Source organism: Vibrio sp. D3, from assembly GCF_043995865.1.
Lineage (GTDB): Bacteria > Pseudomonadota > Gammaproteobacteria > Enterobacterales > Vibrionaceae > Vibrio > Vibrio diabolicus.
Genome location: NZ_CP171886.1, coordinates 1,092,376 through 1,207,718, shown reverse-complemented (window position 1 = coordinate 1,207,718; position 115,343 = coordinate 1,092,376). Strand labels below are relative to the sequence as shown.

The 115,343-nt window shown below is 45.3% G+C and carries 106 protein-coding genes (2 of these 106 only partly in view); 52 read left to right on the top strand and 54 right to left on the bottom strand.

The window, feature by feature from the left end; all coding sequences use genetic code 11:
- From ACHFJ9_RS05310 to ACHFJ9_RS05300, 3 genes are all read right to left on the bottom strand, one after another.
- Positions 1-264, bottom strand: partial view of a carboxymuconolactone decarboxylase family protein gene (locus ACHFJ9_RS05310; RefSeq protein WP_395354093.1) — the start only. The gene continues 453 nt to the left of window position 1, outside the view; only the first 264 of its 717 coding nucleotides appear in the window; the start codon lies at positions 262-264; the stop codon falls past the left edge of the window.
- 106 nt (positions 265-370) lie between these two features.
- Positions 371-724 (bottom strand): cyclophilin-like fold protein, encoded by a 354-nt coding sequence (locus ACHFJ9_RS05305; RefSeq protein ID WP_238991538.1) that lies wholly within the window; start codon positions 722-724, stop codon positions 371-373.
- Between the two features lie 150 nt (positions 725-874).
- Positions 875-1,324 carry a cupin domain-containing protein gene (locus ACHFJ9_RS05300; RefSeq protein ID WP_081442386.1) on the bottom strand — a complete coding sequence of 150 codons (450 nt, stop codon included), beginning with the start codon at positions 1,322-1,324 and terminating at the stop codon, positions 875-877.
- Between the two features lie 436 nt (positions 1,325-1,760).
- On the opposite strand from ACHFJ9_RS05300, the gene ACHFJ9_RS05295 reads away from it, so the two are divergent.
- Positions 1,761-2,684, top strand: a complete 924-nt coding sequence (locus tag ACHFJ9_RS05295) for an AraC family transcriptional regulator (RefSeq protein ID WP_301640655.1) — start codon at positions 1,761-1,763, stop codon at positions 2,682-2,684.
- A gap of 130 nt (positions 2,685-2,814) precedes the next feature.
- Here ACHFJ9_RS05295 and ACHFJ9_RS05290 read toward each other — a convergent pair whose 3' ends face one another.
- Positions 2,815-3,816 (bottom strand): arginine deiminase-related protein, encoded by a 1,002-nt coding sequence (locus ACHFJ9_RS05290; protein ID WP_065645214.1) that lies wholly within the window; start codon positions 3,814-3,816, stop codon positions 2,815-2,817.
- Between the two features lie 403 nt (positions 3,817-4,219).
- On the opposite strand from ACHFJ9_RS05290, the gene ACHFJ9_RS05285 reads away from it, so the two are divergent.
- Positions 4,220-6,070: an ABC transporter ATP-binding protein gene (locus tag ACHFJ9_RS05285; RefSeq protein WP_257887897.1), complete on the top strand. Its 1,851-nt coding sequence runs from the start codon at positions 4,220-4,222 to the stop codon at positions 6,068-6,070.
- 591 nt (positions 6,071-6,661) lie between these two features.
- Positions 6,662-7,369, top strand: a complete 708-nt coding sequence (locus ACHFJ9_RS05280; protein ID WP_005392172.1) for a DUF445 domain-containing protein — start codon at positions 6,662-6,664, stop codon at positions 7,367-7,369.
- Positions 7,370-7,494: 125 nt separating this feature from the next.
- Here the strand turns inward: ACHFJ9_RS05280 and ACHFJ9_RS05275 are convergent, their stop codons facing one another.
- Positions 7,495-7,971, bottom strand: coding sequence for an Lrp/AsnC family transcriptional regulator (locus tag ACHFJ9_RS05275; RefSeq protein WP_006740877.1), 477 nt, complete (start codon positions 7,969-7,971; stop codon positions 7,495-7,497).
- Between the two features lie 294 nt (positions 7,972-8,265).
- Positions 8,266-8,514: a hypothetical protein gene (locus tag ACHFJ9_RS05270; protein ID WP_012842405.1), complete on the bottom strand. Its 249-nt coding sequence runs from the start codon at positions 8,512-8,514 to the stop codon at positions 8,266-8,268.
- Between the two features lie 384 nt (positions 8,515-8,898).
- Between ACHFJ9_RS05270 and ACHFJ9_RS05265 the strand changes: the two genes are divergently transcribed.
- Positions 8,899-9,453, top strand: coding sequence for a GNAT family N-acetyltransferase (locus ACHFJ9_RS05265; RefSeq protein ID WP_006740878.1), 555 nt, complete (start codon positions 8,899-8,901; stop codon positions 9,451-9,453).
- A gap of 58 nt (positions 9,454-9,511) precedes the next feature.
- On the opposite strand, the gene ACHFJ9_RS05260 is transcribed toward ACHFJ9_RS05265, so the two are convergent.
- Positions 9,512-9,751 (bottom strand): RNA recognition motif domain-containing protein, encoded by a 240-nt coding sequence (locus tag ACHFJ9_RS05260; RefSeq protein WP_005392166.1) that lies wholly within the window; start codon positions 9,749-9,751, stop codon positions 9,512-9,514.
- 182 nt (positions 9,752-9,933) lie between these two features.
- Here ACHFJ9_RS05260 and ACHFJ9_RS05255 point away from each other — a divergent pair, with 182 nt between their 5' ends.
- On the top strand, positions 9,934-10,467 hold the full coding sequence (locus tag ACHFJ9_RS05255) for a GNAT family N-acetyltransferase (RefSeq protein WP_006740879.1): 534 nt from the start codon (positions 9,934-9,936) through the stop codon (positions 10,465-10,467).
- Positions 10,468-10,591: 124 nt separating this feature from the next.
- On the opposite strand, the gene putP is transcribed toward ACHFJ9_RS05255, so the two are convergent.
- From putP to ACHFJ9_RS05235, 4 genes are all read right to left on the bottom strand, one after another.
- Complete coding sequence (gene putP, locus ACHFJ9_RS05250) at positions 10,592-12,085, bottom strand: sodium/proline symporter PutP (RefSeq protein ID WP_005392162.1); 1,494 nt, start codon at positions 12,083-12,085, stop codon at positions 10,592-10,594.
- A 136-nt stretch (positions 12,086-12,221) separates the two neighbouring features.
- Positions 12,222-12,929, bottom strand: a complete 708-nt coding sequence (locus ACHFJ9_RS05245) for a 1-pyrroline-5-carboxylate dehydrogenase (protein WP_150917362.1) — start codon at positions 12,927-12,929, stop codon at positions 12,222-12,224.
- A gap of 11 nt (positions 12,930-12,940) precedes the next feature.
- On the bottom strand, positions 12,941-16,072 hold the full coding sequence (putA, locus tag ACHFJ9_RS05240) for a bifunctional proline dehydrogenase/L-glutamate gamma-semialdehyde dehydrogenase PutA (protein ID WP_006740881.1): 3,132 nt from the start codon (positions 16,070-16,072) through the stop codon (positions 12,941-12,943).
- Positions 16,073-16,478: 406 nt separating this feature from the next.
- Positions 16,479-17,291, bottom strand: coding sequence for an AraC family transcriptional regulator (locus tag ACHFJ9_RS05235; RefSeq protein ID WP_006740882.1), 813 nt, complete (start codon positions 17,289-17,291; stop codon positions 16,479-16,481).
- Between the two features lie 974 nt (positions 17,292-18,265).
- Between ACHFJ9_RS05235 and ACHFJ9_RS05230 the strand changes: the two genes are divergently transcribed.
- On the top strand, positions 18,266-18,985 hold the full coding sequence (locus ACHFJ9_RS05230) for a PAS domain-containing protein (RefSeq protein ID WP_005392144.1): 720 nt from the start codon (positions 18,266-18,268) through the stop codon (positions 18,983-18,985).
- Positions 18,986-19,057: 72 nt separating this feature from the next.
- Here ACHFJ9_RS05230 and pdxH read toward each other — a convergent pair whose 3' ends face one another.
- Complete coding sequence (pdxH, locus tag ACHFJ9_RS05225; RefSeq protein WP_005392142.1) at positions 19,058-19,693, bottom strand: pyridoxamine 5'-phosphate oxidase; 636 nt, start codon at positions 19,691-19,693, stop codon at positions 19,058-19,060.
- 115 nt (positions 19,694-19,808) lie between these two features.
- On the opposite strand from pdxH, the gene ACHFJ9_RS05220 reads away from it, so the two are divergent.
- The 8 genes from ACHFJ9_RS05220 (at position 19,809) to ACHFJ9_RS05185 (ending at position 31,117) form a co-directional block, all read left to right on the top strand.
- Complete coding sequence (locus ACHFJ9_RS05220; protein ID WP_269043809.1) at positions 19,809-21,683, top strand: ATP-binding protein; 1,875 nt, start codon at positions 19,809-19,811, stop codon at positions 21,681-21,683.
- On the top strand, positions 21,676-22,902 hold the full coding sequence (locus tag ACHFJ9_RS05215; RefSeq protein WP_047009700.1) for a sigma-54 dependent transcriptional regulator: 1,227 nt from the start codon (positions 21,676-21,678) through the stop codon (positions 22,900-22,902). Before ACHFJ9_RS05220 ends, ACHFJ9_RS05215 begins: the two co-directional genes overlap by 8 nt.
- 172 nt (positions 22,903-23,074) lie before the next feature.
- On the top strand, positions 23,075-24,466 hold the full coding sequence (locus tag ACHFJ9_RS05210; protein ID WP_005392136.1) for an HlyD family type I secretion periplasmic adaptor subunit: 1,392 nt from the start codon (positions 23,075-23,077) through the stop codon (positions 24,464-24,466).
- 114 nt (positions 24,467-24,580) lie between these two features.
- On the top strand, positions 24,581-25,264 hold the full coding sequence (locus ACHFJ9_RS05205; protein WP_005392134.1) for a transglutaminase-like cysteine peptidase: 684 nt from the start codon (positions 24,581-24,583) through the stop codon (positions 25,262-25,264).
- A gap of 5 nt (positions 25,265-25,269) precedes the next feature.
- Complete coding sequence (locus ACHFJ9_RS05200) at positions 25,270-27,183, top strand: LapD/MoxY N-terminal periplasmic domain-containing protein (protein WP_269043447.1); 1,914 nt, start codon at positions 25,270-25,272, stop codon at positions 27,181-27,183.
- A 15-nt stretch (positions 27,184-27,198) separates the two neighbouring features.
- Positions 27,199-29,313 carry a type I secretion system permease/ATPase gene (locus tag ACHFJ9_RS05195; RefSeq protein ID WP_074190286.1) on the top strand — a complete coding sequence of 705 codons (2,115 nt, stop codon included), beginning with the start codon at positions 27,199-27,201 and terminating at the stop codon, positions 29,311-29,313.
- Positions 29,314-29,821: 508 nt separating this feature from the next.
- On the top strand, positions 29,822-30,415 hold the full coding sequence (locus ACHFJ9_RS05190) for a mechanosensitive ion channel family protein (RefSeq protein ID WP_012842403.1): 594 nt from the start codon (positions 29,822-29,824) through the stop codon (positions 30,413-30,415).
- Between the two features lie 135 nt (positions 30,416-30,550).
- Positions 30,551-31,117 carry a flavodoxin family protein gene (locus ACHFJ9_RS05185; RefSeq protein WP_395354082.1) on the top strand — a complete coding sequence of 189 codons (567 nt, stop codon included), beginning with the start codon at positions 30,551-30,553 and terminating at the stop codon, positions 31,115-31,117.
- Positions 31,118-31,179: 62 nt separating this feature from the next.
- Here ACHFJ9_RS05185 and ACHFJ9_RS05180 read toward each other — a convergent pair whose 3' ends face one another.
- Positions 31,180-32,805 carry an ABC transporter substrate-binding protein gene (locus tag ACHFJ9_RS05180; RefSeq protein WP_395354080.1) on the bottom strand — a complete coding sequence of 542 codons (1,626 nt, stop codon included), beginning with the start codon at positions 32,803-32,805 and terminating at the stop codon, positions 31,180-31,182.
- 141 nt (positions 32,806-32,946) lie between these two features.
- Here ACHFJ9_RS05180 and mpaA point away from each other — a divergent pair, with 141 nt between their 5' ends.
- Positions 32,947-33,657, top strand: a complete 711-nt coding sequence (mpaA, locus tag ACHFJ9_RS05175) for a murein tripeptide amidase MpaA (protein WP_020841598.1) — start codon at positions 32,947-32,949, stop codon at positions 33,655-33,657.
- 19 nt (positions 33,658-33,676) lie between these two features.
- On the opposite strand, the gene ACHFJ9_RS05170 is transcribed toward mpaA, so the two are convergent.
- On the bottom strand, positions 33,677-34,528 hold the full coding sequence (locus tag ACHFJ9_RS05170; protein ID WP_033907250.1) for a MurR/RpiR family transcriptional regulator: 852 nt from the start codon (positions 34,526-34,528) through the stop codon (positions 33,677-33,679).
- A gap of 242 nt (positions 34,529-34,770) precedes the next feature.
- On the opposite strand from ACHFJ9_RS05170, the gene murQ reads away from it, so the two are divergent.
- The 3 genes from murQ to ACHFJ9_RS05155 all read left to right on the top strand — a co-directional run bounded on the left by murQ (position 34,771) and on the right by ACHFJ9_RS05155 (position 38,358).
- The gene (murQ, locus tag ACHFJ9_RS05165) at positions 34,771-35,673 is read left to right on the top strand and encodes an N-acetylmuramic acid 6-phosphate etherase (protein WP_395354077.1); all 903 of its coding nucleotides are present in this window, start codon (positions 34,771-34,773) and stop codon (positions 35,671-35,673) included.
- A 28-nt stretch (positions 35,674-35,701) separates the two neighbouring features.
- Positions 35,702-37,156 carry a PTS N-acetylmuramic acid transporter subunit IIBC gene (gene murP, locus ACHFJ9_RS05160; RefSeq protein ID WP_140075990.1) on the top strand — a complete coding sequence of 485 codons (1,455 nt, stop codon included), beginning with the start codon at positions 35,702-35,704 and terminating at the stop codon, positions 37,154-37,156.
- A gap of 146 nt (positions 37,157-37,302) precedes the next feature.
- Positions 37,303-38,358: a porin gene (locus tag ACHFJ9_RS05155; RefSeq protein WP_237311470.1), complete on the top strand. Its 1,056-nt coding sequence runs from the start codon at positions 37,303-37,305 to the stop codon at positions 38,356-38,358.
- Positions 38,359-38,447: 89 nt separating this feature from the next.
- On the opposite strand, the gene ACHFJ9_RS05150 is transcribed toward ACHFJ9_RS05155, so the two are convergent.
- Positions 38,448-39,113: a Type 1 glutamine amidotransferase-like domain-containing protein gene (locus ACHFJ9_RS05150; RefSeq protein WP_395354074.1), complete on the bottom strand. Its 666-nt coding sequence runs from the start codon at positions 39,111-39,113 to the stop codon at positions 38,448-38,450.
- Positions 39,114-39,150: 37 nt separating this feature from the next.
- Positions 39,151-40,062, bottom strand: coding sequence for a LysR family transcriptional regulator (locus ACHFJ9_RS05145; protein WP_395354072.1), 912 nt, complete (start codon positions 40,060-40,062; stop codon positions 39,151-39,153).
- A gap of 88 nt (positions 40,063-40,150) precedes the next feature.
- On the opposite strand from ACHFJ9_RS05145, the gene catC reads away from it, so the two are divergent.
- The gene (catC, locus tag ACHFJ9_RS05140) at positions 40,151-40,810 is read left to right on the top strand and encodes a type C chloramphenicol O-acetyltransferase (RefSeq protein ID WP_053808182.1); all 660 of its coding nucleotides are present in this window, start codon (positions 40,151-40,153) and stop codon (positions 40,808-40,810) included.
- A 56-nt stretch (positions 40,811-40,866) separates the two neighbouring features.
- Here the strand turns inward: catC and ACHFJ9_RS05135 are convergent, their stop codons facing one another.
- The 4 genes from ACHFJ9_RS05135 to ACHFJ9_RS05120 form a co-directional block, all read right to left on the bottom strand.
- Positions 40,867-42,546 (bottom strand): DUF342 domain-containing protein, encoded by a 1,680-nt coding sequence (locus ACHFJ9_RS05135; protein ID WP_395354069.1) that lies wholly within the window; start codon positions 42,544-42,546, stop codon positions 40,867-40,869.
- 251 nt (positions 42,547-42,797) lie between these two features.
- Positions 42,798-44,825 carry a tRNA(Met) cytidine acetyltransferase TmcA gene (locus tag ACHFJ9_RS05130; protein WP_395354067.1) on the bottom strand — a complete coding sequence of 676 codons (2,028 nt, stop codon included), beginning with the start codon at positions 44,823-44,825 and terminating at the stop codon, positions 42,798-42,800.
- Positions 44,826-44,930: 105 nt separating this feature from the next.
- Entirely contained in the window at positions 44,931-45,905 is a 975-nt protein-coding gene (locus ACHFJ9_RS05125; protein ID WP_006740903.1) for a ParB/RepB/Spo0J family partition protein, read from the bottom strand.
- Between the two features lie 7 nt (positions 45,906-45,912).
- On the bottom strand, positions 45,913-47,130 hold the full coding sequence (locus tag ACHFJ9_RS05120; protein WP_005374503.1) for an AAA family ATPase: 1,218 nt from the start codon (positions 47,128-47,130) through the stop codon (positions 45,913-45,915).
- Positions 47,131-48,370: 1,240 nt separating this feature from the next.
- On the opposite strand from ACHFJ9_RS05120, the gene ACHFJ9_RS05115 reads away from it, so the two are divergent.
- Positions 48,371-50,341 (top strand): replication initiator protein RctB domain-containing protein, encoded by a 1,971-nt coding sequence (locus ACHFJ9_RS05115; RefSeq protein ID WP_005392102.1) that lies wholly within the window; start codon positions 48,371-48,373, stop codon positions 50,339-50,341.
- 289 nt (positions 50,342-50,630) lie between these two features.
- Here the strand turns inward: ACHFJ9_RS05115 and ACHFJ9_RS05110 are convergent, their stop codons facing one another.
- From ACHFJ9_RS05110 to ACHFJ9_RS05100, 3 genes are read right to left on the bottom strand one after another with little or no spacing between them, the layout of a single operon-like run.
- A complete protein-coding gene (locus ACHFJ9_RS05110) occupies positions 50,631-51,098 on the bottom strand; it encodes a transcriptional regulator (protein WP_269043440.1) in 468 nt (155 codons plus the stop codon).
- Positions 51,098-52,030, bottom strand: a complete 933-nt coding sequence (locus ACHFJ9_RS05105) for an ATP-binding cassette domain-containing protein (RefSeq protein ID WP_065645233.1) — start codon at positions 52,028-52,030, stop codon at positions 51,098-51,100. The genes ACHFJ9_RS05110 and ACHFJ9_RS05105 overlap by 1 nt, the downstream gene beginning before the upstream one ends.
- Before the next feature lie 2 nt (positions 52,031-52,032).
- A complete protein-coding gene (locus tag ACHFJ9_RS05100) occupies positions 52,033-52,881 on the bottom strand; it encodes an ABC transporter ATP-binding protein (protein WP_065645234.1) in 849 nt (282 codons plus the stop codon).
- A 361-nt stretch (positions 52,882-53,242) separates the two neighbouring features.
- Between ACHFJ9_RS05100 and ACHFJ9_RS05095 the strand changes: the two genes are divergently transcribed.
- On the top strand, positions 53,243-53,440 hold the full coding sequence (locus tag ACHFJ9_RS05095; RefSeq protein ID WP_005392088.1) for a PA3496 family putative envelope integrity protein: 198 nt from the start codon (positions 53,243-53,245) through the stop codon (positions 53,438-53,440).
- Between the two features lie 281 nt (positions 53,441-53,721).
- The gene (gene ribA / locus ACHFJ9_RS05090) at positions 53,722-54,783 is read left to right on the top strand and encodes a GTP cyclohydrolase II (RefSeq protein WP_005392085.1); all 1,062 of its coding nucleotides are present in this window, start codon (positions 53,722-53,724) and stop codon (positions 54,781-54,783) included.
- Between the two features lie 71 nt (positions 54,784-54,854).
- Here ribA and ACHFJ9_RS05085 read toward each other — a convergent pair whose 3' ends face one another.
- Complete coding sequence (locus ACHFJ9_RS05085; protein WP_258626413.1) at positions 54,855-55,610, bottom strand: substrate-binding periplasmic protein; 756 nt, start codon at positions 55,608-55,610, stop codon at positions 54,855-54,857.
- A 68-nt stretch (positions 55,611-55,678) separates the two neighbouring features.
- Here ACHFJ9_RS05085 and ACHFJ9_RS05080 point away from each other — a divergent pair, with 68 nt between their 5' ends.
- The 3 genes from ACHFJ9_RS05080 to ACHFJ9_RS05070 all read left to right on the top strand — a co-directional run bounded on the left by ACHFJ9_RS05080 (position 55,679) and on the right by ACHFJ9_RS05070 (position 58,736).
- Complete coding sequence (locus ACHFJ9_RS05080; protein ID WP_199804109.1) at positions 55,679-57,574, top strand: ATP-binding protein; 1,896 nt, start codon at positions 55,679-55,681, stop codon at positions 57,572-57,574.
- A 100-nt stretch (positions 57,575-57,674) separates the two neighbouring features.
- Positions 57,675-57,884 carry a DUF3283 family protein gene (locus ACHFJ9_RS05075; protein WP_005374484.1) on the top strand — a complete coding sequence of 70 codons (210 nt, stop codon included), beginning with the start codon at positions 57,675-57,677 and terminating at the stop codon, positions 57,882-57,884.
- Positions 57,885-58,019: 135 nt separating this feature from the next.
- Positions 58,020-58,736: a YebC/PmpR family DNA-binding transcriptional regulator gene (locus ACHFJ9_RS05070; RefSeq protein WP_005392082.1), complete on the top strand. Its 717-nt coding sequence runs from the start codon at positions 58,020-58,022 to the stop codon at positions 58,734-58,736.
- A gap of 73 nt (positions 58,737-58,809) precedes the next feature.
- Here the strand turns inward: ACHFJ9_RS05070 and rodA are convergent, their stop codons facing one another.
- Positions 58,810-59,892 (bottom strand): rod shape-determining protein RodA, encoded by a 1,083-nt coding sequence (rodA, locus tag ACHFJ9_RS05065; protein WP_074190274.1) that lies wholly within the window; start codon positions 59,890-59,892, stop codon positions 58,810-58,812.
- Positions 59,893-60,299: 407 nt separating this feature from the next.
- On the opposite strand from rodA, the gene ACHFJ9_RS05060 reads away from it, so the two are divergent.
- The 8 genes from ACHFJ9_RS05060 (at position 60,300) to ACHFJ9_RS05025 (ending at position 67,666) form a co-directional block, all read left to right on the top strand.
- Entirely contained in the window at positions 60,300-60,968 is a 669-nt protein-coding gene (locus ACHFJ9_RS05060) for a hypothetical protein (RefSeq protein WP_395354062.1), read from the top strand.
- Positions 60,969-60,977: 9 nt separating this feature from the next.
- Positions 60,978-61,676: an ABC transporter ATP-binding protein gene (locus ACHFJ9_RS05055; protein WP_395354061.1), complete on the top strand. Its 699-nt coding sequence runs from the start codon at positions 60,978-60,980 to the stop codon at positions 61,674-61,676.
- A complete protein-coding gene (locus ACHFJ9_RS05050) occupies positions 61,664-62,932 on the top strand; it encodes an ABC transporter permease (RefSeq protein ID WP_395354059.1) in 1,269 nt (422 codons plus the stop codon). The genes ACHFJ9_RS05055 and ACHFJ9_RS05050 overlap by 13 nt, the downstream gene beginning before the upstream one ends.
- Positions 62,925-63,710, top strand: a complete 786-nt coding sequence (locus ACHFJ9_RS05045) for an outer membrane lipoprotein-sorting protein (protein WP_395354057.1) — start codon at positions 62,925-62,927, stop codon at positions 63,708-63,710. The genes ACHFJ9_RS05050 and ACHFJ9_RS05045 overlap by 8 nt, the downstream gene beginning before the upstream one ends.
- A gap of 45 nt (positions 63,711-63,755) precedes the next feature.
- Complete coding sequence (locus ACHFJ9_RS05040) at positions 63,756-65,102, top strand: hypothetical protein (protein WP_395354055.1); 1,347 nt, start codon at positions 63,756-63,758, stop codon at positions 65,100-65,102.
- Positions 65,103-66,125: a sensor histidine kinase gene (locus ACHFJ9_RS05035; RefSeq protein WP_395354053.1), complete on the top strand. Its 1,023-nt coding sequence runs from the start codon at positions 65,103-65,105 to the stop codon at positions 66,123-66,125. It begins immediately after the preceding gene.
- Between the two features lie 15 nt (positions 66,126-66,140).
- Positions 66,141-66,932, top strand: a complete 792-nt coding sequence (locus ACHFJ9_RS05030) for a LytTR family DNA-binding domain-containing protein (protein ID WP_053809536.1) — start codon at positions 66,141-66,143, stop codon at positions 66,930-66,932.
- A gap of 68 nt (positions 66,933-67,000) precedes the next feature.
- Positions 67,001-67,666, top strand: coding sequence for a DUF2268 domain-containing putative Zn-dependent protease (locus ACHFJ9_RS05025; RefSeq protein WP_395354050.1), 666 nt, complete (start codon positions 67,001-67,003; stop codon positions 67,664-67,666).
- Between the two features lie 119 nt (positions 67,667-67,785).
- Here ACHFJ9_RS05025 and ACHFJ9_RS05020 read toward each other — a convergent pair whose 3' ends face one another.
- From ACHFJ9_RS05020 to ACHFJ9_RS05005, 4 genes are all read right to left on the bottom strand, one after another.
- Positions 67,786-68,280 carry a peptidylprolyl isomerase gene (locus tag ACHFJ9_RS05020; protein WP_395354048.1) on the bottom strand — a complete coding sequence of 165 codons (495 nt, stop codon included), beginning with the start codon at positions 68,278-68,280 and terminating at the stop codon, positions 67,786-67,788.
- 122 nt (positions 68,281-68,402) lie between these two features.
- Entirely contained in the window at positions 68,403-70,064 is a 1,662-nt protein-coding gene (locus ACHFJ9_RS05015; protein ID WP_005392065.1) for a methyl-accepting chemotaxis protein, read from the bottom strand.
- 180 nt (positions 70,065-70,244) lie between these two features.
- Entirely contained in the window at positions 70,245-70,631 is a 387-nt protein-coding gene (locus ACHFJ9_RS05010; RefSeq protein WP_006740919.1) for a thiol-disulfide oxidoreductase DCC family protein, read from the bottom strand.
- A gap of 27 nt (positions 70,632-70,658) precedes the next feature.
- Positions 70,659-71,453, bottom strand: a complete 795-nt coding sequence (locus ACHFJ9_RS05005; RefSeq protein ID WP_256894722.1) for a DUF4344 domain-containing metallopeptidase — start codon at positions 71,451-71,453, stop codon at positions 70,659-70,661.
- A gap of 866 nt (positions 71,454-72,319) precedes the next feature.
- Between ACHFJ9_RS05005 and gltS (ACHFJ9_RS05000) the strand changes: the two genes are divergently transcribed.
- Positions 72,320-73,555, top strand: a complete 1,236-nt coding sequence (gene gltS / locus ACHFJ9_RS05000) for a sodium/glutamate symporter (protein WP_006740921.1) — start codon at positions 72,320-72,322, stop codon at positions 73,553-73,555.
- A gap of 101 nt (positions 73,556-73,656) precedes the next feature.
- On the opposite strand, the gene ACHFJ9_RS04995 is transcribed toward gltS (ACHFJ9_RS05000), so the two are convergent.
- The 3 genes from ACHFJ9_RS04995 to ACHFJ9_RS04985 are packed head-to-tail and all read right to left on the bottom strand — an operon-like array spanning position 73,657 to position 75,712.
- A complete protein-coding gene (locus ACHFJ9_RS04995; RefSeq protein ID WP_395354044.1) occupies positions 73,657-74,487 on the bottom strand; it encodes a hypothetical protein in 831 nt (276 codons plus the stop codon).
- Positions 74,487-75,344 (bottom strand): ABC transporter ATP-binding protein, encoded by an 858-nt coding sequence (locus tag ACHFJ9_RS04990; RefSeq protein ID WP_256899281.1) that lies wholly within the window; start codon positions 75,342-75,344, stop codon positions 74,487-74,489. The genes ACHFJ9_RS04995 and ACHFJ9_RS04990 overlap by 1 nt, the downstream gene beginning before the upstream one ends.
- Positions 75,341-75,712 carry a GntR family transcriptional regulator gene (locus ACHFJ9_RS04985; RefSeq protein ID WP_085344466.1) on the bottom strand — a complete coding sequence of 124 codons (372 nt, stop codon included), beginning with the start codon at positions 75,710-75,712 and terminating at the stop codon, positions 75,341-75,343. Before ACHFJ9_RS04985 ends, ACHFJ9_RS04990 begins: the two co-directional genes overlap by 4 nt.
- 415 nt (positions 75,713-76,127) lie before the next feature.
- Between ACHFJ9_RS04985 and gltS (ACHFJ9_RS04980) the strand changes: the two genes are divergently transcribed.
- Both gltS (ACHFJ9_RS04980) and ACHFJ9_RS04975 read left to right on the top strand, forming a co-directional pair.
- Entirely contained in the window at positions 76,128-77,354 is a 1,227-nt protein-coding gene (gene gltS / locus ACHFJ9_RS04980) for a sodium/glutamate symporter (RefSeq protein ID WP_046875620.1), read from the top strand.
- A gap of 157 nt (positions 77,355-77,511) precedes the next feature.
- The gene (locus ACHFJ9_RS04975) at positions 77,512-78,378 is read left to right on the top strand and encodes a glycerol kinase (RefSeq protein ID WP_395354041.1); all 867 of its coding nucleotides are present in this window, start codon (positions 77,512-77,514) and stop codon (positions 78,376-78,378) included.
- Between the two features lie 90 nt (positions 78,379-78,468).
- On the opposite strand, the gene nagB is transcribed toward ACHFJ9_RS04975, so the two are convergent.
- A complete protein-coding gene (gene nagB / locus ACHFJ9_RS04970) occupies positions 78,469-79,269 on the bottom strand; it encodes a glucosamine-6-phosphate deaminase (protein WP_006740926.1) in 801 nt (266 codons plus the stop codon).
- 374 nt (positions 79,270-79,643) lie between these two features.
- Between nagB and ACHFJ9_RS04965 the strand changes: the two genes are divergently transcribed.
- The gene (locus ACHFJ9_RS04965) at positions 79,644-79,895 is read left to right on the top strand and encodes a DUF3081 domain-containing protein (protein WP_005392042.1); all 252 of its coding nucleotides are present in this window, start codon (positions 79,644-79,646) and stop codon (positions 79,893-79,895) included.
- 154 nt (positions 79,896-80,049) lie between these two features.
- On the opposite strand, the gene ACHFJ9_RS04960 is transcribed toward ACHFJ9_RS04965, so the two are convergent.
- Positions 80,050-80,403, bottom strand: a complete 354-nt coding sequence (locus tag ACHFJ9_RS04960) for a DUF413 domain-containing protein (RefSeq protein ID WP_005392041.1) — start codon at positions 80,401-80,403, stop codon at positions 80,050-80,052.
- 148 nt (positions 80,404-80,551) lie between these two features.
- Between ACHFJ9_RS04960 and ACHFJ9_RS04955 the strand changes: the two genes are divergently transcribed.
- On the top strand, positions 80,552-81,445 hold the full coding sequence (locus tag ACHFJ9_RS04955; RefSeq protein WP_006740927.1) for a LysR family transcriptional regulator: 894 nt from the start codon (positions 80,552-80,554) through the stop codon (positions 81,443-81,445).
- Positions 81,446-81,526: 81 nt separating this feature from the next.
- Here the strand turns inward: ACHFJ9_RS04955 and ACHFJ9_RS04950 are convergent, their stop codons facing one another.
- The 3 genes from ACHFJ9_RS04950 to ACHFJ9_RS04940 all read right to left on the bottom strand — a co-directional run bounded on the left by ACHFJ9_RS04950 (position 81,527) and on the right by ACHFJ9_RS04940 (position 83,206).
- Complete coding sequence (locus ACHFJ9_RS04950) at positions 81,527-82,222, bottom strand: pirin family protein (RefSeq protein ID WP_048625520.1); 696 nt, start codon at positions 82,220-82,222, stop codon at positions 81,527-81,529.
- Positions 82,223-82,231: 9 nt separating this feature from the next.
- Entirely contained in the window at positions 82,232-82,675 is a 444-nt protein-coding gene (locus ACHFJ9_RS04945; RefSeq protein WP_005374434.1) for a DoxX family protein, read from the bottom strand.
- A 327-nt stretch (positions 82,676-83,002) separates the two neighbouring features.
- Positions 83,003-83,206, bottom strand: a complete 204-nt coding sequence (locus ACHFJ9_RS04940; protein WP_017633816.1) for a hypothetical protein — start codon at positions 83,204-83,206, stop codon at positions 83,003-83,005.
- Between the two features lie 194 nt (positions 83,207-83,400).
- On the opposite strand from ACHFJ9_RS04940, the gene ACHFJ9_RS04935 reads away from it, so the two are divergent.
- Genes ACHFJ9_RS04935 through ACHFJ9_RS04925 form a run of 3 tightly spaced genes read left to right on the top strand, consistent with a single transcriptional unit; the run spans position 83,401 to position 85,474 of the window.
- On the top strand, positions 83,401-84,768 hold the full coding sequence (locus tag ACHFJ9_RS04935) for an AlkA N-terminal domain-containing protein (RefSeq protein ID WP_395354036.1): 1,368 nt from the start codon (positions 83,401-83,403) through the stop codon (positions 84,766-84,768).
- On the top strand, positions 84,765-85,247 hold the full coding sequence (locus ACHFJ9_RS04930; RefSeq protein ID WP_256899284.1) for a methylated-DNA--[protein]-cysteine S-methyltransferase: 483 nt from the start codon (positions 84,765-84,767) through the stop codon (positions 85,245-85,247). The genes ACHFJ9_RS04935 and ACHFJ9_RS04930 overlap by 4 nt, the downstream gene beginning before the upstream one ends.
- A gap of 29 nt (positions 85,248-85,276) precedes the next feature.
- Positions 85,277-85,474, top strand: coding sequence for a hypothetical protein (locus ACHFJ9_RS04925; protein WP_395355371.1), 198 nt, complete (start codon positions 85,277-85,279; stop codon positions 85,472-85,474).
- An 81-nt stretch (positions 85,475-85,555) separates the two neighbouring features.
- Here ACHFJ9_RS04925 and ACHFJ9_RS04920 read toward each other — a convergent pair whose 3' ends face one another.
- On the bottom strand, positions 85,556-86,164 hold the full coding sequence (locus ACHFJ9_RS04920; RefSeq protein WP_395354034.1) for a YitT family protein: 609 nt from the start codon (positions 86,162-86,164) through the stop codon (positions 85,556-85,558).
- 201 nt (positions 86,165-86,365) lie between these two features.
- Here ACHFJ9_RS04920 and ACHFJ9_RS04915 point away from each other — a divergent pair, with 201 nt between their 5' ends.
- Positions 86,366-86,761: a GFA family protein gene (locus ACHFJ9_RS04915; RefSeq protein WP_053809316.1), complete on the top strand. Its 396-nt coding sequence runs from the start codon at positions 86,366-86,368 to the stop codon at positions 86,759-86,761.
- Positions 86,762-86,798: 37 nt separating this feature from the next.
- Here the strand turns inward: ACHFJ9_RS04915 and nhaD are convergent, their stop codons facing one another.
- Both nhaD and ACHFJ9_RS04905 read right to left on the bottom strand, forming a co-directional pair.
- Complete coding sequence (gene nhaD, locus ACHFJ9_RS04910; RefSeq protein ID WP_005392020.1) at positions 86,799-88,229, bottom strand: sodium:proton antiporter NhaD; 1,431 nt, start codon at positions 88,227-88,229, stop codon at positions 86,799-86,801.
- Between the two features lie 420 nt (positions 88,230-88,649).
- Positions 88,650-89,675 (bottom strand): acyltransferase, encoded by a 1,026-nt coding sequence (locus ACHFJ9_RS04905; protein WP_301640726.1) that lies wholly within the window; start codon positions 89,673-89,675, stop codon positions 88,650-88,652.
- Between the two features lie 252 nt (positions 89,676-89,927).
- Between ACHFJ9_RS04905 and ACHFJ9_RS04900 the strand changes: the two genes are divergently transcribed.
- Together ACHFJ9_RS04900 and ACHFJ9_RS04895 are read left to right on the top strand one after the other, a co-directional pair.
- Entirely contained in the window at positions 89,928-90,518 is a 591-nt protein-coding gene (locus tag ACHFJ9_RS04900; RefSeq protein WP_005392013.1) for a TetR/AcrR family transcriptional regulator, read from the top strand.
- A 130-nt stretch (positions 90,519-90,648) separates the two neighbouring features.
- A complete protein-coding gene (locus ACHFJ9_RS04895) occupies positions 90,649-91,506 on the top strand; it encodes an alpha/beta fold hydrolase (RefSeq protein WP_005392011.1) in 858 nt (285 codons plus the stop codon).
- Between the two features lie 174 nt (positions 91,507-91,680).
- Here ACHFJ9_RS04895 and ACHFJ9_RS04890 read toward each other — a convergent pair whose 3' ends face one another.
- Complete coding sequence (locus tag ACHFJ9_RS04890) at positions 91,681-94,227, bottom strand: glycosyl hydrolase family 18 protein (protein ID WP_395354030.1); 2,547 nt, start codon at positions 94,225-94,227, stop codon at positions 91,681-91,683.
- Positions 94,228-94,596: 369 nt separating this feature from the next.
- On the bottom strand, positions 94,597-95,100 hold the full coding sequence (locus ACHFJ9_RS04885; RefSeq protein ID WP_054866862.1) for a DUF2850 domain-containing protein: 504 nt from the start codon (positions 95,098-95,100) through the stop codon (positions 94,597-94,599).
- A gap of 325 nt (positions 95,101-95,425) precedes the next feature.
- Here ACHFJ9_RS04885 and ACHFJ9_RS04880 point away from each other — a divergent pair, with 325 nt between their 5' ends.
- Both ACHFJ9_RS04880 and ACHFJ9_RS04875 read left to right on the top strand, forming a co-directional pair.
- Positions 95,426-95,710, top strand: coding sequence for a pyrimidine/purine nucleoside phosphorylase (locus ACHFJ9_RS04880; RefSeq protein WP_005392006.1), 285 nt, complete (start codon positions 95,426-95,428; stop codon positions 95,708-95,710).
- 131 nt (positions 95,711-95,841) lie between these two features.
- Positions 95,842-96,123 carry a hypothetical protein gene (locus tag ACHFJ9_RS04875; RefSeq protein WP_005392005.1) on the top strand — a complete coding sequence of 94 codons (282 nt, stop codon included), beginning with the start codon at positions 95,842-95,844 and terminating at the stop codon, positions 96,121-96,123.
- A gap of 3 nt (positions 96,124-96,126) precedes the next feature.
- Here the strand turns inward: ACHFJ9_RS04875 and ACHFJ9_RS04870 are convergent, their stop codons facing one another.
- The gene (locus ACHFJ9_RS04870; RefSeq protein ID WP_395354027.1) at positions 96,127-97,275 is read right to left on the bottom strand and encodes a GGDEF domain-containing protein; all 1,149 of its coding nucleotides are present in this window, start codon (positions 97,273-97,275) and stop codon (positions 96,127-96,129) included.
- Between the two features lie 533 nt (positions 97,276-97,808).
- Between ACHFJ9_RS04870 and ACHFJ9_RS04865 the strand changes: the two genes are divergently transcribed.
- Positions 97,809-99,149: an MATE family efflux transporter gene (locus ACHFJ9_RS04865; protein WP_395354025.1), complete on the top strand. Its 1,341-nt coding sequence runs from the start codon at positions 97,809-97,811 to the stop codon at positions 99,147-99,149.
- A gap of 97 nt (positions 99,150-99,246) precedes the next feature.
- Here ACHFJ9_RS04865 and ACHFJ9_RS04860 read toward each other — a convergent pair whose 3' ends face one another.
- From ACHFJ9_RS04860 to ACHFJ9_RS04850, 3 genes are all read right to left on the bottom strand, one after another.
- Complete coding sequence (locus ACHFJ9_RS04860; RefSeq protein WP_395354023.1) at positions 99,247-100,926, bottom strand: RluA family pseudouridine synthase; 1,680 nt, start codon at positions 100,924-100,926, stop codon at positions 99,247-99,249.
- Positions 100,927-101,043: 117 nt separating this feature from the next.
- A complete protein-coding gene (locus ACHFJ9_RS04855; protein WP_366999528.1) occupies positions 101,044-101,664 on the bottom strand; it encodes a DsbA family protein in 621 nt (206 codons plus the stop codon).
- The gene (locus ACHFJ9_RS04850; protein ID WP_104970333.1) at positions 101,658-102,524 is read right to left on the bottom strand and encodes an MBL fold metallo-hydrolase; all 867 of its coding nucleotides are present in this window, start codon (positions 102,522-102,524) and stop codon (positions 101,658-101,660) included. The genes ACHFJ9_RS04855 and ACHFJ9_RS04850 overlap by 7 nt, the downstream gene beginning before the upstream one ends.
- Positions 102,525-102,650: 126 nt before the next feature.
- On the opposite strand from ACHFJ9_RS04850, the gene ACHFJ9_RS04845 reads away from it, so the two are divergent.
- Both ACHFJ9_RS04845 and ACHFJ9_RS04840 read left to right on the top strand, forming a co-directional pair.
- Positions 102,651-103,538, top strand: a complete 888-nt coding sequence (locus ACHFJ9_RS04845; RefSeq protein WP_005391995.1) for a LysR family transcriptional regulator — start codon at positions 102,651-102,653, stop codon at positions 103,536-103,538.
- A 95-nt stretch (positions 103,539-103,633) separates the two neighbouring features.
- Positions 103,634-104,437: an HAD family hydrolase gene (locus ACHFJ9_RS04840; protein ID WP_395354020.1), complete on the top strand. Its 804-nt coding sequence runs from the start codon at positions 103,634-103,636 to the stop codon at positions 104,435-104,437.
- A 106-nt stretch (positions 104,438-104,543) separates the two neighbouring features.
- Here the strand turns inward: ACHFJ9_RS04840 and ACHFJ9_RS04835 are convergent, their stop codons facing one another.
- The 5 genes from ACHFJ9_RS04835 to ACHFJ9_RS04815 all read right to left on the bottom strand — a co-directional run bounded on the left by ACHFJ9_RS04835 (position 104,544) and on the right by ACHFJ9_RS04815 (position 109,017).
- Complete coding sequence (locus ACHFJ9_RS04835) at positions 104,544-104,933, bottom strand: hypothetical protein (protein ID WP_243238676.1); 390 nt, start codon at positions 104,931-104,933, stop codon at positions 104,544-104,546.
- A gap of 24 nt (positions 104,934-104,957) precedes the next feature.
- Complete coding sequence (locus ACHFJ9_RS04830; protein WP_005391988.1) at positions 104,958-106,055, bottom strand: GGDEF domain-containing protein; 1,098 nt, start codon at positions 106,053-106,055, stop codon at positions 104,958-104,960.
- A 5-nt stretch (positions 106,056-106,060) separates the two neighbouring features.
- A complete protein-coding gene (locus tag ACHFJ9_RS04825; protein WP_005391987.1) occupies positions 106,061-106,516 on the bottom strand; it encodes a hypothetical protein in 456 nt (151 codons plus the stop codon).
- 451 nt (positions 106,517-106,967) lie between these two features.
- On the bottom strand, positions 106,968-107,807 hold the full coding sequence (fghA, locus tag ACHFJ9_RS04820; RefSeq protein ID WP_395354017.1) for an S-formylglutathione hydrolase: 840 nt from the start codon (positions 107,805-107,807) through the stop codon (positions 106,968-106,970).
- 61 nt (positions 107,808-107,868) lie between these two features.
- Positions 107,869-109,017 (bottom strand): S-(hydroxymethyl)glutathione dehydrogenase/class III alcohol dehydrogenase, encoded by a 1,149-nt coding sequence (locus ACHFJ9_RS04815; protein WP_005391984.1) that lies wholly within the window; start codon positions 109,015-109,017, stop codon positions 107,869-107,871.
- Positions 109,018-109,310: 293 nt separating this feature from the next.
- Here ACHFJ9_RS04815 and ACHFJ9_RS04810 point away from each other — a divergent pair, with 293 nt between their 5' ends.
- Positions 109,311-110,117, top strand: a complete 807-nt coding sequence (locus tag ACHFJ9_RS04810; protein WP_395354014.1) for an arylamine N-acetyltransferase — start codon at positions 109,311-109,313, stop codon at positions 110,115-110,117.
- Positions 110,118-110,197: 80 nt separating this feature from the next.
- Positions 110,198-111,070, top strand: a complete 873-nt coding sequence (locus tag ACHFJ9_RS04805; protein ID WP_020841645.1) for a LysR family transcriptional regulator — start codon at positions 110,198-110,200, stop codon at positions 111,068-111,070.
- A gap of 99 nt (positions 111,071-111,169) precedes the next feature.
- Here ACHFJ9_RS04805 and ACHFJ9_RS04800 read toward each other — a convergent pair whose 3' ends face one another.
- The 3 genes from ACHFJ9_RS04800 to ACHFJ9_RS04790 all read right to left on the bottom strand — a co-directional run bounded on the left by ACHFJ9_RS04800 (position 111,170) and on the right by ACHFJ9_RS04790 (position 114,934).
- Positions 111,170-111,943, bottom strand: coding sequence for a siderophore-interacting protein (locus tag ACHFJ9_RS04800; protein ID WP_395354012.1), 774 nt, complete (start codon positions 111,941-111,943; stop codon positions 111,170-111,172).
- A 227-nt stretch (positions 111,944-112,170) separates the two neighbouring features.
- Complete coding sequence (locus ACHFJ9_RS04795; protein ID WP_395354010.1) at positions 112,171-114,093, bottom strand: prolyl oligopeptidase family serine peptidase; 1,923 nt, start codon at positions 114,091-114,093, stop codon at positions 112,171-112,173.
- A gap of 256 nt (positions 114,094-114,349) precedes the next feature.
- Positions 114,350-114,934 carry a LysE family translocator gene (locus tag ACHFJ9_RS04790; protein ID WP_006740964.1) on the bottom strand — a complete coding sequence of 195 codons (585 nt, stop codon included), beginning with the start codon at positions 114,932-114,934 and terminating at the stop codon, positions 114,350-114,352.
- Between the two features lie 114 nt (positions 114,935-115,048).
- Here ACHFJ9_RS04790 and ACHFJ9_RS04785 point away from each other — a divergent pair, with 114 nt between their 5' ends.
- On the top strand, positions 115,049-115,343 hold the 5' portion of the coding sequence (locus tag ACHFJ9_RS04785) for an Lrp/AsnC family transcriptional regulator (RefSeq protein WP_029862756.1). The gene runs 146 nt beyond the window's last position; 295 of the gene's 441 nt are visible here — the first part of the coding sequence; it begins with the start codon at positions 115,049-115,051; its stop codon lies off the right edge, out of view.

Below are 115,343 nucleotides of genomic sequence, written 5' to 3'. Positions count from 1 at the left end.
ACTGCGCGGAAATCCAGCATACGCGTACAACTGAGCTAGCACTTCTTTTATCTCGTTGACCGTTAGGCCTGCGTCTAACCCATCATTAAGGCTTTGTGTTAGTTTTTCTATTTCACCACTCGCAGTAAAAGCAGAAATAGGAATAATAGCTCGCTCTTTATCACTGAATATTTCTGATGCTGAAGCGATATTCGTTGTGCATAGCGTTGTCATAGTGAGCACCAATATTAATATTGATTTAACAGATTTGTTTAATTCTTTCATATCAAGATTCCATTATGTAACGATGTTCTAATCCATAGAAGTTCTAGAAATATATTTATTAGCGTTCTTATTTCTACATTAATAATTCACATTGTTAACTGGGTCATTAATTTACTTTTTCGATCGTGACACGGTTTGTTTCTTTCGAAATAAAGCAATGAATCCCATCATCGATTTGACCTAATTTAATTAACCCAGACGCGTAACCAAAGTCTTTATAAAAGATAACTAAATTTCCCCAAGGGGCGTAATACGAGATGTCACCCGTTTTTGATTGAGTTCCTGAAGGTGCGCCTTCGCGAGTTAACTTGTTCGGTAAGTAAGCAATTTTCTCTGTATTTGCGTAGTCTTGTAGATCTAATATAAGAGGCAATTGACGAACAAAATCGTCTGTACTCGCACTGCTCTTCAATGTGCCTAAAACACTGCAATCATCGAAAATAAAACGAATTTTCACCATATTTTCCTCCAATCCAGCACTATTAACTTCTGCGTTTACAATGCAGGGAAACATCCAGGCACTACTCACCAAAACGCATCTCACCCACTGATTGAAACGGTATGCCTGTCTCATCGAGATTCCCTTTTCTCACTGAAAACTTAGCTCGGGCTACTTTAGTTGCATGTACTCTTGATCAGAGACTGGTTCGCACCATTCATTACTTGCGCCTTCAGCCGGTATTTCTATTGCTACATGTGAGAACCAACTGTCTTTAGCTGCGCCATGCCAATGCTTAGTACCTGGCGCGATATGCACGACATCGCCAACATTCAACTCTTTTGCTGGTTGGCCAAATTCTTGATACCAACCTCGTCCTCCTGTAGCTAACAGAATCTGCCCACCTTCATGATGAATATGCCAAAAATTGCGACACCCTGGTTCAAACGTTACGTTCGCCACGATAAGACCAGGCTGATTGAGCAACGCCAGATAACTCGTACCGGTAAAGTAATCCGCATACGCTTCATTCTTTTCACCAAACTCGAAAATGCCTCGACCTTGAAATACACCGGCTTGCAGTACGTCAGGGATTTGAGTATTGCTTTTGTTATTCATCATGACTCCAAATAGTGTTCTTGAGTGCTTACAACTCACCAAACCATGGGTTCACTGTATTGCGCTTTGATAGATGACCGTTAGCCTATTCATTGCTAATACTTGCCCAATATTCCAAACCAATACAAAAGACAACCATACTTGAGACCGGTTAGAAAAAACGGAATAAAAACTCATCTATACATAAGCACTTGACTATTAAATAATAAAATTCATGACAGACAATTAACCCGCTCAAAAACCAACCAGAAAGATCACTCTCTGATCGCTTAACCTCGAAATAGACACTTGCCCAATATTCTTTACTTAAAGAAATGAACTGTTATAACTATGCTTAATGAAGTCGCTTAATTGACTCCGAAGAGGCGTTAACTACAAAGGCAGAAATCGCATGCCGTTAACCCCGAACCTGAGGCCAACCAGAGGAGAGCACTGACTTATGCAAGAGGTACCGTCAAACACTTCGTCAACCCTGGCCAGTGCAATAGAAAAGCTTGCCAAGCACATTGAGAAATGGGCAAATGGCGCGAACCAATATGACACAGAAATTCCAGGATTAAGGTTCAGTCGTTGGGCAACCCCAACACCACCGACAAGCTACACCCACAACCCAAGTATTTGCTTAATTGCTCAAGGGAGAAAGCGCGTGTTGTTGGGTGAAGATAGCTTTGTTTACGATGCGAACCACTTTTTGATCTCCTCTGTCGACTTGCCGATTATCGCCAATATCATTGAAGCCAGTGAAGATAAACCTTATTTAGGGGTGATTATGGAGCTGGATCTGACTGAAATATCTCAACTTATTGTCGATAGTGAACTGACGTTTAATCAAAGCAAAGAAGCACAAAAAGGCATAGCGGTTGGAGAGTTGTCGGAGCCATTACTTGACGCCTTTCTGCGTTTAATAGAGCTGCTGGATGAAGGACAAAGCACCAAAATTTTAGCGCCGATCATTAAGCGAGAGATTTTTTATCGACTGTTAATCACCGAACAGGGCGCTCGTCTTAATCAAATCGTGACTGCAGGAAGTCACAGCCATCAAATCGCGAAGGCCATTGATTGGTTGAAGAATAATTTCGTAAAGCCGTTAAGTGTCAGTGAGTTAGCCGCCTACAGTGGCATGAGTAAATCGGCGTTTTATACTCACTTTCGTTCTATGACATCCATGACTCCACTGCAATTTCAAAAGAAATTAAGACTCAGCGAAGCTCGGCGTTTAATGCTGACAGAAAACCTCGATGCCATGGCGACTACGTTTAAAGTGGGTTACGAAAGCCCTTCTCAATTTAGCCGTGAATACAGCCGTTTATTTGGTGCGCCACCATCCAAAGACATCAAGTCTTTGCGCGAGAGTATGGGTTAAGCTCGGAATATCCTAGGAAGAAGCTAGAAAGTGAAACCGTCAGCCTCGTACTGCCTCGAGGCTAACGGTTTTATTATTTGGGATAGAATGAACGTCACCTGCATTTGCAAGCAAAACTGCGCAATATTGTTTATAACACCGCTTGTCGACTAGGCAAAAATACCTCACCCAACATACAGCGAACCGAGCCACCACCAATAGATTCTATGGTAGAAACATCGAATGGCAGCAATTTACCGTGCGTCGCAAGTTGATTTCTTTGTGCAGGAGAGAAAGCATCGTATGCCGATTGCGACATCGCAATGACTTTGTCTCCATTGATGGTTTCCAACTGAAGAATGTTGCCGCAGAACTGGTTCATTTGCTCAATCGAAATAGAGATCACTTGCTTATCTTTGGCGAGTGATTTCAGAACAAAACGACGCTCAAATTCTGGGATCACTTCGTCACAAATCACGCAGAACTGCTCACCCACAGCCATCATCACGTTGGTATGGTAAATAGGCGCACCAGACGGCAAACGGGTTTGGAAAGAGATCACTCGTTCATAGCCAATGCGATCGGCGTAATCTTCTAAAACCAGACGATCACAACGTTGTGAAAGTGCGGCGTAGACCGTTTTATTTAAGTGGTCAAATACCATCACACCCGTGCTTTCTAAATACGCTTGCTCATCAAGATATTCAGTTAGGCTGCTACGTCGATGAACTTCTCGCCCAGCTTGCGCTAGTGCCGCCACAAGCGCATCAGGACGCACTTCTTTTTGACGGTTTTCACAGGCCATTGGAAAGGTGTACAACGTGCCATCTGGCGTAGTGCTAAACCAGTTGTTTGGAAATACCGCGTCTGGCGTCGAAACATCTGAAGCTGGATAATCAAACTCAACAACTTGAACGCCCTCTTGACGCAGCGTTGCTACCATACTCGCGAACTCGGCCATCACTCTACGCGAGACTTCTTCTTGGCTGAGTGACACTTTATGTTGGAACTCATTATCTTGTGCGGTTTCTTCATTAAAACGAAACTCTTTCGGTGGCACCATCACTACGCAGTTTGCGGTTTGGCGCTGAGCACTTTGCGTGCTTTCTTCTTTCCCATTAGCAAATTGGGTCACTGATTCGTGTAATAGCATCCAATACATTCCTTATCACTAGAATGAGGAGATTGTAAATTTATTGTTAACTTCAGTTTTGCTGTTTTCACAATTAATTTAATTACCTAGAAGTAATTTTCACTGCACTTAGCTTATTTCTCCCGAAATTTTATTGTCACTATGCAGATTTAAGGTTTTATGGCATCGCGATGAACATGCGAAGAATTCATCATAAGAATCAGAACCATAGACAACCACACCCATAACCAACTAGTTACATTTAAAACACAATCGGTTAGACTGTTTTTTCGCCCCTCTCGTCAATCCGTCTGCTTTCTCGAGGAGCAGCCAAAAACCCTTATACACGCGACTTCGTCCAAAGCTGCGTGAATCAATGGATTTAGCCACCCCAAATGGCACTGTTTTAACTTTAGGATGAGTTATGTTTAAACGATTTGAAGGCTTTACAGAGCCGTTCCCCAAATCTACACCAGATCAGCCTCCTTCAGGGATGCTCGCTTTTTTACGTTATTATACCCGCGGCTACGAAAAGCCTTTGATCATCATGTCTTTGATGGCCACGATTGTTGCTGTCGTTGAAGTTATGTTGTTTGGCGCGATGGGACAATTGGTTGATTGGTTGTCTACCAGCAATCCAGAAACGTTCTTGCAAGACAATAAAGCAGATTTAATTTTCTACGGAACCTTATTGTTGGTTGTCATGCCCATTTTGGTGATCGTGTATTCGTTGCTCGTTCACCAAACATTATTGGGCAACTATCCAATGTCTATCCGCTGGCTTGCACACCGGTATTTGCTCAATCAAAGCTTAAACTTCTATCAAGATGATTTTGCAGGCCGAGTTGCAACTAAAGTCATGCAAACGTCACTAGCTGTGCGCGAAACCGTCATGAAAGCTATGGATGTGTTTGTTTATGTTACGGTTTACTTCACCAGCATGATCATTATGTTAGCAACGGCAGACTGGCGCTTGATGATCCCAATGATCGTCTGGCTGCTCGCTTACATCGCTATCCAAATCTATTTCGTTCCTAAGCTTAAAGACGTCGCTTCAGCGCAGGCCGATGCACGTTCGACAATGACCGGACGCATCGTCGACAGCTATACCAATATTCAAACGGTCAAACTGTTTTCTCATAGCCAGCGCGAAACCCAATATGCTGAGCAAGGCATGAAGGGATTTTTGAATACGGTCTATCGTCAAATGCGCCTAGTGACCGGCTTCGACGTTGCTGTAGAGATCTCAAACTATATTTTGGTGTTTTCCGTTGCTGCTTTATCGATTTACCTGTGGTTGGATAGTGCCATCAGCGTTGGCGCGATTGCGATTGCTGTTAGCCTTGCATTACGCGTAAATGGTATGTCGATGTGGATCATGTGGGAAGTTGGCGCCCTCTTTGAAAATATGGGAACCGTAGTCGATGGAATGAAAACGCTCTCTAAGCCAATTGATATTAAAGATAAACCAGGCGCAAAAGACTTAGTTGTCACTGAAGGTGGCATTCACTTTGATAACGTCAGCTTCCATTACGGTGAGAATAAAGGCGTGATTAGCCACCTCGATCTCAACATCAAACCAGGAGAGAAAGTCGGCTTGGTTGGGCGCTCCGGCGCCGGAAAATCAACTCTGGTGAACTTGTTACTTCGTTTCCACGATGTCGAAGACGGCAGCATTAAGATCGATAGACAGAACATCTCAGAAGTCACACAAGACTCTTTGCGTTCAAAGATCGGTATGGTGACCCAAGATACTTCTCTGCTACACCGCTCGATTCGCGACAATATTTTGTATGGCAACCCAGATGCGACAGAAGAAGATTTGTTGAAAGCCACCAAGCAAGCGCATGCCCATGAGTTTATCGAAACACTGACCGACCCATTTGGTAATGTCGGGTACGATGCGCAAGTTGGTGAGCGCGGAGTAAAACTGTCTGGCGGCCAGCGTCAGCGTATCGCGATTTCTCGTGTGCTACTCAAAGATGCACCATTGCTGGTACTGGATGAAGCTACATCGGCTCTGGATTCAGAAGTCGAAGCAGCCATCCAGGAAAGCTTGAATGAGTTAATGCAAGGAAAAACCGTTATTGCGATTGCGCACCGATTGTCGACCATCGCACAAATGGATCGCCTCATCGTACTTGATCAAGGCAGTATTGTTGAACAAGGTTCTCACCAAGAGCTCATCGCGAACAACGGTATTTATGCCCAGCTTTGGGCCCATCAAACTGGCGGATTTATCGCTGAAGAGTTAGAAAATCAACACGTTTCTTAATTAGCGAGAAACCCAATAAAAACGGCGCATGAAGCGCCGTTTTTCATTTTTATTGATAATCCTATACTCATATAGCCATTATAGTTTCTCATATATGAAACACCCTCCATGATAAAGCTCACATTTTTTCTGCTAATATACCGCCTCGTTGCGTATCCATTGCAATGAACACAATACAGAGTTTTGAGCCGTCTTCATTTGTCATTTCACTTTTTGAGAAACAGCTATACTCAATAGATGGCTTAGTTATTAGATTAACAATAAGGTAATTAGCTTATGTGTAAATGTGGTTCAATGCAGATCGTACAACTCAAACCAAGTTGGGCTGACAAGCTATTCGGCTACTCAGAAAGATGGAAATGCCAACTTTGTTGTAAGATCTACCGCATCTAAAATTAAAAATAGAATCTTAGTTTTTCTAAGAAAAAGCAGTGGCCCGACAGTAATTGTCGGGTTTTGTTTTTCTGCACATCCATTTTTATCCCTTCGCAACACGGTCACTCATCACGGCAAAACCTAGCATCTCAATGTGACTTAGGTATAGAATCAGGCCCACTTATTTATTCCGATATTCACATATAACTGGTCACTATGAACAAAAGTTTGCTAACGAATGTCCTCGCTATCGCTTTGATGGCTGGAGGTCATCAATTACAAAACGACTACCTTTGGTATGCGGGGCTGTTTGCGTTCTCAGGCGCCATCACTAACTGGCTTGCCATCCACATGCTGTTTGAAAAAGTGCCTGGATTATACGGTTCTGGCGTGATCCCCGCGCGCTTTGAAGAGTTTAAACTGGCCATCAAAAACTTGATGATGGAGCAGTTCTTTACCGAAGCGAACATCGATCGATTCTTGAACAAAGAAATGGCGGGCGGTGTAAACATCGATCTTCAACCTGTGATTGAGAAAGTGGATTTAAATCCAGCATTTGATTCTTTGGTAGAAGTGATCGAAGGCTCTCAATTTGGCGGCATGCTAGCAATGTTTGGCGGCGCGGAGGCATTACAACCTATGCGGCAGCCTTTCGTCGAAAAGATGCAAGAATCCATTATTGAGTTGAGCAAGAGCGATAACATCAAAGAAGCACTGAAAGAGCAGTTCGAGTCTCCTGCTATGATGGATGAGATAAAGCAGAACATTGAAGGCATCATTGATCAGCGCTTGAGCGAGTTAACACCCGCACTGGTCAAAGAAATGGTGCAAAAAATGATTAAAGAACACCTTGGCTGGCTAGTCGTTTGGGGTGGCGTATTTGGTGGTTTGATTGGTGTTATCAGCACCTTTATCGGCGCATAGTCGCTCACCGATTTATCAAAAAGGAGCTTCGGCTCCTTTTTTGATCTTGAAAAAGTAATATGCCAAGCCACGCTAAATAACGGGGCTCAACGCATAAGCGCTGCGGTCATAGACATCAGCCTCGCCTAACCAAGGAGCTCCGGGTTTACGCCAAATCCTGTTTTATGTTCTTCAATTACCACTTCACTGCGAGTCTGGATTACGCCTGGAAGCGTGCCTAACTTACTCGACATAAACTCCTGATACGCTTTCATGCTCTTAACACGAACCTTTATCATGGTATCGAAGTCCCCAGAGAGCGAATAACACTCTTCAATTTCCGGCATCAATTCGACGGCTTTCGCAAACTTTTCAAAAATGGAAAAACTGGTTTGGTCTAAGCGAATATGGATAAATACTTGCACATCCAACCCTAATTTTTCCGCATTCAGCTCAGCATGGTAGCCATTGATATACCCCTCTTTTTCTAGCCGCTTCACGCGGTCAGAACACGGCGAGGTCGTTAAGTTGATCTGCTTTGCGAGTTCAACAACTGGAATTCTGCCTCTTGAATGAAGCACTCTCAAAATGTGTAAATCAATCCGGTCCAATTGGTAACTCATTAACCACATCCTTGTAACCACTCAGGAAGCATCACATTAATCGTTGCTTAAACAATTGCAAACCATCAAATGCACAGCATGTGAAATTCAGCAGAGAATAATTCGAAAATAACTAAGGAAGGAAAGGGCTGCGATTACTGCCGCTCTCTCCATAACCGAGTATGAAGAACAAAAGTAATCTAGCGGCTCCCGTAGAGTCGCAAATTTGAAAGCGTGTGATACGCCTTTATAGATCTGGCGTGCGGGGCAAGCAAGCCGCCCTGTTTAGCTATTAATCATAGCTATCGCTCTGAATTAGAGAGCTGCCGACGTATGCCTGGTAGGATGAGGAATCACTTCTCCAATTGCACGATGATTACAGCATCGGCAGTAGTATTGTGGTTCCATCTCGTAGTAGTGTTCACCTGATACAAATTTCGCCATCAGCTGTGTAAAACTCACCACTTTACCTGTCAACGAATCAACGGGCTGTGGCTCGCAACGCTTCATGATCACTTTATGTTGCGTTGATTTTCTACAAGCTGCGCAATATATATCCGGCATTTCTCTTCTCCCTGTTTTTCAGTACTACTGACAATTGACATATTTTGTTCAAAATAATTCCACAATAAAAAAGCCCCTTTAATTTTTTGTGTCCTATCTTCAAAAAATTGGACGAAAGTATCAAAAAATTGAGACATTGGTCAGACCTCAACTTTTGTACCATTATTATGAACGAACGCGCTTATGTGTGTAATAATACGACACATCACACATAAGCAATTGTTGCTACTCGCTATTTCAATCTGCAATGATCAATTTTATGGCGTTTTAAATATGGCTTTCACTCACATTTTCGATTCAGGCATTACTTGGTTGTTTAAACATGCCTGATTTACATTGTGAATCTGCAATTTCCACGATACTGACTCATCTCAAGGACGCACGATGACGCTTCAACCAACGCTCACGACACAAAGGCTTATTCTTCGCCCATTTCATCCGACAGACAGCGCAACAGTCGCACGACTCGCAGGAGACAAGAGCATTGCAGATATGACGGCAAATATTCCTCATCCCTATGAAGAGCCGATGGCACAAGTTTGGATTAAGAGCCATGTTGGCGTATATCAAAAGCGTAGCGGGGTCATATATGCTATTACCCTGCGTCAAGACGAAGTGTTAATTGGTGCTGTTAGTCTGCTAAACATCTCGGAGGGAGTCGGCACATTAGGGTATTGGCTTGGCGTCGATTATTGGGGTAATGGGTTTGCTCAAGAAGCGTCAATGGCTTTAATTCAATTTGCCAGAACACATTTTGAGTTATCGGGCCTAAAAGCGATGCACTTGGTCGAAAACAGACAATCTCAATCAGTCATTCAAAAGTTGGGCATGACGTATATCGACAATCACATCATCAAAATGCAGGGAAAAGAACGAGAAGTCTGCGTATACCAGCAAATATTTTCGCCTCAAGTAACCGTAGCAACCTCTCAAAATTAAGGCACTAAAAAACCAGCCTCTCAGCTGGTTTTATCTTTCACCTTGAAAGGCAAAAATACTAGTCTTGTGCGACTTTCACACGAATCTTGCTCTTGTGTACTGAAGACAGGTTTAGTGCCTCCAACGCCGCAACGGCTTCGGCTTCATCCGGCATGATCACAAAACCAAACCCTTTTGATAAACCCGTCTCTTGATCAAGCACGACGGTGCAAAGCTCAACTTTGCCGTAGTTTGAGAACAGAGTACGGATGTCTTGCTCTGTCGTCTCACGAGCTAAGTTTCTTACTAGAAGTTTCATATCAAACCATTTTATGTTTATAACGCCTCAATTCTCTCAGCTTCTCCCTTACAAACCAAGTGAATAATGTTGTTGCGAAGGCTAGATGTCTCTAAGTGTTTCTGTTTAAATGATTTTTAGTGATAACGCTCTGAATCCTGCATTACGAAACGATTGGAGTATAAAAGCCTAGGAGATTCGACATGGAAACCAAACGTTTAAAGCTCATCCCAGCTTGCTTGGAACGTGCAGAAGAAGCACATCAGGCCGTTGTTCGTAGCCAAAAAACGCTTGAAGTTTACCTGCCATGGGTACCTCACGTGCTCACTTTAGAAGCGATGATTGCAGGGACAGAGAAAGCCATCGCAAACTTTGAAAACTTCGAAGAAGAGTTGCGCTACTACCTAATCGACAAGGAAAGCGATCGTTTACTCGGCGCCATTGGGTTAATGATCCATGATCAAGAGATACCGGCATTTGAGATTGGCTATTGGCTTGATGATCGCGCGGTAGGCTACGGTTATATCTCTGAGGCGGTAGCGGCGATTGAAAACTATGCATTCGAAGCGTTGGACGCGAAAAGAATCGCGATTTTAGCCGATGCGAATAACCGCAAAAGTCGTGCGGTTGCTGAGCGCTGTGGGTATGAGTTTGAAGGTGAGCTACGCAATGCTCGGCGTGCGCCTTCTGGCGAGCTGAGTAACACCGTCATTTACGCCAAAGTTCGTCGTGACTAACACACTCACAAAGAATAAAGCGACGTGAAAATCTGGCCTCAAGCAATCACCATTAACGTTTATTAAGTTCAGATAAAACAAAGCCCGCTGTATAAGCGGGCTTTGTGTTCGTAAAAGGAAGTAATTAGTCTAGTTCAACTAGTTTCTTCTCGTACGATTGATGTTGGTCTAATACGTCTTGCGCTGCACCGCCTGTCGCTTTGCTGATAACAACGATAGCAAGCGTAGAGAAGATGATGCCCGGTACGATTTCGTACACATCAAACCAACCGCCAGTTAGCTGCTTCCAAACTACGATAGTGATACCACCAACAAGGATACCTGCTAGTGCGCCGTTACGGTTCATACCGCTCCAGTAAAGGCTAAGTACAACCGCAGGACCAAATGCAGCACCGAAGCCAGCCCAAGCGTAAGAAACAAGACCAAGTACTGAACTATCTGGTGTCATTGCTAGGAATAGCGCAACAAGCGAAATAACGATAACGCCAATACGGCCAATCATTACGATTTCTTCAGAAGACGCTTCTGGCTTGAATACTTGCTTGTAGAAATCTTCTGCAAGCGCTGAAGATGAAACAAGAAGCTGTGAGTCTGCTGTACTCATTACCGCCGCTAGGATTGCTGCTAACAACATACCAGCAACGACAGGGTGGAATACTGCGTTAACCAATAACATGAAGATCTTCTCGCCATCTTCTAGTTGAGTGCCCGGATGACCCGTAACCCAAACCAGACCGACAAGACCAACAAGCATTGCACCAACCATGGATAGTGCAGTCCAAATCACAGCGATACGACGTGCAGTCGTTAGATCTTTGTTTGAACGAGACGCTTTAAAACGCGCTAGGATGTGTGGCTGACCAAAGTAACCAAGACCCCATGCCGCTAAAGAGATGATAGCAATCGCAGACAGTGGTTCGCCTTTGGCGTCATTCCATAGCGTTGCAAGTTCTGGGTTGATGTCATGCAGATCAGAAGTTAGCTGACCTAGACCACCGTCCATAACAGCAACAGGAACAATCATTAGCGCAGCCGCCATTAGCAAGCCTTGCACTAAGTCAGTCCAAGATACCGCAAGGAAACCACCGAATAGTGTGTAAGAAACCACACACACCGTACCGATGATAACAGCGTAAGTGTAATCTAGACCGAATACCGTCTCAAACAGTTTGCCCCCTGCGACCAAACCTGAGCTGGTGTAGAAAAGGAAAAATAGAAGAATGAAAAACGCAGAGATTGTCTGGATCAGTTTCGACTTATCGTTGAAGCGACGTGACAGGAACTCTGGCAACGTTAACGCGTCAGTTTGGATACTGTAGGTACGTAGGCGTTTTGCACTGATGAGCCAGTTTGCCCATGTACCAAGAAGTAGACCGCCGGCTAACCAGAAGGCCTCGATACCCGCAGCGTACGCATAGCCAGGCAAGCCTAGCAGCAACCAACCACTCATGTCTGAAGCACCTGCAGATAATGCAGCAGGCCACGGACCTAGGCTACGGCCACCTAGGAAGTAATCAGATGAATTGGAAGTCCTCTTATACGCGTAAACGCCAATAGCAACCATAATCAGTAAATACGCCACAAAAGTGGACGTGATAGCAAAGCTATTTTCTATCATTAGATAGTCCTCGTTATAATTATTTCCTTCCTTGCCTGCCCTGATATTTTACCGTCTCAGCAATACATCAGAGTATAAGAAACCAATCTGGACCGGCTCTCAGTCCAGTTACTCCAGATTGGTATCACAAGTCAGGTTAGTGAGTTTCGTTCCCCAACTCGAGTAGAGTCGCGTTACCACCCACCGCGGTAATATTTATCGTTCGAGTGCGCTCGGTAATGAAGCGCAACGAGAGATGAGGATCATGAGCCAATTTCGGTGACTCTAAATCCGTTTCAGAAACTAAGCCGACGATTGCACCGTCACGCTTAGCTAGTTGAAGATTGAGCGCATGCTCAACCTGTGAACGCCCAACATAACCCACACTACGTACATCGCTCTCAAGCAACGGGGCAGACGCATCGTACGCAACAACCTGGACTAAGTTAGATGGGAAGTTTGCCAACGCTACAGCTTGCTTAACCAGTTGGTTTAGCTCTGCATTGTCACTGCAAACGACCACGCTGTTGCCTGCAATTAAGGCACAGGTGATCATTGCAAAAGCACTGTATAACGCATTATCAGCAGGCTCGATGTTGTTTTCACAAATCACCAAAGCCACACCGCGTCCTGCGGCATACAGTTCGTTAGTTTCCCCTGTAGGGCCAACTAACTGGTGAGTTTCTGCAAGAAGAGTTGATGCTTGTTGCAAGTGGTAAGAAACCACTTTGGCAACGGTAGAGTGCTGCCCTTCTAATGCAGATTTAAATGCCAGAACATGCTCGCATTTGTAATCAAAATCAGTCAGATTCCACTGCTCCCACGCAGAGAATGCATCTTTAAAATAGGTGATCTGATGAACCATAATGCGACTCCTTATGCGTTTTCTGCTTGAGCAAGAAGATGTTGAGTAAAGCGGAATAGGTAGTGTGGACCACCAGCTTTCGGGCCAGTACCCGACAAGCCTTGACCACCAAACGGCTGTACGCCAACCACAGCACCAACTTGGTCTCGGTTGATGTAGCAGTTACCCACTCGAGCGTGTTTCTCAATCCAACGGTACGTGGTTTCGTTACGACTATGGATACCCATCGTCAAGCCAAAACCCGTCTTGTTGATCTGCGCAACCACGTTCGGTAATTCAGACGCTTTAAAGCGAACAATGTGCAAGATTGGACCAAATTGTTCTTCTTTCAGCACATCGATGCCCGAGATTTCAAACGCACTTGGTGAGACAAAGTCACCATGCTGGCACGATTCATCCAGCTGTAGCTGAGCGACTTTAGTCTGTGTTTTGCTCATTTGCTCAAGGTGAGCAAGGAGTTTTTGTTTTGCATTGCTGTCGATAACCGGACCAACATCCGTTTTGTGTAGGTAAGGTAAACCAACATGCAGCTCATTCATCGCACCTTGAATCAGGTTGATCATACGGTCTGCTACATCTTCTTGTACAAATAGAACACGAAGGGCAGAACAACGCTGACCGGCAGATGCAAACGCCGAACGAATCACATCACGCACCACCTGCTCTGGCAATGCAGTACTGTCCACGATCATCGCGTTTTGACCACCTGTTTCCGCAATAAACGGAACCGGTTTCGCGCTGCGCTCCGCGAGCGTGACGTTAATGCGTTGCGCAGTTGCCGTTGAACCAGTGAATGCCACACCAGCAATGGCATCATGAGAAGTCAGTGCATGACCAATCTCAGCGCCGCGACCAGTAAGTAACTGAATCACACCAGCAGGGAAACCCGCATCAAGCATTAGTTCAATAGCGCGAGCGGCGATTAAGCTTGTTTGCTCAGCAGGTTTTGCAACCACAGTGTTACCTGCAATCAGTGCTGCCGTTACCTGACCAAGGAAGATAGCCAGCGGGAAGTTCCAAGGGCTGATACACACAAACACACCAAGACCTTCACGGCTAGAAATGCGTTTCACACCATCGAAACCCTCTAGCTCAAATGGCTGTAGGTTTTGCGCTTGTTTCGCGTAATAACGACAGAAATCCACTGCTTCACGAACTTCATCAATACTATCGTGAATCGTCTTGCCCGCTTCTTTGTGACAGATCGCCACCAGCTCAGCCAGATTTTCTTCCATTAAGTCAGCAAGCTTTTCTAAACAAGCCGCTTTTTGCTCAACAGGAACACCTTTCCAATCAGAGAAAGCAGTTTGCGCCGCATCAATTGCAGCGGAAACATGATCAAGAGTTGCAAATGCCACCTTGCCGACTTCAATTCGGCGATCGTACGGTGCGGTGATGATCTCAGCCGCATTTTCCTTGATCATGCTTTCGGCAAAACGCTCACCATTGATCATCGGGCCTGCAACCCACTGATTGTCCATGAAGCTTTCTACTTGCGCTTCAAATGGCTTCGCCTCACTGTCGATATCAATGTTGACGCCGTATGAGTTCTTACGCTCAGGGAAGATGTCGGCAGGTAATGGGATCTTGTCGTTGTGTAGCGTGTCAAACCCCGTCAACACATCAACAGGGTGATGAGTCAACTCGTAAATCGGACAACGCGCATCAACCAATCGATGTACAAACGAGCTGTTTGCGCCATTTTCCAGCAGACGACGAACCAAGTACGGAAGAAGATCAGCATGGCTACCGACAGGAGCGTAAATACGTACTGGCTGACCATACATTTCCATAACATGGTTATACAGTGAATCACCCATACCATGTAGACGCTGGAACTCGTACTCTTTGTGCTCAGCCATAACGGCGATTGCCGTCACCGTGTGAGCATTGTGGCTTGCAAATTGCGGATAGATATTACCGCGAACACCTTCGCTAAGTAGGAAACGAGCACAAGCTAGGTACGCAACGTCCGTCGCTTCTTTGCGAGTGTATACCGGGTAATTAGCGTAACCTGCTTGTTGAGACCACTTGATTTCGCTGTCCCAGTACGCGCCTTTAACCAAACGCAGCGGAATAAGGTCACCCTGCTCTTTTGCGAGTGCGTTTAGCCATACCAAGACTGGTAGAGCACGTTTTGAGTAGGCTTGAATAACCAAACCAAACTTGCCCCAACCTTTCACAAGATCGCTACGGTACACTTTCTCAAATAGCTTCAGAGAAAGCTCAAGACGATCCGCTTCTTCTGCATCGATTGTGATTGCAACGTCGACTTCAATTGCACGTTTCAATAGCTGCATTAGTGAGTCATACAACTCTGTCATTACACGTTCTTCATTTGCGACTTCGTAGCGCGGGTGTAATGCAGAAAGCTTGATGGAAATCGAAGGCGCAGGACTGGTGTCATTGCCGTAAGTCTCTCGACCTACCGCTTCGATCGCCATTAGGTAATCTTTGAAGTACTTGTTCGCGTCCGCTGTAGTTAACGCCGCCTCACCTAACATATCAAATGAGTAGGTGAAACCTTTGTCGCGCATTGGGCGACCATTCTTTTGCGCTTCTTCGATCGTACGACCACGAACAAACTGGTGACCCATGATCTTCATTGCCTGATACATGGCTTTACGAATCACAGGCTCAGAGAATTTATTTACCAGACGGTTTACAGCCTGACCTGGGCTCTGGGTGCCTTGCTCACCAAGACCAACCACTTTACCTGTTAGCATGAGGCCCCATGTTGATGCGTTAACAAACACAGAGTCAGAGTTTTTCAGGTGAGATTTCCAGTCTGCGACGCTCAACTTATCTTTAATCAAAGAATCTGCTGTCGCGGCATCTGGGATGCGCATTAATGCTTCTGCAAGACACATCAGCAAGATACCTTCTTGAGTATCTAAGCTGTATTCCAACAACAGAGCATCAATCATCTGGATTGACTTCTTATCGGCACGAATGGCTTCGATAAGTTGGGTCGTTTGGGTAGTGATCGCCGATTTTTCATCCTCTGTCGGCGTCGCTAGTGGCAATAGTTGCTCTAGCCATTGAGACTCGTCCACCATATACAATGGCGAGATCAGTGACCACAACTTATCAAGCGGCTGCCCGATAAATTCCGGTGTCAACACGTTCGTAGCTGTAAACATGTGTGTTCCTCAATCTCACTCCTCGAAAACCGCTTCGAGGATTATCAATGGCTGGCAGTGTATTTTGAGGCCGATAAGAATACTTGTCAAAAACTACGACATTTTTGCCAAAAACTCGCTTTTATAACAAAACATCCACATAGTCACATTCAAATAGGTAATATTTTGTGTTGTAAATTTTAATTTTTTCATTGCAATCACAACAAAATGTCAAGAATATCAATAATATTTTTGTGAAGCGTCCGTTCTAAGAGAAAATGTAGGATCAAGTGGCATATCAGTCACACCAAAGGACAGAGAATTTAACAAAACGAGAGATAGGTCACGTGAATAAAACACAAAAAAACCATGCATATTGCATGGTTTTATTCTGATTGCTGCTAATTTGACCTAAAAATACGCGTTGTTATCCAACTTGTTTTTTATAACGGGATGGCGAGATTCCCTGTAAGCGAGTAAAAGTATGAGTAAACGTACTCTGGCTTGAGAAACCAGTGAATTCGGCAATTTGCCCTAAAGAAAGGTGGCCTTGCTCGATTAATTCACGAGCCATGTCGATACGCTTTCCGAGAACATATTGATGAGGTGTAATCCCCATCTGCTCCTTAAACAAGCAATGGAACTGACTTTCCCCAAGAAACACTCGTCCCGCTAACTGAGCCACACTGATTTTATGGCTAAGGTGCTGCTCGATGTAGCGATCAATCGCCTCCAAATCAAAGCGTGACTCTTTTCGGCTAGTCTCAAATGCCGAGATATGGCGCTGCATCAGTGCAATCACAGTGTCGTTGCACGCACGACTTAACAGCAGATCATCCGGATGGTTTCGCATTTCCTGGACCAACATCTGTATCAGCTTCTGAATTTGACCATCTAACTGAAAGTAGACATGGTCTCTTTCTAGATTATTGATTTTCTGCAGCATTTCAGGATCATCATTTGTCGGTTTTGGCATATTCAGCACCAAAATATCCGATTGATTAATGACGCCACCGAAAGCATGATCAGAACATGCGGTTACCACACAACCTTGGCCAGGACCGACAAGATTACCTCGTCCACGCACTTCAAATTCGGCTTGTCCTTTTAAACCAATCACGATCTGTGTGTAAGAATGATCATGGCAGTCCATATAAGACGGAAGTGTGATCAGTTCTGCTGGCTTAGGCAGCATAATCTCTTGATATGGCGGGGCTTTGGGGTTATCTGAATCACTCATTTTAAACAGTCGTCTTTACACGGTCAGCTTACGTCTTGGCATCATATACCTTCCTTGTTGGGTTGCAACTTTTCCCCAACTCAATCGCACAAGATCAAAACAGCATGATCAAGTTGGTTTACATGATCATAGTTCCGGAACGATGATCATGCGAGGTTAACTTACGGTCAATGAGCAACCAATTTTATTAACAAAAACGGATAGATAGAAGCACCTTACGTATACATAACCAATAGATATAAAGATCCTTGTTACCGAACAATCCGTTATTTGGTAGAACACTGCGGTTCAAAATAGATAAATCGCCTCATAAACAGATCAAAGCCACCTCTTGAAATCAACATAGAGGGATTTCCCCCCTTACTAATATGCTTCTGATTCAATACATTAGTCCTCGAGCTTTAAGATGCATACGATCTAAAGCTCTCGGTATCTCATTGATACCTCTAACTTACTTAGCAGACCCTCGCTAGGTAATTTAGAACCTCTTCTACACGTCGACAAGATTATATCTTGTGTTGCCAGCCCGTCTTCAGGCTGGCTTTTTTTTCACTTCTCAACAATGAAAACAATGGCATAAGCTGATATTATAGCTTTCGTCTCACTGTCCCTCTCATATGACTTAGGCGCCGTTCTCCCTCTCGATGAGTGATATGAACGCCAACTAAATTACAACTGAGTTGTAGGAAGCATGATCAAGGACGATACGAGTTGTAAGCCGAACATCAGGCGGACATCCGTGAGCGCACATATCTGTAATGAAACAGACCATTTTCCCAATTAAATTCTTCGTTCAATTTCGTTGTTGTTTATCACTGTGTGACGAAAATATCGAACACCATGAACTTAATTGGATTGAGCGCCAATCAACGAACGTGTTCTAGCAACATGACTGCCTACTTGGCAATGTCAATATTAACAACGCAACACGGACGTCTCTGTATTGGTAAAAGCAGTATGTAGTGAGTCCTTTTGTGAATATTTCAGTCGATACCATAGAACAATCCCTCCTTAAACAGCTACCAGGTTGTTGGGGATGCAAAGATAAAGATTCGGTATTCCGCTACGTAAATCAGGAATACGCAGAACTGTTGGGACACACGTCGCCCGAGGAGTGCGTCGGTAAAACTGATTTTGAGATGGCAAGCCCAACCACTGAATGTGCACAAGAATTTCAACGCCAAGATAAACACGTTATCGAAACTGGTGAGTCACTCAAAATTCTTGATATCCACCCTTATCCAGATGGCCGCTGGCGAGCCCATATCTTTACTAAAACACCGTGGCGAGATGACAATGGTAACATCGTAGGGACCATTTTCTACGGAAGAGAACTCACCGACACCGCCGTGATTGAAGTCGGGTATTGGGTTTGTCGTGCAATCAGCACCAACCCTAATCAGCAATCCATCTTTCGTTTCTCTGACTTACAGCCAAAACCAGAGAAGCTCACATGTCGCGAGCAAGAAACGCTTTTCCTCTTGCTCTACGGCAAGAAGCCACAATTCATCTCTCAGGTCATGGGTATATCAACAAAAACCGTTGAAGGTCACGTCGCACGCTTACGTAATAAGTTTGCAGCGAACAGCAAGAACGAACTAATAGATAAAGCAATGGAAGCTGGCTACGGCTCTGTTGTACCCAAAACTCTGCTTAAGCATCAATTATCGGTAGTGTTGAATGGAGAGCGATAATTCGCGCCACTTTCCACCTACAAAAACACCGCCCAAGTGGGCGGTGTTTGTTTATTCATGAGGCACGAGAGTTTATGGCGCAAGACGGTCAATGTCCCAACTTCCATCATGTTGGGAGAAAAGAAAGCGATCATGAAGACGGTGTTCACCACCCTGCCAAAACTCAATACTCTGTGGTTTTACGCGAAAGCCACCCCAGAAGGTTGGAACCGGTATTTCACCCTTAGCAAATTTCTGTTTTAGCTCTAAAAACTTACCTTCTAATACGCCTCGAGCAGAAATACGGCTACTTTGCTTGCTCGCGATTGCGGCTAATTGGCTCTCTTTTGGACGAGAAGTAAAGTATTTCATATTTTCTACGGCGGTGAGCTTTTCCGCCACACCAGTAATATGAACCTGGCGCTCTAACGGATGCCAAGGGAAGTGCAAACTAATATTGCTGTTATGCTCAAGCTGCTGGGCCTTGCGACTGCCTAGGTTGGTGTAAAATACAAAGCCATTTTTGTCGACGTTTTTTAATAGAACAATGCGTTGAAACGGCATGCCATTTTCATCAACCGTTGCAACTGTCATCGCAGTCGGGTCCGTTAACCCCGCTTCAACTGCTTGCTCTAGCCACAGATTAAATTGATCAATAGGATCAGCTTTCAAATCTTTACGACGTAGCCCACCTTTGGTGTACTCACGACGAATATCAGCAAGTTCCATCTTTACTCCTTCACTCGTTTTTGTCGATTGTGCTCCCGATACTGAGGAAATACAAGGACATCATTGTGCTTGTTATCGTTGCCGCTCACAGCATCACAGTGTGTCATTTGATACCATGACACAAAAAACCAGTGAGCTGATCGTGAACTTACTCAACCCTAAAGCCCTACGCCATTTTCTATTGCTACTGTGTGCCGTTGGCATTTCAGGGCTTGCGCTTACTCATCATTACGCAACTCAATACCAACATGATCAGTGGCAACAAAAGCTAGAGAGACAAGCAGCGCAAGTGTCGCAAGAAGTCGACTACGAGCTGGCAAAGTTTGAACAGATACCAAACCTATTAAGTCACGATCCGAGATTACTCAAAGCAGTAGAACGCGGAGCGCCCTCTCACGAGCTCAACCTATTGTTAGCAGATTGGTTGAAACAAAGTTTGGCCGATACGATTTACGTTCATGACCGCACAGGGTTGGTCATTGCCTCAAGTAACTTTCAGCAAGAAGATACGTTTGTTGGTTCCAGCTTTAGCTATCGTCCCTATTTTAAAAATGCGCGACGCGGTGAACCTGCTCAATATGTCGGGTTAGGCGTTCGTTCAAATAAACGTGGGTACTTCTTCTCATCTCCGCTTTGGGTAAATGATGAGGTCGTTGGCGTGATCACGGTAAAAGTGAATTTGGAGCAGTTGGAACAGCGTCTTTCGCAAACCACGACGGACGTACTCATCACGGATAAACACAATGTCGTGTTTATGAGCAATTTGCCTAACTGGCGCTATCGTGCACTTTTCCCGCTGTCACCGAGTGCGATAAACGAGCTTACCGAAACGCGTCAGTATGGCGATACCTTACCAGAGTATTTTGGTGAGCTTACCGCGCAAACTGGCGTCAGCGAGTTTGCTGATAATCAATTGCTCCTCTCACCCAATTACCTCGCATACGCGACACATTTATTGGATAAAGGATTTCGCGTCGTTGCCTTGATAAACCACAACACCGTCCTTGCCGCCGTTTTACAGGCTGATGTCGTCTTTCTGATTCTATATGCGCTCATTGCGCTGATTGCGTTGGCGTGGTTCCAAACACTCGTGAACAAGGCACGCCTAGCCGACCTTAATGTGAGCCTAGAAGAAAAAGTGGTGCAACGGACACTAGTGCTGAGTGAAGCCAACCAAAAGCTACAACAGACCATCCGCCAATATGAGCAAAGCCAACAAGAGCTTAAACAAACACAACAAGAACTGACTCAAGCCGCGAAATTGGCACTGTTGGGCGAGCTGTCTGCCAGTATTAATCATGAGATAAATCAGCCACTTTCCGCACTAAGAACCTATACCGAAAACTCGCAGCGTTTGTTGGCAATGGAAAAATACCCAATGGTCGCCGACAACTTGGGCAAAATGCTAACACTCAATGACACCATTTCGGAAGTGATCGCACGCTTAAAAGTATTTACTCGGAAAGCCACGCACGATTCACACAATGAAATCGCGGTACTGCACGACGCAGTACATACTGCCACCAGCATTTTGAGCAACAAACTCATTAAACAAGGGGTGACATTAAAAGTCCCAGCCATCGATTATAATGTGAAGCTAGCAATTCACAGCGTTGAGTTAGAGCAAGTTCTGATCAATCTCTTCCATAATGCTGCACAAGCGATGGAAAACTACTGCATTGATCCGCAAATATCTATTGCCGTTCAGTGTCATGATGACAGCTGTGACATTCTTGTTTCCGACAACGGGCCCGGCATGTCGGACGAAGCCTTAGCAAAAGTCTTTGACCCATTTTTTACGACTAAGCCAGAGGGCTTAGGATTAGGTTTGACCATCTCCAAACGCATTTTAGAAAGCTATCACGGTTCACTCAGTGCTTATAAACATCAGAACACGGAACAACAAGCAGGAGGCATGACCTTTATCGTAACGCTGCCAATCGCTATCCAAAACCAACGCAACCCAGAAGTGGAAAACAACCATGAATAATCCCGTTTTCTTTGTTGATGATGAACCACATATTCGTGATGCCGTCGCTCAAGCACTGCTTATTGAAGGGATAGACGTCACCTGCTTACCAAACGCCGTGGAAGCCTTACGCGTTATCGACCCAAATACGCCAGCGATCATCATCACCGATATCCATATGCCCGTGATGGATGGATTGGAGTTCATGCGAACGTTGCGAAGTAAAAACGATCACTTTCAATTTATCGTACTTACCGGACATGGAGATGTGAAAACCGCGGTAGATGCGATGAAAAGCGGCGCGTACGACTTTCTCGAAAAGCCTTTTTCAACGGAACAACTTATGAAGTCGCTCAATAACGCTGGTGATAAGTTGAATCTATTGCAGGAAAACATCTGGCTTAAAAAAGAGCTCGACATGCAAACTCATGTTGGTCCGAAAATGATTGGTCACAGTAAAGCCATGGTGAGCATTCGTCGCGCTTTGATCAGCGCACCAACGAACCAGCCGATCATTTTTGTTGGTCAAGATGGCACAGGTCGCCGGCTCGCCGCACAATTTGCCCACGACATACATGCAACGCCAGACAGCGAGTTAATCGCCGCTTCTGGTGAGGATCTCTATGAGCTTTCATTAGAAGCCCTCGATAAAGCCATACATCGCTTGATTGAAGGAAAAAGCCATTGCAGCTTGTACTTACATAGTGCTGAGCATGTCTCATATGAACAATGGCAATGCTTGTTTAACCACCCGAAACTTGAGCGTGTTTTTGGTGCGACAACCCAAGTTGATCCGTCTATCAAAGCCCTGGCTACTCTAATTCACTTGCCGACACTCGATGAAAGAAAGGAAGATATAGGGCCTTTATATAAGCACTTTGTACGCCACGCTGCGAGTCGTTACCAGCTTCAACCGCCACACATCAGCTTAGAAGAAGTCAAACATCTGACCGATTTAGAATGGCCAGAAAATATTAAGCAGCTACGCCAATTTGCAGAACTTCGCGCGCTCAAGCCAGATACCTTCCGAATGGAAGATTGGAACAGTGAAAAAAGTATCGAAATTCAGAGTATGACTCAGCGCACAGAATACTTTGAATATTGCTTATTATTCGATGCACTACAAAGACACCGAGGCAGACTCAAAGAGGTTCAACTAGAATTACAGGTATCACGCAAAACCTTGTACGACAAACTAAAAAAACATCAGTTGGATAAAACCAAGTTCAAGGCGCAATAGCCATACTCTGACGGTATCTCCACTTTTCTTTTGCTAGAGAAGCATTGAAAACGCTCATTCGGAGAGAGAATGGTCTTCGTCTCATATTTTTATTCGCCGAGCATACTGACATGATCGGTTAATAATAATAAGATCAAAAAGATAATCAGCATTTATATAAGCAGGGACTGTGATGAGCCGAGATAACTACAACAAACTCAACAATGAAGAGTTGGATTTTGTTGACGACAAAACTGCAGCATTGCTCCTCAACACCCCCAACAGCGCACGTTTGATGCTCTGGGTGATGGTGTTGTTTTTTATTGCTGCAATAGGCTGGGCATCTTGGGCTGAAATCGACCAAGTCACTGTTGGTCAGGGAAAAGTCATTCCTTCTTCACAGATTCAAGTTGTCCAAAACTTAGAAGGTGGCTTAGTCAAAGAAATTTTAGTCAAAGAAGGTCAGTTGGTTGAAAAAGGTCAGCAGTTGCTTCTTATCGATGACACTCGCTTTCGCTCTGATTTTCGTGAGCGTGAACAACAAGTTGCCAACCTAACTGCGTCTGTGCTGCAACTCTCAGCTTCAATCAACAGTGTTGCCGTGAATCGTGATTTTGAAACGGAAAACTGGCGCCAAAGCGTAGTACTCGATTATGGCAAACTGACCTTTCCACCAACTTTAGAAGAAACTCAACCGAAACTCACTCAGCGCCAGAAAGCTGAATACCGCGAAGATTTAGACAATTTACGCAACCAACTTTCGGTGATTGACCAACAAGTTCAGCAAAAGCAGCAGGACTTAGTAGAGATTGAAGCGCGAGTAAGGAACTTACGTCAAAGCTATCAATATGCGAAGAAAGAATTAGACATCACCAAACCGTTGGCTGATGAAGGTGTTGTGCCTCGTATTGAATTACTCAAGTTACAACGCCAAGTCAACGACACCCGCCGCGAAATGACTTCCAGTGAGCTCAAAATCCCGGTATTAAAGTCAGCGATTCGAGAATCCATGCTTAATCGCATCGATGTTGCGCTCAAATTCCGCTCTGAACAGCAAGAGAAACTCAACAGCGCCCAAGACCAGTTATCTGCTTTGGTTGAATCAGCAGTGGGTTTAGAAGATAGAGTTAATCGAACCGTTGTGAACTCGCCAGTAACAGGCAAAATCAAAACGCTGAACATCAACACCGTTGGGGGTGTTATCCAGCCAGGCATGGATATCGTCGAAATTGTACCAACTGAAGATACGTTATTAGTAGAAGCGAAAATTGCGCCAAAAGACATTGCATTTTTGCGCCCAGACCTACACGCCATCGTGAAGTTTACGGCTTACGACTTCACTAAGTACGGCGGCTTAGAGGGTGAATTGGAGCACATCAGCGCAGATACAACCCAAGATGAAGAAGGAAATAGCTTTTACATCGTTCGTGTCCGCACCGATAAAACGAATTTTGGTCAAGATGCAGATTTACCAATCATTCCAGGAATGACGGCATCGGTCGATATCATCACAGGGAAGCGAACCGTTTTGGAATATCTACTTAAACCGATTTTAAGTGCCAAAACGAACGCCTTGAAGGAGTAAATCACACCAAGGTACTCACAACGGCGAGTATTGAGCGATAAGTGATTAAATAAAAAGCACTTGTTTCTCACTGACGAACCCTTTAGAAGAGTATACTTGTGATATGAGTCGAATATGCGATCCAATTTGAAGCGTAAAGTTACATTATTAATCAGTTTAAGTTGTTTTTCGTTCCAAATTGGTGCGTTAAGCAGTAAAGAACAACAATGGGTCAATACGGTCACAGCGGTGTACGGCGAACGTGCGGGATTGCGCGTAAATACATGGCGAAAAAACCTCGACTTATTTAAACAATTAGAGACACATGAACAGCTCGCTGGCGTCAACGACTTTTTTAACCAGCTGTATTTTGTTGACGACATAAAACTGTGGGGAAAGACAGATTATTGGGCTACGCCACTCGAATTTTTAGGGAGTAATGCAGGGGATTGTGAGGATTTCACCATCGCCAAGTACTTCTCGTTACTCGAGCTAGGAATACCAGATTCTAAGATGCGTTTGATCTACGTAAAAGCCATCGAACTGAATCAGTTTCACATGGTATTAGCTTACTACCCAACCCCAAGCTCTGAGCCGCTCATTCTCGACAATATCAACCCTGATATTGTCCGAGCCTCTAAACGTAGCGACTTGCTACCGATATACAGTTTTAATGGTACAAACCTGTGGTTGATGAAGTCTTCTGCTAGCACTGGAGAGCTGGCAGGGAAAGCATCACGGTTGAGCCTTTGGAATGACTTACGCTCGCGCGAACGTAAGTTGCAGTTAAATAAACCTAAAATTAACTATGACGAGTGAGAAACATGACCCTATATAAGAAGCTTGTAGTGGGAATGGTTACGGTCTTTATACTCTTGTTGGCATCAGTATTCGTAATCCAATTCAACACGACTCGAGACAGCTTGGAACAACAGCAACGTTCAGAGGTCAACAACACCATTAACACCGTAGGTTTGGCATTGGCTCCTTACCTTAAAGACAAAGATAAAGTCGCGGTAGAATCCGTGATTAATGCTCTGTTTGACGGCAGCACCTATTCGGTTGTTCGCCTTACCGCTTTAGATTCTGACTACCAAATCGTGCGCACTTACCCGGTTAAACCAAGTACAGTGCCACAATGGTTTATCGACATGAATCTGTTCAAAGCCATTCACGATAAGCGCGTAGTAACCAGTGGTTGGATGCAACTTGCTGAAGTGGAAATCATTAGCCACCCAGGAGCAGCTTACGAGCAGCTCTGGCAAGGCTTTATTGGTTTGTTATCTGCATTCAGTGTCATTTTCCTGGCTGGTTTAATTGCGATTTCGTACATCCTCCGTCGCTCACTAAAACCATTAGCGGCCATCGTGAAAAAAATGCATGAAATCGCTAATAACCAATTTGGTGAACCACTTGCTCGTCCAAGAACTAAAGATCTGATCGCGGTGGTAGATGGCATTAACATGATGTCTGCTCAAATTGAGCTGTCATTCAAAGAGCAAGCGAAAGAGGCACAACGACTGCGTGCTCAAGCTTACCTCGACCCTATCTCCAAACTGGGTAATCGCTCGTTCTACATCAACCAAATAGACCAATGGCTTGCAGAGCAAACGCAAGGGGGTATCGCGCTACTCCATGCAGAATACATTGGTGACATTTACGAGACAAAAGACTACCAACGCGCCGATGCCCACGTAAAAGAGCTGTCTCAACGTCTGAAAAACACCATTGATGTGCCGGGAGCTACCATTGCACGCCTGTCTAGTGATGAGTTTGGCCTGCTTTTCCCACACATGGATGAAAGCGAACTACGCATTTTGGCGGACAGCATCGTGAACTGCGTTAACGGGTTGAACACTGATCCAACCGGTCTAGCCAAACCAAAAGCAGCCTTAGGTGTTGCGCATAGTAAAGACCAAAAAACGCGCTCTGAAATCTTATCTATGGTGGATAATGCGCTCTCGAAAGCCAAAGCTCAACCAGACAAAGCTTACGGCTTTATCGGCAGTGATACACCTTCTAACTTAATGGGTAAACAGCAGTGGAAAGCGCTGGTTGAAGAAGCGATTCATAGCGATTGGGTTAGATTCCGCTTCCAAGCAGCGAAGAACACTTGGGGTAAAGTGTTCCATAACGAAGTGTTCTCAAGCATCGAAAAAGAGGGCGAAACGTTCCGTGCCAACCAATATTTATTCGCACTAGAGCAATTAGACGCCACCAATATTTTCGACCAATACGTTATTGAGTCGATGATTAAGATGCTGGAAAGTGGCGAGCTCACCGATCCTGTCGCGATCAATATTGCGCAAAGCAGCTTGTCTCAGCCATCGTTCATTCGCTGGACCACCAGCATGTTGGAAAAACACGCAAAAGTGGCCTCTAAGCTACACTTTGAAATTCCAGAGGAGTGTTTTATTGATCAGCCTCACCACACGGCGCTGTTATGTAATGCCATTCGCCAATCCGGGGCTGAGTTTGGCGTAGATAACTATGGACGTAACTTCCAGTCATTGGAGTACATCCAAGAGTTCCGCCCTAACTATGTGAAGCTCGATTACCTATTCACACACAACTTACACGACGAAAAACAGAAATTCACGCTAACGTCGATTTCTCGTACTGCTCATAACCTAGGCATTACGACTATCGCGTCGCGTATTGAAACTCAAATCCAGTTGGACTTTCTCACCGAGCATTTTGTTGAGGTATTCCAAGGATTCATCGTCGACAAGGAATAAAAAGGTTTACCACAGATGAAAGACCCTTTACTGAATTCGCTCATCTACGTTAGCCGTTACTATGGGTTAGCTAACTCGCCAGAAGCGCTGGTCAATGGCCTTCCGCTTTCAGACGGCAAGCTAACTCCATTTTTGCTACCAAGAGCAGCGGAAAGGGCCGGATTGGTTGCCAAGGAAAACCGTGCAGAGCTGGAGAACATCTCCAGCCTGATTCTGCCGGCAATCTTAGTTCTTAAAGGCGGTGACTCATGCGTTCTCAACAGCATTAACGCGGAGACACGCGAAGCCGAAGTCACCACCTTAGAAAGTGGAATGGTGCCAATCTCCATTCCATTAGAAGACCTACTTGAGCAGTACACTGGTCGCTACTTTTTAGTTAAAAAGCAATTCCGTTTCGATGAGCGCTCTCCCGAGGTGCTCAAAACCAACGAAGGTCACTGGTTTTGGTCAACCTTGTGGCAGTCAAAACGTATCTACCGCGATGTTTTAATCGCCTCACTTCTCATCAACCTCTTTGCCGTTGCCGCCCCGCTGTTCACTCGTTTGGTGTACGACAAAGTGGTACCGAATCTCGCGTTTGAAACCTTATGGGTATTGGCAAGCGGCATCTTTGTTGTCTTTCTATTCGATTTCATACTCAAATCGTTGAGAAACTACTTTATTGATGTCGCAGGAAAGAAGTCTGACATTCTGATTTCCTCCAAGCTGTTCAGCAAAGTGATGGGCATCCGAATGGAGTCCAAGCCGCCTTCAGTCGGCGCATTCGCTCGCCATCTTCAAGAGTTTGAATCTATTCGAGAATTCTTCACGTCTGCAACCGTCAGTGCCCTAATTGACCTGCCTTTTGCCATTCTGTTCTTGGTGATTATATGGCTAATGGCTGGCGATCTTGTGTATGTTCCAATGGTCGGCGTGGTCATTTTGATTGTTCATTCACTACTGATTCAAGGACCGCTGCGTCGCTCTATAGAGGAAGGGTCACGCTTAGCATCGCAAAAATACGCCAACTTAATTGAGAGTCTAGCGGGGCTAGAAACCGTAAAAATGCTCAGCGCGCAAAGCCAATTCCAATACCGTTGGGAAGAAGCGGTGGCGCACATGGCGAACTGGAACATCAAAAGCCGCCGCATTACCGACAGCATCCAGAACGCGGCTGGCTTCGTGCAGCAAAGTAGTAACGTTGGGATGATCATTCTCGGTGTTTATCTGATTGCAGAAGGCGAACTCACCATGGGTGGCTTAATTGCCGCAACTATGTTGAGTGGTCGCGCCATAGGGCCTTTGGTTCAGTTGTCTTTGCTCTCAACGCGCTACAACCAAGCAAAGTCTTCTATGACGATTATCAATCAAGTCATGGAAATGCCGGACGAGCAAGAAGAAGGGAAACGCTATATCCATCGCCCAATCATCCAAGGTAAGATTGAAATTGATCGCGTAACGTTTCATTACCCAGACTCTCCTGTCGCGTCTATACGTAACATTTCTCTCACGATAAATCCTGGAGAAAAAGTCGCGATAATCGGTCGGATTGGTTCGGGTAAGACAACGTTGGAGCGCTTGATTATGGGCTTGTATAAGCCAACAGAGGGGCACGTACGTATCGATGACACTGATATTGCACAACTTCACCACGTTGATGTTCGACGTAACATCGGCTGTGTGCCTCAAGATTCGAATCTATTCTTCGGTTCGATTCGCGACAATATTACCTTGGGTCGTCCACTAACAGATGACCGAGACGTGCTTGATGCAGCAAACCGTGCAGGCGTGACCGCATTTACACAATCGGATCCAGCTGGTTTAGAACGTCAAGTTGGTGAAGGTGGTACGATGCTTTCTGGTGGTCAACGTCAAGCCGTCACGATCGCTCGTGCATTTTTGGGCCGTCCTCCCGTCCTACTTATGGATGAACCGACCAGCGCGATGGATAACCGCTCTGAAATGCATATTAAGCACCAGCTATCTCAGCTCAAACCGAGCGAAACATTGATACTGATTACGCATAAAACGTCGATGCTCGACATCGTTGATCGAGTAATTGTGATGGAAAAAGGCAGCATCATTGCTGATGGTCCTAAAGCGCAAGTGCTGAATGACTTGAAACAAGGCAAAGTACGTGCGGTTAGCTAACCGAAATTAGCATTTACAAAAGAGAAAGGCCCCGTTTGACTCATGTTTAACGGGGCTTATTTTATTGAGAATCCAAGATAGTTAAGCTCTTCAAGCGCTATCCAAACGAGCACTAGCCCCACAATCACTACCAACATCATAATCGCCTTTTCATCTTCTTCCATTTGATAGATATCCTAGCAAGCCATTTCACTCAACACGTCTTAGGTTATCAGGACAAAAATCATATTCAGCACGTTTATACGCTCCTAGCCTCATATAATACCGGATATGAGATACAGCTCAAAGATTAAACACTTTAAAACCGCATCAACTTTGGTTGAATATATGCGGTGAGCGCAAACAGAAGCAAAGCTCTGCACACTATTGATAAAACTCTACAACTCTCCGTAGGCTCTAGGGCGAAATTCCTAGGTAGAGAGACGAAAATGGAGAGAAAAATTTGTGATTACTTACATCAGAAAATCAGCTATAACAGCGGTTTTCTTAATATCGTCGAGTTGAAGAAATGAATGATTGGATCCATCTAGATCAAGTGAGCCAGTATTTCACCGCTGGCTCTCTCGGGTACAAAGTCTTAATGGGCATTATTGTCCTGATTGCTTATCGCATTCTGAAGAGAATCGTCAATCGAGCCATTTTAAACTTAGCGACCTCAAAAGGTGTAAAAAAGGCCCGCCTGAGTTTTATTCAGCGTTGTTTTAACGTCGTGCTTTTATTTTTAACCGCGTCTGTTTTTGCCATTATCACCGGGATTGGCTATGGCGATGTGTCATTGTTCCTATCGTCCATTTTTGCCGTATTGGGTGTGGCGTTTATTGCACAGTGGTCAATTCTGAGCAACATCACTGCCAGCTTTTTGATCTTTTTTGTCTTCCCATACCGAGTGGGCGATCGCATTAAAGTCGTAGACAAAGACGAAGACATCAGCGGCGAGATTCAAGAAATCAGTATGTTTCACGTGTTAATTAAGCACGATAACGGTAACTTGATCACTTACCCAAACAACCAGATTTTGCAAAAAGCGGTACTAAAGCTGGCGAAAAACAAGCCAGAGCCAAGTAAAGCAAAATCTCGGATTTATACTCGCAGAAAGAAATAACCCACTAAAAAGCCGATGTATCTACATCGGCTTTTTTAATGCACTTCTTTTTAAGTTTTAGTGTTGACCTCAACCAAGCTTGAGGTTTTAGCATGCTCAACATTGCACATAAAACAGAAAAAGAAGGGATCTTTCATGTCCAAAATTGCGATTATTTATTTCTCTAAAACCGACGTTACTGGTCAGCTTGCTCAAGCGATTGCCGCAGGCGTTGAACAACAAGGCATTAAGCAGCAAGGTGAATGTGAAATCCTCGCTCACCGAATTGAAGGCAGTGAGATTATTGAGGGACGTTTTGTGAATCCTAACCTAATGGATGAGCTTGCTGAGTGTGATGCGATTATCTTTGGCTCACCGACCTATATGGGCGGTGTAGCAGCGCAGTTTAAAGCATTTGCCGATGCAAGCAGTGAATCTTGGTATTACCAAAAATGGGCGGGCAAAATCGCGGCTGGCTTTACCAGTGGTGGAGCAATGAATGGCGACCAATCTTGCACATTACAATATCTACAAACGCTCGCTAACCAACACGGCATGATGTGGGTCGGGTTGGATAAGATCAGCAATTCTGGGGAGCAAAACCTGAATCGTTATGGTGTACAAGGTGGTGAAGGTGGTCAGTTGCATGCTTCTGATGTTGCAACGGCGGAGTATCTTGGCAAACGAGTCGCAATGCTAGTGGACAAGCTCTCCGCTCGCTAACAATAAACAGAAGCCCCGTAAGACACATCTTCGGGGCTTCTGTTTATCGCTTGTTTTGAGCGCTACTTCTTGATGTAGAGATCTTTCGAGTAGATGCGCCCTTCTACGTTATTCTTTGCAAAGCCACCCACGGTTGGACGAACCAAACGTGCTTGCATGTAGTAATAGATTGGCGCGATAGGCATATCTGTCGCCAGCAACTGTTCAGCTTGATCGTAAAATCCTTGGCGCGCTTTCTCATTAGTTGCAGCCAATGCACTGTTCATCGCGTTGTCGTACGCTGCATTGCTGTAACGTGCAAAGTTACCCGAAGAACCTGAGCGAAGTAAGCTCAGGAAAGTAGACGCTTCATTGTAATCACCGCACCAGGAAGCACGCATCACATCGAAATTGCCTTGTTTACGCGCCACTAAGTACGACTTCCACTCTTGGTTTTCTAACTCCACGTTTGCACCGAGATTTTTTTGTAGCATCGACGCTATCGCAACCGCGATCGATTTGTTTGCCTCACTGGTGTTGTACAGCAATTTAAAATCGAGCGGCTTGTCTTTGCTGTAACCCGCTTCTTTTAACAACTGACGCGCTTTCTCGTCACGTTGTTGTTGACTCCAGTTACTGTATTCTGGCGGCGTTGCATCAAACCCTGCGGTGTACTGATGCGCAAAAGTATAAGCAGGAAGGTTGCCCACTTGCGTGACACCATTCGTAATCACATCACGCATGATGGAGTACGACACCGCTTGACGCACTCGCGCATCATCAAATGGCGGACGAGTGGTATTGAACGCGTAGTAATACGTGCACAGTAATGGCACCACCGTGTAAGCCTGCTTGTAATCTTGTTTAAGCTTCTGCGCCATATGAGTCGGCACATCTGACGTGATATCCAGCTCTCCTGCCGCATAACGATTGATCGACGCATTTTGGTTTTCAAACGGAATGTAAGTCACTCTGTTTAGATGCGTATCTGCGCTGTACCAGTAACTTGGACTCTTAACCAGTTCAATGCGCTCATTCACGACCCACTTATCCAATGTGAATGCACCGTTGCTAACAAATTGGTCTGGATCGCTCCACGGCTTGTCGCGGTTTTCCACTGTCGCTTGATGCACTGGCATCATGGACGTGTGCCCAGTCATGGCAACAAAGTACGGCACTTGACTGTCCAACTCAAAACGTAGGGTGTATTTATCCACCGCCTTGATACCGAGCTCGTCCAAAGGCTTTTTGCCCTCTGCTACATCGGCGATGTTTTTAATCTTGGTGAGTTTGAGATACCAAACATTTGGAGAAGCGATTTTCGGATCTACCGCTCGGCGCAGTGAATAGACAAAATCATCCGCCGTCACAGGCTCGCCATTCGACCATTTCGCGTCTTTGCGCAAGTGAAAAGTAAAGGTTTGGTTGTCGTTGGTTTCCCATGATTCTGCCACACCGGGAATGATGTTTCCGTCACGATCTTGAATCACAAGCCCTTCAAATAAGTCACGAATCACATGCATTTCTGGCAGACCTTCGGCTTTCGCTGGGTCAAGCGTCGCTGCCTCTGCGTCATTCGCACGTACTAAATGCTGTTCTGCGGCGAGTTGAACGCCGTTAGGTAAGGTCTCCGCAACGACAGATGCAGAAAGAAAAGGTGTGAATAAAGAGGAAATCAGCAACGCCGTTGAATGTTTTTTAAAATCCATATCGTTTTTCGTTCTCCTAACGCGTCTTGTGAAGCAAGCGCCACAATTAACATTTCAACCGTTGACGAGTTTAAACGGTTCGGTTTAGCTAGGTTTAATTAGCTTAGATATTGATATTACTTCATCAATCAGGAGATTACGGTGAGTCTAATTCCAAGAACGGAAAGAGCGACATTTTTAATTCGGCCAACAACATACGGTCATTCCGTGCTTGGTGCGCCATTACTGTATTTTCCGGCGCAAGTCGAAAGTGCTTCGCGAGGTTTGATTTTGGCAGGCACTCACGGGGATGAGACAGCCTCGATTACAGGTTTGTCCTGTGCGCTAAGAAGCTTGCCAGCTAAAAACTTACGACATGATGTGATTCTGTCACTGAATCCGGACGGCAACCAGCTAGGCACACGCGCAAATGCAAACCAAGTGGATCTCAATCGCGCGTTTCCAACCCAAAATTGGACTGAGCATGGCACCGTGTATCGATGGAGCTCTCACACACCCATTCGAGACGTAAAGGTGAAAACAGGCTCTAAAAACCAGCTAGAGCCAGAAGTTGGCGCATTAATTAACTTGATTGAACTACGTAGGCCAAAGTTTGTGGTGTCATTTCATGAACCGCTTGCGTTTGTGGATGATCCCAAACATTCCAACCTTGCCAAATGGCTCGGCGAGCAGTTTCAACTGCCAATCGTTGACGATGTCGACTACGAAACACCCGGCTCATTCGGCACTTGGTGTAGTGAACGTGATTTACCTTGCATCACGTTGGAGTTACCGGCAATTTCTGCCGATCTCACCATTGAAAAGCATCTCCCCGCCTTTATTGCTTTACTGATGCACGATCCGGATCTTTAGTTCGCTGTTGGTTAAGCGATCATGTGAGGATCTGTTTGATGTCGGTACTGATATCGCTGATCAACTGACGGGCACTGTCGTCTCTTTGCTGAACCAAGATGATAAACAGCAAATCGGTGATCACGTTTTGCGCGGTGCGTGAAGCAATGGATGAGCTGCGATGTTCCGTTTCATTGGCAATCGTATCAAACGTAATATCGGCAATACCGCGCAAGCGGCTTCTCCCAGGAGCAGATAACGCAATCACCTTCGCGCCCTGCTCTTTTGCCGCTTCTGCCGCGACGAGAATTTCTTTGCGCTCACCCGAAAACGAGATTGCGATCTGAACATCTTCTGGAGAGAGCGTGCGGGCAACAGCAATCTGCACGTGGCTGTCTTGTTCAGAAAGCGCCGTAATACCAAGTTTAAGCAGTTTAAAGCTTAAATCCTTCGCGGTCAGTGCAGAGCCCCCAATCCCGACCACTTGCACTCGACGCGCTTCACTCAACCATTTCACCGCTTGGTGACACGCTTCGTAAGACAGCGTATTGGTGGTTTGAAACATAGCATCGGTTTTCGCTTTCACCAGTTTCTGTGAAATAACCGCAATGGGGTCGTCAGCCAAAATATCACTGTGCAGCGGTGTCGACTGCATCGCATGCTTACGGCCAATCTCTTCATTCAGAGCTAATTTAAACTCGCTGTAACCTTTAAAGCCGATACGCTGAGTAAATTTCACAATGCTCGATTGACTCACTTTTACTTGCGCCGCAAGTTCTTGGCTGGTGAGCAGCGCCGCCTTTTCTGCGTTTTCAACAATCCAATCGCCGACCAAACGACCACTTTGCGAAAGCTGAGTACGCCTCGCGACTATCTTATTGATAACTGACACAACAAAAACCTCAAAAATTTTAAATAAATTATTCCAAAACAAAAATAATTGGAGTTTGATTTAACTCCATGATTATTCTAACCAAGCCAGTTTATACCGGATGTAATGGACGTATATTTTCTCTCATTATTCCAAATTTCGCCTGCACAAAGAATAACCTCAAGTGTGATTTTTATCACCAAAACAGAATATTTTATTCCATAGAATCGCCCTCAGATTGAACATTACGAAGAGTGTAAAACATGAAAATTGATTTAAGCCGATTGGTGACAGAAAGCCGTAATCCAGCCAGTGCCGAGATTGATACGCTTTCGACCATCGAGATGCTGCAAGTCATTAATGAAGAGGATCAAAAAGTCCCGCTCGCGGTAAAAGCGGTGCTACCACAAATTGCAGAGACAGTTGATGCAATTACCCAAGCTTTTGCAAATGGTGGCCGTTTAATTTACATGGGAGCTGGCACATCAGGCCGCTTAGGAATTCTTGATGCGAGCGAGTGTCCTCCTACCTACGGAACGCATCCAGATATGGTAATTGGCTTAATTGCTGGTGGACATCAGGCGATTTTGAAAGCGGTAGAAAACGCAGAAGACAACGCGAAAATGGGTCAAGACGACTTAAAAGCACTTCACCTCACCAAGAATGACGTGGTTGTAGGCATCGCTGCAAGTGGCCGTACACCTTATGTGCTAGGTGGTTTGGAGTACGCTAAATCCATCGGAGCCACGACCGCATCTATCGCTTGTAATCCAGAATGTACCATGGCAGAAGCGGCCGACATCGCGATTCTGCCGATTGTTGGCGCAGAGGTCGTTACTGGCTCTTCTCGCATGAAAGCCGGCACCGCACAAAAACTGGTGTTAAACATGCTCACGACAGGTGCAATGATTCGTAGCGGTAAGGTATTTGGCAACTTAATGGTGGATGTAGAGGCCACCAACGCTAAGCTCATCCAACGCCAAACCAACATTGTTGTAGAAGCAACTGGCGCCTCAAAAGAAGAAGCAGAGCGAGCATTAAATGCCTGCGATCGCCACTGTAAAACCGCCATCTTAATGATTTTGGCCAATTTGGATGCCGAACAAGCCAAATCACGCCTCGCCGCGCACAACGGTTTTATTCGCGCAGCACTAAATAATAACTAAATAATCCGAGTTCTGAAGGATAGACCCTATGGCAAAAATAACTTCAAACACAGTATCGCAGTTGCTGTCCGCAGTGGGTGGCAGTAGCAACGTAAGCAAATGTGGTAACTGTATGACGCGTTTGCGTTTATCGCTCGCCAACAATGGCTTGGCTGATCAATCAGTTATCAAGCAAATTCCCGGCGTAATGGGTGTGGTGGAAAGCGATGAGCAATTTCAGATCATTCTCGGTCCCGGAAAAGCTCAACAAGCGGCTGAGATGATGAATCAATTGATCGACAGCTTAACTTCTGGTGACAGTGAAGAACCAGATATGCCGCAACAAGATCTTTTTGCCGTCGCGGCCGAGCAGAAAAAACAGATGAAGAGTAAGCAAACCAGTGCGGTTCAGCGTTTCTTAAGCAAGTTTGCCACCATCTTTACGCCGTTGATCCCTGGCTTTATTGCCGCTGGTTTGTTGCTAGGTTTTGCGACGTTATTGGAACAGATGTTTGTTCTCGACCAGACACCAAGCCAGTTTATGTTGGATTTGATCGCCTACATGAAAGTCTTTGGTAAGGGTCTGTTTGCTTTCCTAAGTATTCTGATTGGTTACAACGCGCAGCAAGCGTTTGGCGGCTCTGGTGTTAATGGTGCCATTCTCGCCTCTTTGTTTGTGCTGGGTTACAACCCAGAGGCTACATCCGGCATTTATTCTGGCATGAACGAGTTTTTCGGCTTTGCGATTGATCCGCGCGGCAACATTATTGGCGTACTTTTGGCGGCGATCATCGGTGCGCAAGTCGAGCGTAAGGTTCGTCAATACATGCCAGATGATCTGGACATGATCTTAACGTCCGTTATCACTCTGTTGATCATGGGTGCGGTAACCTTCTTGATCATCATGCCAATCGGCGGCGAGCTGTTTAAAGGGATGTCTTGGTTGTTCCTCAACTTGAACGATAACCCATTAGGCGCTGCAATCTTGGCAGGTTTGTTCTTAATTTCTGTGGTATTTGGCATCCACCAGGGTTTTGTTCCAGTGTACTTCGCATTGATGGAAGCACAAGGCTTTAACTCGCTATTCCCTATCCTAGCGATGGCTGGTGGCGGTCAGGTTGGCGCGTCAATGGCTCTGTATTTCAAAGCCAAAAAAGACGCTCTACTGCGCACTCAAGTTAAAGGCGCTATTATTCCGGGTCTTCTAGGCATTGGCGAACCATTGATTTACGGCGTGACATTACCACGCGTAAAACCATTTGTTACCGCTTGTATTGGTGGTGCTGCGGGCGGCTTCTTTATCGGTTTAGTTTCTTACCTTGGCTTACCAGTTGGTCTTAATACGGTGTTTGGCCCGTCCGGTATCGTGGCGATTCCTCTCATGACATCTGAAAATGGCATCTTCCCGGGCATGATGGTGTTTGTTGCTGGCCTGCTTATCTCTTACATCGTCGGCTTCCTCGCGACTTACTTCTTTGGCTGCAAAGACGTCGATTTAAGCTAAATCATTCTTCCCCTATAGGAATGGACTAGCTCGCGCCCTTGGGAAACAAGGGCGCACCCTCTCTACTTCACGACAATTTTTCTTATTCCGTTACTCGGAAGGGGCTTTGTCGTACCTAAAACAATAGAAATGAAAGATCGTTAATCATGAAAAAGCACATTTTGACTCTACTTATCCCAACATTGATGGCATCAAACGCAATGGCAGCGCAGCTGTATCAAGCGGAAGATGGGTCAGTTTTAAATATTTATTCTCGTCTTGGTTTCAATGTCACCAGTAAAAATGATGAGCACGGCGATGCAAATGGCGAGTTTGATGGCCGTATTGGTTTAAACGGTTCACAAACCATCAACGAGTACGCGTCGATCATCGGCCAAGCGCAATACCAAGTGGGTGCCGCTGAATACGCAAACCAAGTAAACGACAAACCGTCTCTGACCGCACGTTATGTATGGGCGGGTATTGATGCGAAAGATTATGGTCGCATTACTGGTGGTCGTGTGGCATCTGGATTGATTATGTTTACCGACATTGGTGATGTGTTCGCCTCTTCCGATGTTTCTATGGCGCGCCAAGCGAATAAAGTCGACAAAACCGCGACGCAAGTTTTCCGTCAAGATGGCACGCTGCAATACCAAAACAGCCTAGGTAATTTCGATTTTTCTGTCGCGTACATTTTAGGAAACAACACTTCTGAACTCGACTACGGTTACAACACTGCACTGCGTTATACGCTAGATATGGGGAATTTGGGTACCTTGGCACCAGTGGTGGCGATGCAGAAAAATAAAGGTGATGCACGTGAAAGCAACGACACCGATTACACATTCTGGGGCGCAGGTACGCGTTACTACCTAGGTGATTTGATGTTGGGTGCGTTGTACTCGGAAGATGAACTAGAGGGCTATTACTCACAAACCAGTACCGACAAAGTGATGGAACTGACGGCGGTTTACAGTGTAAATGACAAATGGGCACTGCGTGCTGGTTATCGTTCTTTAGAAAACAGTGATGGTGACGAGCTAGAGCTGAAAGATACAACGCTAGAAGTGCAATACAAACTGACGCCTCGTTCTTCTATCTACACAAACTACGTTGATCGTAACGGCTCGCGTGGCTACAGCAATGGACAAGAAGTCTCGTTTGGCGGTGCACACGCAGACGAAAGCTACTACCACTTAGGTCTGCGTTACGAGCTGTAAGCACGATATTTAATGTAAGTTAGCTGAATCCATGAGCTTCTTCTATGTCCGGTCAGTAGTTATTGCCTTTAATGCTGATTTGAAGAAGCTCACCCTCGTAATATGTTTTCTTCGTTACCTGTTTTGACCAACACGCCTGCATCAGGAAAACTGGTGACAGTAGCTAACAATTTTCCATCGACAAAGTGCAATGCCGCATAATCGTGAATGCCATAACAAGTGATGCTCGGTTGAGAACGAGCAAAGGCTTGGAAAACCTCAAACTTCTCACCAATATGGGAAAAATGCGCCGCAGCCAAACCGTCAATTAATCCAAGACAACGCATAACTTGGTATGCTTCGGGATCACTGTCTGTCACCGCAAACTCAAACCAACAAATTGCACCAGCGCTCATGCCACAAATGATGATGCCTTGTTCATAACACTGCTTGAGTATTCTATCGATTCCCCATTCGCGCCAAATGGCCAACATCGAACGCGTATTACCGCCACCGACGTAAATGATGCCTTGTTCAAATAGCGTTTCTTTCCAACCAGCATCAAACTTAAACAGCGGAAAATGGGTTACGTTTTCACTAAGCTTCGCATTGTAAAAACGTTCAATCACTTCATCGGCGTCTCCCGTGGCTGTCGGTAGAAAACAAATGTTTGGATTCTCCTTACCAGACAAAGACAAAATGTATTGATCGAGCGGGCTCGGATTCTCTCCCATCATCCAGCCACCACCACCAATCGCAATACAGTGTTTTCGCATTCCTTTGCTTCCTCAATTGTTGCTAAGTTTGTTGTCGCTATTCGCCGACAGAATATATGTTCCTAAAGTGATCAATGAACGCTCGCGTTCTTCTTGGTAAGTGCTCACGTTTTGGGTAAAGCAGATAAAGCGGCAAAATCGCATCCGTTTGCCATTCTGGCAGCAAACTCACGAGTTGTTCTTTTTGTGCAGGGTCGAGTTTAGCCAGTGCAAATTCATCTAACATGGCAACACCACAACCAGCCAAAGTAGCATCCAACATGGACCGGACAAGATTAAAACTCAGCGTACTTTCTAACCCAATACTGCACTGCTGCTGAGTTTGCTTATGCGTAAACGTCCATTTATCTAACACCAAGTCGCGACTTTTATAAAGGATGTGCTCTAAGTCACCAAGATTCTCTGGCGTACTTACATTTGGTTTATCAGCTAAATACGAGCGATGAGCGATTGGTTTACAGTGTAAAGTGCGTAGCTGATGGCCGACGTATCCCTCTGGGGGAGTATCGGTAAAGTAGAATGCGATATCAAACCCAGCCTCAATCAAGTCGAGAGGTGTCTCTGTGAAGATCACTTCGACGCTCACTTGTGGATGTTGCAATCGAAACTCGATCAATGTTTGGCTGAGTAACGCGGCTCCAAAAGAAGCAGACGCCGCTATTCTCAATTTTCCCGATACGATCTCGTTTGCCATGACTTGTTCATTAATCTGCTCAGCGCCTTCGAGCAGTTGCTTTACCTGCTGATAAAACCGCAAACCATCGTAGGTCAAATTAAACTGGCGCGTAGTTCGCTGAATAAGCTGCACCGACAATATCTCTTCAAGCTGTTTAAGTTGCCGACTTACATGCGCATTCGAACAATTCAGGCGCTTTGCCGCGCCAGCAATACTTCGCTCTTCGCACAAAGCGACGTAAAGTGGTACGTAGCTGAGCCATTTTATTTCCATACAGTAATTCTGAATCTCTAAAATCAAACTACTGGAAATAATAGAAAGCATCTAAACTCTGTACAACCTAAATTTGAAAGGATGAGTTATGAGTGTTTTCGACACGTGGTTAAAAGGTCAAGTCATTAAAGATCACATAACAAATCCCAATATCATCGTTGGCGATTACAGCTATTACTCGGGCTTCTATCATCAAAAAAGCTTCGAAGAGCAAGCGGTACGCTACTTGTTGGGTGACCCCGTCACACTTCAAGAATGGCAAAGTAGAGAACCCGATAGCATCGACAAATTAATCATTGGCAAGTTTTGTTCCATCGCTTCTGGAACCACCTTCATGATGGCAGGCAACCAAGGTCATCGCATTGACTGGATTTCGACATTCCCCTTCTCTCCTGAAGAATTTGGAGAAGGCGTACAAGACGGTTTCGAGCGTGCCGGAGATACAGTGGTGGGGAATGATGTTTGGATTGGCAGTGAGGCGATGATCATGCCTGGAGTAAACATCGGCGATGGAGCCGTCATAGGAGCACGCGCCGTAGTGACGAAAGACGTGCAACCTTATTCGGTGGTGGTTGGAAACAACCAAGTCGTACGTCAACGATTTAGCGATAAAGAGATTGAAACTCTACTCAATATCCAATGGTGGAACTGGCCAATAGAACACATTAAACAAGCAATGAAAGTAATGTGTAGCAGCCAAGTTGGTGCGCTTGCGGACTACTATCAAGAGCACATTGTCGATTTGTAGATAAACAAAAGCCCACACATCTTGTTGCGACGTGTGGGCTCAGTGAGTAAGAAAGCTTAAACCGCAGCGACGTCCTCTTCTTCCAAGTTCGCCGAGACTTTAATTTCGTATTGATTGAAACGGAACGAACAACCGCCATGAGTGCGCTTTGTCGTTACTTGTTCGTCGCCAAACTGCACCGTCACGCGAGTGAAGACACGCTCTTTGGCTTCGACAATATTTTCTTCTAACGCGACTTCAAAGTCATGTTCCGTTTGTTCTAGCTTTTGCTTTATCGCTTCAAGCTGCTCGTTGTTTTGTGTTTTCATCACATCAATCTGAGCTTGTTCTTCGTCGGTACGTTCGGCTTTAGGACGTTTCTTAAATTCGAGCTCTTTGCGAATCACATCCATCGTGCCTTCTTGAGCACGTTTGTATCGATCTTTGAGCTCTGCTAATCGCTCCTTAAATGCAGAATATCGCGCGAACGCTTCTACCTTAGTGGCGGTGTCGCCTTCTACGCCCAATTGTAAACACACCACTTTGTCACCGACTTTTGCATCCCCGCCGCTGAGCGTGCCGTTCCTACCGTTCGCATCCAGCACGGTCAGATTGCGCCCACAAACAATATCGTTATTCATGCTGTGCACCGCCAATTCAATATCTTCGCCAGCTTGCAAATCACAATATTGGGCGTAGCTTGCGCGAATCGAACCTTTGGCTTTGACGTGACAACTTTTTGGCTGGCCATCACTCACGGTGTGGCCAATGATACCTTTACCAACTTGAATGTCGTCTTGCGCTTGTACGTCAGCCGATTCAATGAAGCCGCCTACAGTAATAGAGCCCGTCGCTTTAACAATCATGCCGGATTCAATGTTGCCACCGATAATCACATTCCCTTTGAATTTCACGTGGCCTGTATTCACACCAACGCTATTGAGGCAAAGTGCGTTATCAACTTCAATGGTTTTGTCTTTAATCAGAGGCGTACCGGATACCGATGCAATCAATAGGTTTGGGTCGTGCTTGCTTATCTCGGTGCCCTTGCCTGGCTTCATTGGGCTGTCTTTTCCAGCTTGTGGAGGAATCACTCGCCCTTGAACAGTAAAACCTGGCGTACCTTTGGTCGCAGGCGTGCGGCGCATCACCTCATCGCCTACGTCAACCGCGATAGTTTCACCGAGGTTACGTAAATCAATTTTGTCGCTAGCAGATTGGCCGTCTTTGGGTTTGAGGATGCGTTTGGTGATGTCTTTAACGAGAGGAGTAAAAAGAGCGTCTTTGCCTTTGATAGGTTGCTTACCAACCGCTACAGGTTGAGAAAAAGTTTCGCCGGGTTTGAGCTGAGTGCTGACAACCAACACTTTCTTCAAAGCCAGTTTGTTGATGCCTTTCGAAACTCGCGCTTGAGCAAGGGCTTGAACAATCTCGGGGCCACGTAAACCTCGGCCTCCGTACGCGCCGACAACGTTCATACTGGCGAGCATGTCATTATTCGATAATTCAACCTCAACTTGCGCGTTGCGTTTTTCCGCAATGACGATGCCTTCGTAGGCCTCGGCTTTACGTTCTTTGGCGCAGTTAATGAATCTCACGACTTCCCCCTCAACAACAAACATCTTTTCAGCGTTCATTGCGACGAACTGCTCGTTTAATTCATTTTGATTTAGCTCACCACCGAGGTCCACTTCTCCCGGAAGACGGGCTATCACCTTGGTCTTATCTTCAGATAACTCAAGACACAGCTTCCACATACCCTTACCACTTTGCTTCCCATCAACACTTTCAGTCTACCCAAATCCGTTTTCTGAACAAACCTCGCATTTCTTATTATAGGGCTCACGTCACTAAAGAAAGTAATCCATTAATAACGGTTAAACAGATATTAGGAGAGCATTTCGATTTAACCTAAAGCTCAATCAAAATACACACAGAAATAAAAAGGAGCTGGATTTACAGTGTAAAATCAGCTCCTTTTTATTTCATTTACAGTGTAAATTTCCCTTTATTGTTTACAGTGTAAATCGTTCCAAATGTGTCTAACTTCGTCCCTTAACTGCTGCTCAACTTGCCTTCTTCCAGGTAAACCAAATTGCTGAGCACATTCAGTCCAACTACGGTTAAGAAAAAGCTTACTGATCATCAAGTCGGAAGCGGAGTTCAAACCTAAGTTAAGTAACCACTGCTGAAGCCAAGCAGACACGGACTCATAACTGTTACCACCATCAGCATAGCATTCAATTAGTAATAACTTAGCGGGATGAAGTGGACTCATTCCCAAAGGTTGCGGTAATAGAGCTCGAAAAATTGAGGCTTCTAATTTTGGATAGACGTCAGCCACATTGTTAGACAACATTTCTTCAAATAGCGCCTGAGATTCATCGACCCAAGCCGTCTGTTTGGAATCACAAGCTTTGACCATCAAGACTGAATAACAACCGCTAGCAGCATCGCGCATTGACCCTAAGCGAATTGCACGGAAGTTCGATTGTCGCCAGAAATAGACCAACTCTTCCGTCGCACCGAAACTCGTGGATAAGTAAGCAATGTGTTTAGCCGCCATTTGATCAAGTTGCTGCAGCATTTTTTGACCGGTGCCTCTTCCTTGCAATTCCGGATGAACAGCAATTCTCATGACTCGCAGCGTCGATAGATTCGCGACATTCGGAAATCCTAGGTGGTTTGCAATCGTAACTGGGGCTAAGTGTCCTTTAGGACGACGCTTACCAAGCTGAATTTCTTCAACCAATTCAGCGTCAAGCCCACCCTCTTCGACCGCTAATATTACCCCCACAACCACATTATCTTGCTTAGCAAAATAGAGCTGATTGTTGTCGTCTTGCAAAAGGTGAATCAAATCATTCGGCGAGGTCTGATAATGAGCATTAACCAAAAGAGCAAAGCCCTCGCGCAGCAAACTAGGCTGCGATATCAAATCGTCCTTATCGGCTTTAGAAAGGGAAATTGAGTCGACCTGGTTAAGTTGATGGTGCGTTAACTCCGCATCCAACAAAAACGCGTCATAGAGCCATGATTCGAGCGCATCATTCATGCTCCAGCGGATGGGCTGTGTCATGTGCCATGTTTTCATCCCCGAACGCTGTTTCTGAAGCCAATCAACAAATTTAATCGTAAAGCCCCGGCCACAACCTTCATAACCGTGAATAGTCGTAGAAAAAACGAGTCGATGATAATGTTCGGTAATGCTTTTGAGCATAGGAACTGGAATTGCAGCCGCTTCATCGACAAGTAACAAATCACATTCAGGTCGGCTCGATAGAAGTTCGTCAGGAGCAATGAATTGAATGGCTCCCTGCCCTGATTCTAATCTGTCCTTCCTAATACGCTGCGCATTAGGAAGTAACCGCAAAGCATGTTGGTAAACAGGCTCAACAGCTTTTATAGATGGTGCCGTAATTAAGATTCTAAGTGGCTTCTGCTGTAATAAGTTCGCACACGCAATGCCGAGGGCACTTGTTTTTCCACGCCCACGATCAGCAGTCAAAATTAATGGTCGCTTTCGATGTCCTGTCACCACCTTTTCAATTAGAGAAATGGCATGTTCTTGTTCCGTGTAGTGGCTTTCTTTTTCTGCTTGCTTGATGTCTGGAGCCGTTGGCAATGGTTTGTCTTGCTCGATAACAACGAGCTTCTCCCATTGTTTGTGCATCCATTGCTGAGCAAAATTCGTAGGTTGTCGCGGCTCAGTAATGATAATAAGAAGGCCACCGCCAACCAATGAGCCAAGCGCGGCGGTAAAACTATTTGCGTCAAAGCCATTTCGAGCATCAAACAATAGAACGTCACACTCTCTGCCTAACAACATGTGCCCTTGTTTAGGCGAAACACTGTATGCGTTTTCCAAACCAAAATCGCCGACACAAAACCAACGTTGATACATCTGTGTTTTATGGAACTCTGACACCAATGCATCTTGCCAAGAAGACTCGCCTTGAATGACGATGCCGAATCTTTGGAAAGATTGGTGAGCTTGTTGTTGAAGTGATGAAAGGAAATCAGATTGTGTCTGCATTTTGTCTATCCAACGTTGAACTGAAGCAATGGTATCACATCTTTAATTTGACGCTTCTCAGATATAAAAAAACCGCCCGGAGGCGGTTGATTCAATCATCTTTTGTTATTGCAGCTTGTTTTGCACAAAGGCTAGAATCTCTTCCATCAGGCTGTCGTCAACTTTCTTCAAGTTCAACGCCAGACTGCTACCTTTTCGGCTGTAGCTTGCTCGACCTTTTACTAAGTCGACTTTTTCGGTCTTCTTGCCAGGTTTTGCTGGTGCAAGCTCAGCAATCCAGTTTTCGATGCTTTCCGTGACTTCTTTTGTCAGACGAGCAACGCCTTGAGCTGTGCTTCGCTGCCATAAAAAGCCTTCGCTAGAGCGACACTTATCTAACAGCTCTTGCTGCTGCTCTGGCGTCAACGTTGAAAACTGTTTGTGCAGTTTCACGATAGTTGGACGACCAAGATCGCCAACATTGGGATACGCTTGAAGCAGTTCTAACGGCAATGCCGCCGCTTTTAAAGCGCCACTTACTAACGCTTCACTGCACTGGAACATTTTCGCCAATGCTTTCTGATCTTCAGCTTCACCACTATCTAGTTTAGCCTGCATCTCTTTACCTTTTTCGTACAAAGAGAGCGGCTTGTGAGCATTTGCCACATCAGATAAAAACTTAGCATGGTCAGTATTGATGTTGTCAGCAACATAAACCAAAAAATCTTGCTCCGCGAGGATACAAGACATGCGACGACGGCTACCATCTAAAACTTCAATCTTGCCATCTTTAGTTCTACGACCCACCGCTGGATATTGTTGGCCACGCTCTTTGAGTGTGACTAAAACATCAGATAAAGCATGTTCGTTTAAGAACGATTGCTCACGAGCGTTATCAACAAACACCGTTGTTTCTGTCGCGACTTTCTCTGCAGGAATACGAACAAGTTCAAACTGAACAATGTTTTCACCTGCGACAGCTAGCTCAATCGTTTGAGCTTTTTCTTTTGCCGCGGTTTGCGCCTCTTGTGGAGTCACAACACGACGTTTATTCGTTTTGCCAAATAATTTCGCGTTTAATTCAGACGTTTTCAAAGCCATTTACTTATTACCCCTGATTCAATGACGGCCAATTAGAATGCAGCACACGCTCTAATTCCAGTGCGCTTTTATGAACAGCATCTTGTGCGGTGGCTAGCGTCTTCTTACCGCCTTCAAAATCGCTTACTGTCAGATCAAATACTGTGCTGTAGGTATCGGCACAGGTTTCAAACGCACGGCTACGAGGGATAGTAGCCATCATAACTTGGTCACCTAGAAGATAGTTCATTTCAGTTAAAACAGAAACTTGCTTCTTATTGTCGTCCTCAAACATGGTTGGCATCAAGCGAACAAACTCAAGACCATTCCAGTCTTCCGGAAACATTTCATATACCGTAGGCAAATGCTGGAAGAAGTTTACTGTTGAAGCCCAGTCCAGACGCTTAGCCGCACAAGGGATTAACAACGCATTTGATGCATACATCGCATTCCATACTAGTGGGTCAACATGTGGGCCGGTATCAATCATGATGATATCGAAGTCATCAGCAATTTTATCAATCAGTTGCTCTTTTAGCAGACGAACGATATCGAGTGATGGATCTTCAGATAGCGTTTGCCATGCTTCAGCATTAAACATTGCGTCTTCTGGAAACGCTGAAATCGACTTTAAGTTCGGGTATTGCGTTGGCAGCAATACGTTTTTACGCAAAAATTCACTGTCAATTTCTACACCATCAGGCACGTTACCCAACATAATGTCTACAGCAGAATAGATATTGTCATGCTCTGCCATGCTGATTTGTGGGTTGAGGAATAAACGTAGCGAGCCTTGTGGGTCTAAGTCGATTAAACAAATACGGTAGCGTTTATCCAAATTTAGCGCTAAACATGCCGCTAAATGGACCGCTGTCATTGATTTACCTGTACCACCCTTCTGGTTCTGCACGTTAATAATCCAAGGTTTGTTACCTGAATTCTTCTTACGCTCATGAAATTTAGGCACTTCAGCCGCATCCATAAGCATATGTGCTTCTTCTAACGTAATTGAATAATGATTCGCGTTATTTTTAGTAAATTGATGGCCAGCCGCTTCCATCTTACCAATCGCGTCATCGAGCTTACGACGAGTTAAACCTGAACGGGTTTCCATCATCGCCTTAGACATTGGTGGGAAATAGTTATCGCTTCGCTCTTCTAAAACAATTTCAATACGGTCAGCTTGAACCTGCTGAGTCAGCTCCGCCAACTCAAGAAGGTTTTCAATCGTTTTTTCTCTTTTCATGCCAAATTCCGTTGGAAGGATTTATGCTTGCAATTGTACAGCAGTAAAGACCAAAAACAACAAAAAGGTGCACGAACATTTTGAATAACCATCACATAAAAAAACACTCAAATCGACGCTTTTATGATTTATGGTAAAAAACATAACTATTTTTAATTAAATAATCTTCGAATAAATGGACACCTTAAACTTAAAAATAAAAGTGTTACAGCGTCACCCATTTACAATGTAAATCAATTTTCTACCGGAACGATTATATTCTTAAGCTAAATTACGGATTATGTTAGGCCAACCTAATTTAAACAAAAAATAGAAATCAATCTTTCAACATGAACGCTAATAACAACCTTGATCATGTATCCGAGCCAAAAAGGGCAGTTCAAGTGATGTTCCTATGGAAGTATGATCAAGGTATGCTTATGATCATGCTTCCATGATAAAACACAAATACGAAAGCATGATCATGGAAAAATAGAGTAGACGAGGGTGTAAACACGCGGATTAAATAAGATCCATCAATCGGAAATATGATCAAGCTATAGAATCTCTCGGAAGCATGAGTTTTTGTCTCTAATTTACGGTTGAATGCAGTCAGAATGGGGGATGGAGAAGAAATTAGTGCATAGAGAAGCCGGAACAATGAAATTGTTCAAGTTACTATGATAAATCTTACTCTCATGATCATGCTTCCTAAGAATAGTCCGAAACTAGGTTTTACTGCGGAATAAGAGCTACTTGGATGCATTTTCATCACATGAGTAATTTATCATCAATATTGTCTCCAGAACGATAGCTATCTCAGCTCTTGATCATCGATCCGAGTATCAATAACATCGACAATGCTCAATAAAATTCTCATTAAGATCATTATTAAACACAGCATCTGTGGATAACCTGTAAAAACATCATGATCATCGTTTCATGACTCTTTTGATCATCTTTTCATAAATTTAATGATCATGCTTACGAGCAAATGTGATCATGCTTTCAGGCTATTGTTGATCATAGTTTCAGAATTAACATGATCATAGTTCCGACATGCATGAAAATAATCACTTTATAGAACATGTACTTAGCGGCAAAACGATAGCCAGATCATTAGATCATATAATCAATTAAGATCAGATTAATCAAAAAGATCAGTTATTTAAAAAACAATCTTTTTTCTTTATTTATGATCTGTTTTTCTTTATTCTTCGGAACCATAGCACAACTACGGCTAGTGTGATCTGGATCTAAAATGACGGCTGATGAAAAAATTCTGATTAAAGCACCTAGAAGCCATAAGGATGGCCATCTTTTTGAGGTACATGAATCCTCTGCAGATTGGGTAGAGCAGTACCAACATTTCAAAGGGGTGACCAAAAGCATCTTAGAGTTGCTTAATCTGATCTCATTGCGAGGTTTCAGCAGCAAAGATGGATTGGTTTCAACCACAGAGATTGTGGAAGCGACGGACGGACAACTCACTCGTGCAGCTCTGCAACAACGCTTACGTGCAGCAGTAAACATTGGTTTGTTTACTCAAACTCCAGTGCGGTTTGAAGAAGGACTTGCTGGTAAGACGATGTTACATAAGTTTGTTAATCCTAATCAGCTTATTTCAGTGTTGGGTGCAACAAGTCTTGTTACAGACAAAGTACGCCAAAACGAAAAGCAAAAACGTTCAAAAGCATTGGCTCAAACCCAAGTCAACAAGCGTTTGTTGAATGAACATGGGTTGAATACCCCTCCAACGATGAAAGATGAAGCCGATCAATTTGTCGTGTCTCCAACGAATTGGGCTGGGATCATTGACCAAGCACTTGCACCACCAAGAACTCGAAAAAGTTATCAGAAATCCATGGTGTCGATCTCTGGTACCAAAGCGGTTATTGAAACGCGATCATCCAAAAATATCATGACTGTGGATGATCTGATGACCTTGTTTGCTCTGTTCACGTTGACCGTGCAATACCATGATCATCACAAAGATCAGTATCAACTCGACGCAGCACACGTGCCAAACAAGACGCCGTTATACATTACTGATATTTTGTCGCTTCGAGGCAAAAAAGACAGTGGTCCAGCACGTGATTCTATTCGCGACAGCATTGATCGTATTGAGTTTACCGATTTCCAGCTGCATGAACTCACTGGTCGTTGGCTAAGTGAAAACATGCCAGAAGGATTCAAAAGTGATCGTTTTCGTTTTCTTGCTCGAACCATCACTGCATCTGAAGAAGCGCCTGTAGAGGGAAGCGATGGTGAAATTCGTATCAAACCAAACTTGTACATTTTGGTTTGGGAGCCTTCGTTTTATGAAGAACTATTAACGCGTGATTATTTCTTCTTGTTCCCACCAGAGATCTTGAAGCAACATACTTTGGTATTCCAACTGTATTCTTTCTTCCGTAGCCGCATGGTGCGTCGTCATACTGACTGCATGCTGCTGAGTGAATTAAACCAGAAGCTGGCACGTAACATCGAATGGCGACGATTCTCGATGGACTTGATCCGAGAGCTGAAGCGTTTATCGGATGGTAAGGGAACGGATGAGCTGTTTGTCGTGAATTTGTGGGGTTATCACCTGACGATCGAAACTATGATCGAGAATGACAAAGTGATGGACTACCAGATCGATATTAAATGCGATGTGGAAGAAGTCTTACGTTATTCACGTGCGCGAACAACCAACGCAGGAAAGCGTAACATGGCGCCTACGCTGCCAAACCCACTTCGTAATGAGATGGTTACCCGACAACAGCTTGAAGAGCTCTCAGGCATCATAGACGGCGAATTTGAGCCTATCCAACGCAAAGCGCCATCTCCAAGAGGGAATTTAGGCCGCCGCGTGAAGCAAAGAAAACACCTGGTAGAGATCAATGCAGACGAGATCACCATTACTTTATCTAAATATACCTCACCAGAGGCTCTAGAACGCAGTATAACGGCTTTATCTGCGATGACAGGGCACTCATATGCCTCAATCAAAGAAGAGTGTTCTGATTACATAGAGAAGCTTGATTGGCTAAGGGTAGGGGATGAGCCAATTCCTTATGAGACATTAAGCAAAACCGTCGAGCTGTTTAACACTCAAAATGATATTAAGCATCTTACCATTGAGCGCTTGATTGCTGGATTAGCGGTACGTCGGAAGGTGTGCCGTCAAATCTTCGATGGCCACATGGATGAAATGGTGTTCCGCGCTCTGGATGAAATGGCGATTTAAAAGCGTTGCTTGATGTGTATCAAGCAATAGGCGTGGCGTATTGATTTGAAATGTAACAATGTCTTTCGATGATAAAAAACAGACTTAACTCTAACAAATCACTGACATTAGGAGCCAAGCCTGAGACTACTATTTATCACGAATAGACAACCTTTTGTCCTTTCTGATGATTAATAGATTGGCTCATATTGTTACATTCATTCTGAATAGACTTCGCGAGTTTCTCCTCAGGAAACTCGCTTTTTTTTACCTCAAATTCCTCAAAGTAAGCCTTGATCATTTTTCCAGATTAATGAGATAAACCTTGATCATGCTTCTTGGCTTCATTCCAGTGTAAAGAACGCATCAAAGCAACATGCGACTCGATCAAATTATGTGCCTGCTGTTGCCACTCATTTTGATCGCATTGCTGATTACAAAACTCTAACGCTAAAACGGTAAGGTGCTGAAGTCGCTTTAAACACCAATCTTTGATCAAAATATCGGTCGATACCTGACATGCCGCTTGCTCAAGCTTTGCGCTCGTGTAAAGCAAGGTTTGATACGCTTTTTGAGGATCTTGGTACCTAGCATGTTGAAACACACGTAAACAACCGTCTAGCCAGCAAGCAATCGCTTTGCTTTGAACTTCGTTCAGTTCTGGGCCAAACACGCCGTCGGGCGCTTGATATAAGATCGTTTCCAGGTTTTCAACTTGATCATGCTTCCGATGTTCATACCACATGGCGATCTGATCTTGCCAAGTCCTCAATTCCATTACGCAGCCTCAGTCCATTGTTTTACATAGTGATTGGGTCCTATTTGATCAAATTCGTCGACAATGATGCTGCTACGACTACGAATTTCATCGGCATCTATCGAATAGTTTGGCTCACTTTTCACTAAGTTACCAAAAGGAAGATCTGGATCGGGAACGGCTGAAATCAATAGTTTGGTGTACGGGTGCTGCGGATTCTTCAGTATTGAGTGTGTATCACCCCATTCAACGATTTGCCCTTTGTACATCACAGCTGTTTCTTCCGCGATGTAGTGTGCGGTCGCCAAATCATGAGTAATGTACAAAAAGCCGATTCCTAGCTCTTGCTTCATGCGCTGCATTAGATTCAGTACCCCGAGGCGAATGGAGACATCCAGCATCGATGTTGGCTCATCCGCAAGAATGATTTGCGAACCGACGGCGAGAGCACGTGCTAAGTTTACTCGCTGACGTTGTCCACCACTAAGCTCGTGAGGAAACTTATTTAATGTCTCTTCAGGTAGTTCCACCAGCTTTAAAAGCGCTTCCAAGCGGGCAGGAATGTCACGCTCGCTTTTGATTTGCTTATGAATCTTTAAAGGGCGTGTGAGATGATGGCGAATGGTATGAGTTGGATTGAGTGAACCAAACGGATCTTGAAACACCATTTGTACTTTACTGCGATACTCTTGGAGCGCTGAGCGTGACGTAATCTCATTGATATTAGTGCCATTGAAAAGGATCTCGCCTTCTGTTGCCGGATAGACTTTAGTGATCAAGCGAGCACACGTACTTTTACCGCAGCCTGATTCTCCAACCAAAGCCAGCGTTTTTCCTGCATACAGATCAAAGCTCACGCCTTGGAGCGCACGGAAGGTTTCCTCTTTCGCTAAACCACCGCCTACTCTGAACTCTTTAATCACGTTTTTCATTTGGATGATAGGCTGATTCATGATTACGCTCCTGGTTGCTCTGGTTGTTTGTGGACGTCGTGGATGTTTGGGAAAGAAGCCCATAGCTTTTGTGTGTAGGGATGTTGAGGATTATTGCGAACTTCGTATGCCTGATTGACTTCGACGATTTCTCCATGCCGCATGATGGCAATGCGATCACACAATTGGCTCATCAGCGCCAAGTCGTGCGTAATAAAGAGTACTGAGAAGCCAAATTCATCTCTAAGCTGATAGATTTGCTGTAAAATCTCCCTTTGTACCACCACATCTAAAGCGGTTGTGGGCTCATCCATAATGATCAGCTTAGGGTTCAAAGACAAAGCAATAGCAATCACCAAGCGCTGACGCATTCCACCTGAAAATTGGTGAGGGTATTCCGTTAACCGTTCTCGTGGAATATTGACTAAGTCCAATAGTTTTTCTGCTCGATCTTTCGCTTGAGCGTTGGTGAGTCCTTGGTGATGACGCAATACATCTGCGAATTGCTCTTGGATCGTTAAGACAGGGTTGAGTGAGTTCATCGCGCTTTGAAACACCATGGCGATTTCACTCCACCTCAGAGCGGTTAGCTCGGAATCTGAGAGGCTAAGAATGTCTTTGCCATCAAACAATATTTTACCGCCAGAAATGAACGCTGGTGGCTTATGGAGACGGTTGATCGAGAATGCGATCGTGCTTTTGCCACATCCCGATTCACCAGCAAGCCCAAATACTTCCCCTTTGCCGATATCGAAGCTGACGGATTTTACCGCATTGAAATCACCATTATCGGTGATGTAATCGACGCATAAATCTCGGATCTGTATGACCGGATTATTGTGGTATGCATGATTTAAGTTAATACCATCCATATAAACACCTTAACAATGTAAAAGATAATTATTATCATTATCAGGTGCGGTGGTTTTTAGAAAGTGGCAAGCGGTGAATCAGTGAAGTGACTCGAAAGTTAGGCGAAATAAAAAGTGGTATCCGGCGTTGTTAATGAAGTCAAGGAAGACGAGAATTGAGAGCTGGATCAGCACACTTTTCTTAGGGGGAATTATTCAAATCTAATCGTAAATTTGCCCCTTGGCAAAACTTAAATGATGGATCTATTAAGGAGTTAACGAAAGGGCGGGAGGGGTCACATTTCCCTACAGTTTTTCTTACCACCTCGTTCCTGTTTTGCTATAGATTACGCATCGAAAACATGGTGTGTTCGGAGGAAATATGTCCATTAATTCTATCGACCATGACGAGATGACCAACATCGCTCACAAATGGGAATTACCTGATGAAGAAGCCGTTGTGAAGCCTGAGAAAACAGTGAAATCAGCAGAAGCCAGAAGACGCATTGAAGCGCTACGTGAAATCCGTGAAAGTGGATTGACCATTGAAGAAGCAAGGGAGCTTGGCTTGATACACTGATTGCTCTAGTTTGGTATAGCAATCCATAGGGTAGTCGTCGGGCTGCCCTTTTTATTTTTCGCTCCATTTTAGCCATAGCGTCTCACTACAACATCTCACATCTCTTTATTTTTCTTATCCAAACGTTCTAATTCACCTCTCTTTCACCTAAAAAGTTCTAGATCCAAACTCATTTTCATCTGTGTAGAAGTTTGACAATCTTACCTAGCGTTACTAAAAGATATATCAATAGCGATATGCTTTTTGTTGATTATCGCGACCACAAAGCAAGGAGCGCGAGTATGGTTGACCAAATCCTTTTTTATGAGCCCGATGAGCCCCACGGTTTTCTTTCCAATTTTTGCCATGCCCCAGTCAATATATCCTCCCAAACTTGGCCCACCAGCGAACATTATTATCAAGCCCAAAAGTTCCTCGATGCGCAGTTACAAAGCAAAATTCAACACGCGAGCACTCCCGATGAAGCATTCGCCTTAAGCCGAAAATACGAACATTTCGTCAGAAGTGACTGGGAGGATATGAAGTTGGCCGTTATGGCTTTCATCGTTAGAGAAAAGTTTCTGCAAAATCCACCTTTAGCGCAGCAGTTAATGAGAACGGGTAACGCTTGTCTCACAGAGCATTCTCACAAAGATGCCTTTTGGGGTGATGGGGGAGACGGTAAAGGAGAAAATCATTTAGGAGAAATTCTGATGAACGTTCGGGCTGAGCTGAGACATGTCGAGCCCTACAATCTCGTGAAGTTCATCGATAAAGCCAAATTGCCGACCCAATGGGGCACATTTATGATGTATGGCTTCGTTGAAACTGCCACGAACAAAGAGCATCTTGCCCTCGTGTATGGAGAGCCTGAAAGCAGCGCTGCACCGCTTATTCGGTTGCATTCGGAGTGCCTTACTGGCGATGCCTTGTTTAGTACGCGTTGCGACTGTGGTTTTCAGCTCAACAGGGCGCTACAAAATATTGTCGAAGAGGGATGTGGTGTACTGCTTTATTTGCGTCAAGAAGGACGTGGTATTGGCTTGATTAATAAAATTCGAGCTTATCACCTCCAGGACGATGGCGCTGATACTGTAGAAGCCAATGAACGTTTGGGCTTTGCTGCCGATATGCGTGATTACGCATTCTGTAAAGGGATGTTAGAGCATTTGGGCATTGATGCGGTGCGACTAATGACGAACAACCCACGTAAGCTGGCTGCGTTAAAAGCGGTTGATATCAACGTCATTGAGCGTGTGCCCTTGCAAGAAGGTAATAATCCGAGCAATCAACACTACTTGCAAACTAAGGCGAGTAAATTAGGGCACATGTTTGATCCTAAGTTTGTCAATCACACCAAGTAAAGCATCATCTATGTCTCAATAGATGAAAACGCCAACGATAGAATCGTTGGCGTTTTCATTCGTTAGGCCATTTATTGATATCTTTGAATGATCTCATCAATTTCGCCCGATGTTTTTAACTCAGCCAAACGTGTATTGATGTAGTCCTGAGTTTCTGGCTGCATTTGGGGCGAAAAGGCCAAATAGATCGAGTAGTCGGGGATAACTGAACTGAAAGGTTGGATCTGAAAATCCTCAAGTGGCAAATTGAGGCGTTTTAAGTTGTACATAACGCGCGATTCCATTTCGACGAAGGCTGTATCTCCTGGTGTTCGGGTTACTACTCGATATGCAGCCTCATAATCTTTCACTCGCATTTCATTCACACTACCATCCTCAAAGAATGGGATTAAATTCGGATAATCAAAACCGAGTAGCAATACGATAGATCGGCCATGCATGGTGTCCATATTCTTGAACTCTAACGGTTTCTCACTACTAGAGACCAATACATGTTTTACAGTGTAAATGGGCTCTTCAGACAAGTTTTCTGATTGCACCTTGCCCCAATTTGGGCTGCCGTAAGTTAGCCAGTTTGGTTCCCCACCTTCTTCTAATATGGAGATCATTCGTTTAAACGGATAAGTATGATAATTCACCTGATAATCCGATTCAGCGAAAATGGCACTGACGATGTCAGTCACAATCCCGGAATGCATTTGCCCCTGTTGTTCTATTTGAAATGGCCTTGCTTGGTCGGCGATAACGTAATAGTTCACTTCAGCGGCAGTAGCATAAGTTCCTATCGCAATAAAACTAAAAGCCAATCTAAGTAGAAGTCTTTTCATCGTATCCTCGATTATTATTTGCGCGTGGCTATATTTAGAGTAGCGCAAGTTTATCGGAGCGATTTCATATGGATGAAAAAGAGCGATCTCAACGTCGATTTAGTATCGGCAACCAACTTATGTTGGCGGTGTTAACGTTGAGTTTAATCTTTACTGTCATCATTTCCGCTGTGAGTTTATATCGAGTTTTTAACGAAGATTTAGCCCATTTGCACGTCGAGCTAAAGCAGGTCGAATCCAGTTACTTATCGAGCTTTTCTGCCAGCTTATGGGTGGAGGATAGGGAGCTGTTACTCACTCAAGCAGAGGGCGCAATGCGCATGCCCTCTGTGGATTATTTACGTATCGCTAATGAAGATGAAGTTATCGTCGAATTGGGCACCGCTCTTTCTGAGGATGTCGTAGAAAGAAGTTGGCCGATGCAATATCGTGTTGGTGATAAAACCTATGATCTGGCGACATTGACTGTTCAGGCGGATCTGAGCTCGATTTATGAAGATCTTTGGCAACAATTTTTTTTCTTGCTCACGACAGAAGCGATCAAGATCCTATTGCTCATAATTGGCGTGCTTTGGGTCGCCTTCCGCCTCTTGGTCAATCCTCTCCAACTGCTTTCCGGCGCCGTGAGCGATTTTAGTGGCGGGAAGGTCCCAAGCAAAGTTACGCTCCCAAAGCGTTGGTGTTTTGATGAAGTGAGTGTGTTGGCGGAGAAATACAACCGAAGCGTTGAGAAAGTCCGTGAGCATCAGACTGAACTTGAAGAAGAAAGAGATAGAGCGGAAGTCGCCAACCGCAAAAAAAGTGAATTTCTTGCCACCATGAGCCATGAAATTCGAACACCGATGAATGGCATTATTGGTGTCGCTTCATTACTGGGTGACACCAAACTTGATCCTCAGCAAAAAGAGTTTGTAGAGATCATCGATAGTTCTTCTCACTCTTTAATGACGATCATCGACGATATTCTCGACTTTTCTAAAGTCGAAGCAGGTAAAGTCGAATTAGAAAATGCGAGCTATGATCTGCGCCGTATTTTGGATGATGTGATCAGCTTACACGCCGTCAAAGCCAAGCAGAAGAATCTGCAATTGCTTAGCGATATCGATCCTCACTTGCCAGCGGAAGTGCAAGGTGATGCTGCACGCTTAAAACAGGTATTGAACAATTTGTTGAGCAACGCGATCAAATTTACTGATCGTGGTCATGTGAAGCTTCTTGTTGAGTTAACACGTCAAGAGCATGATGTCGCCATGATTCGATTTCGCGTCGTTGATTCTGGCATTGGTATTGCGAAAGAGAACCAACAAGCGATCTTCGAACGTTTCCAACAAGCCGATGGCAGTACAACCAGAAAGTACGGTGGTACCGGCCTTGGTTTGGCGATTGGTGCTCAGTTGGTGAACTTAATGGGAGGAGAAATCCAACTGACAAGTGAGTTGGGGCTTGGTAGTTGTTTTGAGTTTTCGATTCCAGTTGTAGTAAAAGCACATTCTACTTACACGGAACGACCTAATGTTTTGACGTTTCCAAAAGTTGAAGATAATGAAACCAGCCTCCAGCATGACAATCAACCTTGGGTATTGATTGTTGAAGATACCATCGTAAACCAGAAAGTCGTCCGTATTATGTTGGAAAAGCTCGGCGTTCGAGTGAGCGTCGCAAATCATGGTGAAGAAGCGCTTCAGCTATGTGAGAAGCAAGCTTTTGACTTGGTGTTTATGGATTGCCAAATGCCAGTGATGGATGGCTTCATTACTACTGAGCATATTCGACAAATGGGAGAGTGGGGGAAACACGTTCCCATTATTGCGTTGAGTGCCAATGTTATTAAAGAAGATCAACAACATTGCTTTGACGTCGGTATGAATGAGTTTGTCGCCAAACCTGTGACCAAAGATCGGTTGCATCAAATATTCGAGCAGTTTTTACCAAAAGCGCTGAAAATCAGTGCGGGTCCCAAATAGTTAACTTGAAATTGATCAAGTTAAGTGCGTTTCTATTCTGCAATTGTAACTCTGTATGCTATAGTGCGCGGCTAGTATTTAAAGTACCTTGAGGCTGTAAATGTCGTTCAATCTATCCCTATTGCCGCCTGATGAAAAAAACAAAATCGAACTGGATAAACAAGCGTCGTTTTTGGTTTGGAAGCTCAGAGAGGCCAAATCTGGTCCTGAAGCAATAGAAGAACAGTTGTCCAAGATTAACGATGCTGATGAAAAAGCGTTTTTTCAGCAATCGGTCGAAAAGTACAAACGAGTAATGGGTGTCGCTTAACGCGAATCGTGACAACGGTATAAAACTATGTGGCGAATGAGGTAACCTCCCCATTCCTTTGCTAAGCGAAATTGAAAAGGTTTCGCTTTTTGCTAAAATCCTTCGCATTAAATTTGAATTTAGAGAGACATCCCGATGGGAAGAAGTTTTGAAGTGCGCAAAGCCTCTATGGCGAAAACTGCAGGCGCGAAAATTAAAGTTTATTCCAAATACGGTAAAGAAATTTACATGTGCGCGAAAAACGGCGGTAGTGACCCAGACATGAACTTGTCTCTTCGCCACCTGATCGCGAAAGCGAAAAAAGATCAGGTACCAGCGCACGTTATCGACAAAGCACTAGACAAAGCGAGTGGCGGCGGTGGTGAAGATTACCAACCAGCGCGCTACGAAGGCTTCGGCCCTGGCGGTACTAGTGTTATCGTTGACTGTCTGACCGATAACGGCAACCGTACTTTCCAAGATGTACGCCAATGCTTTGTTAAAGTGGGTGCGAAAATTGGTGTTGAGGGCTCAGTTTCTCACATGTTCGATCACCAAGCGGTATTCCAGTTCAAAGGCGACGATGATGAAATCATCCTAGAAACGCTAATGATGGAAGATGTGGACGTAACTGACGTTGAGCTAGAAGACGGTGTGATCACTGTATTCGCTCCTCATACGGAGTTCTTCAAGACGAAAACAGCACTAAATGGTGCGTTCCCAGATCTAACGATCGATGTGGAAGAAATCACTTTCGTTCCTCAAACTCACACTCCAGTAGCGGGTGAAGATGCTGAGAAGTTCCAGAAATTCCTAGATCTTCTAGATGACTGTGACGACGTTCAGCAGGTTTACCACAACGCAGAGCTATAATTTTTTAGCTTCCACCGTTGTAAAAAGGCTTCCCGAGGGAAGCCTTTTTTGATCGCACTCTTTGCTAGCAGCATTATACGTTGCGATATTTGGAATAACACAGTGACATGATCACACCAAAGCAGATGCCTTGCGTCAGCATGGCCGTGCCGCCGTAACTAAAGAACGGCAAAGGGCTTCCCATTACTGGCAACAAGCCGCTCACCATGCCTGTATTGATAAAAGCATACAGGAAAAAGCTCATCGCTAATGCACCACTCACAAGCCGACTAAAAAAGTGGTCAGACTGACATGCAAGCAACATGACGCGCGCGGTAATAAACAAGTACAGTGTGAGCAAGACTAAACTACCAACAAAACCCCACTCCTCGGCATAAGTCGAAAAAATAAAGTCCGTATGACTTTCTGGAATAAAGCCAAGTGTTCCTTGCGTAGCATTCATCCAACCCTTGCCTTTCATTCCGCCGGAGCCTATCGCAATCAAAGATTGGATGATTTGGTAGCCCGAACCTAACGGATCCGACTCCGGGTGCAAGAACTGAGTAACGCGGCTTTTTTGATACGTTTCCATGACGAAGAACCACAAAATTGGCGCCAACGTTAATATACTCGCGACAAAGCCACCGATTATTTTCCAGCTCATGCCAGCTAAAAATAAAACGAATAAGGCGTAAATGACGGTAAAAACTGCACCGTCTAAATCCGGTTGTAGCGCGATTAACCCAGCAGGAATCATTGTGATGAGTAAGCAGAATGCGATTTTCCTACTATCTGGTCTGCCACCTTCAATATGTAGCATCCACGCGATCATGATTGGAATCGAGAGTTTGATTAGCTCCGAGGGTTGAAAGCGAAAAAAGCCAATATCGAGCCAACGTTGAGAGCCATTAGTACTATCGCCAAACAAAGCGACAGCAAGTAGCAGCGCAACCGCAATAATGTAGAGATATGGAGCAGAGCGTTGATAGCTAGCGGCGGGAATCGATGACATGACCAATATACAAACCAAGGTCAGTCCGCAGCGTGCTAAATGCTTGAAGAGCATGGCCTCATTAAAGCCACTGGCACTCCAAAGTGTTAGTGTACTCAATAGCATGATCGGAATGATCGCCATCAGCAGTGGCAAATCGACCCTGGGGAAAAAACGCTTATTCATTTTCTACGACCTAATAACGCACCCAGTTCGAGCGCGAAAACAACCAGAACTCGAGAGTTCGAACTATTCCGATGCTAAGAATCCTATTTGGAAATAACAGACACCATGCAAAGGTGCGTATGAGAGGAGCGTCGATGTCGTCTGTTATGGGTAAGCTGCTTGGAAAGCTGTGGAATGGATAAATACACTAGACGCAGGTTTTAAGCCAGTATTTTTATTCCTATTGTGGTGAAAGACAGACGCTTACAAACAAGCTGGGATAAATGTTCTCTTTAAGGATGGAATGTCATTCATCGCAGCAAACAACCGTTCACTCCACATAACTGCCATTGGTCGCATGCAAAAGCAGCGTGCGATCTTCTCCATTAATCTGAAACCATCAAATCACGTTCAACTAAGGACAGTACATGATGGTTTCTCAATCTCGCTCAATCAAAGCTCTTAAACTGGCAAGTACGTTTATAGCCGCATTTGCACTTAGCAGCAATCTGGCTCTGGCTAACCCAAGCGAGCGCACACTCAGTCAATTCAACCAAGCGGCGCAAGGTGACTCTGGTTTGGTTGATACCGTTTACGGCGAACTATCCAAACAACTCGAAGAGCAGGGCGCAACGCCGGTGACCTTGGTGTATTTAGGCAGTGCGGAGACGTTGCAAGGTCGTGAGGCGTTTATGCCTTGGAACAAGATGAAGTTCACCGAGCGCGGCCTTGCCATAATCCAAAAAGGTTTGGATTTAATGGCGAATCAGCCACTGCCACTGCAAGAGCAACAACGCTTACAAGGCTTGCCGGAATACCAATTAGCCACCGCCATGGCAGCGACCACCTTTACTTCTCTGCCAGACATGTTCAATCACTTTGAGCGTGGCTACGAGCTGTACCTTTCATTGCTCGATGAGCCGAGTTTTAGTCAACAACCTTTCGCGGCTACTTCGTGGATTTATCGCTACGCCATTGAAGCAGCACTACGAGCTGAAGATGTTCAACAAGCCAAAACATGGTTAGCGCAAATGGAGCAATTGGGCGACAGCAATCTAGAAACGCAAACCGCGAAAGCGCTGCTAGCGAAATATTAGGGAGGCGTCATGATCGTTTTTAATCAACTTAGCCGCGATTACGCCCTTGGTAGCCAAATGGTGCGTGCATTGCGAGACGTTTCTGGTGAAGTGTTTTCCGGCGAAATGGTGGCTTTGTGCGGGCCGTCTGGTTCAGGCAAAAGCACCTTACTTAATGTGCTTGGCATGCTGGATACTCAATACCAAGGTCAGGTGACATTTGCAGGCAGCCCATACCCAACCGGACAAATGCAGGCTGCGAAAATGCGTCGTGAAAAGCTTGGTTTTGTGTTCCAAAAATTCAACCTTGTTCCCGTGATGACGGCGTTAGAGAACGTGGCTTATCCGCTACACCTCAACGGTTTTTCAAAAGCGGAACAAATCGAGCTCGCCACACAAATGTTAGAGCACGTTGGCTTGGGCGAGTTTATTAATCATATGCCCGATAACTTGTCGGGCGGTCAGCAACAACGTGTGGCAATTGCTCGTGCTTTAGTACACAAACCGGCATTGGTGATTGCCGATGAGCCAACCGCAAGTCTTGATAGCCAAACTGCCAATAAGGTCATCGACATTATGAAAGGGCTCGGACACGAGCTTGGCACCACTTTTATCGTAGCCACTCACGACCCTCGCATGGCATCCCGTTGTGATCGCACCATTGAATTGGTGGATGGCAAAATTACCCAAACGCACGCAAGTGTGGAGGAGGTTTCATGGGCAAGTTAATTCCTGTTTCCGTTCGTCTTGCTTGGTTGAACCTGCAACGCAATCGCCGCCGCAGTTTATTGTCGATGCTGATCATTGCCATTGCCGTGTTTGCCTTAACCAGTGCGGGCGGTTTTGGTCTGTACACCTACGACAGTTTGAAAGAATCGACAGCACGTGACACGGGGCATCTGACGTTAACCACGCCGGGTTACTTTGCCAAAGAAGAAGAGATGCCACTGAGTAACGGTTTAACTCATGCGGACGACATCACCAAGCAATTGATTGGCTTGAATGAAGTGCGAGGCGTGCAGCCACGAGTTGAGTTCAGCGGTTTGATTTCCAACGGCAACAAGTCCTCGATCTTTATCGGCATTGGCGTGAACGAACGCGAATTCGATATGAAAGGACCGTTTTTGGACGTGCGCGACGGGCAAACACTTTCCAACATTCATGCATCGCGTTATGACCCAGCAGAGCCAGAAGTGATGCTTGGCGTTGATTTGGCGAACAACTTAAGCGTGCACGTTGGCGATTGGATTACCTTGCTGGCGACCACTACCGACGGCGCATTGAACGCGTATGACTTCAAAGTTCGTGGCATCTATTCAACAGGCGTACCTGAGCTTGATAAACGCCAGCTGTACGTGCACATCAACAGCGCGCAATCGCTGCTCGGTTCAGACAAAGTCAGCGCGTTATCTGTCTTTCTGTTCGATACCAGTTTAACTAACCAAGTCGAGCAACAAGTGGCTTCGGTTCTGATTAAGCAAAAGCAGAACTTTGGTGATCAAGATATTGAAATTACGCCTTGGCAAGAACGTGCGTTCTTTTATCTCAAAGTGAAAGATTTGTACGACCGTATCTTCGGCATCATGGGGGCAGTGATGGCGCTGGTGGTCTTTGTTGCGCTGTTCAATACCATGACCATGTCGGTCACCGAGCGCACCCGTGAAATCGGCACCTTGTCGGCTCTTGGTAGCTACCCTCGCGAAATCATTGCTGGGTTCTTGCGCGAAGCAGGGTTACTTGCGGTGATTGGCAGCTTAATCGGCGCTTTGTTTACTGGGTTAGTGACCGTCTTACTGATGGTCGTGGATGTGCAAATGCCGCCACCGCCGGGCCGCACGGAAGGTTACCCACTAACGATTTACTTCTTTTGGGAGTTGGTGGCTGTCGCAGGATTCGCAGTATTGATGATTTGTTTGGTTGCGGCGTTTTTCTCGGCGCGCAAAGGGGTGAACAAGCCAATTACGGAGGCACTGATTTATGTTTAATTTCAAATCACTATTACCAATTGCATTGCTGACGGTTAGCGGCATGGCAAGCATGAATGCCAGTGCGAATGAATCAGCGCTAGATGCACAGCAAGTTGCGCAATTGATTGAAAAAGCCGACAGCTACCGCTTGCAAGATGATTCCTCCAAAGTGGTGTCACTGGTGCGCCTATATCAAGACCAAGAGTTAGATAAAACCCGCCTTTACCATGTGTACACGCGTCCAAATCGTGAATCGCTGGTGGTGTTCAAATCGGCAGTTGAAGCCGGGCAAAAGATGCTGATGATGGGCGACAACTACTGGCTGCAAATGCCAAAGAGCCGCCGTCCGATTCGCATTACGCCGATGCAAAAGCTGCTTGGTGAAGCGTCTATCGGCGACATCTCAACCCTGACGTGGAGTCAAGATTATCAAGGTGAATGGAAAGCGACAGAAACCGTCTCGGTGAACGGAGAGAGTGTCGCGGCTTATCACCTTGCTTTAACCGCGAAAACCAAAGGGGCGAGCTATCAGAAGATCGACTTGTGGTTGTCTGAGCAAGATGCGTTTCCAATCAAAGCTGATCTTTACTTGCGGTCGGGCAAACTCGCCAAGCAAGCGCAATACGGACGCGCAACCGACAACGGCGAAGACTACGTCAGTGAGATGATCTTGCTTGATAGCATTCAGCCGAGCAAAAAAACCGTTATCGAGTACCAAGAAATCGTGCCTTGGCAACTGGATAACAAGTTCTACAACCCAAGCTATCTGCCTAAAGCCAATACGACTCAGCTTTAGCGTGAATTCCGTAAATAGAACCAAGAAAACGAGCAAGGAAGTCACATGAAACCGCACCAGCCTAACCTTAACAAAAGCACCAGTCTGTTGATTGCTGCCTCATTGTGTGTGGGCGCAGCAGCCCCAGTTTTTGCCAATGATGAGCTGAGTTTTGAGTGGGATTGGGCTGTCAGTTACGAAACTGCCAAGCAGCGTGACAGCGCATTTATGCAGGCGCAGGGCAGTTCTCGTGATTCACTTAATGCACTGTTGGATGTGCAGGTGAATTATCAGAACTTCAGTGGTTTGTTCGCTCTGTACAGCCAAGGTTTGTACCTCAATCAACAAGGAGAGAGTGAGTGGTGGAGTGAAGCTGATAACCAGTTGCTGATTCGTGAGTTGGCTTGGCTAGGGGAGTGGCAAGTCGGTGATACCACTCTTGATGTGAGCTTAGGTAAGTTGCGCGTGGATTGGGGCGTGGGTTATGGCTACCGACCTTTGGATCTGTTTAAGCCTTATCGACAAAACCCGGTTGGCTTAGTCGCAGAAGAGGGCGCGGGCGTGTTTTCACTTTCACACTACGATATGGCCGGCGAATGGACCGTCATTGCGACCGATTCAAGCTGGGGGCAACAAGACCAAAGTTCACTTGATCAAGCCGCAGAGCAACAAGGTGTTGGTATTCGTCGTTATGCGCTGGTGGGTGACACCGAGTATCAACTTATTGGTTATTACGATGATGTGCGCCGAGGTTTACTCGGAGCCAGTGCCATTGCCGTGTGGGATGAATCCATCGCCATGCACGGTTCCATGCTGTGGCAAAAGCAAAGTGTCGGCTATCAGTTTCAGCAGGATGATCTTTACCAACCCGTTTCAGCTGAGGAGCAGGGAAGCGCATTCCAAGCTTTAGTTGGGGTGAACTGGGCAAACCAAGCCGGACACAACGTGATTGCTGAATATTGGTACGACAGCCGAGCATGGTCGAAAAGCGAATGGCAGCAAGCAATAGAGCGTGGCGAATTACTCTCTCAGATCCCTGAACCTAACAACTCTCTGTTGGCTAGCAGCGCTCTACTTGCGACAAGCTACGCCCAAGGGTTTCAGCATGCCAATATCGTTCAGCATAACGTAATGCTGCACTGGAGTTGGGATTTGGAAGCGTGGGCTGCATGGAACGGTAAAGCGGATATGGGCTGGCTAAGTGATGTAACCCCTACGTTGGATGTGATGTTGTCGCCGCAAGATGGCGGTGTGATTGTCACGCAGTGGCTTAACTACCAATGGATTGATACTGGCGATCAAAGTGTAGAAGTGGAAGTTGCCGCACGCTTTTTAACCGGAGACGACCAATCTGCTTACGCACAAATCAATGATAAGCATATGATTGTATTTAACATCAAAGGGAAATTCTAAATGTATTCAGCTAAGTTAATGGTAGAAAGTGGATGGCTACGCAGTGTGGTTGTCACGACTTTATTCTGTTTGTTTATCTCGGTAATGACATTGTCTGTTTGGGGTGGTCCTTACTATGTGCATGTATTGGTGAGCTTTGGTTTTGGTTACTCCGCCTTGTTCTTCTCTTGGTTAGTCGACAAGTTGTTTCCTAGCATCCCTCGTAGACTAGAAATTGCTTTGTCACTGACCGCCTGTTTGTTGTTTGGCGTCATTAATGCGCAGTTTTGGCTCGGTGAATACTTCGGCATTTCGGGCATGCTGCCAGTGTTGCTGATGGGCTTGTTATTCAGCGGCATGTGTTACTTTTATTTCCACTCACGAGAGAAAGAAGCGATTGCTCTGCGTGAATTAGAGAGTATCAAGCGTGAAAAGGCAGAGCAGGAACGTGCACTGTTGCTAAGTCAGCTTAAACAGATGCAAAGCCAGATTGAACCGCATTTCCTATTTAATACCTTGGCAAATATCAGCGCGTTGATGTCCCAGGACGTTGATAAGGCCAAGCAGATGTTGGATCAACTTACCGCACTATTACGTGCGACGCTAAAAAGCTCACGTGAAGAGCACGCCACGATTGAGAATGAAATTGCCTTAATTGAAGCCTACTTGAGTATTCAGAAGATACGTCTGGATGGACGTCTAAGCTACAAAATTGAAGTAGAAGACGGTTTAGGAACAACAGAACTGCCACCGATGATGTTGCAACCTTTGGTGGAGAATGCCATTGTTCACGGTATTGAGCCAAAGCGAGAAGGCGGCGAACTCAGTTTACTCATCAAGCGCGAACAACAGAACTTGCAGATTGAAGTCAGAGACAATGGTGTTGGCTTAAATCATGTTAGTGGGCACATGGGTTCAGGTGTGGGTTTGAGTAATCTCAAGCAGCGAGTTGAAGCTTTGTTCGCAGGGCAAGGAGAAATTTCTATCAGTGAGTCTACTCAGGGTGGCGTTTGTGTTCGCTTGACCTGGCCAATGGAATCGTAAGCAAGGAAGAAAGGAATGAATACAGGGTTTACTGCCATTATTGCCGATGATGAACCGCTATTGAGGCGTCATCTTGATAAAAGCCTAGCTGAAGTGTGGCCAGAGCTAGAGGTGATAGCCAAAGTCGCAGATGGTGAACAAGCGTTGCAAGCCATTGAGAAAAACCAACCTGACATTGCGTTTCTTGATATTCGTATGCCAGTTCTGGATGGCATGACACTAGCGCAAAAACTCAATCAACTCGCCAATCCACCTTTGATTGTGTTTGTTACCGCGTACGATGATTACGCCATCAAAGCCTTTGAACAAAATGCCGCCGATTATTTGCTCAAGCCTATCTCGGATGAGCGCCTCCTGACGACGTGTGAAAGAGTGAAAGCACGCCTTGCTAAGCGAGAGCAAGAAAGCAGCAATGTGCAGATGAACAGCCTGTTAGAACAGTTACAACAATTATCCGCGCCACAAACGCCGCAATATCTTCAGTGGATCAAAGCAACGCAAGGGGAAGATATTCATCTGATCGCCACGTCTGATGTGCTGTATTTCAAAGCGGAAGAAAAATACGTTTCTGTGTATGCCCAACAAGGACAAGGTAAAGTGCAGGAGTATTTGATTCGCACATCGTTGAAAGAGTTGATAGGGCAGCTTAACCCAGAACAGTTCTGGCAAGTGCACCGTTCAAGCGTGGTGCAAGTGTGCAAAATTAGCAAGGTAAACAAAGACTTTGCAGGCAGAATGTTTGTTCACGTTGGAGAAAACAAGCTCCCCGTGAGCCGTGCATCTCAAAGTTTGTTCAAAGGGATGTAATCGCTAGAACTGTTCACTCTTTACACTGTAAACTCGCTGCTCTTAACCCACATTATCAAGGAAGATAAATGAGTTATCGCGTCACCCTCTTAAATGCGACGGGAGAGCTGTCTCCAATCGCTGAGTATTTGCATCAGAAACTTGATGACCTGAGCTCACAGCTTTCTAGTTACTTTGATTTAAGTAACAACGATTTAAGTAGCAACGATTTAAGTAACGTTGACCTGACCGTTAGCCCGTTTGATCGCAATGACGTACCGCAGACGGGGATTGATGGCTATTGCTTAAGCGCCTATCGTGTAGAGATTCTGCTTGATATGCAACGTGCAGATATTAAAAACGTTATTGAGAAAGAACTAGCTGCGGTGCTAGCGCATGAGTTGCATCACCTGTTCCGTATGCGAGCGGGAGAGAATGGCGTTGCGCTTGGTGATGTGCTAATTATGGAAGGGTTAGCTTGTCATTTCGAACGCAAGGTGAATGGTGGCGTCACTCCGAGCTTGTTTGAGAACATCAAAGATCAAGATTGGCGTCCTTTCTATGCTGAGATGAAAGACAAGTTGACCAGCTTAGATTACAACTTCGACGCTTACTTTCTTGGCAGCGATGAAAGCCGCTGGCCGAAGTACATGGGGTATTGGGTCGGGTACAACCTCGTTGCTGAATATCTGGTTGATTTTCAAGGCTCTGAGCTTGATTTAGTCGGAGCTAAAGCCGAGCCTTTCTATCAATAACTCCGTTACTAAACTTAAACTAATAAGCTGAGCCTTCAAAACAAAAAGCGCCTAAGTCATAAGACGTTAGGCGCTTTTGTCGTTTTATAGTGATGATCTCTCCGAAGAGGCGAGTGTGCTTATTCGCTGATCGTCACTTTCTCAATAATGATTGGATCGCATGGCACATCATCGTGACCAAGCTTAGAGGTCGTTTTTACTTTCGCGATGCGATTTACGACATCCATACCCGCGGTCACTTTACCAAATACCGCGTAACCCCAGCCTAGGTTGGAGGTTGCGGTGTGGTCTAGGAAATCGTTGTCTTCCAAGTTAATGAAGAACTGTGCCGTTGCAGAGTGCGGTGCATCGGTACGCGCCATTGCGATAGTGCCAACAAGGTTCTTTAGACCACGGTTTGCTTCGTTTGCGATTGGGGCGCGCGTTGGCTTTTCTGCCATGTCTTCGGTGTGACCGCCACCTTGGATCATAAAGCCATCGATAACGCGGTGGAAAATGGTGCCGTCGTAGAAGCCATCTTCACAGTATTTTTTGAAGTTCTTTGAGCTAACTGGCGCTCGTTCTAGATTCAGTTCAATTTCGATGTCACCGAAATTGGTGGTCATAATTATCATTTTGTTTTACCCCTGTGGGTGCGAAGTTGGCGGCATTATAGCTAAGTCGTTTGAGGATAGCAGAAATAAAAACAGCGACGTTAAGGCGTCGCTGTTTCTACTATTAAGTATGGTTAAGGAAGCTAAACCGTGAAGCGTCCCACCAAGTCGTAAAGCTCGTTGGCTTTGTGATTGAGGTTTTGGCTGCCCGAGCGATTTTGATTGGCAAGGTGCGCCGATTGACTACTTTGCTGAGAAATCACTTCGATGCGTTGTGAAATCTCTTGGCCAACTTGGCTCTGCTCTTCAGTTGCCGTAGCGATCAGCGTGTTCATGTCCATGATATTCGCAATCGCTGCTTGAATATCTTGCAGCGCAACCGATGCAGCACGTGCTTCTTCTACTGTCGCTTCGCCACGTGCTTGGCTAGATTCCATCGCTTTTACTGCGGCATCCGATCCTGCTTTAAGTTGATCGATCATCTTGTGAATGTCACCTGTGCTGTCCTGAGTGCGGCTTGCAAGCTTACGCACTTCATCCGCGACAACTGCGAATCCGCGTCCTTGGTCGCCCGCTCGTGCCGCTTCAATGGCGGCATTTAGCGCAAGCAAGTTGGTTTGTTCAGCAATATCTTGGATGACTTCAAGTGATGATGAGATGTTCTGCACGTCACTCTCTAGACGTGAAATTACAGTGCTTGCTTCAGAGACCTCATTCGCTAGCGCTTCAACGGAATTAGCGGCGGAGTCTACGATGTGCTTCGCTTGTTGTGCGTTGTCATCGGCGTTTTTAGCGGAATCGGCGGCTTGGTTTGCATTGCCAGAGATCTCGTGAGCGGTGGCCGTCATTTCTGTCATTGCTGTCGCGACTTGTTCCGTTTCCTCACGTTGACCAGAAGCTAATTCATCCACTTGTGAGGCGCGTTGAGACATGTTGTTAGTTTCAGATACTACCTCTTGTCCGACATGGCTGACGCTCTTAATAATTCCTTGCAAGCTCTCAACGAAGATATTGAAGTTATGCGCGAGCTGCTTAAATTCTGGCACGCTAGATTCTTCCATACGCGCGGTTAAGTCGGCGTCACCTTGCGCGAAAGATTGGATTGAGCTGTCAAACTGTTCGATAGGGCGCATAATGCTACGGTTGACGAGTACGGCAAAAATGGCCACGACAACGGCAATAGAGACACAAAACATAGCAATAGCGGCTAAGGTATTGTTTAGCTCATCGTTTGCTGTGTTTTCCATCTCTGTAATGATCGCATCGATATCATCAGTATAAAAACCTGTGCCAATCATAATATCCCACTTGGGAATGAACATGGAGTAGCTGAGTTTAGGTAATGCTTCGGTTTGCCCTAACTTAGGGAAGTAGTAGGTTGTGAAGTCACCCGTTTTGGCGTTTTTCAACAGGTCTTGGATCAGGTAGTTGCCTTTTTTGTCTTGCAGGTTATAGAAGTTTTCTCCAACCCCTTTATTGTTTTTTCCGACAACAACACGCACGCCTTTTGAGTCGTACGCAAAAATATAACCTGATTGGCCGAACTCTAGCTCTTTGAGCACTGGAATGGCTTCTTGCAATGAGGCATTACGATCCAATAACGGTTTGAGTGCGGAATGAGCCATCTGCACATAGTTTTTCAGTTCCGCTTTCTTCATCGCCATCATCGTCGTGTGCGTATGATTGATTTGTTGTTGGTTGTAGGTACTGGTTTGGAGGTAGGTAAACCACATCATACCCAAAGCAATCGTTAACACGGGAATGATGGAAAGAATATAAAGTCGCTTTCTTATCGTTAGATTCATAGGTACTTCCTTACGTCTCGGCGCAGCGTTACAAACTGGTAAACTTCAATAGCTTTACCAAATAAAAGTGTTAATAATTATTTTTTTACTGATTGCAGATTAACCGAGTTGGCGGGTGAGAAGTACAGGAAGTTGATGATCGTGGACGAGAGAGACTCACATTTTTAAGCAGGATCACAATTAGCGAGAGCATTGGCCCGAGTTGCAGCGGGAGCTACCAGTAAGCCAGTATGAGACACGATACCTATTGTTGGCAAAGCGCAGGTAAAGCCAGTCGGCAATTGGTTTGAGTAATGGCCAACGTAGTGGTGCATATAGCCAACCTCGACCGACCAACTGCCATGCTCGGTGAGTCACATCAAGACCAAGTATCAGTTCATTATTGTCATTCAGCGCATGCAAAATCGTATTGGCTTTTTGCGCGTCTATCTGTGGGTAATCAGAAAAGTCATCGCTGTAGATATCGACGATTTTTATCGCTTGTTTTACATCTCGTCGCTTAAGTGCGTGCATTTCTTTGGCGCACAGTGGGCAAGTTCCGTCATAAAATATGGTGAGTTTTGTCATTGCGATCGTCTTATTATTTGATTTGGCTTACTGAGTTCTACGTGGCGATTTTTCTTTTGGTTCATTATGTTGCAGGTAGTGGTTCCAATTCGCGCGTATGTTCTCGTAGTTATATTGGCAAAAGTCTTTGCGATCTCGTAGGTAGTCTTTTTCAACTTCATCGAGAAGCGACTTGTACTGTTCCGGATCACTGCCGTACACCAAACATAAGGTAGAGAAGTAGCGTTGCAAATCAAAACTGTGCTCATCAATGTACTCACCGAAGTCGTAGTAGTCCGGTCTGTCATCGGACTCAAATGCGAACATGTCGGCGGCGCTAATGGCCATCTCTGCGCCATCTTCTAGGAAGTCAATCATTAAGATCGTGGCAAAATTATCGACGGCATCTTCTTCTTTTCCGAGAACAGGGATGTTTTGATCTTCGATGTAAGCATGCCCGGCTTCATGCAGCAAGGTGTGTAATAACGTATCTAACGCCCCTGTTTTTGGGGATTTTCCAAGGCGTTCTTCATACTGGTTATTGGAGAAGTAATTGAGTGATTCCAAATAAAAAGTGTAGGGAATGTGTATCGTGTGCGTATCGGGATCGTACATTGGGCCATCTTCTCCGCCGTAAACCAGTGTGAGTGGTTTGCGAAATGGAAAGTGGATCTGAGATAGCTCAAGAAAAATTGGGTTTACATCGCTGTTTTGGATAGATTGCAGGGCGATTTTTTCATGGGTTGTTTCCACGGGAGAATATTCAATACGGATATTTTCCGCTGCAGTGGCAGATGAGATGGCATAGAGTAATAGCACAGGGAAAAGCGAATGAATTTTCATGTAGGGCTCTTGTTATTTGAATAACTTACATAAAAATTATACATGTTTTTGTGTGATGCATAATTGGGATTGTTTTTATCACCCAGAATCGGGTAGTTAGCCTCGAAAGACTACCATGACAACACCGTACATTTTGGTTGCTGGGCCCTCCAGAAAGCCTATCAAAACACGTTGTACTCAGTAGACCATAGATAAGTGATTGGCTTTTAAGGTTTATTTTTTTTGTGAGGCTAAGTTGAATTCGCTTCGCTCTTTTGTCTGTAAAAATGCTATTCAGCAGTTAATCATTATGGAACGAAACCATGGGATTGGTGAATGTCACTGAATTGAAGAAAATTATCAGCAATATGTTATAATCCGGCTCCGTTGTGACGAAAACGTTTGTTGCAGCTTGAGAGTTTCCTTGGATTCGGCTCGTTTATACACCATGAGCCAGAGTTAAAAAACTACGACAGGAACAAGCAAACCCAATTGTTTTGAACGCGATCTCGGCGTTTAGAGGTTACAACGGGAAGGAACTTTGTTTGATAGTAATTGACACATTCTGTTTAAGTAAGGGAGCCCAATGTGGTTCAGAAAGTGTCACCCAGAATTTACTCACAACACTATACCCCAAGCAGTCACGCACAGGTATTGCGAGGGGGCATTTGAAGGAGCTATATCGGCTCCTTTCACATTTAAGGGCTTGCTAACAGCGGAAAACTGACACATCGCTAAAGGAGCGTCCCTTAAACTAGCCTAAGGCGCATCTACACCAACTTTTGAGTATTTTCGAAACAGTAAAGCGAGAACATTTGCTATTGAATGAAGGTTAAATTAACACTCGATCATTACGGAGGATGAAGAGAACAATAATAAGAGGCGATATGAATCATTTAATATCTGTAGGTGCACTGGAGTCCTTCTTGGTCGCAATCAGTGTGCTTTTCCTGGGGCATTTTATTAATGCTAAGCTACCGATTTTAAAGAAGTTCAACATACCTGAGCCGATTGTAGGTGGCCTTATTGTGGCCTGCATGATTACTGCTCTTCATTTCAACGGTATCGACTTGGAGTTCGATTTGCCGTTACAAAATACGTTTATGTTAATGTTTTTTGCGACGGTTGGTTTGGCCGCAAATTACACTCAGTTGATGAAAGGAGGTGCGAAGGTTTTTATCTTCTTAGCTGTCGCATCGTTTTACATCATCATACAAAACGGCGTTGGCGTTTCACTCGCGGCGGCGCTCGGTTTAGATCCTTTGATGGGGTTAATTGCTGGCTCGATTACTCTGTCTGGTGGCCATGGTACAGGTGCTGCGTGGTCACAAACCTTCCAAGACGTGTATGGATTGGATAACGTTTTGGAAATTGCGATGGCATCAGCCACTTTTGGTTTGATCATCGGCGGTATCATTGGTAGCCCAGTGGCACAGCGCCTCGTAGAAAAAAACAGCATTGAATCGGAGTATGGTCGTGGTGGTCGGGATGCCAAAACTCACGAAAAATTCCCTGAGTTGGTGACCTACAACGAATACGAAGAAGATAAAGTAACGGCGAAAAAAGTGGTGGAGAAACTCTTCTTCCTACTGATCTGTGTTACGGGGGCGAAGTATGTTGAGCAATGGGTTAGCACGTATGAAATCTCATGGTTGATGATTCCAGACTTTGTATATGCGCTGTTCATTGGTGTGATCATCACGAACTTCTTAGAGGTGACCAAGCTTCGTAAGTTAGACGCAGAAACCGTCGATATGCTCGGTACCGTTTCTTTGTCATTGTTCTTGGCGATGGCATTAATGAGCTTGAAGTTATGGAATATCTTTGACTTAGCGATTCCATTCTTGGTCATTTTGGCTGTGCAGTCTGTGGTCTTAGCTATCTTCACTTACTACGTTACGTTCAAAGTGATGGGACGCAACTATGACGCTGCGGTTATTGCGGGTGGTCACTGTGGTTTTGGCTTGGGGGCAACCCCAACAGCCGTGATGAACATGGGCTCTATCGTTAACCGATTTGGCCCGTCGCCGCAGGCATTTATGGTGGTGCCAATTGTGGGGGCTTTCTTTATCGACATCGTTAACTTAATCATTTTACAAGGTTACATTTCATTCCTTGGTTAAATTTAAGTTCATGATCTCCTGAGGTCGAAATAAAAACGGTCACAACACAGGTTGTGACCGTTTTTTTATGGCTCGATTTTGGCCGTTTATCGAACGACGGATTATTGAATGGTTCGGCTGAACTTGAGACTAGCTGTCCAACCAAGAACGCCGATGAAAGCGTAAATGCCAACGTTTAACCAACCCGCTTGAGGAATTGCATTAAATGGGCTTGGTGCAACAATGGCGTGCAGTGGAAGGTAAAGCACTTCGGAGAAGAACTGATCTAGGCCGTAATAGCCAAATAGTGCGATTGGCATCCAGCGCAGCGCATAAATGGCGATAAACAAAATGACCAGTGGTGAGTTCACTTTCTGAGAAATAGCCATTGCGGTTAATGCCAGCGGTAACAGTAGAATACCGGCGAACAACATTCTGATTAAAAACTCTCCCCAATGCAGCAGCATGTAACCTAACGAGGCTTGGCGGTACAATAAAGCCAATTGGTGATCGGTAGAGATGTTCAGCAACCACAGCATCAAATCTGCTGCGAGCACAAGCGCCGAGCAAACGAGCGGAATCACCAATAAGCCAAACCCTAGCTTCACTAAGTGAGTTTTTATATCGCTGACCGGCATACTACGCCAAAACATAATACTGCCCTCTGCGCGCTCTTTGCGCAGTGTTCTCGGGAAGTATTGAACGGCTAACAAGATAGACAGCAGTCCCGCCCCGCCGGTAATCAACATGTTTACATCGTCACCAAGCTCTTTGTGAATGTCACTAACATCACCACCAAAGCTCATTTGAAAAAACATATTGTGTTGTAGAGTGTCGTTACTCATTAAACTGACAAAGAGGATAAGTCCACATGCCAACACAAACAGTGGAATACGTAAAACAAGAGGGTTTTCTAACCACTCTTTTTGCAACATCGCGACAACTGAACGCATTACGCTGCCTCCTTCTGCAATGCTAAAAATAGATCCGCTAACTTCACCCCATGGATGGCCCCCATTGTTTCTGCTTGTTGGGCATACTGGGCTTTGAGTAACCATTTCGTTGAACCGAGGCCTTTTTGTGACGAGAGTGGGTTCATCGCTTCAATTTGTGTGCGGTATTCGTCGCTGGCCTCAAGGATGAAGTAGTCTTCACTGATACTGTCCATCGAGGTTTGCAGAACGGGGCGGCCATGCTTGAGAATCAGCACATCAGTCAGTAAGTGCTCAATCTCTGATACTTCATGACTGGCGATGATCAACACGCGCTCGCCGTCGTGAAACCATTCCAATAAGTGACGATAAAACGTATCACGATACACGAGATCTAACCCGAGTGTCGGTTCATCCAATATGAGGATTTGGGTGTTAGTCGCGATTACAATCGCGAGGTGCAATTGCACCTTCATCCCTTTGGATAAAGATTTGATGCGCGCACGAGGTTTGATGTCCGTTTGACGAAGCAGCGTATCTGCTTGAGCGCGATTGAACCCTGGATGCACGCCTTCGGTATAGTTAAGCAGTTGAGCGACAGTCATCCAATCTGGCAGAACGTTCACATCCGAGATATAGGATAAGCTCCGCATTATTTTGTCGCGTTGCATAATGGGTTCAAATCCGTTGATACGAACAGTGCCTTGATATTCATGTGCGCCGAGTAGGGCATTAATAAGCGTTGATTTACCTGCGCCATTATGGCCGAGTAAGCCAAGTACTTGCCCTGCATGTAGGTCGAAACTCACTTCATGCAGTGCTTCTCCTTGTTGCTGATATTGCTTGGAGACATTGTTTACACTGACTAATGCGCTCATTGGTCACCTTTCAAGTGTGGTTTTAGTTGTTGAATGAATTCGTCGAGTGACATATCCAGACGCTGTATTGTGCCGGCTATCTGCGGAATTTGTTGTTGAAGAAAACGTGCCTTCTCGTCTGCGAGCAATTTGAGCTTTGCCCCTGAAGCGACAAACATACCTTGACCGCGTTTTTTCTCTACTAACCCCTCATCAACAAGCAATTGATAGCCTTTCATGACGGTGAGGTGGTTAATTTTCATATCCGCAGAGATGCTACGAACTGAGGGTAGAGCATCGCCTTCTTGCCAGATACCTTGCAGTATTTGTTGAGTGATCTGGTCAGCCAACTGTCGAAAAATCGGTTGGCGATCATGCCAATTGGTCATGAGTGAATCTCTTGGCTGAGATGGTGTTATATATAGGTATAACACCTAGTGTGCCGGAGAGAAAGTAATAATTTAAAATTAAGCGTATGTTCCAGCCTTCGCTTTCCCTAAATATCTACCTATGTGATAGCTATTTTGAAGACTTTATTGTGAACATAAATTAGACACTTCTCATAAGTTGAGAAGTGTTATTTTTCTAATCCAATCAAGGTATTTACCACCAGCTTGGTATTGGTATTCTCATATAATGATAATCAGTGGGATTTTGGGTGCATCCATTTCTTACTTGATGAGAATTTGTGGCAAATACACCCTAGAAAACAAAAGGTTCGAGAGGCAATCTGATTGACTTAGGCACCTATCTCACGTTGAGCGCTTGCTCAATGAATGAGAAAGAGGAGAGTAAAGAGGTCTCATGAATCAGGTAATATCTATCGGCCCACAAGAGTCGTTTCTCGTCGCAATTTGCGTGTTATTTTTAGGGCAGTTCATTAACACCAAATTACCAACCTTAAAGAAATTCAATATCCCAGAGCCAATTGTTGGTGGTCTAGTCGTGGCTTGCGTGATCACGACGATGCACTTAAATGGTGTGGATGTATCATTTGATTTGCCACTGCAAAACACCTTTATGCTGATGTTTTTTGCGACGGTTGGCTTAGCCGCGAATTACACCCAACTTATTAAAGGCGGTGCGAAGGTTTTCATCTTCCTTGTTGTGGCATCGGTCTACATTCTTATCCAAAATGCGGTCGGCGTATCCTTAGCAACCGCATTGGGGTTAGATCCACTCATGGGGTTGATCGCCGGCTCTATTACGCTTTCTGGCGGACATGGAACTGGTGCGGCGTGGTCGCAAACTTTTCAAGAAATGTATGGTTTGCACAATGTCCTAGAAGTGGCGATGGCTTCTGCTACGTTTGGCTTGGTCATGGGCGGGATTATTGGCAGCCCTGTCGCGCAAAAGTTACTCAACAAGCACAACTTAGAATCGGAATACGGACGCACCAACCAAAGCCATCAGAGTTTCCCTGAATTGGTGACCTATAACGAACATGAAGAAGATCGTGTCACGGCGAAAAGAGTTGTAGAAAGCTTATCCATTATTTTGCTTTGCGTGACAGGCGCGAGCTATCTGGAGAGTTGGGTGAGCAGTTTTGGCATCAAGTGGTTGATGATCCCAGATTTTGTTTATGCGCTGTTTATTGGTGTTGTCATCACCAATATCATGGAAGTGACCAAGGTGCGCAAGGTTGATTTAGAAACCGTTGATATTCTTGGTACGGTTTCGCTATCGCTGTTCCTTGCCATGGCTCTGATGAGCTTGAAATTGTGGAATATCTTTGATCTTGCGATCCCGTTCCTTATTATTCTTGCTATTCAGTCGGCCGTACTCGCGGTGTTCACTTATTACATAACATTCCGCATGATGGGCAGTAATTACGATGCCGCGGTGATCGCCAGTGGACACTGTGGTTTCGGTTTAGGTGCCACACCGACTGCGGTCATGAATATGGGCTCTATCGTGAGTCGTTATGGTCCATCACCACAAGCATTTATGGTAGTACCAATTGTCGGTGCATTCTTCATCGACATTGTGAACTTAGTGATTTTGCAAGGCTGCATTGCTTTTATTAAATAGCCCCCGCTTCTTTCAACTTAACATAACAAAGCCAGTCCCTTGAGATTGGCTTTGTTATTTGTAACACGAAATCTTGTTTCTCTGACTTCAAGCCGTGAAATCAATACGTTACTATGATGACATAGTGTTCAGTTTTACAGCAGCATGAGGTACCCACATGTCTGAAAAAATATCGACGTCGGCATTAGCTAAAATGCGCAAGGTTGAAGCCAAGCTGTTGTTTGCCGATCTCAAACGTGCTGGCTACATTCTTCGCCAAGACGAAAAATGGATTCTGACGGAAGAAGGCGCCAAGTTTGGCGGCGAGTATGTGGATCACCCTAAATTTGGCCAGTTCATCGTCTGGCCGACCAATTTACATATTGAGCTGACTTCCAGCTCAGGGAAAACATTAAGCGCCACGCTGCTGGGTGAAAAGCTGAAACTGAATGCGAAGCGCATGAACCAACTGTTGAGTGAGTTGGGGTGGATCGCCAAATCTGAAGAAGGTTGGAGTGTCACTGAAGCTGGTATACGCGCTGGTGGCCAGCAAAGAACCGATAAAGAGACACAAAATACCTTTGTCGTATGGCACGATGTGGTGCTGCGTAATAAGCGTCTTAAGCAGTCTGTCATTGAATTTTTAGGGCAAGATGCGGAGTCACACTCCACGGATAAATCTTACTCAAGCTTTCGCCAAAAGTTTGAAGCCAAACACCGAACATTAGATGGGCATTACGTGCGCTCTAAGGGGGAGTTGCTCATCGACAACTGGCTGTACTTGGCTGGTGTGGTGCACGCTTATGAACGTCAGCTGCCGATTGACCAAGATGTCACCAGTGATTTTTATTTGCCAGGCGGTAAAGTCTATTTACAGTTTTGGGGAAGTGATACTGGGGAGATGGCTGAGGCTGACCGTGAGACCATTCGTACTGTTTATGAGCAGCATCATTTTAACCTTATCGAAGTCGAACCGAGTGAACTAGACAAGTTAGATGAAGTACTGCCTAAGCGTCTTCGTCAGTTTGGTATTAAAGCTTATTAACGACTTAAGCCCGCTGTTCAGATAAGAAAAAACCCGTGATTGATCACGGGTTTCGTATTTTAGTGTGCATCTAGGCTGTCATCCTATGGATTAAAAACCTTTGATGTTTTCCGCTTCTAGCTCCGAGAAGTACTTCACTGTCTTCACTTTCAGTTCTTGTTGAGCTGGCTCGTCACATACAATCACTGCTTTAGGGTGAAGTTGAAGTGCAGAAACCGTCCATAGGTGGTTTACACAACCTTCTACTGCTGCTTCAAGTGCTTGAGCTTTGTTATGACCTGTTACCAGAATCATCACTTCTTCTGCGTCTAGCAGTGTACCCACACCGATAGTCAGTGCGTATTTAGGCACTTGGTTGATATCGCCGTCAAAAAAGCGAGAGTTCGCAATGCGAGTGTCTTCAGTCAGTGTCTTGATACGAGTACGAGAAGACAGAGATGACGCTGGCTCGTTGAACGCGATGTGACCGTCGTTACCCACGCCGCCCATGAACAGGTTGATCTTGCCGTAAGACTTAATTTTGTCTTCGTAACGCTTACATTCTGCGTCGTGATCGTCAGTGTTACCGTTCAGTAGGTTGATGTTTTCTTCTTGGATATCAATGTGATTAAAGAAGTTGTTGTACATGAACGAGCGGTAAGACTCTGGGTGATCTGCAGGGATGCCAATGTACTCATCCATGTTGAAAGTCACGACGTTTTTGAAGCTCACTTCGCCGGCTTGGTAAAGCTCGATTAGGGCTTTGTAGGTTGCTAGAGGAGTGCCACCAGTTGGTAGACCCAGAACGAATGGACGCTCAGCAGTAGGTTTAAAGTCGTTGATTCGCTTAGCGATATGCGCAGCTGCCCACTTACCTACTTGTGCTGCTCGAGTTAACGGGATAAGTCTCATTTTGTGCCCCTAGTTATTGGAATTTACGATGTACCGAAACATTAATTCGCATTATAAAATAAGTAATGACGAACTGCTATTGTTTTAGGTCAAAATTTTGCTTTTTCTTTAACCAGTGTTGATTTTATCGACTGTTTTTATATCTAAATGCTTTTATAAGCCGATTTTTTACAAAGAAATTGCATTATGAAACTGACGAATTGATAGATAAAATTTATGATCTAAATTAAGTTCTGTCTTCGCACTTAACCTTGTTTTTTAACAACCTACAGAGTGTGAAATCGCACACGAACTTCAAATATTATAGGATGGACATGGCACGACGCTCATTCCTTAACCATAATTGAAATGTGTAAACCAGTGAGGAATTCGGTATGAAAAATGAGTTAGATCCGAGCAAAGTACTACAGGCTTACGAATGTGTGATGAACAACGGTACACCAACCGAATTTGGCAAAATGTATGAAGGTGTAGAAGCGTTTTCCGATTACGACGGGTACAACGTTTTCTTACGAGGGAATGGTGTTGAGCTAAAGGTTGGCTTCCACAATACCTATCAATTGGAGTACGACCAAGAGCACTTGAAAGAGAGCTTTTTGAAAAAGATCGCGATGCTTGCAAAGTAGACTGGCAGCACTAAATACTAAAAAAGCCCTTGGGAGAACTCGCCCTTGGGCTTTAGGAGAAGAAATGAGCTTGTTTTGCTCGCTCAGTCAAACCAAACGAGCTTTCGCCTATTACCTACTGCTAGAAAAAGGCGAGAATTAGTTTATTTGGTTATTAATCGTCTTCGACCAAACTCTCTTCAATGTAATCTTCTGTCGCGTCAGGCTTATTACGACCATTTAGCGTGTGGAAGCGCTTGCGACCACGAGCAAGTTGGGTGTACTTTAGCCACGTACGCTCAAGTTTTGTTTTTGCTTTGCCTGGGTTTTCTAGCACCTTGATGAAGTGTTTCTCTTCGCTATTTTCAGGTGTTAATTCGCCTGACTCTAAGCCAAGCATAGTATCCCCATAAATTGTTAGGATTTCCTCTTCCGAGAGAGTAAAATCGCCAGACTTTGCAAAGCCGCGTGGGAATTTTACGTTGTCGTAAAAACGTTTTTTGCCATGACGGAATTCAGTGTCAGACATGTCAACAGCCTCTGTAACCGTTATTGATGAATGTAGTGAACTACGGCGAAAATTAGGCGTAAAGCTAACAAAAGAAAAACAAAACTTTTTTGTCGTCATGATTTTAATTAGTTGTTAATCTGGTTTTATATTAACCAGGAGATGGTTTATGGATGTAAAAGTCTTTCGAACATTTTTAGAGCTGGCAAGGGTTCGTCACTTCGGACGCGCCGCTGAGAATCTTTATATTACCCAAGCTGCAGTGAGCGCACGTATCAAACAATTGGAAAGTTACTTCGATACGCAATTGTTTATTCGTGATCGAAATAACATAAAGTTGACCTCTGCAGGTGAGCGCTTAATCAGTTATGCAGAGGTGATGGTCACCACATTGCAACAAGCGAAGCTAGAGTTATCGCTTGAAGATGGCAAAGCGCTGCAATTAACGTTAGGCGGTACGCCAAATATTTGGGACGCCTACTTGCAGAACTGTTTAAGTGTCGTCACAGATTCATTTGGTGGTTATGGTTTTATGGCAGAAGTGATGGGGCGGGAAATGCTCAGTCGAAGCTTGCTAGAGCGCACGTTAGATATGGCATTTGCGTTCGACCAAATCAAAGCTGATGAGCTTAACTGCAAAAAAGTGGCTGATGTTGTTCTCGTTCTGGTATCGACTGAGAAAGACTCTTTAGACACCGTTTTTGAAAACAAATACGTGTATGTGGATTGGGGAACGCGCTTCTCATCAGAACATTCTGAACGTCACCCTAAGATCCCGGCTCCGTATCTGCGCACGTCAACGGCGCGCATTGCATTGGACTTTATTTTGGAGAAGGGCGGTGCCGCTTACTTACCCATCTCTCTGGTAGAGCCCTTTATCGCCAATGGGCAGCTTCACAAGGTGTCTGGCGTAGAAGATTGGTATCGCCCTATCTATTTGAGCTATCGTAAAGCTAGCTCGTCGGTAGACGCGATTAAGCAAGTGGAAGAAATTGTTAAAGAGATCGATCCACTGACGGCTTACAGTTTTCAGCAAATTGGTTCCGGCACTTCCGACGAATAGCGTTGAGTGAAAAGTCAGAGAAATTAAAAAGCCGCCTTGGAAAATCCAGGCGGCTTTCTTTTTATCTCGATGAATCGATAGTTATGGCAAGTCAAATAGCAGGGCGGTTGTGCTCTCGTTTGATGTATTGCGTAAAACAGCCTTACTTTGCTGTTCGATCTTCGCGCCGTCGCCCGCCGTCAAGGTGGTATTGTCGATGCTAAGGCTCCCCGTTACTTGGTGAACGAATAAGTTTCTACCCGATTCTATCTCAAAGTTAAGTTCGCTATTTGGTTCAAGAATTAACTGATGTAATGTGGCATCTTGCTTAATAAGTAGCGTACCGTTTTCTCCTGTTGGAGTCGCGATAGTTGTTAATCCAGGCGTGCGACCAAAGTCTTTTTGCTGATAACCTGGTTTGGTTCCAAATGTATTTGGCTGAATCCAAATTTGTAGAAAGCGCAGCGTGTCGCGGTTCGACGCATTGTACTCACTGTGGTAAATCCCTTTCCCTGCCGACATGAGTTGGAATTCCCCGGCGGGTAATGTTTTCACGTTACCTTCGCTGTCTTTGTGCGCGATAACACCTTCCAGCACATAGCTGATGATCTCCATATCACGATGGCCATGTGTATCAAAACCTGCGCCAGGTTGGACTACATCGTCATTGATGACTCTCAATTCAGAAAAGCCCATATGTTGTGGATCGTAATAGCTACCGAAAGAAAACGTATGTTTGCTATCAAGCCAGCCAAAGTTTGCTCGACCTCGGTCTGCTGCATGTCTTACCGTAATCATAGAGCCTCCTTAAGAGAGCTTTTTGTTTAAGAAGTTATCTAATGCTGCTTTACCTGCGCCAGAGAACGCCAGAGAAACGCTCGCTGCCAGTAATGCTAAGCCAAACTCGTAACCGTTGTTTGCCATGAACAAACCGTTTTCAAAGTGGACGGAGAATATCGCTACCACCATCGTGAACGCCAAAGCAACCGCTGCTGGTCGAGTTAGCAGACCAAGTAAAATGAACAAGCCGCCAAAGAACTCTGCGCTGCCCGCAAGTAACGCCATGAGCACGCCAGGACCTAAACCGATAGATGCCATCCACTGACCAGTGCCTTCTAGCCCGTAGCCACCAAACCAGCCAAACAGCTTTTGTGCGCCGTGCGCCATAAAGATAATGCCGATTGGAACGCGAAGTGATAGTGCGCTGTAACCTGCGTTTGATGTGGTAATTTTCTGTAATAGTGCTTTCATGATTCTGTCCTCTGACTCTTTTCAATGAGTGGGAAGCGTGTGCTCCCGTGCTGTTGAGAACAGTTTAGGTGGCGGTGAGAATAAAAATAACGGGAGTATTTTGATAAACTCGTTCTAAAAAATTGAATAATGGATTTTTGTTATTTTTAATCAGTTGCTTGAGTGTTTTTTATGAGTTTTTTTATGCCAGTTTTGTCGTGTTTTAAATCAGGTTCCATCATTATTTTCGATAAACATTTTTGCTGTTAAACAAAAAAAAGAGCACAGGTTGCTGTGCTCTATTGCTTTCGCTATTAACAAGGGAGAAAGGTGTGTTAAAGAAAACCGTCAGAGGTTCATTAAGCTCTCTAGTGACTCCTCTACATTGTTGTAGTGATAGGTTCGAATATTACGCCCATCCGTGGCATTAATTTGAATTTCTGAGATCTCGTTATCTGAGTCTCGTTCGATAATTCCAATTGAATGATCTACGGATTTACTGGTAATAACCTTTTGGTTTCTTAGTACAATTACGCAAGTGTGTAAGTCCATGCCAATTCCCTTTAGCCGACGTTGTTGTGATGTTCTGAATCTAACTTTAGTGTACAAAAGCGCTAATGCCAATAAATCTCAATATTGAGTTCCGAAAATGGCTAATGGTAGGCGCTTAAGCAAGCTACAATAACACTATATTGAACGATGCCTATGAACAATAAATGACAAAAGGCATGAGCAAGGAAAGCACTATGTTTATTCACCCCCATACCTCATTGACTTTCGAGCAGTGTCATAAGGCGCGAGTCGCGCGAGACAGCCGTTTTGATGGGCGATTTTATGTGGCAGTGAAAACAACGGGGATCTTTTGTCGCCCAATTTGTCCGGCTAATTTACCTAAAGAAGAAAATGTAGAGTACTTCACCGATAAAGCGCAAGCTCTCCAAGCGGGGTACCGTCCTTGTTTGCGCTGTCGACCTGATAGCGCGCCGGGTTCTTGGGCATGGAAAGGCGTAGAAACGACCTTTCAACGAGCGATTTCGTTAATTGATCGAGGGGAACTGCATCACCACTCGGTGTCTGAGCTAGCAGAGCGTGTTGGGATTTCGGATCGCTACTTACGTATGTTGTTTGAGCAGTATCTAGGCATGTCACCCAAGCAGTATGCGCAATATCAACAATTAATGTTCGCCAAACAGTTGCTTCATTCCAGTTCTATGTCGGTCACCGAAGTGGGGTTTGCGTCTGGTTTTAACAGTACACGCCGCTTTAACGATGCTTTCCAAAAGTTTCTCAAACTGACGCCTTCTCAAGTCCGTCGCAAAGAGTTTGACGGTATGGGTAGCAATCGAATTGCCTTGCCTTATCGAGGTGAATTGAATTGGCAGCACATGTTGAACTTTTACCGTTTACGAGCGATTGAGGGGGTTGAGCTGGTGAGTGATGAGAGTTATCAGCGCAACGTTTTTTTGGATAACAGCAAAGCCTGGTTTAAAGCGACAAAAGGTGAAGGATACTTAGAACTGGCGTTTGAAATTGAAGAAGTAACGAAGCTGCAAAACTTGGTGTCTGACATTCGTCGTATGTTTGATCTTGACGCTGATATTTGTACTGTTGAGCAGCATTTGGAGTATGTCGCGCCTGGGCTTGTGTCGAGTAAAGGTATTCGTGTTCCTGGTGTATGGAATGCATGGGAAGCAGGGGTTAGAGCGATTTTAGGCCAGCAAGTGTCGGTTAAAGCGGCGATTGGTCAACTTAACTTATTGGTGACCACACTTAGTGGAGAGTCAGAAAAACGCTTTTTCCCGACACCAGATGCGATAGCTAATACCGACGTGAGCTTTTTGCGCATGCCGCAAAGCCGTAAAGAGACGCTAGTGCGCTTCGCCCAGTTCATGCAGGACAACTCAGAAGCCGACCCCCTGCAGTGGCTAGCTTTGAAAGGCATTGGACCTTGGACAGTCAGTTATGCTCAACTGCGAGGGCAATCTCAACCCGATTGCTTTTTAGATAAAGACTTAGTGGTGAAAAAGGCGATGCAGCGTTACCCATCACTGAATACGCACACTGCGGCCCCTTGGGGAAGCTACGCGACGTTTCACTTATGGAATCAATCATGAAAACATTTTATACCGAAATGCCGAGCCCATTAGGAACGGTGACCATCCAATCTAACTCTGAGGGCTTGCTTGGCATTTGGTTTGAAACATGCACCACTAAGCCGAGTGAACTGGGAGCGCGAGACGATCAACACCCGATTTTGCGCCAAGCTGTTACCCAGTTGAATGAATATTTTTCTGGCCTACGTAATGAATTTGAGCTGCCTTTGGCGGCTACAGGCACGGATTTTCAAAATCAAGTTTGGCAGGCACTAACGACCATTCCATACGGCGAAACGTGGAGCTATCAAGATCTCGCCAACGCGATTGGCAACCCTAAAGCTGTGCGCGCTGTTGGGTTGGCAAACGGAAAAAATCCTATTTCTATCGTGGTGCCTTGTCATCGCGTTATTGGCAAAAGCGGTAAATTGACAGGGTATGCTGGTGGAGTAGAGCGCAAGCAACGTTTACTTGCGTTGGAGCAAGGTACACCGCTTTAAGTGAGGCGATTCTCATATTGTGATTAAGCGTGCTGCACAGGGGAAACGATAGTGTAGAGCATGCCGAGCGCTGCGAAGCCATTTGTCAGCAAAATGGTGGTGATGTGTTTGAGCTGTTCCATGCGCATGATTTGCTGATGCAAGTGCACTTCCATCTTAGCCAGAAATATAAAGCTAAATTGGATGAAGAGATGCAGCAGTACTGCAAAACGAGCTCGTTGACGTAGATCTTAGCGTTGAATGAAAAAAGCCCCGAGCGAATGGCTCGGGGCTCATATTTTGTAAGTTCACTCATTACACGATGTTGATTAAGCTATTTGCGCTTTTGCCTGGTATCGTCCTGGTTTATGGTTCATCGCCAAAATCAAGTTTGTCGCCGCGGCACCTAGGACGGATAGAGCGATAAGGTGCACATCCACAATGAACAGCGACATCACTACGATGGCACAATCGAGCGCCATCTGAACTTTACCCGCTCTAATCCCAAAACGTTCCTGAAGGTACAACGCTAGAATGTTAAAACCGCCTAAACTCATCTTGTGGCGGAAAATCACCAACATACCTATTCCAATTAACCCACCACCTAGAAGTGCCGCATAGAAAGGTTCGATTCGTGAAATTTCAATCACATGGTGCAGATGATCGACCGCAAAAGAAACAATCGAGACCGCAATGAAGGTATTAATGGTGAAGCGCCATCCCATGCGCATTACAGACAAAATATAAAAAGGGAGGTTGAGAGCGAAAAATATCTGACCAAAGCTGAAGTCACTCACTTTGGTAAGGAAGATCGCCAAACCAGCCGTACCGCCAGTGAGCAATCCTACTTTGCTGAAAAATATTACCCCAAGCGACACTAACGCACTGCCGAGCGTCAGAGCCAAGAGGTTCTCTCTTAGGCTATGATCTTTATCCATAAAATTTTTTCCTTGGTTTAAAAACCGCGCCGGAGACAACACGTCCATCCAGCGAGATAAACAGTTGCCAAAATAGCAACTAACAAATCGGCCAATAAAATGTCGCGAAAAGTGATGAATGTCGAGTTTTTGGACAAGATTGTGCTGATGCTAGCCTGTTTAACATAATGTACACAGGTAGAAAAACAACAAGGAAAAGTTATGATTAAGAAAGTCGGCACTACCCAAATCAACGCATTACATCGACTGAGTTGTCACTGCGGAAAAGTTGAGCTGGAACTTGCATTACCTAATGGTATTGAGAAGCCGAGACGATGTGATTGCTCCATGTGTCGACGTCGCGGCGCGATTGTGGCATCTGTGCCTCTGAATGGTATTCGTATCGTGCAAGGCGAAGACGTTTTGAAGCTGTATCAATTTAACACTCGCACAGCGAAGCACTTTTTCTGTGGCGAATGTGGTATTTATACGCACCATCAGCGTCGCTCTGACCCGAGTGAGTACGGCTATAATGTCGGCTGTTTAGAGGGCGTCAACCCATATGAATTGGGAACTATCGAAGTGATGGATGGCGTTAACCATCCATCCGACAGTTAGGTTATATCGCAAGTTAAGCGCCTGACTCACGGTGCTTTTAGGTAAATAAACCGCTATTCATCCACAAGTGCACTGCAATACTGGCGGCATAACCCAAGGCGATGACGGGAGCCCATTTTAGGTGGCCAAAGAAGGTATATTGACCACGCGCGGCTCCCATTAATGCGACACCTGCCGCAGAGCCAATTGAAAGCAAGCTGCCCCCCACACCCGCAGTCAATGTGACAAGTAACCAGTTCCCCATCGACATGCTTGGTTCCATAGTCAGTACAGCAAACATAACCGGAATGTTATCGACGATGGCAGATAGAACACCAACCATCACGTTGGCCCAGACAGGGTTCCATTGGTTGTACATGACGTTTGAAACCAGTTCGAGATAGCCAAGTAAGCTCAAACCGCCGACACACATCACTACGCCGTAGAAGAACAGCAAGGTGTCCCATTCTGCGCGAGATACACGGTGGAACACGTCAAACGGAACGACTGAACCTAAGCGTTTTAATGCGTGATCGTCGCCATTGGCAATTGCCATGGCCGCTTTTTTTGCCAAGGAATGTTTGAGTGTTTGGCGTAAGAAGTAGCCGAAAAATTGTAAGTAGGCCAAGCCCATCATCATGCCCATAACGGGTGGGAAGTGCAGCAAAGCGTGGAAAGAGACTGCGGTGGCAATCGTCAGAATGAATAGTGCGACAATGCGTCTCGCGCCGCGTTTCAGTTCTACGTGTTGGTGAATCGTATTCGGTTTGGTGTTTGGAACAAAGAGTGACATCAAAAATGCAGGAACCAAGTAGTTCACCAGTGACGGGACGAATAACGGGATGAATTCAGCAAAGCTGACATGCCCGGCTTGCCACACCATCAGGGTCGTAATGTCACCAAATGGGCTGAATGCACCGCCAGCGTTGGCAGCGATAACAATGTTGATACAGGCAAGATTCACGAATCTAGGATTATCACCAGAGACTTTCATCACCACAGCGCACATCAAGAGGGCTGTGGTTAAGTTATCGGCAATCGGTGAAATAATAAAGGCGAGAAACCCCGTCAGCCAAAACAGCTTTTTGAAGCCAAAGCCTTTGCCGACCATCCACGCCTGTAAGGCATCGAAGAGTTTGCGCTCTTCCATAGCATTGATGTAAGTCATCGCTACTAACAAAAACAGCAGCAGTTCCGCGTATTCCAACAAGTTGTGCTCTAGTGCGGATTTGGCGATTTCTGGCTGGTTGTGTTGAGCAAAGGTGTAGCCAATTAGAATCCAAATTAACCCTGCAGCGAGCAGCACAGGCTTGGATTTTCTCATTTTCAGATACTCTTCCAACATAACCAGTATGTAAGCAATCGAAAAGATAATGAGAGCCGCGTAACCGACACCAGAATTAACAAGGTTCAGTTCATTGGTGGGGGCAGCAAAGGTGGCGCTAGAGAACAACAAACAGCAGAAAGCTACAATTGGATAGATTGGCATAGACATTTCTCCTTTGTCTGGTTGGAGAAATATTAGCCACAAATTAATGAGTTAGTTGTGAGAGAGCTCGAATTAACAGTAGGAGTTAGGAAATGATAGTGTGCGCCACTATTTTCTGAGTGACGCAATGCTTGCTGCGCCAAATAAAACCACAGCGGCATACAAACCGTAAGTTAACCAATGGCTAATCTCTAAAAAAGGAACGAGTCCTTGACCTGCCCACATACAGCCTCCGTTTAATGAGCAATGTTGTAATAGTCGAGCCAATTTAAAGGAAATGAACAATGTTTTTTGTGAGTGACGGCAAATTCTGAAGGATTAGAAAGTCAAAAATTGGTCAGTGAGAGAGAAATCTCATTTTTAACTGGCTAGCTCTAACCCTTTTGAGCTAGAGCTAGCTATATCGAGCGCTGAATGGATTTAGCGCAGCAGCCATTTTCTCAACGGCGAAGCCTCAATTGCTTTCACAAGTATTATGGTTGCGACAATCGTTGCAGGATAAATAAATGCGTCTTTCGCGAGGTGTTGCAACCCGATAAATCCAGCGACATTCATCATTATAATTATCACAAGCAGATGGCTAACATAAATGCCTAACACGCTAGGAGATAGTTTGAATACCCAAGGCATATCGCCAAAATGTGGGTGGACTAAGAGCCACATAAAGACACCCAGGGCCCAGATAACAGTACCAAACAGGAAGTCGTGAGAATTAAAAGCGACCTCGTGTTGCATTAGCCAATAAGCTTCACCAAAGTGCAGCGCCATACCAAGAAGAATGCATCGAATCGTATTGTTTCGCGACCATCGCCACTGTTCTTCTCGTGCTAGATAACCCAGTGTTACCAGCAACGTACTGAAAAACGGCCCATTACGAGTAAAGAAAGGCGCTGGCAGGTCGGTAATGGTCGAATAACTGCCAGCAAACACGCCGTATATGTATAGCAATACGGCGGTTGGCAGTACCAATTGAGCCATATTGATATGCACGAGGAAGGCAATTAAGGCAACGGCAATAACCAGAGCTGGAATAAACCACAGGTGAACGAGCCCGCCTTCGACGAGTGAATTGAGCGGGGTCGACATTAAGTAGCCCCAGTAGCCCTGCCTTTCGGCGAGATACCCCGCCTCAGCGACAGTTTGCCACTGGAATGGCATCAATAAACTGATCACGCTCCAAATGAGCCAAACCTTCATCAGTGGTTTGGCGTAGTTTTTTAGTGTTTCGATAGGTGCGCGGCTTAGCTTGGGCTGGATAAGATAACCAGAAATGAGAAAAAACAGTGGCACAGCAAAACGAGCCAATTGGTTGAGTATATAGCCAACCCACGGTATTCCATCCCATTGCCAGTATGTCAGGGCCATCTGGCAGTGCAATCCTATAATTGCAAACATCGCAATAATACGCGCAAACTCTAAGCTGGCTATTTTTTGTTTCTTTGCCATTACATTACTTACCTAAATAAAAAAAACTTAGGTGAAAGTAGCAGGTTGTGGCTGAATTAATGCGTGAAAAAGTCAACAGACTCGCGCTTACACTGAAGCTGTGTTTAAATTTAAGACTTACTTCAAACTTCTTAATTATTAACCCATTAACCAACTCAATACGTGATTAGCGAGTCGAAAATGACACTAATGTATGGTTAGACCAGTTAACTCTAGATTGCAAAAAAGAACGATCGTGCTAAAAATAAGATTATGCAAAAAGGAAAAGTGACAAAAGAGTTTATTCTGCAACGGGCTTTTGAGATCGCCAGCGAAGACGGATTAGAAAGTCTTACGATTGGTGAGTTAGCCAAGCAATGCGGTATGTCGAAAAGTGGTCTGTTTGCCCACTTCAATTCGAAGTTGAATTTACAACTATCGGTATTGGAGCACGCCAATAAAGTGTTCGCCGCCCGAGTTATTGAGCCTGTTCGTGAAGCAGGGGATGGCAATATCGAACGTAAAATTCGAGGGTTGCTCGACTCTTGGATGACTTGGAACCACGCATTTCAAGGAAGTTGTATGTTTCTAGACGCTTGGAATGACACGGCAGATAAAGATTGCCCACTTCAGGCCGGACTGCGTAAATCCATAGACACTTGGCTGAGCTACTTGGAGATCCAAATAACGAAAGGCAAAGAGAAGCAAGAATTTGCAGCAGACTTAGATACACGCCAAGCAACGTTTGATTTATACGGTCTTTATTTGAGTGCGCATGTTTTTTACTCAATTAAAGGTGAGGAAGAAAGCTTGCGCCTGTTTTGGCAAGGGATCGACAACTTATTTTCTCGCTGGAAAGGCTGATACCAGTTATTCGCTTTCCAGATTTGTAGACATAAAATCATAAAGAGCGGCTGAGTTCGCTTTTTCTTATCAGTATAAAAAGCACGACCGTTCTATTTTTTGTGCGAAGCTGATAGTTAAGGACATAATCATGAGTGAAAAAATTTACTTTAATACATCGCAACGTTTCAGTATTAAGCGCAGTTTGGTGAACATCAGTACGCGTTTACACCATACGCTGGCCCCTTCCCATGCAAAGAATACCGCGCGTAAGTTGCTCCTGACACCTGCTCGCACAGCACCTAAAAACACCGAACCTCAAGGACTTGCCAAGGGTGAAATTAAAGGGCATGCAGGCATTATCAAAACCTACACTTTGGGCTCTGGACCTATTTGGGTGTTAACTCATGGTTGGTCTGGCACCGCAAGTCAGTTTTATCCGTTGATGGAACATATTGCGTCGAAAGGTTTCACCGCTTTGGCATACGATCATCCAGCACATGGTGAGAGTGAAGGGCAGTATGGGCACATTCCGGGTTTTGTCAAAGGGTTAGAAGATGTGTTAGATACGGTAGACGATATTGTTGGTCTAGTTGGGCACAGCATGGGCACCGCTTCTGCTCTTGAGTGCAGACATAGCAAATTAGAAAACAAGCCTTTACTGCTTATTGCACCGGTATTGAATTACGTAGAGAACCTATTCGGTAGCATTGCGCGTTCAGGTTATTCGATGAAGCTTTTTAATGCTGTGGTTTCAGAAGTTGAAGATCAATTTGGTTACCCATTACAGTCAATTGATCCGCTAAAGCGTTTGGCTGAGCGCTCGTCTCCAGCCATCATTGTTCATGATGAGCAGGATAAGTTCACTAAGTACAGTATTTCTGCACAAGCCGCTGAAGAGATTGAAAATGTTGAGTTAGTGACAACGCAAGGTCAAGGCCATGGCCGAGTGATGAAGTGTGCACAAGTCTTCAGTAGTTTTGACCGTTTACTCGATCGTTCTTGGTAATCTTCATGCTTGCTAATTGGCTCGATCCGTTTTGGGCTAATTCGATTTGAAAGTAATACCTCGGATGGTTTTTCGTCTATGGTATCGCTTTTCTCGTTATGAGATAAAAACAAAAAAGGACAGCCGAAGCTGTCCTTTGATCGTTAACTTTACAGAAAATCTGCAAGGTCGGGCTTAGTTACAGTTAGCTACGCCAACTTCTTTCCAAACGCCCCATTCGCCAGATTGGCTAGGATCGTCACCCTGAGTCCACCATTTCGCTTCCCAAGTTTTACCTGCATGAGTGACTTGGTTGCCGCCTGTGTACACTGCGCTTGCATCCCATGCGTTGTCACAGGTACCAGGGTTTGGATCGGTGGTATGCTGTGCAACAACAACAGTTGCGCTTGCCGTTGAAGACGCTTTGCCATCGCTCACACTTACGGTAAAGCTTAGGCTAGTGTCTTGCGGGTATTCAGCAGCAGTGAAAGTTACTTTAGAACCTTCAACCGTTGCGTTCAAACCTTGAGGCAGCGTCCAGTTGAAAGTAAGAGTATCGTTGTCTGCATCGCTAGAGGCTGACGCATCTACAACCACAACGTCACCAGCGTTTGCTGTTGCTGGAGCAACAACTTGCGCTACTGGCACATTGTTCGCTGGGTCAACCACACCTGCTGGCTTCACCGTTACTACAACAAGGTCAGATGCCGTTGCACCTTCGTTGTCAGTCACTGTCAGCTTGAAAGTTAATTGCTCCTCAACAGTAACTTCTGCTGCATCAAAGCTTGCTTTCGCTGTGTCTGCGCCTGCTAGTACCACTGCTGTACCAGATACTTGTTCCCACGCGTAACTCGCGATAGTACCGTCAGAGTCTTTCGATAGGCTACCATCTAGAACCACATTTGCAGGGCCAGTTACAGATTGATATGCGCCAGCAGCTGCGGTTGGTTTACGGTTTGGTTGAGGAACCACACCGCCAGCCATACCTTCGTGCATTGCGTTGAGAATGTCGCCGTTATCCGCGTCGATTTCCCAAGAGAATAGACCCGCAAGACCTAGAGACTTAGCGTAGCTACCTTTTGCTAGCACTGAGCGGTGGTCATCAAATGTGATCAACTCGCCCGTAGTGCGGTTCCATACCCATGGTGCTTCTGCTTGTGCATCATAGCCGTACTCGAAGCCGTTAATGCCAGTGTTGTTGGCACCTAGCATGAATGACTTAATGCCTTTGTAGTCAATTACGCCATCTTCCCAAACACCTTGCGCTGTACTGCCCTTCAGTTTACCTGTAGCAGTACCTGTCATTGGGTCATTTGGATCGGTTAGCGTATCTGGAGTGACGCCTTCCCAGCCACGACCGTACATTGCTGTACCAAGTACTAGCTTGTTCGCAGGAACGCCTTGAGCAAGAAGAAGCTGGATGCCGTTATCTGCTGTGTAAGCAGGACCTTTGTACGGTTCGCCGTTCTCATCAACGCCACTACCGTCACATTGACCAGGGCGCATGAATGAACCACAGTAAAGCGCAGTCTGGTGACCAGGAACGTTGTTCCAACCGCCATAGAAGTCGTAAGTCATCGCGAAGATGTAGTCCATGTATTGAACCGCATCTGCATAGTCTACGTCTTCAATCTTGTCGTAACCGACACCGATAGCTGACGTTAGCTCGTAAGTTCGACCTGTCTCAGCTTCTAATTCATCAAGCATTACGCGCAATTCACGCATCAGTGCGATGTAAGCTGGGCCATCGTTTACAGGGTCGCCCTTATCCGCGGCTGCACCGCCGCCACCAGGGAATTCCCAGTCGATATCAACACCGTCGTAGAATTTCCAAGTTTTCAGGAACTTCTTAACCGATGCGACGAATGTGTCTCGGTTTTTCTTGTCTACGAAATCGAAGAATGGGTCAGACAGTGTCCAGCCACCGATAGATGGGATGATTTTTAGATCAGGGTTACGTTGTTTCAATGCCATTAGCATTGCGTAGTTACCCTTGATAGGTGTGCTGTATTCATGACCAGCTTGTGGGAAGCTCTTCTGATAAGCAGCCCAAGGGTCGTGGATCACGACTTCATAATCAGGTACACCTGTACAAGCAGTTTGTAGTGCATTAAAGCTGTTGCCGCCAACAGACTTCACAGACTCATTTGGGCCACAAATTGGGATAAAACCGTAAAGGATGTGAGTCAAGTTGTCGACTGGCATGTTATCGACCGTGTAGTCACGACCATAGATGCCCCACTCAACAAAATACGTACCCATCACGACGCTTGGATCGGTATTGTACGTTTTGTTGTTTGGATCAACATTCATCGTCAGTGGCTTCAAGTGAGAACCATCGGTATCTGCAATCGTGATTTCAGCTGGTGCGCTTTTCGCACAACCTGTCGCATCACACGCCTCGATTTCCATTTGGTATAGGCCGCCCTGACCATATTCAAATGTCGCTGTTGTTTGGCTACCAGTGATTGGGCCGGTTGCTACTTTTGCACCATCAAAATAGACGTTGTAAGTATCACCTGGCGTGCCACTCCACTGGTTAAACTTAACAGTGATCTTCGCTTGCTCATGGTATTTCACCATGTCGTAGTAGCCTGACGTGGTTTCCATCGCGAGTTCAATTTTAGAAAACTGAAGGTTGTTGGAACCGTACATATCGATACTTGGCGCGGTTGGAGCCGCAACTGCAGCACCTGATAGTGCTAAAGCAACGCCAGCTGCACATAGGTTAAATCGAATCATAACTTCTCTCTCAATCCTTGGATTCATGTTCTACCTAGAACATAGGCTGCTCTTGCACCAGATAAGATGATTGGATTTACTCCATGTGCAAAAGCATCACACTCAGCATTTCAGAGAGTTTTTTTTCGTCAAAAAAAATTAAGACGGTTTTCGAGGCACTTGAGAGAACTTAACTAAAACTCGCACTCTGTTACACAGAAAGTGTCAGACTGAGTCAATAATTTATAAAATCTCAGCAGAAACTAAAATTATTGTTTACTCAGTATCGGGTGGGATAAATGCGATGAATACCTTATTTCATTGTTTATTAAGGTTTTGTTTCATTGAAGTAGAAAGAGAGTTGAAAGGAGAAATAGCCGTGAAGACGTGCTAGTCACGGCTGAAATGTTCACTTAATGCAGCGCGACGTTTTGAAGCCGCTCCGGTTTCTGAGCCTTGAACGGTATGCTCAAATCCCTTACGGATGAATCGTTGGTCTGGAATAAGAGGCTCAATACGGCGAATCTGAGGTGAAAGGTGAGAGCCCGAGATCTGGTACGCGGTTTTTCCTAATCCAGTGTTCAACGTGATGACCTTTCCATCGAATTCAAATTCTGTCGTGATGAGTCGATGGTTTCGATATACCCCATCCTCTGTGAAAGTCAGACGTTCTGTTTGGTAGGGTGGCGCGCCGATCTCAATCCACTCGCCGTAGACTTTTTCCGGGTCAATATGGTCTTGATAGGATAGGTGGATTTGATAGCTGAAAAACGTCAAAAGACCCACCCCGAAAACGGCAAATGCGCTTTTGAGGACTTTGGATTGGTGGCGAGCCCAAAATGAAAGTTTTGGTTCCTGTCTTGTTTTCCGCCTTCGGCGAGCTGAGTCCGTCATTGGTCTACTTTTCTTCCCTTTTTTAATATGGTGGAAACCTTCCTTCTCAAAAACAAACAATCCCGTCATTAAGACTAAGAAATTATGATCTAATGTCCACTTTTACATTCGGATACACTCTTATTGATGGTTTTATTGTTTGCTAGCGTTAACTAATTCACCGACTTTATCTCACTAATTACGTCGTCTGGTTAAGCCTAGAAAAAGTTAGCCTCGCTCAGTAGCAAAGGATGTGCTTTATAACGTTGGCTTAATGGCTTTCAGAGCTTGAGTAACAGGAAGAAACAAGGTAAAAAAGAGCGGACTTTTGATAAGGAAACCAATAATGAGTATTAAGGAAAATAGCTATTTTGCAGGTAGTGTAAAATCACTAGGCTTTAACCAGAATGATCAGGACGTTAGCGTTGGTGTAATGCTTCCTGGTGAATACACGTTCGGCACTCAAGCGCCTGAGCGTATGACGGTTGTAAAAGGTGCACTTGTGGTCAAGCGTGTCGGCGAGAGTGATTGGACGACTTACCAAAGTGGTGAGTTTTTTGAAGTGGAAGGGAACTCTTCGTTTGAGCTTCAAGTGAAAGACGCGACTGCGTATTTATGTGAGTACTTCTAAAGCGTCCTTTTTGCCTGTAATAAAGCCACCTTCGGGTGGTTTTTTCGTCTATGTCCTTCACTTATAACGCATCTTTTGGTTATTTGGGTATATACTTAATAAAAATGTACCCATCGACCAGGGAGGAAGTGATGGCAGTACAACGCAAGCATTCTGATCTCCCTCCTCGTTACGAGGACAAAGATCTCACCAATGAGCAAAGACATCGTTTTACCGAGGTCGCCAATGCAGCCCATAAGAGACGTGAATTCTATCGACGTGCTCTAGGGAAAGGCTTAATGGGCAAAGTGAAGGACCGTGCGTTTAAAGGCCAATTCAGTCGCCAGCAAGATAAGCCGAGCAGAGTGTTGCAAGCTGTGTGGCTAATCGTATTTCTGGTGCTGGGGCTATGGGTGATGCATGTATTCGCTTAACCGTTAGCAAGCTTCTGACACAGCCGGCGTTGCAGAGGCTGACTTCTCTTCGGTATTGCAGTGTTCGTAATACGCGTATTGGTTTTTCCCTGTGTGCTTAGCCGCATACATTGCTTTATCTGCGCACCGAGTCAATTCAGATAAATCCTTCGCATCTTGTTTGTAGATAGCAGCGCCCACACTCATTGTTAACTCGTTAATCATATCGTAGCTTCGGTAGCCTTTTGGGAATAGATTCACAATACGCTTCAAAATGCTGTCTAGGTCATCTTTACTGTTTATGTCGTACAGCATGAGCACAAACTCGTCGCCCGCAAATCGAGCGATGGAGTAGTCGTGTTTGTCGGTTTTTCTGTCTTTATGGCGAACATTGTTTTTTAATCGAGTTGCAAAGGCTTGAAGCACTTGGTCACCAATATCGTGTCCGTAGGTATCGTTAATGTGTTTGAAGTTATCAATATCTAGGAAGACCAGAGCAGTGATACTGTCATCAGGTGAATGGTTGATCTCATCGAGCTTTGCTCGCGCCCAAGTTTCAAAGCTCCAGCGGTTGGCAAGCCCTGTGAGTTGGTCAAAATACGCCAACTCTTCAATCCCTTCACGATAAAGTGTTTGAATGTAGTTGAGTACTTTTGTGTAGTAATACGAGAATGTGTGACACACAAATGCAGTTGCTATCAGGGTCAGCATAAATCGTCGTTCTATGATGTCACTGGCTGTTGGTAGCCGATCTAAAAAAACGACGCCAAAAAAGATCAGTAAGATATAGGTGCCACTAAACAGCAGACCGACTTTAAACTCATTGATCAGCACCAGAGTGGCGACAATAGGGTATAGCCATAGCAGTTTGCCTGAGGGGGCATCGTTATACAGAAGTAGCAATAACCCTTCGAACATCAAAACTGCACTCAGCCATAGGTCGGCATATTGATGATGTCGTTGAACCTTTATCACATAACTGATACCTAAACAGGCTAAAGCACACAGAGCATGGAAAAAGCTTAATCCCCAATTATCCTCAAACAATTGAGCAATGGAGCCATAAGTTAAACATGCCGCGGCGATACTGGAGCATAAAAAGACAATTTTCTTTTTTCTTGTTGAGCGGATATCCGCCATTTCCTCTAAGCGTGCTCCAGCCAATGTCGACATTACGTATCCTTACTTAATTAACGTGTACGCTTATTCTAGGCGGTATTTTAGCGATAAATAGAACAACAAAGTTTCCAAATGTGATGTCAGTCATTTTTAGTATGGGCCTAGAAATGTGGTTTGGTGAGAGTGCTCAAAGCACAACACAGGCTTATAAATTTTTCCATGGCGGATCTTTATGGCTTCAGATAGTTCTATTTATAATTCAAAGTAATGCATTTTCACCGCCGTATTTGCAGGATCTATCCTGACTCAACTCTGTTGGGAGTAGCATGAACTGCGCCTTCTACCTATTGAGCTCATTGTTCGTCAATCGACGATCTCTAAGTTCCGGCAATGAGTTTTTCGTTGTGAAAAAGCATTAGAAATATTTTTCCGAAACAGAGCGAAATATTGTTGTCGTTGTGACCAATATGCGACTAGAATCCGCGCTAAATCACGACCTCATATCGAGCTTCGTTAGAGTCACTCTTTTTCCAAACTGCTTCACACATTTTGTGAGGCAGTTTTTAGTTGTAGGAAAGGTTACAAACATGCCTAAAAGCCAGAACATCAACCAGCGAATGTCTATTGTGGCGTTAGCTTGGCCGATTCTTGTCGAAATTTTGCTACGGACGGCTTTAGGAACCAGTGACGTGTTCATGCTGAGTGGATATTCAGACAAAGCGGTATCCGCTGTTGGTGTGATCACGCAGATTACCTTTTTCTTAATCATCGTTTCGACGTTTGTCAGCAGCGGAACGGGGATTTTGGTTGCCCAATACAATGGCGCAGGGCGCGAGCAAGAGTCTGTGAACGTCGGCGTTGCAAGTATTGCGCTATCTGTGATTGTCGGTGCGTTCTTGAGTGTGATTGCCGTGCTTGGCGCGATATTCCTGCTCCCGTATTACGGTTTGGAGGCGCAAGTCGAGCAATACGCACGTGAATATTTGCTGATCAGCGGAGCGATGACGTTCAACGTCACCATAGGCATAGTCTTTACGACCATTCTGCGTAGCCATGGCTATTCGCGCTCTCCAATGGTGGTGAACTTGATCTCGGGTGTGTTCAACATCATTGGTAACTATATTGCGCTTTACCAGCCATTCGGTTTACCTGTGTATGGTGTGCAAGGTGTAGCAATAGCAACCGTCGTCAGCCAAGTCATCGGTACGTTAATGTTATGGTTTATTCTCGCTCGCAGCAGCATTGAACTACCGATGTCGACCATGAAACAAGTGCCCGCAGAGATTTACAAAAAGATCTTAAAAATCGGCGGCATGAACGCGGGTGAAGTGCTGTCTTATAACGTGGCGCAAATCTGCATTGTGTACTTTGTGGTGCAAATGGGGACGGCATCGTTGGCGGCTTTCACTTATGCACAAAACATTGCCCGTTTCTCGTTTGCTTTCGCGTTGGCAATTGGTCAGGCTGCGCAAATTCAGACCGGTTACTACATCGGTAAAGGTTGGGTGAGCAGCATTTTAAAACGTGTACAAGTCTACTTCGTAGTGGGATTTGTGGCATCAACGGCGGCAACCACACTGATTTACCTGTTTAGAGAAGAGATTCTACGCGTATTTACCGATCAACCGGAAATACTCGCATTGGCAGGCTCGTTAGTCATGGGCTCAATTTTGCTCGAAGCCGGACGTGTGTTTAACCTGATTTTTATCGCGGGGCTGAAAGGCGCGGGTGACATCAAGTTCCCAGTGCAAATGGGGATTTTGAGTATGTGGGGACTAGGCGTGCTTTTCTCCTACATCTTTGGCATCCACATGGGTTATGGCGTTTTAGGGGCTTGGATGGCAATCGCTCTCGATGAATGGGTGCGTGGTATCATCATGGCAAGGCGTTGGCGCTCTCAGGTGTGGACCAAGTTTAAGGTGAGCTAACGGTTTGCTGTATCACGCATCACGCTTATTCTGTTGTTAGAAACCAAAAAAGGCACTGATAGTCAGTGCCTTTTTGTTATTTAAAATCTGGAGGACATTAGAATTCGCACTCAGCTCTGAACACCATGCGCTCTTTGCTGTATGGATGATCCAGCTCTAGCATCTCAGCATGCAGGTGTAAGCGATTCGCTTTTTCGCCGTATAAACCATCACCAACCATCGGCATGTTTAACCCCATGTGATGAGCACTGTGTACACGTAGTTGGTGAGTTCGCCCGGTTTTCGGATACATGTATACCTTGCTGCGTCCATCTTTGACTTCAATCAGTTGCCAGTAGGTTTCTGCATGTTTCCCGTGTTCAAAACACACCAGTTGACGTGGGCGGTCGTCGGGGTCACCACGCATTGGCAGTGAAATTTCCCCTTCCGGCTCGTTCAATACGCCTTCGAGCAGTGCCATATAACGTTTTTGTACGCCGCGAGCCATAAACTGTTTTTGCAGACTTTTGTTCGCGCGTTTAGTTAAGGCAAACACCAAAATGCCAGAGGTCGCCATGTCGAGGCGATGAATCACAAACGGCCCTTCCACATTAGGGAACATCGCTTGTAGGCGCGTATAAGCAGAGTCCTTGATAGTTTTACCTGGCACTGAAAGTAAGCCCGAGGGCTTGTTGACGACGACCATAGCGTCGTCTTGGTAGATTATCTCTAGCTCTTTGTCTTCTGCCCAATTCTCCGCCAATGGGTTAGGTTCGACATCCAGCCCTTGCATCATATGGCCCAAAATCGGCTGACATTTGCTGTTGCACGATGGGTAGAATTTTTTGTGTTGGCGAACTTCAGACTTTGGCGACACACCCCACCAAAATTCTGCCAGCGCCAGCGGTTTGAATCCGTGTTTAAACGCGTATTGAAGCAGTTTTGGCGCAGCACATTCCCCCGCACCTGCTGGTGGGGTTGGGTTTGTGGTGTCCGCAAAAATGTCCACCAAGTCGCGTGTTTCGCCATGGCTGTTTAGGAAGCGGTATTGTTTATGCAGTTTGTGCTGTAAAGCGTTGGAGAGTGTCTTGCGCTGCTCTTTCAGGTGAGCAAGTTGCTGCTCTAACTCGGCCAAGCGCGCTTCTTTGATTGCAAGCTTTTCATCCCACGCTTGCTTTAAGTATTTGAGAGCGTTTTTCTCGGCGACACTTTGTTTACCCAACTCATCCAACAAGATTTTGAGGTCATCGGCATTGAGAGTTTGCTCGCCCTGTTGGCGCTGTCGTTTGCGTGCGGCGCGGCCGTCTATCATCACTTGGCGCTGTGTTTGCTCTTCTTGCTGATAAGCGGCTCGGTCGGCTTGGATTTGCGCTTTAAGATCTGCCAATTCCGGATTCGCAGCACAGGTTTTGTACTCCGCATTGGCGGCGTTGATGGCATCCGTTTCTGCGCGGAAGAAGCCTTCATCGGTCAGCATGTCGTACACAGGAGGGACAAATCTTGGAATCAAGTTTTGGTCGGCAATTTTGCCAGAAAACGCACTTAAAAAGCCGAGCTCGCCTTGAGGGCTTTTTACCAGCAATACGCCAAACATTTTGCCTCGCCCCGTTTCTTCATTAACCAAACCAAAATCGTGTTCGAAGTCGGTTTGTGCTAATAAGTGCTGTTGCAATTGCTTTGCAGCCATAACGCAAAGAGGATGCGGCGTGTAGTAGAACGGAAACGTAAACTGCGTTGGTAATTCATAGTCAGAAGTATCAGCAGTAAAACGAGTAAAACAATGTTCAGGCGAGTGCATGGTGGGTATCCGCGCGAGTAAAAAATCGAGCGAGGATTGTACCTGTTTGAGTCTGGATTGCCATGTCGGTGTTGGCACTCGCTCTTGGATTAAGAACAAGAGCGAGTGGGGAAGCGCTTATTGCAGTTTTTGTAATGTCAGTTTCCACTGTGCCGGTTTGTCGTAGTAGGCCGAGTGCGGCAAGGTCAGGTACTCGCCATTTACTTCTGCAATCAGGGTTGGATAACCACCAACGTGTAACTGGCGCATCAACTGTCGGCTAGAGCGAATTTTCTCATCTAGATCGGCTTCGCTTAACGTCATGTTTTGCTCCCACACATCGTTTGCTAAACCTAGCGATTCTGCAATGGCTTTGAGCGTCGATGCTTCATTCACTTTTAACCCGAGCTGATAATGCGCAGATTGGATGGCCTTTAGCATGTGCCATGGATTCAGCCCCATTTTCTCCGCACTCAAGATCGCTTGTGTTGGTAGATAAGAATCAAGAACAAACGCATCTTCGCTTTTCACGCGTTGCAGATATGCTTCACCAAACGTTGCTCCGGTTTCGGTTGCGATACGAGCGTCACTGTTGATGATGTGCTGACGAAATTCAGATTCAATCGCGCGTTTCTCAATCATACCGCCGGGATGAAGCTCTACCTTAAATTGAGAGGTGTCCATCAAGGCTTCGATGAGTGGTGATGCCCCGTAGCACCAACCACACATGGGATCGAAGAAGTAATGCACGGTTACCATGACATTTCACCAGTATGCACTTTCGCACCGATTTCTAGCGCGATTGGCAATTGAGCTTCTGGGTATTTCGCTGACATGGTGTCAATGAGTTGAACGCTGTTATTGCTGTGTTTTTTCGCTTGCTGAAAATCCTGCAAGTATTGTTGCGAGTAGTGAATGGTGTCTGCGTTCAGCTTTGTGCCTGCTTTCATGTGACCAGGAATGACCACTTGAGGTTTAAGCGCAAGCATCTCGCTAAGCTGCTGCTCCCAAGCATTGATAGCGGTTTGGTCAGCGGCATCGGCCATCCACAAATGTACGTTTGAGTACACGGCTACGTTACCTAGAATCGCTTTGTTATCTGGAATCCATAGGTAAGGGCGGTGTGCTGATGTGCCATGGTTACCACGAATTTCAATCTTATGACCTTCTAGCTCTAATGATGCTTTATCGTACGCGACAGGGATCACTGGTTTTACCGGTGCGTTTGCGCCCAGCTTTGGTCCCCAGTACGCCAGCTTTCCAGCCAATTTCTCTTTAATAATTTTTTGAACCGCAGGCGTTGCGATGATCTGCGCATCAGGGAACTGTCGGTGTAAGGCCTCTGCGCCAAAGTAGTAGTCTGGGTCCGCTTGGCTGATAAAAATGGTTTTAAGCGTTTTGCCTGAGTCCAACACTTTAGCGGCAATGCGCATCGCGTCAGCTTTGGTGAAGCCAGTGTCGATGACCATGGCGTCAGTCTCACCATATACCAAGGTTGAGTTAACGTGGAAGCTGTTACCGTCGGCGTTGTAAACCTCAAGAGTAAGGGGAGAGTGGTTTGCCGCTAGGACAGGGCTTGCCATTAAAATGGATGCAGCAATCAAAGTGAATTTTTTCATAATAAGCTCCTAAAGAATTTGGGGCCAAGCGACGATGGCTTGGGAACGGGAGCTATATTAGAAAATTGATACGCTCGGAAAAATACACAATAATGTGCATCACTATTTCTTATTTCGAGCAAATGTATGGACAGAGTAACGGCAGCAAAAGTGTTTGTGGATGTGGTGTATTCTGGCAGTTTTACCGCGACCGCCGAGCGGTTAGACATGTCTCGGCCAATGGTGACTCGTTATGTAGAGGCGATGGAGAACTGGCTGCAAACTCGTTTGTTGCACCGCACCACGCGCAAGGTGTCGCTCACCACCGCAGGGGAACGCAGCTTGCCTCAGATTGAGCGCTGGTTGAAACAGGCCGATACGTTGACGTCGAACATTGCCGTTGATGGTGAACTGTCCGGAAAAATCCGTCTCGCGTCTAGCACTTCATTTGGGTTCTCACAGTTGATCCCAGCAGTAAACAGTTTTATGCAAAAGCACCCCAAAGTGCATATCGACATAGATCTGCAAGATTCAGTGAGTGATCTAACCGAGCAACGCATCGATCTGGCAATCCGAATTGCATCAGATCCCGATCCTTCTTTGATTGGTAAGCCGATTGCGGTGTGTGAATCGGTGTTGGTGGCATCGCCGCAATACTTGCAAACTCATCGCGCGATCGCGCATCCGCGAGATTTATCTTCACACGACTGTTTGGGTTACAAAAACTTTGAGCGTCACGTGTGGCATTTGTCTCAGGGCGACCAGTTCGAATCGGTGGGAATTGAGTGTCGCCTAACCAGCAATGAGGCCACGGCGTTATTGCATGGCGCTTTGCAAGGCATGGGTATTTCGATGCTGCCAACCTATTTGAGCAATATCTATCTGCAATCGGGTCAGCTTGAGTCGGTGTTGCCGGATTGGAAGCCAAATGATCTCAACATTTACGCGCTATATTCATCGCGTAAACACTTGTCTCCTGCGGTGAGAGCCTTCATCGATCACAGTGAAGATTACTTTAAACAGCACCCTTGGTAATCGCGAAAGGCCTCGTCATCCCGACTTGAGATTCATACAAGATCCTGTACCTTACATGGATATATTTTTCGCAGCGTCATTTAGAGTTTTAGTTAATGTCACAAGTTCGCATCAAATTTATTGCTTCCGATATGGATGGCACTTTGCTTGACCAATACGGTCGTTTGGATCCAGAGTTTTTCGACCTGTTTTTGCAACTGGAAGAGCAAGGCATTTTGTTCTCCGCTGCGTCTGGTCGTCAGTATTACAGCCTGCGAGACACGTTCGCGCCAATCAAAGATCGAGTGTTGTATGTGGCCGAAAACGGCACCTTGGTGATGTACCAAGACAAAGAGCTCTACAGTTGCACTATTCCTAAAGCGGAAGTGGCGGAGATTGTGAAAGCGGCTCGTGAAATTGACGGAGCAAACATCGTATTGTGTGGCAAGCGCTCGGCGTACATCGAAACGCATGATCAGCAATCGCTGGAAGAATTTCAAAAGTACTACCACCGCTGTGAATATGTGCCGGATTTGCTTGAGGTCGAAGACGAGTTTATTAAGGTAGCAATTTGTCACTTTGACGGTTCGGAAGAGCTCCTGTTCCCGACCATGAACGCGAAGTTTGGCGCAACGCATAAAGTCGCAGTGAGCGCAAAAATTTGGCTGGATGTGATGAATGCCGAGGCGTCTAAAGGCGCGGCCATCCAGCACCTTCAAGAGACGATGAATTTTACTCCGGCAGAAACCATGACGTTTGGTGATTACCTCAACGACCTCGAAATGCTGCAAGTCAGTGAGCATTCGTACGCGGTTGCCAATGCGCATGAAGAGATTAAGAAAATCGCTCGTTATTCTGCGCCAAGCAACCAAGAGGCTGGGGTACTAAAAGTGATTAAAGAGAAAGTGTTAGCGAAGTAACGCTCATCCTTTCGATGTTCTTTTCTTGTTAACGTAAAAAGCCCCGCAGTGTATGCGGGGCTTTGTTTTTTTGTGTGGTGGGAGGGGGTAGTAATGTTCCCGTTTTTTAGCGCACGTACTTAGCGGTTGCGCTGACTAAAAAATGCTGCTGCTTTCCGTCCGATTTTGGCACCCACAAGTCGTTGTGGTATTGGTAGATACGGCCATTGACGGTCACAGACAATGTGTTATCACCCGTTTGTTCCATACGAATAAACTGATCCGAAGTGACCAAAAACGGCTCTTGCTCTTCAATACTTTGACCCGTTGCCAATACGAAGTAGCCGAATCGGTTGCCAGCATCCGGATCGGTTGAGTAGATTCGATGCCCAACGAGGCTGTAGTCGTCGTTGAGTGCCTGCTCAAGCGTTTTTTGCCCGATGGTTTCGTGCGATGGGATAAATACCCAAGCCAACACACCTGCCGCAATAACTGCTAGTAGAAGCAGTACTTGCATGAACTTTCTCATCATAAATACCGTTTAACGTTGAAATTTCATTTTGTACATGCGCTTATCCGCTATGCTGATAAGAAAGTCAACATTGTTACTGTCTTTTGGGTATTGCGCTAAGCCCATGCTGGTTGATAGTGTTGCGACGTTGTCGGAATTTAGTATTGGCGCATCAAATACCGCATTGATATGCTCACGAACGCCTTCTTCATCAACATGCTCCCCTTCGAGGATGACGGCGAACTCATCGCCTCCCATGCGATAGACGGTAAAATCATTCAACGCCATAGATTTAAGCCGTCTAGCAATTTCACGCAGTACGGTGTCTCCCACTTGGTGACCGTGTGTATCGTTAACACTTTTAAAACCATTTAAATCTAAAATCCACAGAGAAAAAGGCCTTTTCTCTTGAGTGAGCTCATTCAGGTTGATAAATAGTGCATTGCGATTTCCAAGATGAGTCAGTGGGTCGCTGAGCGCCAGTTTTCTATGGAAATGGGATTCACGATAAAAGAAATAAGTCAGAGACAGGATCGACAAAACGAATGTAGCAAACAGCATATACTGCGCTTGCATTAACCGTTGCGTTTCTCCTTTCTGTGCCTCATAGACTTTGCTGCTTAGGCGAAAGTTCTGATTAACGAAATCGACCAAGCTTAAGTACAGTGTTTGAGTGGATCGATAAAATTGAGCCGCAGCTTGGCTATCGCCAGTTCTTGCTTCAACTAATTGCGCTTCCAGACCCTGAAATTCCTCAAAAAGATCAATGAAATACTGATGCATATTATTTCGAGAGAAAAAAGTGTAGGCTTCATTACTACTAATTAATAAATCGAATCTACTCCAGGCCAATTCATATTGCAGCTCTGCACCTTCGATATTTAATACATTTTCATCGACTCGTCTCGCTTCTCCGACAAGTTCCGAAAGCTCTTTAGAGAGTTGGAATAAAAACCAGGTTGCTTGTTTTTGCTCATTATTAAAGTTTTGTGACAGTGCGCGTGTCTGCTGCAGAAGCAATACATTTGCGAGAAGCAAAGAAGTGGCAAACACCACAAGCAACATTTTACTGGTTGTAGAGTATTGTGGTGCTCTCTGCTTTTGATAGGTGGGTTCTGATAACTTCATTCTTATTATTTTGCTTTCATCTCATTTACTTGCCAGACCATTTGCGCGTGATATTTATTGTAGTTGAGCTCAGGATAGAGACTAAGAGAGTATATTACCCAAAATGGCCCCTTATTCCTGACTTTTATATAGTGTTGATCTTGTTGGTAAGCCAGTATTGGTTGGTATCTAAGAATGTCTTGTCGAGACAGTGTCGAGTGATAGTCATTCAAGCTACTGACATCAACTTGTTCTGGCACTTTGCCATAGACGTGGGTGAGGAGCGTGCTAAGTTTGACCCCAAGAAATTCAGAAGAAGCAGGGATCCAAGGCAGCGTGGTTGTGTAGCTGGTGGTTGGTAAAGATTGAATCTCTTCCAGTTTTAATGTGACACTAGGTTGTTGGCTACTGCTAAATACGATCGTACTTGCAGATAAGAATGGCGCAACAAAAAACAGACCTAGCGCGACTATCTTTTTCATCATATGCCCTTTGAGTTTTATTCTTTTTGCTGAGCTAGGACAAAGGTGCTAGCGGTACTTTATTTGTAATTGTAATAATAGAGCCAACCGGATGAGATTTTATAATATGTTATGTTTGAAAAGTAACTGTCGGTTTACTGTACGTCAAGGTTATTAAGTGACTTCTTAATTAAAAGGTCAGAAATATGCGTTATTATTTCTCTCTATAACGAATTCGTGTCAGTTCGCAGATTTTTAATGGAAATTAATCCTATTTTCAACCGATGAATTGTATTGTGAATGAGAATTATAAGGGTTAATGATTGAGGTATAAGCAAACCCGATTTCATCCTCACATTGTTCTCTATCTTTATTCCAATGTTATTTAAGATTGGTATGTTAATACGCACCAAAAATAAAGCCACCTAGGTAGGTGACTTTATTTTTTAATTCATCAAGTTACTTCTATGAATTAGCCAAACAAATACTTCGCATGGAAGTTGAGATGATCGTCAATAAAGCTTGAGATGAAATAATAGCTATGGTCATAACCAGATTGCATTCTTAAGTTCAGGTTTGAATCATGCACTTTTGCTGCAGCAACCAGCGCTTCTGGCCTAAGTTGTTCGTTAAGGAAGCCATCAGCATCACCTTGATCAACCAAAATAGGAAGTGGTGATGGTTTTTGCTTGAGAAGCTCACTTGCATCGTATTGCTTCCAGCTCTCAATATCTTTGCCTAAGTAAGCAGTAAAGGCTTTTTGTCCCCAAGGGCATCGGACTGGGTTACAGATAGGGCTAAACGCCGATATTGAGCGATATTGTTCTGCGTTTTTCAGACCAATGGTTAATGCTCCGTGACCTCCCATGCTGTGCCCAGAAATGGATTTTACTTCTGAGACAGGGAAATTGCTTTCAATGATCTCTGGTAACTCTTTAGTCACGTAATCGTACATGAAGTAATGCAGTGACCAAGGTGCTTGAGTCGCATTAAGGTAAAAGCCAGCTCCTTTACCCAGGTCATAGTTTTCATCGTCAGCGATACCTTCGCCTCTTGGACTCGTGTCCGGAGCAATGATCGCAATGCCAAGCTCGGCCGCCATACGAAATGCGCCCGCTTTCTGCATAAAGTTTTCATCGGTGCAGGTTAAGCCCGACAACCAGTATAAAGCGGGTACGGGGTTCGATTTAGTGGCATTCGGTGGTAAGAAAATCGCAAAGCGCATCGTGCAGTTTAGGGCTTTGGATTCGTGTGTATATTGTTTGTGCCAACCGCCAAACACTTTGGTTTGGCTTACATTTTCAATGGTCATGAATAAACTCTCTAACAACAGAATGAATTCAGGCTCCCCAAAAGGAGAGCCTGAGGCAGCATTATTGATCCATATGAATAACAGTACGGATGCTCTTACCTTCGTGCATCAGATCAAACGCTTTGTTTACGTCAGCCAATCCCATTGTATGAGTAATGAACTCTTGTAAGCCAAACTCACCAGCCATGTAACGGTTTACGATTTCTGGAAGCTCAGAGCGGCCTTTAACACCTCCGAAAGCCGAGCCTCGCCATACGCGACCAGTTACTAGTTGGAATGGACGAGTTGAGATCTCTTGACCTGCACCCGCAACACCGATGATCACCGACTCACCCCAACCTTTGTGACAACACTCAAGTGCCTGACGCATCACGTTTACGTTACCGATACATTCGAATGAGTAGTCAACACCACCGTCAGTCATTTCAACAATCACTTCTTGGATAGGCTTGTCGAATTTCTGTGGGTTAATCACATCGGTTGCGCCTAGCTGTTTTGCAAGATCGAATTTGCTTTCGTTGATATCGATACCGATGATGCGGCTTGCACCCACCATGCGTGCACCGATGATCGCTGAAAGACCGATACCACCCAGACCGAATATCGCAACCGTGTCGCCTTTTTCAACTTTTGCCGTATTCATAACTGCGCCCATACCGGTTGTTACGCCACAACCTAACAGACACACTTCTTCAAGTGGTGCATCTTTGTTTACTTTCGCTAGCGAGATTTCAGGGAGTACCGTGTACTCAGAGAAAGTAGAACAACCCATGTAGTGGAAGATGGTTTCACCGTTGATAGAAAAACGGCTTGTACCATCGGGCATCAGACCTTTACCTTGTGTTTCACGCACGGCCTGACAAAGGTTGGTTTTGCCCGATTTACAGAACTTACACTCGCCACATTCTGCGGTGTAAAGAGGAATCACGTGGTCGCCAACCTCAACGCTGGTAACGCCTTCGCCAACCATTTCAACAATACCGCCACCTTCGTGACCAAGAATAGAAGGGAAGATGCCTTCTGGATCGTCGCCTGACAGAGTGAACGCATCAGTATGACAAACACCTGTTGCGACGATGCGCACTAGCACTTCACCCGCTTTAGGAAGCTGTACATCCACTTCTTCCATTTTCAGTGGTTCGCCAGCGGCCCATGCAACCATTGCCTTGGATTTGATGTGAGTTTGACCAGGTTTGATTTCAACAGTCATTGGATTTTCCTTTATATTCTCAGTATATGGAGTGACGTAATAAGCGTAGTTAAGGTTTGCTTACTGCGCTGCGTCGTTTTGCTGGTATCCATTCTAGGTGTTTCAATAAAAATGATAATCCGTCCATGTTGAAAATGATTTTTACATATACGTAATAATGTTAAGGTGAGTGGACAACAAGAGTGTGATGCCTCCTCAAAGCGGAAGGGAAAGCGGAAAAGGCAGTTGACCTGAAGTTAGGTCGAGGGACTAGAGTAGAAAACAATCAACCCATCAGCGAAGTAAGAATGATTATGAACAAGACGGATCTGAATGCCTATTTAACCAAGCTCGGTTTGCCAAGAGAGCTACCTGCCGATTTAGAAACATTACATAAAATACACGTGGCGCAGCACCACAGCCTGCCGTTTGAGAACTTTGATATTGCATTGCAGCGCGGCATCTCTGTTGAGATTGAAGACATCATTCAAAAAACCGTGTATCAACCTCGCGGTGGTTACTGCTTTGAATTGAATGGCTTAATGCTTGAGGTACTCAATACTCTCGGATTTGAAGCACGCAGTTTACTAGGACGTGTGCATGTGTCGGGCACACCAACTGGCCGTAGTCATCAAATCACGTTGGTGACGCTGGATGAACAAGCATGGATTGTTGATGTGGGCTTTGGCTCCAATACGCCGCGAGCGCCATTGCCGTTTATCCTCAACCAAGTGATTCAGACGGATTTACAAACCTTCCGCTTTGTCGAAGATGCTCAGTTTGGTTACTTCCTTCAAGTGTTGTCAACGGATGGAACGGACACATGGAACAACCTTTATAGCTTCGATTTAGAGTTTGTGTTTGCGGGTGATATCGCGTGTGGCAACTTTTTTACTTCCACTTCTACTCACTCGCGTTTTACCAGCGCAAGAGTCGCGGCGAAAGCAACAGAAAGTGGGTTGGTGACATTGCTTAACTACACACTCAAATACACCAGCCAAGGTGAGCAAACAGAATTGGAGTTAGAGCCAGGCCAAGCCTATCTGGATGCATTGAAAGAATACTTCGGCATTGAACTTGATGCGCAGTACGGCGATCTTCGTCCGTTGCCTGATGCGTAAAATTCTCCCGTTTTCAAAGCGTAGCGCGACGAGAACATTTTCATCACTATTTGTCTAAAAGAGGTCGACAGGAATACAGCATGGCGAATTGGGAAGGGGTCAGCGAATTTGTTGCTGTGGCGGAAACCAACAGTTTTACCGGAGCAGCAGCTAAGCTGAAAACATCGGTGGCACAAATCAGTCGTCGGGTATCAGCACTTGAAGAACGACTTGCGGTGAAATTGCTGCATCGCACGACGCGAAAAGTCTCCCTGTCTGAAGCCGGACAACTCTATTACCAGCAGTGTAAACATTTGGTGGAAGGGTTAGAACTGGCCGAGCTTGCCGTAACGCAAATGCAGACCGAACCGCGCGGTTTGCTGCGCGTGACGGCTCCTGTGACGTATGGGGAAATGAACCTCGCGCCGCTTTTGCATCAGTTTTTGGAAAAGTACCCGCGTGTGGATCTTGATTTAGTGCTGACCAACCAAAAGCTGGATTTGATTGAGCAAGGTGTGGACGTGGCGATTCGTCTTGGCCGCTTGCAAGATTCCAGCATGATTGCCAAGCGTCTTTCCTCACGTCAAACCTACGTGTGTGCCAGTCCGATGTACTTGGAGCGTTTTGGTGAGCCACATACGTTGTCGGAATTGGGACGGCATCAGTGCTTGGTTGGCTCGGTCGACTATTGGCACTTTAAGGAAAATAAACGCGATAAATCTTTACGCGTGTCGGGACGGATTAAATGCAACAGCGGTTTTGCTTTGGTGGACGCAGCGAAACGCGGTCTGGGTTTAGTGCAGCTGCCGGATTACTACGTTCAAGAAGCATTAGACAGTGGTGAGTTAGTCGAGGTGCTGACCGATTACCGCGATGATCGCGAAGGCATTTGGGCGCTGTATCCGCAAAGTCGCAATTTGTCGCCAAAAGTGCGGTTATTGATCGACTTTTTGGCGCAAGAGCTTGTTGATTAGCGGTTTAAAGTGCCTCATTACAAGGTATGTTGCTAAAACGCCCGGTGGTGCCGGGCGTTTTTATTGGGATGAGAGCTGGAATCGAAAAGACATGAACCACTATTGATTGGATTCCGCGTCTTCACGTTTAATCACTTTGTGCCCGTCTTCCGACACGCCTTGTTTCCAATAGCTGCTGATGTAGATATTTTCACGATCAACTTCTTTCTCGTTGCGGAAGTATTGGCGTAGCGCGCGCATTGAATCGAACTCACAGGCACACCATACTGCGGCGTCCCCATCTAGCCATTTTTGTTCGCGTACCGCTTCTGCTAGGGTTTGACTTTCTGTAAGCCAAATTAGCTCCATACCAGTTGGTGCGTGCAGAGGCTGGATGTCTGCCGCAGACATCACACTGATCACGGCGTAGCCTTTTGCCTCTTCTGGTAGCGTACGAATTTTCGCAGAAAGCGCTGGAAGTGCCGTCATATCGGCAGCCATGAAGAACCAATCCGCCTCCGTATTTAAGTTGGAGATGCTACCCGGCCCCACGATGCTGATCGTGTCGCCTTTTTGCGCGGCCATTGCCCAACGTGCTGCAAATCCGCATTGCAGATCTTGCGTTACGTGTCGGACGAAATCCACTTCGATTGAGCTGGTTTCTGGATGAAAGCGTCGAATTGTGTAAGTGCGCATGATTGGTCGGTCGTCTTCTGACAGGATGCTCAGATCCGAGCCACCCATATCGTTAAACAGTAATTTGATGTAACTGCCTTCGCAGTCACGAGGAAAGTGGCTCAGCGCCTCACCTTGCAAGGTAATGCGCTGCATGTTTGGAGTAATTGTCTCTGTGTCTGTGACAACAATCGTTTTAGGTTGAGGCTTCTTCTTCATCTTTGACTCTACTCGATAATTATTCTCTTTCTCATTTAAGGTTATCAAGATCTCTCATAAGAGGGTAGTGTCTTTATATAAATTTACACTGTGAATTGAGCTGGATTATTGGATTATTGGATTATTGGAGTATTGCAGTGGTACTGGGGACTGGGGCGAGCAAAATACGTAGAAAAAATAAGAAAGGGCACGCCAACATGCCCTTTCGAACTTAGCGATGTAAAGGCTTACTGAGTCTGCTCAAGTAAATGTGTTTTTAGGAATCTATCCATCGCTTGGTAACCATCAAGACGGTTCTCCAAAGAGCGGAATCCGTGCCCCTCATTTTCCTTCACGATGTATTCGACCTCGACGCCTCGTTCGCGCAGTGCATCAACGATTTGGTCTGACTCGCTCTTCACCACGCGTGGATCTTGTGCTCCCTGTAGAACCAATAAGGGTGCCTTAATTTGGTCGACATGGAACACTGGTGAGTAGGCTTTCATCATTTTCGCGTCTTCAGGATCATTCGGATTGCCTACTTGCTCGTGTAACATTGCAAGGAATGGTGCCCAATAAGGTGGAATGGAGTCCATAAAGGTAAATAAGTTAGATACGCCAACGTAGTCGATTCCGCACTTATACAAATCAGGAGTGAATGTCACCCCCGCCAGAGTTGCGTAGCCGCCATAAGAGGCACCATAAATACATACGTTGCCATCTTGTGCGTAACCTTGTTCGGTAGCCCATTTGACACCGTCGGTAATGTCATCCTGCATGGATTGTCCCCATTGCTTGAACGACTTCTCCCAAAACTCGCGACCATAACCAGTTGATCCCCTGAAGTTCATTTGCAGCACCGCGATACCGCGGTTAGCGAATAATTGTACCTCAGGCTGAAATCCCCAGTGATCACGAGCCCATGGACCGCCGTGTGGGAGCACAAGCAAAGGCAGATCTTTGGCCTCTTGACCCTTCGGCAGCGTTAGGTACCCATGAATGGTTTCTCCATCGCGAGCGGTGTATTGGATAGGCGTCATCTTCGCCATATGTTCTGGCTTATGCCATGGAGCGTTTTCTGCCAATTTCTCCAATTTGTCTGCTTTACGATCGTAGAAGTAGTAATTTGGTCGATCGACATCGCTGTAGGTGACGACAATCATTTTACTTTCATCTCGCGTCGCACTGGTTACAGAAATTTCTACATTTGGCAGTTTCTCTGAGAGGCGTTCGAAGGTTTGTTGGTAGGAATCATCTAAGAAGTGATAGTGGTTTTTATCTGTCACGTAAGAGACTGAAACCAGCTTATTAAGCGCTTCAGAGTAATGAGCGCTATTCACGTCAACTTCCGGATGAGAGAAGATTTCTCGTATTTCTTTATTGGCTTTTACATCGTATTCAACGATGGCTGATTTATCACGCGTAATTCGTGATGCCACATATAAGTTTTTGTTGTCCGGCGTGAATGAAATGGGGCTAAAGCTCTCTTTGAAAGTGAGATTCTTTAGCGGCTTAAATTCATCTTCAACCGTATCGCGATATAAAACGGAGGTATTAACACCATCTGATGTGGTGATGACACGAATGTTGCCATCGTGATCGGTACCCCATGAGCGCACATTGCCCGGGTTTTGCGCGACGAGAGTATTTTCGCCTGTTTTTAGATTATGTCGATAAACATCAAAGACTTGCGGGTTACGCTCGTTACTCGAAATCAAAATGTCATCGGGTTGATTGTCTAGTGTGTCGATAACGTATGCCACAACACCGGATGTCGGTGTGATGGTTTTCTCTTCGCCTGTTTTGACATTAACCGTCACGAGATAAAAGTTCTCATCTCCTCCCGTATCACGAGAGTAAATTACGGTGTCTTCGCCAACCCAGTAGTAGTATGCGATGTCACGCCCTGTTACGGATGTGACGCGTTTTATCTGATCGGGATTATCTGTGGGATAAACAAAGACGTTCTTACGGTCTTGCCATGGCTTCATCATTGAGATGTAGTCACCAGAAGGAGAGATTTGATAGCTAGAAACTTCGCTGTTTTTAAAGAAATAATCCACTGGATACTCGGGTGGAATGACTTCAGCATTGGTTGTGGTGGATGTTTGACTGCAACCCGCCAATAATAATCCAAAAGTGGCAGCAAGAATAAGCTTGCGAGTGTGCATTGTGTAACGCTCCTTGTGTAAAGGACCTTAAGCTCATGAGCTTTTGGCCAGGGTGATAGATTCATCGCAGTTACTGCGAGCAAGCAACGAACATTAAAAATAGCTGTGGCTTATGATTAGTGTGCTTTTAATAAATAGCGCATTGCTTCGCTACTATGACCCTGGCATTGTCCAAAAGTGGCGTTAGATTGTGATTATTGATTCAGTATCTACCTGAACTTTGTATTAGATCACGGTTTTACGGCTATTTTGTCTTCTATATCATTGGGATAGTAGACAGCAGTAAAAGCGCTGCCATCCCATAGTTAAACCCTTTTACACGCCTAGATGTGGTCAACCAGCGTTGAAGTTGCATGCCTGCCGCGGTCCAAAATGTTACCGATGGCAAGTTGGCTAAACAGAAGATACCGGCGATAAAAGTCAGTTCAAGCCAAGAACCGCCACTGGTGTATACCGTAATGGCCGTCAACGCCATCGACCAACCTTTTGGGTTCACCCACTGGAATGCCACCGCCCCTAAAAAAGACATCGGGCGAAAATCGTGTTTTGCTTCGGTTTTGCCGCTCGTGGCGATTTTGTACGTCAAGTACAGCAAATAACTCAAGCTCAATACTTTCAAAATGGAGTGAGTAATCGGGTAAGCGTTGAAGAGACTCATCAAACCAATGCCCACCAAAATTAACATGGCACCAAAACCGAAGGTAATGCCCAACATGTGTGGAATGGTTCGTTTAAAGCCAACATTTGCCCCTGAGGTCATCAACATAATGTTATTGGGACCCGGCGTAAAAGTGGAGACAAAAGCGAACAACGCCAAAGCGCCCAGTTGATGATATTCCATAGATTGTTCCTTGAATCAGTTCTCGATAAGTTGAGAACAACTATAAGTAGAACTGAGGTCAATATTGTGCTTTTATTTGATGATTAGAAACTAAATAAGCAATGAAACATCATCATGGATAGATTTGACGAAAGAATATTGCAAGTGCTCAAACGAGACGGAAGAATCTCCAATGTGGAGCTGTCGGAACGCGTTGGTTTATCTCCGTCTGCAACCTTACGCCGAGTGCAAGATTTAGAGCGTAAAGGCGTGATCAAAGGCTACCGAGCAGTACTGGATAATCAGCAACTTGGCGTGGGTTTTGTCGCTTATGTGTCGATTGGTTTGGCCTCGCACTCTAAGCAAGCACAGCTTGGTTTTGAAGAACACGTGCGCTTTGTGGATGAAGTGGTGGAATGTCACAATATTA

Coding starts and splice junctions, on each gene's coding strand:
- ACHFJ9_RS05305 (WP_238991538.1), bottom strand. CDS start 724: ATGGTGAAAATTCGTTTTATTTTCGATGATTGCAGTGTTTTAGGCACA.
- ACHFJ9_RS05300 (WP_081442386.1), bottom strand. CDS start 1,324: ATGATGAATAACAAAAGCAATACTCAAATCCCTGACGTACTGCAAGCC.
- ACHFJ9_RS05295 (WP_301640655.1), top strand. CDS start 1,761: ATGCAAGAGGTACCGTCAAACACTTCGTCAACCCTGGCCAGTGCAATA.
- ACHFJ9_RS05290 (WP_065645214.1), bottom strand. CDS start 3,816: ATGCTATTACACGAATCAGTGACCCAATTTGCTAATGGGAAAGAAGAA.
- ACHFJ9_RS05285 (WP_257887897.1), top strand. CDS start 4,220: ATGTTTAAACGATTTGAAGGCTTTACAGAGCCGTTCCCCAAATCTACA.
- ACHFJ9_RS05280 (WP_005392172.1), top strand. CDS start 6,662: ATGAACAAAAGTTTGCTAACGAATGTCCTCGCTATCGCTTTGATGGCT.
- ACHFJ9_RS05275 (WP_006740877.1), bottom strand. CDS start 7,971: ATGAGTTACCAATTGGACCGGATTGATTTACACATTTTGAGAGTGCTT.
- ACHFJ9_RS05270 (WP_012842405.1), bottom strand. CDS start 8,514: ATGCCGGATATATATTGCGCAGCTTGTAGAAAATCAACGCAACATAAA.
- ACHFJ9_RS05265 (WP_006740878.1), top strand. CDS start 8,899: ATGACGCTTCAACCAACGCTCACGACACAAAGGCTTATTCTTCGCCCA.
- ACHFJ9_RS05260 (WP_005392166.1), bottom strand. CDS start 9,751: ATGAAACTTCTAGTAAGAAACTTAGCTCGTGAGACGACAGAGCAAGAC.
- ACHFJ9_RS05255 (WP_006740879.1), top strand. CDS start 9,934: ATGGAAACCAAACGTTTAAAGCTCATCCCAGCTTGCTTGGAACGTGCA.
- putP (WP_005392162.1), bottom strand. CDS start 12,085: ATGATAGAAAATAGCTTTGCTATCACGTCCACTTTTGTGGCGTATTTA.
- ACHFJ9_RS05245 (WP_150917362.1), bottom strand. CDS start 12,929: ATGGTTCATCAGATCACCTATTTTAAAGATGCATTCTCTGCGTGGGAG.
- putA (WP_006740881.1), bottom strand. CDS start 16,072: ATGTTTACAGCTACGAACGTGTTGACACCGGAATTTATCGGGCAGCCG.
- ACHFJ9_RS05235 (WP_006740882.1), bottom strand. CDS start 17,291: ATGAGTGATTCAGATAACCCCAAAGCCCCGCCATATCAAGAGATTATG.
- pdxH (WP_005392142.1), bottom strand. CDS start 19,693: ATGGAACTTGCTGATATTCGTCGTGAGTACACCAAAGGTGGGCTACGT.
- ACHFJ9_RS05220 (WP_269043809.1), top strand. CDS start 19,809: ATGACACAAAAAACCAGTGAGCTGATCGTGAACTTACTCAACCCTAAA.
- ACHFJ9_RS05215 (WP_047009700.1), top strand. CDS start 21,676: ATGAATAATCCCGTTTTCTTTGTTGATGATGAACCACATATTCGTGAT.
- ACHFJ9_RS05210 (WP_005392136.1), top strand. CDS start 23,075: ATGAGCCGAGATAACTACAACAAACTCAACAATGAAGAGTTGGATTTT.
- ACHFJ9_RS05205 (WP_005392134.1), top strand. CDS start 24,581: ATGCGATCCAATTTGAAGCGTAAAGTTACATTATTAATCAGTTTAAGT.
- ACHFJ9_RS05200 (WP_269043447.1), top strand. CDS start 25,270: ATGACCCTATATAAGAAGCTTGTAGTGGGAATGGTTACGGTCTTTATA.
- ACHFJ9_RS05195 (WP_074190286.1), top strand. CDS start 27,199: ATGAAAGACCCTTTACTGAATTCGCTCATCTACGTTAGCCGTTACTAT.
- ACHFJ9_RS05190 (WP_012842403.1), top strand. CDS start 29,822: ATGAATGATTGGATCCATCTAGATCAAGTGAGCCAGTATTTCACCGCT.
- ACHFJ9_RS05185 (WP_395354082.1), top strand. CDS start 30,551: ATGTCCAAAATTGCGATTATTTATTTCTCTAAAACCGACGTTACTGGT.
- ACHFJ9_RS05180 (WP_395354080.1), bottom strand. CDS start 32,805: ATGGATTTTAAAAAACATTCAACGGCGTTGCTGATTTCCTCTTTATTC.
- murQ (WP_395354077.1), top strand. CDS start 34,771: ATGAAAATTGATTTAAGCCGATTGGTGACAGAAAGCCGTAATCCAGCC.
- murP (WP_140075990.1), top strand. CDS start 35,702: ATGGCAAAAATAACTTCAAACACAGTATCGCAGTTGCTGTCCGCAGTG.
- ACHFJ9_RS05155 (WP_237311470.1), top strand. CDS start 37,303: ATGAAAAAGCACATTTTGACTCTACTTATCCCAACATTGATGGCATCA.
- ACHFJ9_RS05150 (WP_395354074.1), bottom strand. CDS start 39,113: ATGCGAAAACACTGTATTGCGATTGGTGGTGGTGGCTGGATGATGGGA.
- ACHFJ9_RS05145 (WP_395354072.1), bottom strand. CDS start 40,062: ATGGAAATAAAATGGCTCAGCTACGTACCACTTTACGTCGCTTTGTGC.
- catC (WP_053808182.1), top strand. CDS start 40,151: ATGAGTGTTTTCGACACGTGGTTAAAAGGTCAAGTCATTAAAGATCAC.
- ACHFJ9_RS05135 (WP_395354069.1), bottom strand. CDS start 42,546: ATGTGGAAGCTGTGTCTTGAGTTATCTGAAGATAAGACCAAGGTGATA.
- ACHFJ9_RS05130 (WP_395354067.1), bottom strand. CDS start 44,825: ATGCAGACACAATCTGATTTCCTTTCATCACTTCAACAACAAGCTCAC.
- ACHFJ9_RS05125 (WP_006740903.1), bottom strand. CDS start 45,905: ATGGCTTTGAAAACGTCTGAATTAAACGCGAAATTATTTGGCAAAACG.
- ACHFJ9_RS05120 (WP_005374503.1), bottom strand. CDS start 47,130: ATGAAAAGAGAAAAAACGATTGAAAACCTTCTTGAGTTGGCGGAGCTG.
- ACHFJ9_RS05115 (WP_005392102.1), top strand. CDS start 48,371: ATGACGGCTGATGAAAAAATTCTGATTAAAGCACCTAGAAGCCATAAG.
- ACHFJ9_RS05110 (WP_269043440.1), bottom strand. CDS start 51,098: ATGGAATTGAGGACTTGGCAAGATCAGATCGCCATGTGGTATGAACAT.
- ACHFJ9_RS05105 (WP_065645233.1), bottom strand. CDS start 52,030: ATGAATCAGCCTATCATCCAAATGAAAAACGTGATTAAAGAGTTCAGA.
- ACHFJ9_RS05100 (WP_065645234.1), bottom strand. CDS start 52,881: ATGGATGGTATTAACTTAAATCATGCATACCACAATAATCCGGTCATA.
- ACHFJ9_RS05095 (WP_005392088.1), top strand. CDS start 53,243: ATGTCCATTAATTCTATCGACCATGACGAGATGACCAACATCGCTCAC.
- ribA (WP_005392085.1), top strand. CDS start 53,722: ATGGTTGACCAAATCCTTTTTTATGAGCCCGATGAGCCCCACGGTTTT.
- ACHFJ9_RS05085 (WP_258626413.1), bottom strand. CDS start 55,610: ATGAAAAGACTTCTACTTAGATTGGCTTTTAGTTTTATTGCGATAGGA.
- ACHFJ9_RS05080 (WP_199804109.1), top strand. CDS start 55,679: ATGGATGAAAAAGAGCGATCTCAACGTCGATTTAGTATCGGCAACCAA.
- ACHFJ9_RS05075 (WP_005374484.1), top strand. CDS start 57,675: ATGTCGTTCAATCTATCCCTATTGCCGCCTGATGAAAAAAACAAAATC.
- ACHFJ9_RS05070 (WP_005392082.1), top strand. CDS start 58,020: ATGGGAAGAAGTTTTGAAGTGCGCAAAGCCTCTATGGCGAAAACTGCA.
- rodA (WP_074190274.1), bottom strand. CDS start 59,892: ATGAATAAGCGTTTTTTCCCCAGGGTCGATTTGCCACTGCTGATGGCG.
- ACHFJ9_RS05060 (WP_395354062.1), top strand. CDS start 60,300: ATGATGGTTTCTCAATCTCGCTCAATCAAAGCTCTTAAACTGGCAAGT.
- ACHFJ9_RS05055 (WP_395354061.1), top strand. CDS start 60,978: ATGATCGTTTTTAATCAACTTAGCCGCGATTACGCCCTTGGTAGCCAA.
- ACHFJ9_RS05050 (WP_395354059.1), top strand. CDS start 61,664: ATGGGCAAGTTAATTCCTGTTTCCGTTCGTCTTGCTTGGTTGAACCTG.
- ACHFJ9_RS05045 (WP_395354057.1), top strand. CDS start 62,925: ATGTTTAATTTCAAATCACTATTACCAATTGCATTGCTGACGGTTAGC.
- ACHFJ9_RS05040 (WP_395354055.1), top strand. CDS start 63,756: ATGAAACCGCACCAGCCTAACCTTAACAAAAGCACCAGTCTGTTGATT.
- ACHFJ9_RS05035 (WP_395354053.1), top strand. CDS start 65,103: ATGTATTCAGCTAAGTTAATGGTAGAAAGTGGATGGCTACGCAGTGTG.
- ACHFJ9_RS05030 (WP_053809536.1), top strand. CDS start 66,141: ATGAATACAGGGTTTACTGCCATTATTGCCGATGATGAACCGCTATTG.
- ACHFJ9_RS05025 (WP_395354050.1), top strand. CDS start 67,001: ATGAGTTATCGCGTCACCCTCTTAAATGCGACGGGAGAGCTGTCTCCA.
- ACHFJ9_RS05020 (WP_395354048.1), bottom strand. CDS start 68,280: ATGATAATTATGACCACCAATTTCGGTGACATCGAAATTGAACTGAAT.
- ACHFJ9_RS05015 (WP_005392065.1), bottom strand. CDS start 70,064: ATGAATCTAACGATAAGAAAGCGACTTTATATTCTTTCCATCATTCCC.
- ACHFJ9_RS05010 (WP_006740919.1), bottom strand. CDS start 70,631: ATGACAAAACTCACCATATTTTATGACGGAACTTGCCCACTGTGCGCC.
- ACHFJ9_RS05005 (WP_256894722.1), bottom strand. CDS start 71,453: ATGAAAATTCATTCGCTTTTCCCTGTGCTATTACTCTATGCCATCTCA.
- gltS (WP_006740921.1), top strand. CDS start 72,320: ATGAATCATTTAATATCTGTAGGTGCACTGGAGTCCTTCTTGGTCGCA.
- ACHFJ9_RS04995 (WP_395354044.1), bottom strand. CDS start 74,487: ATGCGTTCAGTTGTCGCGATGTTGCAAAAAGAGTGGTTAGAAAACCCT.
- ACHFJ9_RS04990 (WP_256899281.1), bottom strand. CDS start 75,344: ATGAGCGCATTAGTCAGTGTAAACAATGTCTCCAAGCAATATCAGCAA.
- ACHFJ9_RS04985 (WP_085344466.1), bottom strand. CDS start 75,712: ATGACCAATTGGCATGATCGCCAACCGATTTTTCGACAGTTGGCTGAC.
- gltS (WP_046875620.1), top strand. CDS start 76,128: ATGAATCAGGTAATATCTATCGGCCCACAAGAGTCGTTTCTCGTCGCA.
- ACHFJ9_RS04975 (WP_395354041.1), top strand. CDS start 77,512: ATGTCTGAAAAAATATCGACGTCGGCATTAGCTAAAATGCGCAAGGTT.
- nagB (WP_006740926.1), bottom strand. CDS start 79,269: ATGAGACTTATCCCGTTAACTCGAGCAGCACAAGTAGGTAAGTGGGCA.
- ACHFJ9_RS04965 (WP_005392042.1), top strand. CDS start 79,644: ATGAAAAATGAGTTAGATCCGAGCAAAGTACTACAGGCTTACGAATGT.
- ACHFJ9_RS04960 (WP_005392041.1), bottom strand. CDS start 80,403: ATGTCTGACACTGAATTCCGTCATGGCAAAAAACGTTTTTACGACAAC.
- ACHFJ9_RS04955 (WP_006740927.1), top strand. CDS start 80,552: ATGGATGTAAAAGTCTTTCGAACATTTTTAGAGCTGGCAAGGGTTCGT.
- ACHFJ9_RS04950 (WP_048625520.1), bottom strand. CDS start 82,222: ATGATTACGGTAAGACATGCAGCAGACCGAGGTCGAGCAAACTTTGGC.
- ACHFJ9_RS04945 (WP_005374434.1), bottom strand. CDS start 82,675: ATGAAAGCACTATTACAGAAAATTACCACATCAAACGCAGGTTACAGC.
- ACHFJ9_RS04940 (WP_017633816.1), bottom strand. CDS start 83,206: ATGGACTTACACACTTGCGTAATTGTACTAAGAAACCAAAAGGTTATT.
- ACHFJ9_RS04935 (WP_395354036.1), top strand. CDS start 83,401: ATGTTTATTCACCCCCATACCTCATTGACTTTCGAGCAGTGTCATAAG.
- ACHFJ9_RS04930 (WP_256899284.1), top strand. CDS start 84,765: ATGAAAACATTTTATACCGAAATGCCGAGCCCATTAGGAACGGTGACC.
- ACHFJ9_RS04920 (WP_395354034.1), bottom strand. CDS start 86,164: ATGGATAAAGATCATAGCCTAAGAGAGAACCTCTTGGCTCTGACGCTC.
- ACHFJ9_RS04915 (WP_053809316.1), top strand. CDS start 86,366: ATGATTAAGAAAGTCGGCACTACCCAAATCAACGCATTACATCGACTG.
- nhaD (WP_005392020.1), bottom strand. CDS start 88,229: ATGCCAATCTATCCAATTGTAGCTTTCTGCTGTTTGTTGTTCTCTAGC.
- ACHFJ9_RS04905 (WP_301640726.1), bottom strand. CDS start 89,675: ATGGCAAAGAAACAAAAAATAGCCAGCTTAGAGTTTGCGCGTATTATT.
- ACHFJ9_RS04900 (WP_005392013.1), top strand. CDS start 89,928: ATGCAAAAAGGAAAAGTGACAAAAGAGTTTATTCTGCAACGGGCTTTT.
- ACHFJ9_RS04895 (WP_005392011.1), top strand. CDS start 90,649: ATGAGTGAAAAAATTTACTTTAATACATCGCAACGTTTCAGTATTAAG.
- ACHFJ9_RS04890 (WP_395354030.1), bottom strand. CDS start 94,227: ATGATTCGATTTAACCTATGTGCAGCTGGCGTTGCTTTAGCACTATCA.
- ACHFJ9_RS04885 (WP_054866862.1), bottom strand. CDS start 95,100: ATGACGGACTCAGCTCGCCGAAGGCGGAAAACAAGACAGGAACCAAAA.
- ACHFJ9_RS04880 (WP_005392006.1), top strand. CDS start 95,426: ATGAGTATTAAGGAAAATAGCTATTTTGCAGGTAGTGTAAAATCACTA.
- ACHFJ9_RS04875 (WP_005392005.1), top strand. CDS start 95,842: ATGGCAGTACAACGCAAGCATTCTGATCTCCCTCCTCGTTACGAGGAC.
- ACHFJ9_RS04870 (WP_395354027.1), bottom strand. CDS start 97,275: ATGTCGACATTGGCTGGAGCACGCTTAGAGGAAATGGCGGATATCCGC.
- ACHFJ9_RS04865 (WP_395354025.1), top strand. CDS start 97,809: ATGCCTAAAAGCCAGAACATCAACCAGCGAATGTCTATTGTGGCGTTA.
- ACHFJ9_RS04860 (WP_395354023.1), bottom strand. CDS start 100,926: ATGCACTCGCCTGAACATTGTTTTACTCGTTTTACTGCTGATACTTCT.
- ACHFJ9_RS04855 (WP_366999528.1), bottom strand. CDS start 101,664: ATGGTAACCGTGCATTACTTCTTCGATCCCATGTGTGGTTGGTGCTAC.
- ACHFJ9_RS04850 (WP_104970333.1), bottom strand. CDS start 102,524: ATGAAAAAATTCACTTTGATTGCTGCATCCATTTTAATGGCAAGCCCT.
- ACHFJ9_RS04845 (WP_005391995.1), top strand. CDS start 102,651: ATGGACAGAGTAACGGCAGCAAAAGTGTTTGTGGATGTGGTGTATTCT.
- ACHFJ9_RS04840 (WP_395354020.1), top strand. CDS start 103,634: ATGTCACAAGTTCGCATCAAATTTATTGCTTCCGATATGGATGGCACT.
- ACHFJ9_RS04835 (WP_243238676.1), bottom strand. CDS start 104,933: ATGCAAGTACTGCTTCTACTAGCAGTTATTGCGGCAGGTGTGTTGGCT.
- ACHFJ9_RS04830 (WP_005391988.1), bottom strand. CDS start 106,055: ATGAAGTTATCAGAACCCACCTATCAAAAGCAGAGAGCACCACAATAC.
- ACHFJ9_RS04825 (WP_005391987.1), bottom strand. CDS start 106,516: ATGAAAAAGATAGTCGCGCTAGGTCTGTTTTTTGTTGCGCCATTCTTA.
- fghA (WP_395354017.1), bottom strand. CDS start 107,807: ATGACCATTGAAAATGTAAGCCAAACCAAAGTGTTTGGCGGTTGGCAC.
- ACHFJ9_RS04815 (WP_005391984.1), bottom strand. CDS start 109,017: ATGACTGTTGAAATCAAACCTGGTCAAACTCACATCAAATCCAAGGCA.
- ACHFJ9_RS04810 (WP_395354014.1), top strand. CDS start 109,311: ATGAACAAGACGGATCTGAATGCCTATTTAACCAAGCTCGGTTTGCCA.
- ACHFJ9_RS04805 (WP_020841645.1), top strand. CDS start 110,198: ATGGCGAATTGGGAAGGGGTCAGCGAATTTGTTGCTGTGGCGGAAACC.
- ACHFJ9_RS04800 (WP_395354012.1), bottom strand. CDS start 111,943: ATGAAGAAGAAGCCTCAACCTAAAACGATTGTTGTCACAGACACAGAG.
- ACHFJ9_RS04795 (WP_395354010.1), bottom strand. CDS start 114,093: ATGCACACTCGCAAGCTTATTCTTGCTGCCACTTTTGGATTATTATTG.
- ACHFJ9_RS04790 (WP_006740964.1), bottom strand. CDS start 114,934: ATGGAATATCATCAACTGGGCGCTTTGGCGTTGTTCGCTTTTGTCTCC.